99 protein-coding genes, 3 tRNA genes and 4 pseudogenes (1 of these 106 cut by a window edge) are annotated in these 113,926 nt (G+C 71.0%); 45 read left to right on the top strand and 61 right to left on the bottom strand.

The genetic code is table 11. The features are described 5' to 3' along the window. The 3 genes from E5082_RS05955 to E5082_RS05945 form a co-directional block, all read right to left on the bottom strand. A protein-coding gene (locus E5082_RS05955; protein WP_135790227.1) for an adenosine deaminase family protein crosses the window boundary here: on the bottom strand, positions 1–533 show its 5' portion. 436 nt of this gene lie to the left of the window's left edge; 533 of the gene's 969 nt are visible here — the first part of the coding sequence; the start codon lies at positions 531–533; the stop codon falls past the left edge of the window. Then, on the bottom strand, positions 530–1,825 hold the full coding sequence (locus tag E5082_RS05950) for a methyltransferase domain-containing protein (RefSeq protein WP_135790226.1): 1,296 nt from the start codon (positions 1,823–1,825) through the stop codon (positions 530–532). The genes E5082_RS05955 and E5082_RS05950 overlap by 4 nt, the downstream gene beginning before the upstream one ends. Before the next feature lie 71 nt (positions 1,826–1,896). Then, a complete protein-coding gene (locus tag E5082_RS05945) occupies positions 1,897–3,207 on the bottom strand; it encodes a prenyltransferase/squalene oxidase repeat-containing protein (protein WP_135790225.1) in 1,311 nt (436 codons plus the stop codon). Positions 3,208–3,460: 253 nt separating this feature from the next. On the opposite strand from E5082_RS05945, the gene E5082_RS05940 reads away from it, so the two are divergent. Genes E5082_RS05940 through E5082_RS05930 form a run of 3 tightly spaced genes read left to right on the top strand, consistent with a single transcriptional unit; the run spans position 3,461 to position 6,677 of the window. Beyond that, positions 3,461–4,348, top strand: a complete 888-nt coding sequence (locus E5082_RS05940) for an alkaline phosphatase family protein (RefSeq protein WP_135790224.1) — start codon at positions 3,461–3,463, stop codon at positions 4,346–4,348. 1 nt (position 4,349) lies between these two features. Continuing rightward, the gene (locus E5082_RS05935; protein ID WP_190045185.1) at positions 4,350–5,612 is read left to right on the top strand and encodes an MFS transporter; all 1,263 of its coding nucleotides are present in this window, start codon (positions 4,350–4,352) and stop codon (positions 5,610–5,612) included. Between the two features lie 42 nt (positions 5,613–5,654). Further along, entirely contained in the window at positions 5,655–6,677 is a 1,023-nt protein-coding gene (locus tag E5082_RS05930; protein WP_135790223.1) for a TolB family protein, read from the top strand. Positions 6,678–6,701: 24 nt separating this feature from the next. Here E5082_RS05930 and E5082_RS05925 read toward each other — a convergent pair. The 3 genes from E5082_RS05925 to E5082_RS05915 form a co-directional block, all read right to left on the bottom strand. Beyond that, a tRNA-Ile gene (locus E5082_RS05925) sits at positions 6,702–6,775 on the bottom strand. Between the two features lie 201 nt (positions 6,776–6,976). Further along, positions 6,977–7,049: transfer RNA gene (locus E5082_RS05920), tRNA-Asn, on the bottom strand. 6 nt (positions 7,050–7,055) lie between these two features. Further along, positions 7,056–7,128: transfer RNA gene (locus tag E5082_RS05915), tRNA-Asn, on the bottom strand. Positions 7,129–7,299: 171 nt separating this feature from the next. On the opposite strand from E5082_RS05915, the gene E5082_RS05910 reads away from it, so the two are divergent. From E5082_RS05910 to E5082_RS05895, 4 genes are all read left to right on the top strand, one after another. Continuing rightward, complete coding sequence (locus tag E5082_RS05910; RefSeq protein ID WP_135790222.1) at positions 7,300–7,608, top strand: YtxH domain-containing protein; 309 nt, start codon at positions 7,300–7,302, stop codon at positions 7,606–7,608. Between the two features lie 96 nt (positions 7,609–7,704). Next, positions 7,705–9,159 carry a xylulokinase gene (locus E5082_RS05905; RefSeq protein ID WP_135790221.1) on the top strand — a complete coding sequence of 485 codons (1,455 nt, stop codon included), beginning with the start codon at positions 7,705–7,707 and terminating at the stop codon, positions 9,157–9,159. A 127-nt stretch (positions 9,160–9,286) separates the two neighbouring features. Then, positions 9,287–11,020 carry an ABC transporter ATP-binding protein gene (locus E5082_RS05900; protein ID WP_135790220.1) on the top strand — a complete coding sequence of 578 codons (1,734 nt, stop codon included), beginning with the start codon at positions 9,287–9,289 and terminating at the stop codon, positions 11,018–11,020. Beyond that, positions 11,020–12,948 (top strand): ABC transporter ATP-binding protein, encoded by a 1,929-nt coding sequence (locus E5082_RS05895; RefSeq protein WP_135790219.1) that lies wholly within the window; start codon positions 11,020–11,022, stop codon positions 12,946–12,948. Before E5082_RS05900 ends, E5082_RS05895 begins: the two co-directional genes overlap by 1 nt. 57 nt (positions 12,949–13,005) lie before the next feature. On the opposite strand, the gene E5082_RS05890 is transcribed toward E5082_RS05895, so the two are convergent. The 4 genes from E5082_RS05890 to E5082_RS05875 form a co-directional block, all read right to left on the bottom strand. Then, positions 13,006–14,151: an RNA polymerase sigma factor gene (locus tag E5082_RS05890; protein ID WP_135790218.1), complete on the bottom strand. Its 1,146-nt coding sequence runs from the start codon at positions 14,149–14,151 to the stop codon at positions 13,006–13,008. 181 nt (positions 14,152–14,332) lie between these two features. Then, entirely contained in the window at positions 14,333–16,240 is a 1,908-nt protein-coding gene (gene dnaG / locus E5082_RS05885; protein WP_135790217.1) for a DNA primase, read from the bottom strand. A gap of 47 nt (positions 16,241–16,287) precedes the next feature. Then, complete coding sequence (locus E5082_RS05880) at positions 16,288–17,547, bottom strand: NAD(P)/FAD-dependent oxidoreductase (protein ID WP_135790216.1); 1,260 nt, start codon at positions 17,545–17,547, stop codon at positions 16,288–16,290. 106 nt (positions 17,548–17,653) lie between these two features. Continuing rightward, entirely contained in the window at positions 17,654–18,928 is a 1,275-nt protein-coding gene (locus E5082_RS05875) for a deoxyguanosinetriphosphate triphosphohydrolase (protein WP_135790215.1), read from the bottom strand. Positions 18,929–19,059: 131 nt separating this feature from the next. Between E5082_RS05875 and E5082_RS05870 the strand changes: the two genes are divergently transcribed. From E5082_RS05870 to E5082_RS05855, 4 genes are all read left to right on the top strand, one after another. After that, the gene (locus tag E5082_RS05870) at positions 19,060–19,737 is read left to right on the top strand and encodes a SanA/YdcF family protein (RefSeq protein ID WP_135790214.1); all 678 of its coding nucleotides are present in this window, start codon (positions 19,060–19,062) and stop codon (positions 19,735–19,737) included. A 174-nt stretch (positions 19,738–19,911) separates the two neighbouring features. After that, a complete protein-coding gene (locus E5082_RS05865) occupies positions 19,912–21,558 on the top strand; it encodes a M4 family metallopeptidase (protein WP_135790213.1) in 1,647 nt (548 codons plus the stop codon). Between the two features lie 300 nt (positions 21,559–21,858). Beyond that, positions 21,859–22,401, top strand: coding sequence for a hypothetical protein (locus E5082_RS05860; protein WP_135790212.1), 543 nt, complete (start codon positions 21,859–21,861; stop codon positions 22,399–22,401). A 120-nt stretch (positions 22,402–22,521) separates the two neighbouring features. After that, on the top strand, positions 22,522–23,142 hold the full coding sequence (locus E5082_RS05855) for a class F sortase (RefSeq protein ID WP_135790211.1): 621 nt from the start codon (positions 22,522–22,524) through the stop codon (positions 23,140–23,142). Between the two features lie 14 nt (positions 23,143–23,156). Here the strand turns inward: E5082_RS05855 and E5082_RS05850 are convergent, their stop codons facing one another. The 3 genes and pseudogenes from E5082_RS05850 to E5082_RS05840 form a co-directional block, all read right to left on the bottom strand. After that, the gene (locus E5082_RS05850) at positions 23,157–23,990 is read right to left on the bottom strand and encodes a carbohydrate ABC transporter permease (RefSeq protein WP_135790210.1); all 834 of its coding nucleotides are present in this window, start codon (positions 23,988–23,990) and stop codon (positions 23,157–23,159) included. Further along, the gene (locus E5082_RS05845) at positions 23,983–24,885 is read right to left on the bottom strand and encodes a carbohydrate ABC transporter permease (RefSeq protein ID WP_135790209.1); all 903 of its coding nucleotides are present in this window, start codon (positions 24,883–24,885) and stop codon (positions 23,983–23,985) included. The genes E5082_RS05850 and E5082_RS05845 overlap by 8 nt, the downstream gene beginning before the upstream one ends. Then, positions 24,882–26,127: pseudogene (locus E5082_RS05840) on the bottom strand (ABC transporter substrate-binding protein). Before E5082_RS05840 ends, E5082_RS05845 begins: the two are co-directional and overlap by 4 nt. 150 nt (positions 26,128–26,277) lie before the next feature. On the opposite strand from E5082_RS05840, the gene E5082_RS05835 reads away from it, so the two are divergent. Next, positions 26,278–27,186, top strand: a complete 909-nt coding sequence (locus E5082_RS05835; protein WP_135790208.1) for an RpnC/YadD family protein — start codon at positions 26,278–26,280, stop codon at positions 27,184–27,186. Positions 27,187–27,578: 392 nt separating this feature from the next. Here E5082_RS05835 and E5082_RS05830 read toward each other — a convergent pair whose 3' ends face one another. Then, the gene (locus tag E5082_RS05830) at positions 27,579–27,875 is read right to left on the bottom strand and encodes a GYD domain-containing protein (protein WP_135790207.1); all 297 of its coding nucleotides are present in this window, start codon (positions 27,873–27,875) and stop codon (positions 27,579–27,581) included. A gap of 385 nt (positions 27,876–28,260) precedes the next feature. Here E5082_RS05830 and E5082_RS05820 point away from each other — a divergent pair, with 385 nt between their 5' ends. After that, positions 28,261–29,082 (top strand): class I SAM-dependent methyltransferase, encoded by an 822-nt coding sequence (locus tag E5082_RS05820; RefSeq protein ID WP_135790206.1) that lies wholly within the window; start codon positions 28,261–28,263, stop codon positions 29,080–29,082. A 373-nt stretch (positions 29,083–29,455) separates the two neighbouring features. Continuing rightward, complete coding sequence (locus E5082_RS05810; RefSeq protein ID WP_190045187.1) at positions 29,456–29,902, top strand: hypothetical protein; 447 nt, start codon at positions 29,456–29,458, stop codon at positions 29,900–29,902. A gap of 46 nt (positions 29,903–29,948) precedes the next feature. Here E5082_RS05810 and E5082_RS05805 read toward each other — a convergent pair whose 3' ends face one another. Continuing rightward, positions 29,949–30,440: a TIR domain-containing protein gene (locus E5082_RS05805; RefSeq protein WP_135790204.1), complete on the bottom strand. Its 492-nt coding sequence runs from the start codon at positions 30,438–30,440 to the stop codon at positions 29,949–29,951. Positions 30,441–30,525: 85 nt separating this feature from the next. Between E5082_RS05805 and E5082_RS33655 the strand changes: the two genes are divergently transcribed. Continuing rightward, positions 30,526–30,960, top strand: a complete 435-nt coding sequence (locus E5082_RS33655) for an HIT family protein (RefSeq protein WP_135790203.1) — start codon at positions 30,526–30,528, stop codon at positions 30,958–30,960. A gap of 113 nt (positions 30,961–31,073) precedes the next feature. Here the strand turns inward: E5082_RS33655 and E5082_RS05795 are convergent, their stop codons facing one another. From E5082_RS05795 to E5082_RS05785, 3 genes are all read right to left on the bottom strand, one after another. Beyond that, positions 31,074–32,054: a toll/interleukin-1 receptor domain-containing protein gene (locus tag E5082_RS05795; protein WP_208766225.1), complete on the bottom strand. Its 981-nt coding sequence runs from the start codon at positions 32,052–32,054 to the stop codon at positions 31,074–31,076. Positions 32,055–32,637: 583 nt separating this feature from the next. Next, positions 32,638–35,358, bottom strand: coding sequence for a pyruvate, phosphate dikinase (gene ppdK / locus E5082_RS05790; protein ID WP_135790202.1), 2,721 nt, complete (start codon positions 35,356–35,358; stop codon positions 32,638–32,640). A 406-nt stretch (positions 35,359–35,764) separates the two neighbouring features. Next, positions 35,765–36,985 (bottom strand): ROK family transcriptional regulator, encoded by a 1,221-nt coding sequence (locus tag E5082_RS05785; protein WP_135790201.1) that lies wholly within the window; start codon positions 36,983–36,985, stop codon positions 35,765–35,767. A gap of 119 nt (positions 36,986–37,104) precedes the next feature. Here E5082_RS05785 and E5082_RS05780 point away from each other — a divergent pair, with 119 nt between their 5' ends. From E5082_RS05780 to E5082_RS05770, 3 genes are all read left to right on the top strand, one after another. After that, a complete protein-coding gene (locus tag E5082_RS05780) occupies positions 37,105–38,508 on the top strand; it encodes an MGH1-like glycoside hydrolase domain-containing protein (protein ID WP_135790200.1) in 1,404 nt (467 codons plus the stop codon). Continuing rightward, complete coding sequence (locus E5082_RS05775; protein ID WP_135790199.1) at positions 38,505–40,433, top strand: amylo-alpha-1,6-glucosidase; 1,929 nt, start codon at positions 38,505–38,507, stop codon at positions 40,431–40,433. The genes E5082_RS05780 and E5082_RS05775 overlap by 4 nt, the downstream gene beginning before the upstream one ends. Before the next feature lie 178 nt (positions 40,434–40,611). After that, positions 40,612–42,729, top strand: coding sequence for a CDP-alcohol phosphatidyltransferase (locus tag E5082_RS05770; protein ID WP_229918681.1), 2,118 nt, complete (start codon positions 40,612–40,614; stop codon positions 42,727–42,729). A 65-nt stretch (positions 42,730–42,794) separates the two neighbouring features. Here E5082_RS05770 and dusB read toward each other — a convergent pair whose 3' ends face one another. After that, positions 42,795–43,925, bottom strand: coding sequence for a tRNA dihydrouridine synthase DusB (dusB, locus tag E5082_RS05765; protein WP_135790198.1), 1,131 nt, complete (start codon positions 43,923–43,925; stop codon positions 42,795–42,797). A 158-nt stretch (positions 43,926–44,083) separates the two neighbouring features. Between dusB and E5082_RS05760 the strand changes: the two genes are divergently transcribed. After that, positions 44,084–45,529 (top strand): MFS transporter, encoded by a 1,446-nt coding sequence (locus E5082_RS05760; protein WP_135790197.1) that lies wholly within the window; start codon positions 44,084–44,086, stop codon positions 45,527–45,529. Positions 45,530–45,539: 10 nt separating this feature from the next. Here the strand turns inward: E5082_RS05760 and E5082_RS05755 are convergent, their stop codons facing one another. Beyond that, on the bottom strand, positions 45,540–46,412 hold the full coding sequence (locus E5082_RS05755; RefSeq protein ID WP_135790196.1) for a helix-turn-helix transcriptional regulator: 873 nt from the start codon (positions 46,410–46,412) through the stop codon (positions 45,540–45,542). Between the two features lie 178 nt (positions 46,413–46,590). On the opposite strand from E5082_RS05755, the gene E5082_RS05750 reads away from it, so the two are divergent. The 3 genes from E5082_RS05750 to E5082_RS05740 all read left to right on the top strand — a co-directional run bounded on the left by E5082_RS05750 (position 46,591) and on the right by E5082_RS05740 (position 49,525). Next, a complete protein-coding gene (locus E5082_RS05750; RefSeq protein ID WP_135790195.1) occupies positions 46,591–48,024 on the top strand; it encodes an MFS transporter in 1,434 nt (477 codons plus the stop codon). Between the two features lie 72 nt (positions 48,025–48,096). Further along, positions 48,097–48,321: a hypothetical protein gene (locus tag E5082_RS05745; protein ID WP_086694440.1), complete on the top strand. Its 225-nt coding sequence runs from the start codon at positions 48,097–48,099 to the stop codon at positions 48,319–48,321. A 61-nt stretch (positions 48,322–48,382) separates the two neighbouring features. Continuing rightward, entirely contained in the window at positions 48,383–49,525 is a 1,143-nt protein-coding gene (locus E5082_RS05740) for a serine hydrolase domain-containing protein (protein ID WP_135790194.1), read from the top strand. 6 nt (positions 49,526–49,531) lie between these two features. Here the strand turns inward: E5082_RS05740 and E5082_RS05735 are convergent, their stop codons facing one another. The 3 genes from E5082_RS05735 to E5082_RS05725 form a co-directional block, all read right to left on the bottom strand. After that, positions 49,532–50,128 carry a TetR/AcrR family transcriptional regulator gene (locus tag E5082_RS05735; protein ID WP_135790193.1) on the bottom strand — a complete coding sequence of 199 codons (597 nt, stop codon included), beginning with the start codon at positions 50,126–50,128 and terminating at the stop codon, positions 49,532–49,534. A gap of 39 nt (positions 50,129–50,167) precedes the next feature. Beyond that, a complete protein-coding gene (locus E5082_RS05730; protein WP_135790192.1) occupies positions 50,168–51,178 on the bottom strand; it encodes an aldo/keto reductase in 1,011 nt (336 codons plus the stop codon). Positions 51,179–51,325: 147 nt separating this feature from the next. Beyond that, complete coding sequence (locus E5082_RS05725) at positions 51,326–52,708, bottom strand: glycine--tRNA ligase (RefSeq protein WP_086692524.1); 1,383 nt, start codon at positions 52,706–52,708, stop codon at positions 51,326–51,328. Between the two features lie 229 nt (positions 52,709–52,937). Between E5082_RS05725 and E5082_RS05720 the strand changes: the two genes are divergently transcribed. The 4 genes from E5082_RS05720 to E5082_RS05705 all read left to right on the top strand — a co-directional run bounded on the left by E5082_RS05720 (position 52,938) and on the right by E5082_RS05705 (position 56,123). Continuing rightward, positions 52,938–53,897: a metal ABC transporter substrate-binding protein gene (locus E5082_RS05720; RefSeq protein ID WP_135790191.1), complete on the top strand. Its 960-nt coding sequence runs from the start codon at positions 52,938–52,940 to the stop codon at positions 53,895–53,897. Beyond that, complete coding sequence (locus E5082_RS05715) at positions 53,894–54,673, top strand: metal ABC transporter ATP-binding protein (protein WP_135790190.1); 780 nt, start codon at positions 53,894–53,896, stop codon at positions 54,671–54,673. Before E5082_RS05720 ends, E5082_RS05715 begins: the two co-directional genes overlap by 4 nt. Further along, the gene (locus E5082_RS05710; RefSeq protein ID WP_135790189.1) at positions 54,673–55,566 is read left to right on the top strand and encodes a metal ABC transporter permease; all 894 of its coding nucleotides are present in this window, start codon (positions 54,673–54,675) and stop codon (positions 55,564–55,566) included. Before E5082_RS05715 ends, E5082_RS05710 begins: the two co-directional genes overlap by 1 nt. 140 nt (positions 55,567–55,706) lie before the next feature. Continuing rightward, the gene (locus E5082_RS05705; RefSeq protein ID WP_135790188.1) at positions 55,707–56,123 is read left to right on the top strand and encodes a Fur family transcriptional regulator; all 417 of its coding nucleotides are present in this window, start codon (positions 55,707–55,709) and stop codon (positions 56,121–56,123) included. 134 nt (positions 56,124–56,257) lie between these two features. On the opposite strand, the gene E5082_RS05700 is transcribed toward E5082_RS05705, so the two are convergent. Both E5082_RS05700 and recO read right to left on the bottom strand, forming a co-directional pair. Beyond that, on the bottom strand, positions 56,258–57,109 hold the full coding sequence (locus E5082_RS05700) for an isoprenyl transferase (protein ID WP_135790187.1): 852 nt from the start codon (positions 57,107–57,109) through the stop codon (positions 56,258–56,260). A gap of 30 nt (positions 57,110–57,139) precedes the next feature. After that, positions 57,140–57,886, bottom strand: coding sequence for a DNA repair protein RecO (recO, locus tag E5082_RS05695; protein ID WP_167514000.1), 747 nt, complete (start codon positions 57,884–57,886; stop codon positions 57,140–57,142). 155 nt (positions 57,887–58,041) lie between these two features. Here recO and E5082_RS05690 point away from each other — a divergent pair, with 155 nt between their 5' ends. Beyond that, positions 58,042–60,510 carry a peptidoglycan recognition protein family protein gene (locus tag E5082_RS05690; protein WP_135790185.1) on the top strand — a complete coding sequence of 823 codons (2,469 nt, stop codon included), beginning with the start codon at positions 58,042–58,044 and terminating at the stop codon, positions 60,508–60,510. A 78-nt stretch (positions 60,511–60,588) separates the two neighbouring features. Here the strand turns inward: E5082_RS05690 and E5082_RS05685 are convergent, their stop codons facing one another. Together E5082_RS05685 and E5082_RS05680 are read right to left on the bottom strand one after the other, a co-directional pair. Further along, positions 60,589–60,813 (bottom strand): hypothetical protein, encoded by a 225-nt coding sequence (locus E5082_RS05685; RefSeq protein WP_135790184.1) that lies wholly within the window; start codon positions 60,811–60,813, stop codon positions 60,589–60,591. After that, entirely contained in the window at positions 60,810–61,025 is a 216-nt protein-coding gene (locus E5082_RS05680; protein WP_167513999.1) for a hypothetical protein, read from the bottom strand. Before E5082_RS05680 ends, E5082_RS05685 begins: the two co-directional genes overlap by 4 nt. A 113-nt stretch (positions 61,026–61,138) precedes the next feature. Here E5082_RS05680 and E5082_RS05675 point away from each other — a divergent pair. From E5082_RS05675 to E5082_RS05660, 4 genes and pseudogenes are all read left to right on the top strand, one after another. Beyond that, positions 61,139–61,972 (top strand): annotated as a pseudogene (locus E5082_RS05675) (helix-turn-helix domain-containing protein). Beyond that, on the top strand, positions 61,954–62,151 hold the full coding sequence (locus tag E5082_RS05670) for a DUF397 domain-containing protein (protein WP_135790183.1): 198 nt from the start codon (positions 61,954–61,956) through the stop codon (positions 62,149–62,151). The pseudogene E5082_RS05675 and the gene E5082_RS05670 overlap by 19 nt, the downstream one beginning before the upstream one ends. Further along, the gene (locus E5082_RS05665) at positions 62,132–62,692 is read left to right on the top strand and encodes a GNAT family N-acetyltransferase (RefSeq protein ID WP_229918682.1); all 561 of its coding nucleotides are present in this window, start codon (positions 62,132–62,134) and stop codon (positions 62,690–62,692) included. The genes E5082_RS05670 and E5082_RS05665 overlap by 20 nt, the downstream gene beginning before the upstream one ends. Continuing rightward, positions 62,667–62,903 (top strand): hypothetical protein, encoded by a 237-nt coding sequence (locus tag E5082_RS05660; protein WP_135790182.1) that lies wholly within the window; start codon positions 62,667–62,669, stop codon positions 62,901–62,903. The genes E5082_RS05665 and E5082_RS05660 overlap by 26 nt, the downstream gene beginning before the upstream one ends. Before the next feature lie 18 nt (positions 62,904–62,921). Here E5082_RS05660 and E5082_RS32625 read toward each other — a convergent pair whose 3' ends face one another. Then, the gene (locus E5082_RS32625; RefSeq protein WP_190045204.1) at positions 62,922–63,167 is read right to left on the bottom strand and encodes a hypothetical protein; all 246 of its coding nucleotides are present in this window, start codon (positions 63,165–63,167) and stop codon (positions 62,922–62,924) included. After that, positions 63,164–65,365 (bottom strand): tetratricopeptide repeat protein, encoded by a 2,202-nt coding sequence (locus tag E5082_RS05650; RefSeq protein WP_229918683.1) that lies wholly within the window; start codon positions 65,363–65,365, stop codon positions 63,164–63,166. The genes E5082_RS32625 and E5082_RS05650 overlap by 4 nt, the downstream gene beginning before the upstream one ends. A 139-nt stretch (positions 65,366–65,504) precedes the next feature. Between E5082_RS05650 and E5082_RS05645 the strand changes: the two genes are divergently transcribed. Continuing rightward, positions 65,505–65,924: a hypothetical protein gene (locus E5082_RS05645; RefSeq protein WP_135790180.1), complete on the top strand. Its 420-nt coding sequence runs from the start codon at positions 65,505–65,507 to the stop codon at positions 65,922–65,924. An 8-nt stretch (positions 65,925–65,932) separates the two neighbouring features. Here the strand turns inward: E5082_RS05645 and E5082_RS05640 are convergent, their stop codons facing one another. The 3 genes from E5082_RS05640 to leuA all read right to left on the bottom strand — a co-directional run bounded on the left by E5082_RS05640 (position 65,933) and on the right by leuA (position 68,968). Further along, positions 65,933–66,343, bottom strand: coding sequence for a DUF3052 family protein (locus E5082_RS05640; RefSeq protein WP_135790179.1), 411 nt, complete (start codon positions 66,341–66,343; stop codon positions 65,933–65,935). A 68-nt stretch (positions 66,344–66,411) separates the two neighbouring features. Next, entirely contained in the window at positions 66,412–67,056 is a 645-nt protein-coding gene (locus E5082_RS05635; protein WP_135790178.1) for a TerB family tellurite resistance protein, read from the bottom strand. Between the two features lie 190 nt (positions 67,057–67,246). After that, on the bottom strand, positions 67,247–68,968 hold the full coding sequence (gene leuA / locus E5082_RS05630; protein ID WP_135790177.1) for a 2-isopropylmalate synthase: 1,722 nt from the start codon (positions 68,966–68,968) through the stop codon (positions 67,247–67,249). A 326-nt stretch (positions 68,969–69,294) separates the two neighbouring features. Between leuA and E5082_RS05620 the strand changes: the two genes are divergently transcribed. The 3 genes from E5082_RS05620 (at position 69,295) to E5082_RS05610 (ending at position 72,043) form a co-directional block, all read left to right on the top strand. Then, positions 69,295–70,368 (top strand): M4 family metallopeptidase, encoded by a 1,074-nt coding sequence (locus E5082_RS05620; protein ID WP_135790176.1) that lies wholly within the window; start codon positions 69,295–69,297, stop codon positions 70,366–70,368. 23 nt (positions 70,369–70,391) lie between these two features. Continuing rightward, on the top strand, positions 70,392–70,658 hold the full coding sequence (locus E5082_RS05615) for a protealysin inhibitor emfourin (protein ID WP_130333712.1): 267 nt from the start codon (positions 70,392–70,394) through the stop codon (positions 70,656–70,658). Positions 70,659–70,726: 68 nt separating this feature from the next. Then, on the top strand, positions 70,727–72,043 hold the full coding sequence (locus E5082_RS05610) for a GH1 family beta-glucosidase (RefSeq protein WP_135790175.1): 1,317 nt from the start codon (positions 70,727–70,729) through the stop codon (positions 72,041–72,043). A 19-nt stretch (positions 72,044–72,062) separates the two neighbouring features. Here the strand turns inward: E5082_RS05610 and era are convergent, their stop codons facing one another. Then, positions 72,063–73,016 carry a GTPase Era gene (gene era, locus E5082_RS05605; protein WP_086691134.1) on the bottom strand — a complete coding sequence of 318 codons (954 nt, stop codon included), beginning with the start codon at positions 73,014–73,016 and terminating at the stop codon, positions 72,063–72,065. Positions 73,017–73,196: 180 nt separating this feature from the next. On the opposite strand from era, the gene E5082_RS05600 reads away from it, so the two are divergent. Beyond that, a complete protein-coding gene (locus E5082_RS05600) occupies positions 73,197–74,483 on the top strand; it encodes an ammonium transporter (protein ID WP_135790174.1) in 1,287 nt (428 codons plus the stop codon). Beyond that, positions 74,480–74,818, top strand: coding sequence for a P-II family nitrogen regulator (locus tag E5082_RS05595; protein ID WP_135790173.1), 339 nt, complete (start codon positions 74,480–74,482; stop codon positions 74,816–74,818). The genes E5082_RS05600 and E5082_RS05595 overlap by 4 nt, the downstream gene beginning before the upstream one ends. A gap of 21 nt (positions 74,819–74,839) precedes the next feature. On the opposite strand, the gene E5082_RS05590 is transcribed toward E5082_RS05595, so the two are convergent. Next, positions 74,840–75,190 (bottom strand): cytidine/deoxycytidylate deaminase family protein, encoded by a 351-nt coding sequence (locus tag E5082_RS05590; protein WP_135790172.1) that lies wholly within the window; start codon positions 75,188–75,190, stop codon positions 74,840–74,842. Continuing rightward, positions 75,187–76,044: a helix-turn-helix transcriptional regulator gene (locus E5082_RS05585; protein ID WP_135790171.1), complete on the bottom strand. Its 858-nt coding sequence runs from the start codon at positions 76,042–76,044 to the stop codon at positions 75,187–75,189. The genes E5082_RS05590 and E5082_RS05585 overlap by 4 nt, the downstream gene beginning before the upstream one ends. Positions 76,045–76,165: 121 nt before the next feature. Between E5082_RS05585 and E5082_RS05580 the strand changes: the two genes are divergently transcribed. Further along, the gene (locus tag E5082_RS05580) at positions 76,166–77,575 is read left to right on the top strand and encodes an MFS transporter (RefSeq protein ID WP_135790170.1); all 1,410 of its coding nucleotides are present in this window, start codon (positions 76,166–76,168) and stop codon (positions 77,573–77,575) included. Between the two features lie 2 nt (positions 77,576–77,577). Here E5082_RS05580 and E5082_RS05575 read toward each other — a convergent pair whose 3' ends face one another. The 8 genes from E5082_RS05575 to E5082_RS05540 all read right to left on the bottom strand — a co-directional run bounded on the left by E5082_RS05575 (position 77,578) and on the right by E5082_RS05540 (position 86,328). After that, positions 77,578–78,597: a S66 family peptidase gene (locus E5082_RS05575; protein WP_135790169.1), complete on the bottom strand. Its 1,020-nt coding sequence runs from the start codon at positions 78,595–78,597 to the stop codon at positions 77,578–77,580. Positions 78,598–78,641: 44 nt separating this feature from the next. Beyond that, complete coding sequence (locus tag E5082_RS05570; RefSeq protein ID WP_135790168.1) at positions 78,642–79,001, bottom strand: MmcQ/YjbR family DNA-binding protein; 360 nt, start codon at positions 78,999–79,001, stop codon at positions 78,642–78,644. Further along, entirely contained in the window at positions 78,998–80,296 is a 1,299-nt protein-coding gene (locus E5082_RS05565; RefSeq protein ID WP_135790167.1) for a hemolysin family protein, read from the bottom strand. The genes E5082_RS05570 and E5082_RS05565 overlap by 4 nt, the downstream gene beginning before the upstream one ends. A 16-nt stretch (positions 80,297–80,312) precedes the next feature. Next, positions 80,313–80,810 carry an rRNA maturation RNase YbeY gene (gene ybeY, locus E5082_RS05560; protein ID WP_030814839.1) on the bottom strand — a complete coding sequence of 166 codons (498 nt, stop codon included), beginning with the start codon at positions 80,808–80,810 and terminating at the stop codon, positions 80,313–80,315. A 12-nt stretch (positions 80,811–80,822) separates the two neighbouring features. Further along, positions 80,823–81,875 carry a PhoH family protein gene (locus E5082_RS05555; protein ID WP_135790166.1) on the bottom strand — a complete coding sequence of 351 codons (1,053 nt, stop codon included), beginning with the start codon at positions 81,873–81,875 and terminating at the stop codon, positions 80,823–80,825. 965 nt (positions 81,876–82,840) lie between these two features. Further along, a complete protein-coding gene (locus E5082_RS05550) occupies positions 82,841–83,992 on the bottom strand; it encodes a carbohydrate kinase family protein (protein WP_135790165.1) in 1,152 nt (383 codons plus the stop codon). Between the two features lie 108 nt (positions 83,993–84,100). Continuing rightward, a complete protein-coding gene (locus tag E5082_RS05545; protein ID WP_135790164.1) occupies positions 84,101–85,381 on the bottom strand; it encodes a glucarate dehydratase family protein in 1,281 nt (426 codons plus the stop codon). Further along, on the bottom strand, positions 85,378–86,328 hold the full coding sequence (locus tag E5082_RS05540; RefSeq protein ID WP_135790163.1) for a 5-dehydro-4-deoxyglucarate dehydratase: 951 nt from the start codon (positions 86,326–86,328) through the stop codon (positions 85,378–85,380). Before E5082_RS05540 ends, E5082_RS05545 begins: the two co-directional genes overlap by 4 nt. Positions 86,329–86,884: 556 nt before the next feature. Here E5082_RS05540 and E5082_RS05535 point away from each other — a divergent pair. After that, complete coding sequence (locus tag E5082_RS05535; protein WP_229918684.1) at positions 86,885–88,276, top strand: MFS transporter; 1,392 nt, start codon at positions 86,885–86,887, stop codon at positions 88,274–88,276. Here the strand turns inward: E5082_RS05535 and E5082_RS05530 are convergent, their stop codons facing one another. From E5082_RS05530 to hrcA, 9 genes are all read right to left on the bottom strand, one after another. After that, a complete protein-coding gene (locus tag E5082_RS05530) occupies positions 88,277–89,281 on the bottom strand; it encodes an adenosine deaminase (RefSeq protein WP_135790162.1) in 1,005 nt (334 codons plus the stop codon). It lies immediately after the preceding gene. A 29-nt stretch (positions 89,282–89,310) separates the two neighbouring features. Then, the gene (locus tag E5082_RS05525; RefSeq protein WP_135790161.1) at positions 89,311–90,216 is read right to left on the bottom strand and encodes a ribonuclease Z; all 906 of its coding nucleotides are present in this window, start codon (positions 90,214–90,216) and stop codon (positions 89,311–89,313) included. A gap of 5 nt (positions 90,217–90,221) precedes the next feature. Beyond that, positions 90,222–90,575 carry a histidine triad nucleotide-binding protein gene (locus E5082_RS05520; RefSeq protein WP_135790160.1) on the bottom strand — a complete coding sequence of 118 codons (354 nt, stop codon included), beginning with the start codon at positions 90,573–90,575 and terminating at the stop codon, positions 90,222–90,224. Positions 90,576–90,696: 121 nt separating this feature from the next. Continuing rightward, positions 90,697–93,912 carry a S41 family peptidase gene (locus E5082_RS05515; RefSeq protein WP_135790159.1) on the bottom strand — a complete coding sequence of 1,072 codons (3,216 nt, stop codon included), beginning with the start codon at positions 93,910–93,912 and terminating at the stop codon, positions 90,697–90,699. Between the two features lie 50 nt (positions 93,913–93,962). Then, positions 93,963–94,490, bottom strand: a complete 528-nt coding sequence (locus E5082_RS05510) for a hypothetical protein (protein WP_135790158.1) — start codon at positions 94,488–94,490, stop codon at positions 93,963–93,965. 78 nt (positions 94,491–94,568) lie between these two features. Beyond that, complete coding sequence (locus E5082_RS05505) at positions 94,569–95,315, bottom strand: 16S rRNA (uracil(1498)-N(3))-methyltransferase (protein ID WP_135790157.1); 747 nt, start codon at positions 95,313–95,315, stop codon at positions 94,569–94,571. Further along, entirely contained in the window at positions 95,312–96,412 is a 1,101-nt protein-coding gene (locus E5082_RS05500; protein ID WP_135790156.1) for a nitronate monooxygenase, read from the bottom strand. The genes E5082_RS05505 and E5082_RS05500 overlap by 4 nt, the downstream gene beginning before the upstream one ends. A 76-nt stretch (positions 96,413–96,488) precedes the next feature. Further along, the gene (gene dnaJ, locus E5082_RS05495) at positions 96,489–97,628 is read right to left on the bottom strand and encodes a molecular chaperone DnaJ (RefSeq protein ID WP_030814887.1); all 1,140 of its coding nucleotides are present in this window, start codon (positions 97,626–97,628) and stop codon (positions 96,489–96,491) included. Then, positions 97,629–98,645, bottom strand: a complete 1,017-nt coding sequence (hrcA, locus tag E5082_RS05490) for a heat-inducible transcriptional repressor HrcA (RefSeq protein ID WP_086695084.1) — start codon at positions 98,643–98,645, stop codon at positions 97,629–97,631. A 158-nt stretch (positions 98,646–98,803) separates the two neighbouring features. Here hrcA and E5082_RS05485 point away from each other — a divergent pair, with 158 nt between their 5' ends. Both E5082_RS05485 and E5082_RS05480 read left to right on the top strand, forming a co-directional pair. Continuing rightward, positions 98,804–99,526 (top strand): MBL fold metallo-hydrolase, encoded by a 723-nt coding sequence (locus tag E5082_RS05485; RefSeq protein WP_135790155.1) that lies wholly within the window; start codon positions 98,804–98,806, stop codon positions 99,524–99,526. A gap of 34 nt (positions 99,527–99,560) precedes the next feature. Then, entirely contained in the window at positions 99,561–100,424 is an 864-nt protein-coding gene (locus E5082_RS05480; RefSeq protein ID WP_229918685.1) for a DUF3097 domain-containing protein, read from the top strand. Positions 100,425–100,433: 9 nt separating this feature from the next. Here E5082_RS05480 and hemW read toward each other — a convergent pair whose 3' ends face one another. The 4 genes from hemW to lepA all read right to left on the bottom strand — a co-directional run bounded on the left by hemW (position 100,434) and on the right by lepA (position 107,807). Next, complete coding sequence (hemW, locus tag E5082_RS05475) at positions 100,434–101,666, bottom strand: radical SAM family heme chaperone HemW (protein WP_135790154.1); 1,233 nt, start codon at positions 101,664–101,666, stop codon at positions 100,434–100,436. A 59-nt stretch (positions 101,667–101,725) separates the two neighbouring features. Continuing rightward, complete coding sequence (locus E5082_RS05470; protein WP_135790690.1) at positions 101,726–103,591, bottom strand: SpoIIE family protein phosphatase; 1,866 nt, start codon at positions 103,589–103,591, stop codon at positions 101,726–101,728. A 170-nt stretch (positions 103,592–103,761) separates the two neighbouring features. Beyond that, positions 103,762–105,636: an AMP-dependent synthetase/ligase gene (locus E5082_RS05465; RefSeq protein WP_135790153.1), complete on the bottom strand. Its 1,875-nt coding sequence runs from the start codon at positions 105,634–105,636 to the stop codon at positions 103,762–103,764. Positions 105,637–105,929: 293 nt separating this feature from the next. Then, on the bottom strand, positions 105,930–107,807 hold the full coding sequence (gene lepA, locus E5082_RS05460; protein ID WP_135790152.1) for a translation elongation factor 4: 1,878 nt from the start codon (positions 107,805–107,807) through the stop codon (positions 105,930–105,932). A gap of 228 nt (positions 107,808–108,035) precedes the next feature. Here lepA and rpsT point away from each other — a divergent pair, with 228 nt between their 5' ends. Next, on the top strand, positions 108,036–108,302 hold the full coding sequence (gene rpsT / locus E5082_RS05455; RefSeq protein WP_030814907.1) for a 30S ribosomal protein S20: 267 nt from the start codon (positions 108,036–108,038) through the stop codon (positions 108,300–108,302). 183 nt (positions 108,303–108,485) lie between these two features. Here the strand turns inward: rpsT and holA are convergent, their stop codons facing one another. The 3 genes and pseudogenes from holA to E5082_RS05440 all read right to left on the bottom strand — a co-directional run bounded on the left by holA (position 108,486) and on the right by E5082_RS05440 (position 110,862). Continuing rightward, positions 108,486–109,475: a DNA polymerase III subunit delta gene (gene holA, locus E5082_RS05450; protein ID WP_190045188.1), complete on the bottom strand. Its 990-nt coding sequence runs from the start codon at positions 109,473–109,475 to the stop codon at positions 108,486–108,488. Positions 109,476–109,684: 209 nt separating this feature from the next. After that, positions 109,685–109,929: pseudogene (locus tag E5082_RS05445) on the bottom strand (hypothetical protein). 447 nt (positions 109,930–110,376) lie between these two features. Then, positions 110,377–110,862 (bottom strand): hypothetical protein, encoded by a 486-nt coding sequence (locus tag E5082_RS05440; protein WP_135790150.1) that lies wholly within the window; start codon positions 110,860–110,862, stop codon positions 110,377–110,379. Between the two features lie 714 nt (positions 110,863–111,576). On the opposite strand from E5082_RS05440, the gene E5082_RS33650 reads away from it, so the two are divergent. From E5082_RS33650 to E5082_RS05430, 3 genes are all read left to right on the top strand, one after another. Then, on the top strand, positions 111,577–111,849 hold the full coding sequence (locus E5082_RS33650; protein WP_350880994.1) for a pentapeptide repeat-containing protein: 273 nt from the start codon (positions 111,577–111,579) through the stop codon (positions 111,847–111,849). A gap of 407 nt (positions 111,850–112,256) precedes the next feature. Next, positions 112,257–112,706, top strand: coding sequence for a hypothetical protein (locus tag E5082_RS05435; protein ID WP_135790149.1), 450 nt, complete (start codon positions 112,257–112,259; stop codon positions 112,704–112,706). 62 nt (positions 112,707–112,768) lie between these two features. Continuing rightward, complete coding sequence (locus tag E5082_RS05430; protein ID WP_135790148.1) at positions 112,769–113,173, top strand: hypothetical protein; 405 nt, start codon at positions 112,769–112,771, stop codon at positions 113,171–113,173. Between the two features lie 125 nt (positions 113,174–113,298). Here E5082_RS05430 and E5082_RS05425 read toward each other — a convergent pair whose 3' ends face one another. Both E5082_RS05425 and E5082_RS05420 read right to left on the bottom strand, forming a co-directional pair. Further along, positions 113,299–113,517, bottom strand: a complete 219-nt coding sequence (locus tag E5082_RS05425; protein ID WP_135790147.1) for a hypothetical protein — start codon at positions 113,515–113,517, stop codon at positions 113,299–113,301. A 275-nt stretch (positions 113,518–113,792) separates the two neighbouring features. Continuing rightward, positions 113,793–113,926, bottom strand: a pseudogene (locus E5082_RS05420) (GntR family transcriptional regulator); the annotation flags it as partial.

Below are 113,926 nucleotides of genomic sequence, written 5' to 3'. Positions count from 1 at the left end.
CGTCCGAGCCCTGAGTCGGCCGCGGCACGGAAGAGGGGCACGGCGGGCCGTACATCGGGGTGCCGGACCTCGTCGCCCGCGAGGTCCACACCCGTGAACACCGGTGGCAGTTCGGCGATCCGCTCACTGACCATGGCGAGAAACGGTGCGGGGCTGTCCCGGTTGATGAGCAGGACGGCCCGCACGACGGGGTCGCACAGGGGGGCCAGGCAGTCCTGGACGGTGTCGGTGAACTTCCGCCAGCTCATACCTTCCCGCAGGAAGCGGCGCGGGGAGAGACGTAACTCGGCGTGATGGACACCCTGTTCACGCTGCTCGGTGTGCACGTCGGCGAGGAAGCGCCGAAGGTCCCGGACCGTGACCGGAACGGCGTCCGCCCGGTCCACCCGGTGCGCCTCGAAGAACAGGTGACGGTCGCCGAAGTTCCGCCCCGGCATGCCGAGTTCCCGCCTCTTGCGCTCCTCGGGTTCGAGGTGGAGGTGCAGATGGGGCAGCAACGGCGCACGGCCGGCCGGAGCGGGGGACGGAATCACTCCGTCTTCCTCAGCCAGAATTTGACCCAGCGCTGCATGTCCTCGGAGGAATCCTGCTCCTCCTCGACCCAGGACCGCACGACCTCGAACCGCGCCTGGCGGGCGAGCGTGACCAGATCGCCCATACGGTAATAGAAGAAATGCCGGAGAAACGCACTGTCCGCCCCTATGGGCAAAGAGGCGTGCCCCTCGCCTTCCTTGACCGAAATGTGCGCGACACCTCCGGGGCGGAGTACGCGATGGAATTCGGCCAGCGCCCTGAGTAATTGCGCCGGCGGCAGATGGAGAAGCACCGCCGAGCACCAGACGCTGCCCATCGACTCACCGGCCAGCGGCAGGGCCCGCACATCACCATTCACCTTGCGGACCCCGGGGTGGGCCGGTGTCAGGTCGAGCAGGGGCAGACAGGCGTCCAGGGCGATCACGTCCTTGCCCGCGTCCGCGAAGGCCGCCGCGTCGCGTCCGGCCCCCGAGCCTGCGTCCAGCAGAGGCCCCTCGTGCGAGCGGGCGAACGCGACGATGTCCTGCGGCATCGACGACCCGGCGGCGAAGCGCCGGGTCCGCTCCGCGTAACCGGCGGCCGCGGCCCCGTAGGCGAAGAGGGTCTCGCGCATCCGCTGCTCCTCTGGGGAATCCGCCGAGCCACCCAGCCGCCGTGCGGTGTCGGCGCAGTGATCGAGAAAGGGGAAGGCCGCCCAGTCCCACAGGTGAGGCAGCTCCAGCGTTTCCGACCAGACGCGGCGCGCGAACTGCGAGGGGAGATCAGGATCGGCCAACAGGTACACCTCGTCACGTCTCCATGTGCAGAAATAATAGTTTTCCCCGCGCCGCGCGGTGTCAACGATATCCGCGAACTCGGAGCTTTTCCGACTTCCCGGCGCCACGAAGCGGGCAGAATGCGCCGCGTTGAGGAGCGGAAATATATGGAGGTGCGAATGTACGATGCAGGACCCGCCCCCGCTGTCGGCCGCACCGGAGGAACCGTGCTCCACCAGGACAGTGGCGTGGCCGAGTTCCTTCTCGATCAGGGCGGCGTACTGCCACGCGACGGAGAGCGCCTCAGCCAGTTCCCCGGGCGGCAGCTCGCCGAGGCTCGCGGTGTGCCGGTGCGGCACGATCAGCGCGTATCCCGGCAGCAGTGCGCCGAGCCCGGCCAGTACGTCGACCGCGCCGGTACGCCGGATCAGGCGCGAGAAGCCCCGGCGCCGGACGCGCAGGCCACCCCGCGGCGCCCGCTCCGGAAGGAAGCCTCCGGTGGCGTGCGCCCCGAACGCGCTGACCTCGTCGCACATTTCACAGGCGGCGCCCTCCCCGGCTGTAAGGGGCGCAAGCCCCTCCCGTAACCCGCGGCGCGTGCCGGCGCTCACCCGCTCGCTCCCGCACGCGCGGCCCGCCGGTCCCAGATGACCTGGAAGACCATGAGCAGCACCGGGAAGATCAGGGCAGTGAGAAAGTCCTTCACCGAGAACTTGCCCGCGAGGAGCAGGGCCACGGGGACTCCGGTCGTCACGGCCGCGACGAGCCAGAGGGCGAGCACGACCTTGCGGCCTCTGATCCAGTCGAACAACGCGTTCTGGATGAGCAGCCGTCTCGTCAGGTCCTGGGCCACATCCTCGCTCTGGACGATGGCACAGCCGGGGAAGAGCAGGGCCGCTTTGGCTCGTGGCGTGGAGAGAATGGCCGAGCGTGCCGAGGACAGAGCCGAGACGAAGGGCCACAGCGCCCACACCGACGGCCTCATGGGGCTGCGCGGCAGTTCCCAGTGGCCTCCTTCGAGCTGGGTGTCCATGATCGCGTTGACCGAGTCGAACACCTTCTGCTGCAAGGGGTCGACCACCCCGGTGGAGAGGATCGCGGAGAGGGCCAGCGGTCCGGCGAAATGGGGTAGCGAGTTCTGGAAGACGGCCTGGATGTCGCCGTCCGCATAGGGGACGTCGTACTCCTCCACCGTGGTGCTGCGCTCGACGTGGATGCCCGGCTCGATCCGCTCCAGCAGCCACTCCGCGGTCTGGCGCATGGTGTTGGCGCTGAGCGCTCCGGGGGTCCGGGACAGGGCCAGCAGGGCGATGCTGGTGTGCAGCATCGTGGGCTCAGCGCCGGGAGTGGGGCCCCAGGCGGGGGTGCGGGCGTTCTGCCCGTCGATGAGCCAGCGCTGTGCCCCGGCCAGCGCGTCCGCCCCCGCGCCGCTCTCCTGGAGCGCCAGCATGTTCAGGGCGGTGTGGAAGACGCGGGAGGGCTGCCCGAGATACGAGCCCCAACCGAAGTCGACGTTCTGGTTGACCCGGAGCCATTCCGCCCCGCGCGCCAGCGCCTCGCCGCCCAGCACTCCGGTGCCCGGCCTGCTGAGCGCGCGCACCACCCACGACGTGGCCTCCGCGATCGGGAAACCGTTCGTCGTACGGACGGACCAGCCCCCGTTGGTGCTGTCCTCCGAGGCGCGCTGCTGACTCAGCAGGTAGGCCACCACGTCCGGGGTCCGCTCGAAGCGGACACCGGCCACACTGAAGCAGAACAGCCCCACGGCCGACGCGGTGACGCCGGGGCTCGGATCGTCCAGGTAGTGGTACCAGCCCGCCGCTCCCGGCACCGTCCGGAAGTTGTGACGCAGACAGCCGAGCGCACGGTCGATGCTCGCCGTGAGGCCGGTACCTGATAACTCCGCGGTCGCACGCACTGTCCAGTTCCCCCCGGTCGGACTCGGCCCCCATGCGAAGCGCCCCACCGGGCGCCCACCGGAATCGGTGCGGGGAGTATGCCCGTCCGGGCGGACGCCGACACGGCATGCTGGGGCTGGGCGAGAGACAATGGGAGTTGGCGTTCATCTGGTTTTCATCTGGCGGGACGGGTGCCGTGGGGCAAGGCTCGGTTGGCGCGTACATGCTCATGGCGCACCGTCCCCACCCCCGCTCCCCCACCGGAGGTCAGAAGTGTCCGGCAGAAACGTCCACCGTCGCGGCCGTGCCGCCGTGGCGTCCGCTCTCGCTGTCGTCGCCGCCGCGGCCGGGCTGTGGTCGGGGCTCGGCGGGTCCTCGCCCGCCCGGGCCGCGGCCGCCGTCCCGACCCCGGACCACACGGTCGTCGTGGTCTTCGAGAACCACGCCTACAGCCAGGTGATCGGCTCGTCCAGCGCGCCGTACATCAACTCGTTGCGCACCGGCGGCGCGAGTCTCACCGCTTCCTACGCCGAGACCCACCCCAGCCAGCCCAACTACTTCGCCCTGTTCTCCGGTTCCACCCAGGGCATCACCGACGACAGCTGCTACACCCCCGGCTTCTCCTCCGCGCCCAACCTCGCCTCCGAGCTGATCGGCGCGGGCAAGTCGTGGGCCAGCTACAACGAGACGCTGCCCAGCCAGGGTTCGACCACGTGCGGCAGCGGCGACTACGCGCGCAAGCACAATCCGTGGTTCGGCTTCAGCAACGTACCGACGTCCAGCGCCAAGACGTTCGCGCAGTTCCCGACGGACTACTCGACGCTCCCCCAGGTCTCGTTCGTCATCCCCGACCTGTGCAGCGACATGCACGACTGCTCGGTCTCCACGGGGGACACCTGGCTGAAGAACAAGCTGGGCGCGTACGCGACGTGGGCGAAGACCCACAACAGCCTCCTCGTCGTCACCTTCGACGAGGACAACCGGCTCAGCGGCAACCGCATCCCGACGGTGCTGTACGGGCAGGGCGTGACGGCGGGCTCGACCTCGACGGCCACGTACAACCACTACGACCTGCTGCGCACGCTGGAGGACATGCACGGCCTGCCGCACGCGGGCAACGCCGCCTCCGCCAAGGACATCACCGGCATCTGGACTCCGTGACATGTACGTAGCGGACAGCCGCGCGACGGCGTCCGCGGCGGGCGCCGTCCGGCCCCGTGCCGGGCGGCGCCGCACCGCGGTCGCGCCCACCGTGCTGGCGCTCGGCACGGTCAGCCTGATCACCGACGTCTCCTCGGAAATGGTCACCGCCGTGCTGCCCCTGTACCTGGTGGCGGGCCTCGGCCTGTCCCCGCTGGGCTTCGGGCTGCTCGACGGCGTCTACAACGGCGTCTCGGCGCTGGTCCGGCTGGCCGGCGGCCACCTCGCCGACCGGGGCGGCGGGCGCCACAAGTGGGTGGCGGGCGCCGGGTACGCCCTGTCGGCGGCATGCAAGCCCCTGCTGCTGGTGGCCCAGACGCTCACCCCGATCGGCCTGGTGCTGGCCGTCGACCGCACCGGCAAGGGTCTGCGCACCGCCCCGCGCGACGCGCTGATCTCCCTGTCCAGCACCCCCGAGACCCGCGGCCGCGCCTTCGGTGTGCACCGGGCGATGGACACGGCGGGCGCGCTGCTAGGCCCGCTGGTCGCCTTCCTCGTCCTGCGGGCCACGGTCGACGGCTACGACGCGGTGTTCACCGTGAGCTTCTGCGTGGCGGTAGTGGGTGTCCTGGTACTGGTGCTCTTCGTACCGGGAGGCGCGGCCGCTCCCCTCGATCGCAGCGCCACCCCTGCGACCCTGCGCGCCGCCTTCGCCCTCCTGCGCCGCCGGGACCTGCGGCGCATCACCGTCTGCGCCCTCCTGCTCGGACTCGCCACGGTCAGCGACTCGTTCGTCTACCTGCTGCTGCAACGGCGGCTCGGTGTGCCGGACCGCTGGTTCGCGCTGCTGCCGCTCGGCACGGCGGCGGCGTTCCTGCTGCTCGCGGTCCCGCTGGGCCGGGTCGCCGACCGGGTGGGCCGCTGGCGGATGTTCCTCGGCGGCCACCTCGCCCTGCTCCTGGCGTACGGCCTGCTGCTCTCCTCCTGGCACGGCCCCGCCCTGCCGTACGCCGTCCTGCTCCTGCACGGCGCCTTCTACGCGGCGACCGACGGGGTACTGATGGCGGCGGCCGCCGACAGCGTGCCACCGGAGCTGCGCTCGTCCGGCCTCGCCCTGGTCCAGACGGGCCAGGCGGTGGCCCGCTTCACCTGCTCACTGTCCTTCGGCGCGGCCTGGACGGCGTGGGGCGACCGCGCGGCGCTCACCGGGTCGGCCGTCGCCCTGGCACTGTGCGGCCTGATCGCGCTCGCGCTGCGCCCCATCGCGCCGGAGAGCCCGGCCTGACCCCCGGTGTCCCCGTCGCCCCACCACCCCGGAAAGGCCCGCATGACCCTGCGTTCCCGCGTCCTGATCCTGGTATCGGCGCTCGTTGTCCTGGTAGCTGTCGCGGCGGCGTCCGTGCTGCACGCGGCGGCGCGGGCCGACCGGCGTGAGCAGGCCGGTCCGGGTGGGCCGCGGATCGCCGCCGGACGGCTCGCGCTGGCCGGTGGCGGCCCCCGCGTGGTGTTCCGCAACATGGCGTGGGGCCCGCACCGCGACGAGCTGGTGTCGGCCCCGGCGGACGACCCGTCGGGCCCGCGCACCGCGTCCGGCGTCAAATGCCTCCGCTTCTACGCCGCTTCGGGCACCGGAGTGTGCCTGCAAGCCGTGCACGGGCCGGTCCGGGACACCTACCGCGCGGTGATCCTGGACACCCGGCTGAAGGAACGGGCCCGCTACGACGTGCCCGGCATCCCCTCGCGCGCCCGGGTCTCCCCCAGCGGCCGGTTCGCCGCCTGGACGGCGTTCGTCGGCGGCGACTCGTATGCCGGGACCGCCTTCTCCACCCGGGCGGCGATCGCCGACACCCGTACGGGCAGGCTGACCCCCACCCTGGAGGCGTACCGGACCGTCAAGGACGGCCGCCCCTACCGGGCGGCGGACGTGAACTTCTGGGGCGTCACCTTCGCGGCCGACGACCGCACCTTCTACGCCACCATGGCGACCCACGGCAGCACCTACCTGGTCCGCGGCGACCTGCGCACCCGCACGCTCACCACGCTGCACCCGAACGTCGAGTGTCCGTCCCTCTCCCCGGACGGCACCCGCATCGCCTACAAGAAGCGCGTCAAGGGCGCCCCCGAGGACGCCCCCTGGCACCTGTACGTCCTGAACCTGAGCACCGGCCACGAAACCGCCCTCGCCGAACCCCGCAGCGTGGACGACCAATTGGTCTGGCGCGACAACCGCACCCTGGTCTACGCCCTGCCCGGCGACTACGGCGCCGACCTCTACACGGTCCCGGCGGACGGCACGGGCAAGGCCCACCGCGTGGCAACTGCCGCGGTCTCCCCGGCATACGTCGACTAGACGTACCCGGGGTGCTGGTCCGGGTGGGGCGGGTGGGACTCGAACCCACGGCCGACGGATTATGAGTCCGCTGCTCTAACCGGCTGAGCTACCGCCCCTCGCGGCGTGTCGCGTACAACTGTGCGCGCCGTCTGCCGCAGCATAGCCGCTCATACGATCTCCTGCTTCGGATGGTCGGCTTCCGCGCTGCTTCCCTGACCTGGCACGACTGCGCCGGGCCGTCCCGGAGCGCCCGGACACGGGACCGGACATGAAAAAGGACCCCGCGGGGTCCTCGTTCCATGCCGTCGTACAACGCGCTCCCCCGACTGGACTCGAACCAGTAACCTGCCGGTTAACAGCCGGCTGCTCTGCCAATTGAGCTACAGGGGATCGAAGCTCCCCCGACTGGACTCGAACCAGTAACCTGCCGGTTAACAGCCGGCTGCTCTGCCAATTGAGCTACAGGGGATCGCTTCGTCTGCATCGAACGCATCCACCTGGGTATTCGCCAGGGGGCGGGCGCTCGCTGCGACACATACATTAGCGCAAGCAGGGGGGTGCTCCGCCAATCGGTTCGCCTCCGGCGCCGGCACAGCACCACAGACCCCCGTCAGGGACTACGCAAGGAAGGGTGGCCCACATGCGCTACCGGCTCACGTTCGTCGCCGGACTGGCCGTCGGATACGTACTCGGAGCACGCGCCGGCCAGCAGCGCTACGAGCAGATCAAGAAGGCCGCTCGCGGGGTCGCGCAGAACCCCGCCGTGCGCAACTCCGCCGAGACCGCCGCCCAGCAGGGCAAGGTGTACGCGGGCAAGGCGCTGCACACGGTCAGCGAGAAGGTCGGCGATCACGTCCCCGAGTCGTTCACCGAACGGGTCCGCTCCCGGCTCGGCCGCAACGGCCACGGCCGGCCGGCCGAGGACGACTGGGGCACCAGCCATCCCTGAACCGGCCACCCCACGCGTGTGCCCCCTGAGCAGCGGCTCCAGGGGGCACAGGCGTACCGGCCGGAGCAGCCCGCGCTCTGCGGCAGAATTTGAGCCATGGGGATAGTCGCCGGGTTGGACAGTTCGCCCGCATTCACTCGCATCGTGGTCTGCGACACGGACACGGGGGCCGTGCTGCGTCAGGGGTACGCCCCGCATCCGCTGGACGTGCCGGACGGCGCGCCGCGGCCCAGCGACGTCGACCCGCAGGCATGGCTGCTCTCCCTGGGGGAGGCCGCGGGCGGCGGCCTGCTGGAGGGCGTGCAGGCCATCGGTGTCTCCACGCAGGCCAACGCCGTGGTCCCGCTGGACGCGCAGGGCAACACCGTGCGCCCGGCCATGGCCGGGGCGGACAAGCGGGCCCAGGTGGCCGCCGCCGACCTGATCGACGCGCTCGGCGGCCGGGAGGCGTGGGCGCAGGCGGTCGGCTGTGTGCCGCAGGCCGCGCGGCCGGTGACCAAGCTGCGCTGGCTGGCGAAGAACGAGCCGGAGAACGCCAGCCGTACCGCCGTACTGCTCCAGGCGCACGACTGGCTGGTCTGGCAGTTGCTGGGGCGGCCGGTGCGCCGGACCACCGACCGGGGCGGCGCCTCGGGCACCGGGTACTGGTCCGCCGCCACCGGCGCCTACCGGCCCGACCTGGTGGAGCTGGCGCTCGGCCACCAGGTGGCGCTGCCCGAGGTGATCGGCCCGGCCCAGGCCGCGGGCACCACCCCGGAGGGGCTGCTGATCTCCGCCGGTACGGGCGAGACGATGGCCGCCGCCTTCGGCCTCGGCATCGGCCTGGGCGACGCGGTGGTCTCGCTGGGCGCGTCCGGGTCGGTGATGGCGGTGCACACCGAGGCGCTGGCCGACCAGACCGGGATGATCACCTCCCTCGCCGACGCCACCGGCATGCACCTGCCGGTCGTCACCACACTGAACGCCGTACGCGCCCTGCGCGGCACCGCCGAACTGCTGGGCCTGCCCGGTCTGGAGGCCCTCTCCGAGCTGGCGCTGCAGTCCACGCCCGGCTCGCACGGCCTGGTGCTGCTCCCCTACCTGGAGGGCGAGCGCACCCCCAACCTGCCGCACACGGCGGGCACCCTGTCCGGGCTGCGCCGGGAGTCGATGAAGGCGGTGCACCTGGCGCGGGCCTCCTTCGAGGGCATGCTGTGCGGGCTCGCCGACGCGCTGGACGTGCTGCGCGGCCGGGGGGTCGCGGTGCGCCGGATCTTCCTGCTGGGGCAGGCCGCCGAGCTGCCCGCCGTACAGGCGATGGCGCCCTCGCTGTTCGGGGTGCAGGTGGTCGTGCCGCAACCCGCCGACTACGCGGCGATCGGCGCCGCCCGCCAGGCCGCGTGGGCCCTCGGGGCCGCGCAGGGCACCCTGGACCCGCGTACTCCGCCCGCCTGGCAGGGGGCGGCCGCGCAGGTGCTGGAGCCGGGTGCCGACCTGGCCGTGGGACAGGCGGTGCGCCAGCAGTACGTGGCCGTGCGGGAGCAGACGCATCCGGGGGCGTTCGGGGCGTAACCGCGTGAACCGGCCGGAGCCGGCGGGGCACCCGATGGGTTAATCGGTTGAGGTAACACCGGTGTAGTGCCCGACGATAGGGCCATGGGCAGTTCCACCGCCCCACCGCCGACTCCGAGAGACAAGCGTGCTCATACGACTTCTGCGGACCTGTCTCAGGCCCTACAAGAAACCCATCGCCCTGCTGGTGGTGCTCCAGCTCCTCCAGACCAGCGCCACGCTGTACCTGCCCACCCTCAACGCGCACATCATCGACAACGGTGTCGTGGAGGGTGACACGGGTTACATCCTGACCTTCGGCGCCCTGATGATCGGCATCTCGCTGGTCCAGGTCGTCTGCAACATCGGCGCCGTGTACTTCGGTGCCCGTACCGCCTCCGCGCTCGGCCGGGACCTGCGTGCCGCGGTCTTCGACCGGGTGCAGTCCTTCTCCTCGCGGGAGCTGGGACACTTCGGCGCACCGTCGCTGATCACCCGTACGACCAATGACGTGCAGCAGGTCCAGATGCTGGTCCTGATGACGTTCACGCTGATGGTCTCGGCGCCCATCATGTGCGTCGGCGGCATCGTGCTGGCCCTCGGTCTCGACGTGCCGCTGTCCGCCGTGCTGATCGCGGTCGTGCCGGTGCTGGGCGTCTGCGTGATGCTGATCGTGCGTCGGCTGCGGCCGCTGTTCCGGTCCATGCAGACCCGCCTGGACACCGTGAACCGGGTGCTGCGCGAGCAGATCACCGGCAACCGCGTCATCCGCGCCTTCGTCCGCGACGAGTACGAGCAGGGGCGGTTCGGCAAGGCCAACGGCGACCTGACCGAGATGCAGCTGGCCACCGGCCGGATGCTGGCGCTGATGTTCCCGATGGTGATGACCGTGGTCAACGTGTCGTCCATCGCCGTGGTCTGGTTCGGCGCGCACCGGATCGACAGCGGCGGGATGCAGATCGGTGACCTGACCGCGTTCCTCGCCTATCTGATGCAGATCGTGATGTCCGTGATGATGGCCACCTTCATGTTCATGATGGTGCCGCGCGCGGAGGTCTGTGCCGAGCGCATCCACGAGGTGCTGGACACCGAGTCCAGCGTCGTGCCGCCGGCGGCGCCGGTGACCGAGCTGCGCGGGCGCGGACACCTGGAGATCCGGAACGCGGGCTTCCGCTATCCGGGTGCCGAGGAGCCGGTGCTGCGCTCCATCGACCTGGTGGCGCGCGCGGGTGAGACGACGGCCGTGATCGGCTCGACCGGCAGCGGCAAGTCGACCCTGCTCGGCCTGGTCCCCCGCCTGTTCGACGCCACCGAGGGCGAGGTGCTGGTGGACGGCGTGGACGTCCGCGAGGCCGACCCGGCCCTGCTGGCCCGCACCGTGAGCCTGGTCCCGCAGAAGCCGTACCTGTTCGCCGGCACCGTCGGCAGCAACCTGCGCTACGGCAAGCCGGACGCCACCGACGACGAACTGTGGGCCGCGCTGGAGACCGCGCAGGCCAAGGAGTTCGTGGAGCGGCTCGAGGGCGGTCTGGAGGCGCCGATCTCGCAGGGCGGCACCAATGTGTCGGGCGGTCAGCGCCAGCGCCTGGCCATCGCCCGCACGCTGGTCCAGCGCCCGGAGATCTACCTCTTCGACGACTCGTTCTCCGCGCTCGACTACGCCACCGACGCGGCGCTGCGCGCGGCGCTCGGCCGGGAGACGGCGGACGCCACCGTGGTGATCGTGGCCCAGCGGGTGGCGACCATCCGCGACGCGGACCGGATCATCGTGCTGGACGAGGGCCGGGTGGTGGGCTCCGGCCGTCACCACGAGCTGATGGCGGGCAATCAGACGTACCGGGAGATCGTGCTCTCCCAGCTGACGGAAGCGGAGGCCGCCTGATGGCCGGTCCCATGGGACGCATGATGGCCGGGGGCGGCCCCGACCAGCGGTCGATGGACTTCAAGAACTCGGGCAAGCGGCTGGTGGCCCAGTTCCGGCCCGAACGGGGCACCATCTTCGGCCTGCTGGCCTGTGTGGTGATCAGCGTGGCGCTGAACGTGATCGGCCCGAAGATCCTCGGTCAGGCCACCGACCTGGTGTTCGCCGGCATCGTGGGCCGGCGGATGCCCGCCGGGGCGTCCAAGGAGCAGGTCCTGGACTCGCTGCGCGCGCGGGGCCAGGGCTCCGTCGCGGACATGCTGCGCAGCACCGACTTCACGCCCGGCCAGGGCATCGACTTCGACGCGGTCGGGCGGGTGCTGCTGCTGGCGCTCGGGGTCTTCCTGGTCGCGGGCCTGCTGATGGCGGTGGCGACCCGGCTGGTGAACCGGGCCGTGAACCGCACGGTGTACCGGCTGCGCGAGCAGGTGCAGGCCAAGCTGTCGCGGCTGCCGCTGTCCTACTTCGACAAGCGGCAGCGCGGTGAGGTGCTCTCCCGCGCCACCAACGACATCGACAACATCGGGCAGACGCTCCAGCAGTCGATGGGCCAGTTGATCAACGCGGTGCTGACCGTCATCGGCGTGCTGGTGATGATGTTCTACGTCTCCTGGCTGCTCGCGCTGGTCGCGCTGGTGACGGTGCCGCTGTCCTTCGTGGTGGCCACGCGGGTCGGCAAGCGGTCCCAGCCGCACTTCGTGCAGCAGTGGCGCACCACCGGCACGCTGAACGCCCACATCGAGGAGATGTACACCGGGCACACCCTGGTGAAGGTGTTCGGCCGCCAGGAGCAGTCGGCGAAGCAGTTCGCCGAGCAGAACGACGAGCTGTACGAGGCCGGGTTCAAGGCGCAGTTCCACAGCGGGGTCATGCAGCCGCTGATGATGTTCGTGTCCAACCTGAACTACGTGCTGGTCGCCGTCGTCGGCGGTCTGCGGGTGGCCTCGGGCACGCTGTCCATCGGTGATGTGCAGGCGTTCATCCAGTACTCCCGCCAGTTCTCGATGCCGCTGACCCAAATCGCCTCCATGGCCAACCTGGTGCAGTCAGGTGTCGCCTCGGCGGAGCGGGTGTTCGAGCTGCTGGACGCCGAGGAGCAGGAGGCGGACCCGGTGCCGGGCACGCGTCCCGCCGAGCGGCGCGGCCGGGTGGAGCTGGACCACGTGTCCTTCCGGTACGACCCGGAGAAGCCGCTGATCGAGGATCTGTCGCTCACCGTGGAGCCGGGCCAGACGGTCGCCATCGTCGGCCCGACCGGCGCGGGCAAGACCACGCTGGTCAACCTGCTGATGCGGTTCTACGACGTCACGGGCGGCCGGATCTCCCTCGACGGGGTGGACATCCGCACCATGTCCCGCGACGACCTCCGCGCCGGGATCGGCATGGTGCTCCAGGACACCTGGCTGTTCGGCGGCACCATCGCGGAGAACATCGCCTACGGGGCCTCGCGGGAGGTCACCCGCGGCGAGATCGAGGAGGCCGCGCGGGCCGCCCACGCGGACCGGTTCGTCCGTACGCTGCCCGACGGGTACGACACGGTGATCGACGACGAGGGGACGGGGGTCAGCGCCGGTGAGAAGCAGCTCATCACGATCGCGCGGGCGTTCCTCTCCGAGCCGGTGATCCTCGTTCTGGACGAGGCGACGAGCTCCGTGGACACCCGGACCGAGGTTCTCATCCAGAAGGCGATGGCGAAGCTGGCCGACGGCCGTACGTCGTTCGTCATCGCGCACCGTCTCTCCACGATCCGGGACGCGGACACGATCCTGGTGATGGAGAACGGTTCGATCGTGGAACAGGGCGCGCACGCCGAGCTGTTGGCGGCGGACGGTGCGTACGCCCGGCTGTACCAGGCCCAGTTCGCCCAAGCGGTGGCCGAGGTCGACTAGAAAAGAGGCTGTCGCGCGGTTCCCCGGGGGCGCGGGGAACCGCGCGACAAGCCGGAATCAGTCCAGATAGCCCCGGAGTTGATCCGCGTACGCGTGGTCCCGGAGCTTGCTGAGGGTCTTGGACTCGATCTGCCGTATCCGCTCCCGCGTGACACCGAACAGGCGGCCTATTTCCTCCAGAGTGCGCGGGCGGCCGTCCGCCAGGCCGTACCGCAACTGGACGACCTTCCGCTCACGCTCCCCGAGGGTGGAGAGCACAGCGTCCAGATGCTGCCGCAGCAGCAGAAACGCGGCCGACTCCACAGGACTTGCCGCATCCCCGTCCTCGATCAGATCCCCGAGGGCGACCTCGTCCTCCTCCCCCACCGGGGCATGCAGGGACACGGGCTCCTGCGCCAGGCGCAGGATCTCGCGCACCCGCTCCGGCGGGAGCTCGAGGTGGGCGCCGACCTCCTCGGGAGTCGGCTCGTACCCCCGCTCCTGGAGCATGCGCCGCTGCACGCGGACCACCCGGTTGATCAGCTCCACCACATGCACGGGTACCCGTATCGTGCGGGCCTGGTCGGCGAGCGCCCGCGACATCGCCTGCCGGATCCACCACGTCGCGTACGTCGAGAACTTGTACCCCCGCGCGTAGTCGAACTTCTCCACCGCGCGGATGAGCCCGAGGTTGCCCTCCTGGACCAGGTCGAGCATGGTCAGCCCCCGCCCGACGTACCGCTTGGCGACGGAGACGACGAGGCGCAGGTTGGCCTCGATGAGGCGGCGCTTGGCCATGCGGCCCATGACCACGATCCGGTCCAGGTCGAGCGCGAGCCCGCTGTCGAGCGCGGGGGTGGTGCTGAGCTTCTCCTCGGCGAAGAGCCCGGCCTCCACCCGGCGGGCGAGTTCGACCTCCTCGGCGGCGGTGAGCAGGGGGATGCGGCCGATCTCACGGAGGTACTGGCGGAACAGGTCGGCGGAGGGGCCGCCGCTCTCGGTGCGGGAGGCGCCGGGCACGGGGGTGACGGGCTCGTCGTCGCCGGTCAGCGCCTCGGCTGGCGGCTCGGCAGCGTCCTGCGGCGCGGACTCCGGGGCCGTCGCCGGGTCGCCATGGCTCTGCGCGGGCACGGCCCCGAGCAGGCCCGGCTCGGCACCGCCGTGGGCGCTGCGGGCCATCTGCGTGAGGGTGTGGGTCTGCACGGGGGCGACCTCCAGGATGATCGCTGCTCCGGGGGGTGTGCGGCAGCGGCGCGGCGGAGCGCGAAGTCGACGGCCTGCGCTCCGGGGGACTCGGGCACCGCCCCCAGTGTGGGGTACGACACATCTTCGCCACGAGAGTCGTGCGGTGACTTTTTGCTTCCGGTCCGTGACCGCGTGGTGATCCCGGGGCGCGGGGGGCCGTCTAGAGAGCGGCCGGACCCTCGTGCTGCAGCGCCCGGTCGTACCGGGTGAGCACCATCATCTCGTTCTGGACGGCCGCCGACTGGGCCGGATCGGTGTTGCCGAGGCGGGTGAGGGTGGACTGCAGCTCGGTGAGGCGGCGGGATACGGCACGGCGCCTGATCTGCACCAGCACCATGCCCGCGTACGTCTCGTCCACCGTGCGGCGCATGATCGTCTCCACGGCCAGCTCGGTGACCATGGCCCGGACGGTGTCGTCGGGGGCGGCCTCGCGGACTCGGACCACGTACTCCTGGGGGTCCTGGGTGCCGAACTCGGCGCCGCCGGCCTCCGCGATGGCCTGGCGGACGGCCGCGTAGGGGGGTGCGGTGAACTCGTCCAGGCCGTAGGCGTCGAAGGCGGGAGAGACCAGCTCCGGTCGCTGGAGGGCGAGTTTGAGGAGTTCGCGTTCGGTGGCGTAGACCGGGTTGCGCAGGGTGAGGGCGGGGCCGCCGGTGGGGCGGGGCGCTGCCTCCCAGCTCTGCTGGGGAGCGCGGGACTGCGCCTGCGGGGCGGCGGAGCCCTTGCCGCCGCGGTCGCGGGCCCAGCGGGCGAGCTGGGCGACGCGCTTGACCACGAACTGGGTGTCGAGGATGCCGAGCATGCCCGCGAGGTCGACCGCGACCTCGTGCTGGGCGCCGCTGTTCTTGATCCGGGCGACGACCGGCGCGGCCTCGTCCAGGGCGGCGGCGCGGCCGGCCGGGGTGTCGAGGTCGTAGCGGGCGACGATCTGACGCAGCGCGAACTCGAAGAGCGGGGTGCGGGGCTGGACCAGGTCGGCGACGGCCTCGTCGCCCTTGGCGAGGCGGAGTTCGCAGGGGTCCATGCCGTCGGGGGCGATGGCGATGTAGGTCTCGGCGGCGAACTTCTGGTCGTCCTCGAAGGCGCGCAGCGCGGCCTTCTGTCCGGCCGCGTCGCCGTCGAAGGTGAAGATCACGCGGGCCGAGCCGTTGTCCATCAGCAGCCGGCGCAGGATCTTGATGTGGTCGCCGCCGAAGGCGGTGCCGCAGGTGGCGATGGCGGTGGTGACCCCGGCGAGGTGGCAGGCCATGACGTCGGTGTAGCCCTCGACGACGACGGCCCGGCTGGACTTGGCGATGTGCTGCTTGGCCAGGTCGATGCCGTACAGGACCTGCGACTTCTTGTAGATCGCGGTGTCGGGGGTGTTGAGGTACTTGGGCCCGTTGTCGGACTCGTAGAGCTTGCGGGCGCCGAAGCCGACGACCTCGCCGCCGATGTCCCGGATGGGCCACATCAGGCGGCCCCGGAAGCGGTCGATGGGGCCGCGGCGGCCGTCCTGGGCGAGGCCGGAGAGGATCAGTTCCTTGTCGCTGAAGCCCTTGCCGCGCAGGTAACGGGTGAGGTGGTCCCAGCCCTGGGGGCTGTAGCCGACGCCGAAGTGGACGGCGGCGGCCTGGTCGAAACCGCGCTCGGCGAGGAAGACCCGGCCGGTGTCGGCCTCGGGGCTGGTGGCGAGCTGCTCGGCGTACCACTGGGCGGCGATCTTGTGGGCCTCGACCAGGCGGATGCGCTCGCCGCGCTGGTGGGCGGGGTTGTAGCCGCCCTCCTCGTAGCGCAGGGTGATGCCGGCCTGGCCGGCGAGGCGCTCGACGGCCTCCGAGAAGGAGAGGTGGTCCACCTTCATCACGAAGGTGATGGTGTCGCCGCCCTCCTGGCAGCCGAAGCAGTGGAAGAGTCCCTTGCTGGGGCTGACCTGGAAGGACGGCGACTTCTCGTCGTGGAAGGGGCAGAGGCCCTTGAGGTTGCCGCCGCCCGCGTTGCGCAGCTGGAGGTACTCGGAGACCACGGCGTCGATCGGGACCGCGTCCCGTACCGCCTTCACGTCCTCGTCGTTGATCCGTCCTGCCACGGATGAATTCTACGGGGGTCCGGGGACACTCCCCGCGCGCCCGGCCTTCAGGACACCAGGTCGGCGAGCGGGACGTGCGGGTCGGCGAGGGCCTCCACGTCCACCTCGGCGCCGGAACGGATGAGGCGCTGGATGGGCTCTGTGACGTCCCACACGTTCACGTTCATCCCGGCGAGCACCCGGCCCTCGCGCACCCAGAAGGCGATGAACTCGCGCTTGCCCGCGTCGCCCCGGATGACGACCTGGTCGTAGGAGCCTGGGGGTGCCCAGCCGCTGTACTCCATGCCCAGGTCGTACTGGTCGGAGAAGAAGTAGGGCACGCGGTCGTAGGTGACGTCCTGGCCGAGCATCGCGCGGGCCGCTGCCGGGCCGCCGTCGCGGGCGTTGGCCCAGTGCTCGACGCGCAGCCGGCCGCCCAGGAGCGGGAAGTTCGCCACGTCACCGGCGGCGTGGATGTCGGGGTCGGAGGTGCGCAGGCGCTCGTCCACGAGGATGCCGCCGCCCACGGCCGGGTCGGCCAGTTCCAGGCCGGCCGCCTCGGCGAGGCCGGTACGGGGAGCGGCGCCGATGGCGGCGAGCACGTCGTGCGCGGGGTGCTCCTCGCCGTCGTCGGTGCGGGCGGCGAGGACCATGCCGTCCTGGCCGATGATCTCGGTGAGCCGGACCCCGAAGTGGAAGCGGACGCCGTGCTCGCGGTGCAACTGGGCGAAGAGGTTGCCGAGCTCCGGGCCGAGGGCGCCGTACAGCGGGGTGGGCTCCGGCTCGATCACGGTGACCTCGGCGCCGTACTGGCGGGCGGCCGCGGCGACCTCCAGGCCGATCCAGCCGGCGCCCGCGATCACCAGGTGGCCGTTGTCCCGGCCGAGAGCGGCCAGCACGCCCTTGAGGCGCTCGGCGTGGGCGAGGCGGCGCAGGTGGTGGACGCCTGCGAGATCGGTGCCGGGGACGTCGAGGCGGCGGGGTTCGGCACCGGTGACGAGCAGCAGCTTGTCGTAGCGGATCAGGGTGCCGTCGTCGCCGAGGCGGACGGTCCTGGCCGCGCGGTCGATGGCGTCGACGGTCTGGCCGAGGTGCAGCTCGATGTCGTTGCGCGCGTACCAGGCGGGCTCGTGGACGAAGACGCTGTCGCGCTCCGCCTTGCCGAGCAGGTGGCCCTTGGACAGCGGCGGACGCTCGTAGGGGTGGTCCAGCTCGTCGCAGATCAGTATCACGCGGCCGGTGAACCCCTCCGCGCGGAGCGTCTCGGCCGCTTTCGCGCCGGCGAGCCCGCCTCCGACGATGACGAACGTCTGATCCGCGTCGACCACTTGATGCCTCCTCGTAACGATGCCGCCTTCAGGCGAGCGTCCCGCACGCGGCGTGGTGCGGGAAGAGGGGATGGCCGGAAACGGGCCACCCCCCGTCATTTACCCGCTACATATGCCCGGTGAGCCTGGCGTGCAGCGTGCGGGCGGACGCGTCGGTCAGCGAGGCGATCTGGTCGACGATCACCCGCTTGCGCGCGTGGTCGCTCTCCGCCTCGTCGAACAGCGCCCTGAACTGCGGTTCCAGCCCCTCCGGCGCGCGCAGGGTGAGCGCCTCGGCCAGCTCGGCCACGACGATGCGCTGATCGGCGCGGAGCAGTTCCTGCTCGGCCCGCTGCATCACGTACCGGTCCGCGACCGCCTTGAGCACCGCGCACTCCATGCGCGCCTCGCGGGGTACGACGAGTTCGGCGCCGTACCTCGTGAGGCGGCCGGTGCCGTGGGCGGCGCGGGTGGCGGTCTCGGCGGCGAGGCAGAAGCGGCCGATCAGCTGGCTGGTGGCGTCCTTGAGCCGGGACTGGGCGACCGCGGTGCCGTCGTAGCCGTGCGGCCACCACTCCTGGTCCTGGAGCCGGTCGAGGGCCTCGGCGAGTTCGGCGGGGTCCGTGTCGGCGGGGACGTAGCGGCCGATGGCGACCTCGAAGACCGCCTCCCGTTCGGGGTCGGCGTGCAGGCAGTCGGGGTCGACGTGGCCGGCGTGCAGGCCGTCCTCGACGTCGTGCACCGAGTACGCGACGTCGTCCGACCAGTCCATGACCTGCGCCTCGAAGCAGGTGCGGGTGCCGGGGGCCTCCTTGCGCACCCAGTCGAAGACGGGGCGGTCGTCGTCGTAGACGCCGAACTTCGGGGACGCCGGGTCGGTGGGGTGGGCGCCGCGCGGCCAGGGGTACTTGGTCGCGGCGTCCAGGGTGGCGCGGGTGAGGTTGAGGCCGACGGAGCCCTCGGGGGTGAAGCGCTTGGGCTCGATGCGGGTGAGGAGCCGGAGGGACTGGGCGTTGCCCTCGAAGCCGCCGATGTCGTCCGCGAACTCGTTCAGCGCCTGTTCGCCGTTGTGGCCGAAGGGGGGATGGCCGAGATCGTGTGCGAGGCAGGCGGCTTCGACGAGGTCGGGGTCGCAGCCGAGGGCCGCGCCCAGCTCGCGGCCGACCTGGGCGCATTCCAGGGAGTGGGTGAGGCGGGTGCGGGGGGTGGCGTCCCAGGCCGGGGTACGGGTGCCGGGCGTGACGACCTGGGTCTTGCCCGCGAGGCGGCGCAGCGCGGCGGAGTGCAGGATGCGGGCGCGGTCGCGCTGGAAGGCGGTGCGGCCGGGGCGTTTGTCGGGTTCGGGTGCCCAGCGTTCGACGGAGGTCGGGTCGTAGGCCGAGGGGTGTGCGGTGCCTTCCATGCCATGACAGTAAGCGCCGGTACGGACATCGCGCGGCAGGGGTGACGGGATTGTGGCGTTCTGCGGGGTCGGAGTGAACCGCACGGCCGCGATTCACGTCCTCCGGCACGGGATCGGACACAGGGGGCGGGATGAGGATCGGCCGACCGAGGCTGCCGCGCACGGTGCGGGGGCGCCGACGGCTGGTGCGGGGCGTGGTCGCGGGGTGCGTGCTCGCCCTGCTGCCGTCGACCTGGCTGTACGCCTCCACGGCGGACCGGCTGCGCACGGCGGCGGACGTGCCGCGCACCGAGGTCGCGGTCGTCTTCGGCGCGGGCCTGTGGAACGGCGGCCCGTCCCCGTACCTGGCCCACCGCCTTGACGCGGCCGCCCGCCTGTACCGCGCCGGCCGCATCGAGGCGGTCCTGGTGACAGGCGACAACAGCCGCGAGGACTACGACGAACCGAGCGCGATGCGCACCTACCTCAGCCGCCACGGCGTCCCCGCCGGACGCATCGTCAGCGACTACGCGGGCTTCGACACCTGGGACTCCTGCGTCCGCGCCCGCCGCGTCTTCGGCGTCCACCGAGCCATTCTGATCAGCCAGACCTTCCACATCCGCCGCGCGGTCGCCCTCTGCGAGGCGGCGGGCGTCTCGTCGTACGGCCTGGGCGTGGAGGACCGGCACGACGCCACCTGGTACTACGGCGGCACGCGGGAGGTCTTCGCGGCGGGCAAGGCGGCGCTGGACGCGGCCTTCCGCCCGTCCCCGCAGTTCCTGGGGCCACGGGAGCGGGGCATTCAGCGGGCGTTGGCGAGCGCCCCTTAGGCCGGCGGTCCCCTGAGGGATCTCCACGCCTCGCCACTCACCCCGTAGGGGATCTCCACGAGAACACCATCAGGCCCCCTGACGGTGCTATGGACATGACATGTCATGCCCTCTTAAATCTCTAGGACATCAGCGCCACCCCACGCCTCGCAGGCGCCTCACCCAAGGAGACCGATGAGCCGGATACGGCAGCACGTCCGCGGGTCCCGTCGTATTGCCACCGCCACTGCCGCCGCCGCTGCGGCGACGTTGCTGGTCACCGCCCTCTCCCCCGCCGCCCAGGCCGACACCGGGCCGAAGCGGGCGACCACGCTCGCGGACGCGGCCTCCCTTCTCGTCTCGCATGCCGCGAGCCTCGGCCTCACCTCCGACCAGGGCACCAGCGTCCGGGACGTGATCGTCGACAAGGACGGTACGCAGCACGTCCGTTACGACCGGACCTATCGCCACCTCCCCGTGCTCGGCGGGGACTTCGTGGTGCACCTGAACTCCGGCGGCGGTTACCGCGGCGCCGACCGCGCCACCCGTACCGCGCTCGAACTGCCCACCGTCACACCGAAGCTGACCGGCGCGAAGGCGGCGGGGATCGCGGTGGACGCGCTGCGCTCCGCCAGCCCCCGGAAGCTGACGCGGGCGAAGGCCAAGCCGGAGCTGGTCGTCGACGCCCTGCACGGCAAGCCGAGACTGGCCTGGCGGACCAACGCGGTCGGCCTGGACACCCTGGGCAACCCGGTGGGCCGTACCGTGCTGACCGACGCCCGTACCGGCGCCCGGATCGACGCCTGGGACAGCATCGAGACGGCGGCGGGCGACGGCAAGTCGCTGTACAGCGGCACGGTTCCGCTTCAGACGACCCAGTCGGGCTCGGCGTACCAGCTCAAGGACGCCACGCGCGGCAACACCTACACCGGTGACGCGGCCAACAAGACCGACCTGTGCATCCTCGGGATCTGCCTGAGCCGCGCCCCCTCCACGGTGTTCACCGACGCCGACAACCACTGGGGCACCGGCGCCACGGCCGACCGCGCCTCGGCGGCCGTCGACGCCCAGTACGGGACCGACCAGACCTGGGACTACTACAAGGACGTCCACGGCCGGAACGGCATCGCGGGCGACGGCAAGGGCTCGTACAACCGCGTCCACTACGGCAGCAACTACAACAACGCCTTCTGGGACGACAGTTGCTTCTGCATGACCTACGGCGACGGTGACGGCACCACCTTCGGCCCGCTGGTCGCGCTGGACGTGGCCGGGCACGAGATGACGCACGGCGTCACCTCCAAGACGGCCGCGCTGACGTACTCGGGCGAGTCCGGCGGCCTGAACGAGGCGACCTCGGACATCCTCGGCACGATGGTCGAGTGGCACGCGGGCAACGCCACCGACACCGGGGACTACCTCATCGGTGAGCGCATCGTGAAGCCCGGCTTCGGCAAGGCCGCGCTGCGCTTCATGGACAAGCCCTCCAAGGACGGCAACTCGGCCGACTACTGGTCCAGTTCGCTCGGCAACCTGGACGTGCACTACTCCTCCGGCGTCGCCAACCACTTCGCGTACCTGCTGGCGGAGGGCAGCGGCGCGAAGACCATCAACGGGGTCTCGTACGACTCCCCGACGGCCAACGGCCAGTCGGTGACCGGCATCGGCCGCGACAAGGTCGGCAAGATCTGGTACCGCGCCCTGACGGTGTACATGACGTCCTCCACCAAGTACGCGGGCGCCCGCACGGCGACCCTCAACGCGGCGAAGGACCTGTACGGGGCCGGGAGCGCGGAGTACAACGCGGTCGGCGCGGCGTGGAGCGCGGTGAACGTGAGCTGAGCCTCCTGTAGCGAGCGGTGGCTGACGGTGCGTCGGGGTCCGGCGCACCGTCTTCGCGTTCCCCCCGGCCGCACGCCATTCGTGTGCACTTGGCTCCGGTCCCCCAGCGTGCCTCTGACCTGCTGTTATGCCGCGCCGACTCACCCGTGCGGGGGCGGCGGCAGCCACCCGTTCACCGCAGCGGGGGCGGCGGCCCGGGAGGCGGGCCGGGCGCGGTGGCCTTTACCTCGAAAGGGCAGGGGCACGTCCCCCGCGCCACAGGAGTCGATGACACGAGTCGGACAAGCTCTGGGGAGCACCATGCGACGCACCGCCCGTCTGCTGACCGGTACCGCGCTGGCCGTAGCAGCGGCCGGGCTCGGCACCGCTCCGGCCCACGCGGACGCGGCCCCTCTGACGCCGGCGCGGGCCGGCAGCCTCCAGGTGTACCCGTCCACCGCGCTGCCCGGCAGCCAGGTCACGGTGAACACGGCGGCCTGCGGGGAGAAGGGAGCCGCGGTGGGTGACGCGGGGGCGGTGGGCGCGGGGACGTTCGCGCTGGCGCCGACCACGCACGAGGGCGAGGCGATCGGGCAGTTCCAGGTGCCGGCGGGGGCGCAGCCGGGCACGTACGAGATCGTCGCGCGGTGCGCGGAGGGCGAGAAGCGGGTCACGGGAGACCTGAGGGTGACCATGGCCGGGGCGCACGGACAGGTGCAGCCGCACGGCAGTGTGAAGACGGGGGTCGGTGGCGCCTTGGGCCCCGGCCCCGTGCAGACCACGGCGGGTGTGGCGGCTCTGGCCGTCGCCGCCGCGGGCGGTACCTGGCTCCTGCATCGCCGGGCGAGAGGCGACGGGATCTGACGGACACCCTCCGCTGTCCGTCGCCGGTACCGCGAAGCCCGCCCCCTAAGGGTCCGATGCCCCTCGTGACCCCTGGGGGGCGGGTCTTCCCTCAAGGGTCGTCTCCGGTAAGGGGTTCCCATGCGCAGGATCGGCGACACCGTCATAGCCGTCGTCACGGCGTTCGCGCTCGGTACCGGTGTCTGGCTGCTCGGTACCGGTACCGGTACTCCCCCGCAGCCGTCCGCCGCCGAGGGCCGCCCCGATCCGGGCGGCGCACGCGGCGCGGCCACACCCCTGCTGGCGTCTCCGCCCACCCGTATCCGCATCCCCGCGATCCGGGTGAACGCTCCCCTGATGGGCCTCTCCCTGACCTCCTCGGGCAGCCTGGACGTACCGCCCCCAGCCGAGAAGAACCTCGCAGGCTGGTACGAGGCCGGCACGACCCCCGGCGACACCGGCACCGCCGTCGTCGCCGGCCACGTCGACAACACCGAGGGCCCCGCCGTCTTCTACGACCTCGGCGCCCTCAGGCGCGGCGCCACGATCGAGGTCGACCGCGAGGACGCCACGACGGCGGTCTTCACGGTGGACTCGGTCGAGGTGTACTCGGCGAAGAACTTCCCCGACTCCAAGGTCTACGGCGCCTCGTCCCGCCCGGAACTCCGGGTGATCACCTGCGGGGGCGGCTACTCCAGGTCGACGGGGTATCAGGGGAACGTGGTGGTGTTCGCGCACCTGACGGGCGCGCACGGCACCTGACGGCACGCCCCCGGTCAGTCGATACCGGAACGCTCCACACCCGTCACGATCCACCGCTGGAAGACCAGGAAGACCACGAGCAGCGGCAGGATCGACACGGCAGCCGCGACGAACAGCTCGTGCAGCCGGATCACCTGCGCGGTGGTGAAGGACGACAGCGCCACTTGAACGGTCCAGGCACTCTGGTCCTGGCCGATGACCAGCGGCCACAGGAACGAGTTCCAGGCGCCGAGGAACACGATCGTGCCGACGGCGGCGAACACCGGCCGGGCGTTCGGTACCACGATCAGCCAGTACGTGCGCCAGTATCCGAGCCCGTCGACCTGGGCCGCGTCCTCCAGCTCCGTGGGGAACCCGAGGAAGTACTGGCGGAAGACGAAGCAGGCGAACGCCGAGAACAGGGTCGGCACGATCAGTCCGCGCAGCGTGGAGATCCAGCCGAGCGAGGACACCAGCACGAAGCTGGGCACGAAGGTGACGGCCGCCGGGATCAGCAGGGTGCCGAGGATGCCGTAGAAGACCTTGTCCGCGTGCCGGTAGGGGATGCGGGCGAGGCCGTAGCCCGCGAGGGAGGCGAGCAGGAGGGTGCCGAGGGTGGTGGCGACGGCGATCAGCGCGGAGTTGAGCAGAGAGCGGGCGAAGGGGACGGAGGTGTCCGCGAACAATTCGTGGACGTTGTCCCAGCGCAGCTCGTGCGGAAAGAAGGTCCACTCGGGCGAGGTGATGTCCCGCTCGGTGGAGAGGCCGTTGCGGAGCAGCAGGTAGAAGGGGATCAGGAAGAGCAGGGCGAGCGCGATCAGCACCGCGAGCCGCAGCGCGCGTCCCGCCCGTACGAGGGCGTCATCCATCGGCGTCCGTCCTCCCGAGCTTCAGCCAGCGCGCCTGGGCGGCGGTCACCACGGCGATGACCAGCGCGAGGATCACGGCACCGGCACTGCCGAGTCCCAGGTTCTGCCCCTGGCCGAGGGCGGTGTAGTAGAGGTAGACGAGCGGGGGCCGGGCGTAGGGCGGGTAGCCGCGGGCGTCGGAGAGCAGGTTGTAGAACTCGTCGAACGCCTGGAAGGCGTTGACGACGAGCAGCAGCACCACCGCGACGGAGGTGGCGCGCAGCTGGGGCAGCGTGATGTGGCGCAGTACGGTCCAGCCCGGCCGGGCGCCGTCGACGGCGGCGGCCTCGTACAGCGCCGGGTCGATGCGCTGGAGCCCGGCGAGGAAGAGGATCATGTAGAAGCCGGCCTGGAGCCAGAGCCGTACCGTGATGATGACCAGCCAGTACCAGGGTGGGTCGGGGGTGGCGAGCCAGGCCACGGAGTCGGCGCCGAACCAGCCGAGGACGGTGTTGGCGAGCCCGAACCGCACCCCGCTGAAGATCGACATCTTCCAGACCAGGGCCGCGACGACGTAACTGCAGGCGGCCGGCAGGAAGAACACCGACCGGAAGAAGGCGCGCGCCCGGCGGACCCGGTTGACCATCAGGGCGAGGGTCAGGGAGACCACGTAGGTGGTGGGCACGATGAACGCGGTGAAGACGAGGAAGGTCTTCAGGCTGTCCCGGAAGGCGTCGTCCCGCAGCATCGCGGTGTAGTTGTCCAGGCCGACGAAGTGCGTGGGCGTGACGGTGTTGTGCGCGTCGAACAAGCTGAGGCCGACGCTCCACAGCAGCGGGACGTAGGTGAACAGGGCGAGCCCGGCGGCGAAGGGGCCGACGAAGACCCAGAACCACAGCGCTGACCGGTGCTTCACCGCTTCTTCTTCACCCGGTCGAGTTCGGCACTCACCTTCCGTACGACGGCCCGCACTTCGCTCTCCGGGTTGGCGCCGCCCTTGATGATCCGCACCAGGGCGTCCTGGTAGGCCGTCTGGTTCGCGGGGGTCCACAACAGGGACTGTGCGTGGCCGTGTTCGGTGGTGAAGCGGACGGCGTCGGCGGCGGGGCCGGACCTCAGCCTGGCCGCCTTGCGGGCGAGGGAGATGCGGGCCGGTATGTGGAAGCCGTAGGAGAGGGAGAAGTCCTCCTGGTAGTCGGTGCGTTCGACCCACAGCCACTTCACGTACTCCTTGGCGGCCGCCCGGTACCGGCTGCGCGCGCTGACCGCTGAGCCGTACGCGCCTACGGGCACTGCGGGGGCGCCGTGCGGTCCGTCCTCCGGGAAGGGCAGCACCCCGAAGTCGTCGCCGAGTTCCTTGCTGATCCGGGGCAGCGCCCAGAGGCCCGACCACTGCATGGCGGTGAGCCCCTGGAGGAAGGCGGCGGGGTCCGACCAGTCGGTGGGGGCGCCGAGAAGGAGGGACTTGTCGGCGTACAGGTGGTGGAGTTTGCCGAGGGTGCGGGCGGCAGCGGGATCGTCGAAGCCGACCTTGCCGCCGTCGGTGACGAGCTGGAGTCCGGCCGCGTTGAGGGGGGGTTCCGGAGAGTACGCCCGCGCCGCCGTCGTTGCCGAGGAAGAGTCCCTTGACCTTGGCGGTGGTGAGCCGCTTGGCGGCGTCGATGAGGGCGTCCAGGGTGGTGGGCGGCTCGACACCGGCGGCCTTCAGCAGGCTCTTGCGGTAGTAGAGCATCTGCATGTCGATGACCTGCGGGATGCCCCAGATCCTGCCGTCGTACGTCTTGGGCGTCAGCACGGCCGGGTTGAAGTCGTCCTTCACCCCGTCCAGCAGGTCGGTCAGATCGACGACCTGGCCGCCCTGGATCTGGTCGAGCGTCGGGCTCCCCTCGAACACGTCCGGCCCGGAGTCGGTGAGCAGCGCGGCGGCGGTCTGCCGGTCGTAGTCCCCGGGGCGCCACTGCACGTCGACGTCGGCCTTGTCGTACCCGGCGGCGTACCGCTTGACGGCCTGCTCGGTCCCGGCCTCGCCGTACTGGTGGTACCACTGCGTCAGCCTGGTACCACCCCCGTCGTTCCCGCGCCCGGTGTTGCCCCCGCAGGCTGCCAGCAACCCGACGCTCGCCCCCGCACCCAACAGTCCCCTGCGACTGACCGCCATCTGAGCACCTCCTCGCTTCCGTCATCGATGCCCGGCCCGGCGATCAACGATGCGGGACGAGTACGAAGAGGGCGTTGCGACGGTGTGTCACCCCTGGGGGCGACCTTTCGTGAGGTGGCTCGTTGTGCCTGTCGTACGAAAGGAGAGCTGATGGTCGGCTCGTCGCACGAGGCGCTGCACCGTATCTTCCAGAAGGACCCGGCCCTGCTGACGCGGGCGTTGCAGCGGGTGCTGCACGTACCGTTCCCCGAACCGCACGAGATCGCCGCGCTGAACGTCGATCTCACCGAGATCGAGCCGGTCGAGCGCCGCGTGGACACGCTGCTGCGCGCGGAGACGGACGAGGGCACGTATCTCCTCGTGGTCGAGTCCCAGGGCAAGGTGGACGACCGCAAGCGGGGCAGTTGGCCGTACTACCTGTCGTACCTGTACGAGAAGTACCGCTGCGAACCCGTCCTCATCGTCATCACCCAGAACAGCGCGACCGCCCGCTGGGCCGCCCAGCCCATCCGCCTCAGCTTTCCCGGCTGGCACTCGCTGACCGTCCGGCCTCTGGTGCTGGGCCCCGACAACGTCCCGGTGATCACGGACGAGCGGCAGGCGGAGCAGGACGTACCCCTCGCGGTGCTTTCCGCCATGACACACGGACGCGGACCGCAGGCCGCGCCCATACTGGAATCACTCGCCACCGCCCTGAAGACCATCGACCCGGACAGCGCCGCGGTCTTCGTGCAGTTCGTCGACTCGTGCCTGGCCGATCCCCAGGCGAAGCAGATGTGGAGGGACCTGATGACCGCGATCCAGTACTTCTGGCGACACCCGCTGGCGGAACAGGTACGGGAGGAGGGGCGCGAGCAGGGCCTGGAGGAGGGCCGCGAACAAGGCCGGACTCAGGCCAAGGCGGAGATGGTGCTGCGCGTGCTGGAATGGCGCGGTATCCCTGTCCCCGAGCACGTCGCCGAGCGGGTGACCACCTGCGAGGACGCGGACCAACTCGAGCTGTGGGCACAGCGGGCCGTACGTGCCACCTATGCCGAGGATCTGTTCGTCGAGGAGTGACCCCGGGCGCCCGAAGAGGCGCCCACCCCAACGGGGTGTTCGGCTGACTCCCTCAGCTGCGCAGTCGGATCGAGGCAGCTGCCGCAACAAGACGATGAAAGGCACGTCGCGTTGCTACCTCCACCAAGGTGACTGGACGAAGCGTGGCCAGGCCGAGCTGAAGAAGAGGGCGAGCAAGCGCCGCGAGAAGTGAGTCGGGGTCGCGGGGTGAGGGTCCAACTGCGTGACAACGCCGACGTACATCGGCGGACGAGCGCGGACGCCGGCGGATCATCAGCGCAGGTGGGCGGCACATCAGCCCAAGACCAGGCGCCCGCCCAAGTTGCTTCGGGACGAAGGGGCGATCGCGCCATGGCCGCCCAGAGCCCACTATGCGACGTGGTCAGAGATCGTCAGCCAGCCGCCTTGGCGATGATGCGCTCCATCTCCTCCCGATCGAAGGCCCGCAGAGTCGTGGAACGGACGTTGCCCACCCCACCGAGCTGCAGGAGTGCTGCAGTGGCAGTTTCGTCGTCGGGCGCCTCGACGATGGCCACGAGGTCGTAGGGACCGACGGTCCAGTAGATACTCAGGAGCTTCGCCCCGAGGTTCTGTACCGCTGAGCCGAAGGTCTCGGCGCGCTTCGCGGTGTCCTTGTAGTTTCGGACCCCTTGATCGGTCCAGCTCAGCAAGGCGACGTACGTCGACATCTTCTTTCGCCTTCCCCAGGAGACATATCGCGAGGTCAATGTTGGATATGTGGATGAGAACCCGCACGAGGTGCGCACCCGAACGAGCGATACGACCGACCACAGGCATCGAAGGGCATGCCGACATCCACGCCTGACATCAACGACAGCAGACACCCCCGGATCACCGCGGTTCTCGACGGAGTAGGTGCTCCCAACTCCCGGTTCACGAAGGTGCCGTCATCAAGCTCTGCCGTCACCTTGGCGGCACGGGAGTCCGCAGCGGTCTTCTTTGCGAAGTTCTCCTTGCACTGCTTGCCGGACAGGTCCCGGTAGCGCATCTGCCAGCGCTTCCCGATGCCGTGCTCGCCGCTAGTGGTCCACCGGTGCACACGATACTGCGACCATGTCGAATCTCGAATTGGCCCCCTCCGTGATGCGGTTCTACGGCGAAACGGTGAACGAGGACGACCGCCTGCGCACATCGGCAGACGGACGGATGGAGCTGGCCAGGACGCAAGAGCTTCTCCGACGGTTTCTTGCCCCTGCGCCGGCCCGCGTGCTCGACGTGGGCGGGGGGACCGGAATTCATGCTGAATGGCTAGTGAAAGACGGCTATGACGTAACGCTGGTAGACCCGGTCCCCCGTCATGTCGAGACAGCGTCAACCGTGTGCTCAGCAGTAGTGGGAGACGCTCGCGACCTGAGTGAGCCGGACGACAGTTTCGATGTTGTGCAGCTTCTCGGGCCGCTATATCACCTGCCCAACCCTGAGGACCGGCGTACTGCACTGGGTGAAGCCCAGCGCGTAGTGAAGCCGCGCGGCTTGGTTGTAGCAGCCGCCATCAACCGGTACGCCTCGCTCTTTGAGCACGTGACTTACGCCCACCTCCACAAGGAGCGCATCCGTGACTCCGTCGCCAAGATTCTTGAGACGGCTGTTTATGACGGAGTACGCGGATTCACCCTGAGCTACTTCCACAGGGCTGAGGAGCTGGCTTCGGAGTTGCTGGCGTCCGGCCTGACCGACGTGCAGGTCTTCGGAATCGAGGGCCCCGCGTGGTCGCTGGTGAAGGCGGCGGAGCAGCAGCCGGGCGAAGGACCAACAGATGGGCTGATTGCGTCTGCCATGGAGGCGGCCCGAATGGCCGAACCGTACCCAGAGTTGCTGGCTGCTAGTTCGCATCTACTAGCCGTGGGGAGGGCCCCTGCTGGCATCAGCGTCTGATGGCCACGGCGGCGAGCACTCCGGCAGCCTCCGTCGCGCAGCCGTTCTAGCGCTGGCATCGCGATACAACTTCCTTTACTCCATCAAGACCCGCGCACGGCGCGGGCGCGCGCCGCCTCTGCGGTGCGGCCTGCCTCGTGTCTGCGCCCCGGCTGGCCGCACCCGGCGGCGCGCTACATACAGGCGGGCAGAGCCAGGCCCAGAGCCTGCCCGAGTTGCCGACCAGCGTACGGCCCCCTGATCACGCTCGACCCCATACCGGGCAGGCCACCGATCAAACCCGCTGCGCCGACCTACCTCGAAAACCTGCGGTCTGGCACCATATGAGCTTGACACCAGGTACCCCGCCCAACTTCCTTCGCGGAGCAGAAGCATGCCCACACCGCCCAGTTCGGGAACGATTAGCGCAGAAGAGATCAAGCACCTTGAACTGATACAAGCCGTTGTTACACGGCTCGCAAACGGATCCTTCCTGATCAAAGGATGGACCATGACGGTGGCGGGCATCTTCTTCGGTCTTGCGGCCAACAATTTGAGCTGGAAAATTGCCACAACGGGAATGATCCCCATCGTGGGGTTCTGGCTACTTGACAGCTACTATCTACGTCAGGAACGGCTGTTCAGAAAGCTGTACGATGACGTGCGGAAATCAGATCCTTCCATTGAACCGTTCTCGATGAACATTTCCCTCTACCACCAACAGGTCCCTTGGGGAAAAGTGATCCGCTCTCATACCATGGCTAACTTCTACGGAGTACTTTTCCTGGTGGCTAGCGCTTTTGCAATTGGCGCCGCAGTGAAGGGTATTCACACCACTTAGGCAGGTCCTCCCTCCAAAGAAGGAAGTGGAACCTGCCGAGCGAAACTCAGTACTTCGCGCGGATTTCGACCGCCTCTTCCACCCAGTCCGCGAAGTTGTTTCTGATGTGACCGTATACGTACTGGCTCGAAGTGAAGGGTGGATCGTATGCCTTGACGATGGACGACATATTAACGCCGCCGATCGTGTAATCACTGAACGGATTTCTACCCTTAATGGACTGACGGCCCCCACGGTCGAGCAGGTTGTGGATGTAAATGCCTAGCACGCCCTTTCCGTCCCTCCACGACTTCTCAATTTCATACTTGATCCACTTCCGCCCCGCGGTTCTGCTTCCGATCAGAACAACCGTGCAGGATCGACCGCGAAGCTGCGAATCAATCCAGTTTCTAATAGCGGAATCGCCACCCCTCTTAACCTGCTCCCAGTCATTGTCCGAAGCAGGACGATTTCCCTCCAGGACCCCCATGTTCCTTACCTGGGCTGCCCGCCAATTATCCGGGACATAGTGGAAGCTGTAGAAGACGTTGCGCGCCATGTAACCCTCCCCTTGCGTACACGAAGCGCCAGCAGGGTACAAGAGTCCTTGACGCCAAGACAAGCCATCGAACGGAGGTTCACTCATGGTTTCGGATGGCCGTGGGTCCACGTGCCCTTTCTGCGAGATCGCCGAAGGACGATCCCCGGCAGATCGCGTTTACGAAACGCCGGAAGTACTCGCTTTCCTTCCGCTTTCTCCTGCCACGACAGGGCACACGCTGATCATTCCGAAGCTACACATCACCGATCTATGGCATGCGGATACACGCTCTTTGGAGCCCGTAATGGCGGCATCTTTGGTCGTAGCGCAGGCTCTAAAGACGGCACTTTCTCCCGATGGGCTGAATCTTATTAATTCAGCTGGCACCGCGGCGACGCAAACGGTATTCCATCTTCATATCCATTTGGTCCCTCGATGGGACGGCGACCAAATGGGTGACTTTTGGCCCGAAAGTACCCCCTGGAGTGAATCAAAAAGAGCCACTCTGGCTGAGAGAATCCGAAAGAGCATCCACTGAAGTCGTATCAGTGAGACCGCTGATTAATGCAACGGAATTTTATCGTACCTGCCAACACTTGAATCGCCCATTGAAACGCCACCGACCGCGTACGCGAGTGAACCGATCGGCGATCAGTCAACGCCGTCATTTGGATCTTTTGCAAGCAGGTCGAGGCTAGACTTGGCAAGCCTGCTGAAATCGAGCGCAGCCACCACCTTAACGCCGTGGTCCATACAGAAGTGGTCGGAGGCGCATCGTACGGCATTTGTTACGACTGTTGTTGCATCATCGTCCCATGGGGCGCTCCTCGACCAGTAGCTCAGTAGAAGGTCCTTATCTTCCGGTGCGAGTTCCCCGTGTGAGATGTCTAGAAAACTCTCTCGTACCTTCACCTTTACATTGAGCGAGCGGACAGCCGCTAGATTATCCAGCAGCTCGTCTTTAGATTGCTGAAGCATGCGCGAAAGAAGGTCCAATGAGATGTGTACCCCACCCGGCAGCTCCGCATCACATCCGAAAAGGAGGACTCCAGCAACAGCACTTCGCTCGGCAGGAGTCATCTTCCTGAGGGCATTGTAGAAGCTGTAGGCGATTGCGTGTACGCGTTCACGCCCCTCCTTGTCGCTTTTTGGAATATTCATTGCCGCCCAAAGGCGGTCTACTCTCCTCGGGAATCCTGGCTTGGAATATTTTGACCCAACTTTCTCCCTCACCAGGCGGGCGAATTCCTTCGGCCTCATGTTGGATATGTCGAGATATCCCACGGTGTCAGGTAGCCCGTCGATAGGAGTTTCATCGAAGCGGGCAGGTAGCACATACTCTCTGTTTTCTCTGATTGCGCGAGCTTGAGCGCTGCGTCGCTCGTGATTGGTCCAGACTCTCTCGGCGTAATGCTCGGATACAAAGAGGACGCAGTACCGGGATTCTTGCCGGTACACTTTATCTAAGTGCGTGTACAAGTCCTTACCCCAGAGCGCAACCTGTTCGTAGTTATCGTAAAACACGCTGATGCCAGCATCCTTCAAGGCTGCAGCCACTTTTTGTACGTACGGTCGATCTTCGCTCGCAAAGGAAAGCGCGACATCAAACTTGGGCTTGCGCATCTCCGGCATAGGCCGATAGTAGCTGCGGACCCATGTTTCCGCAGCAGGTTCGCACTCATCCTGACGGTCTCTCTGATCAGGCGTGCACTCGGTTCCGGCTATCGCGCGAGTCGACGCCCGCAGCTGGAGCGGACTTGGATGGAACTCCTAATGCGGTGCTCACGCATGAACGCCCTCCCGAGCTGTCCCAGGGCCGCGGATGGGCGCTCGATGGTGACCAACGTCGACAACTGTCGACAGCTCAGCAGCAGGGCAGAGCGGTAATCGATTGGGCAGCCGCAGCTCACGGCCGCCCATGCTCAGTCGAGGCTGTAGAGAACGGCCGAGGTACGCCCCCTGGCGACCGCCACCGCCAGTGACAAGCCCGAGCCGCACCCCCAGGGCACAACAAGGGCACAACAGCCCCGCGCAGGTTCAACGACAGCCAACGCCACCAAACACCATCTGCGCTGGTCAGCGACGTACCTTGACAGTCCCCCCACCCCATGCCCAAAGAGGCGGCACCCCCGCACAGGGTGCCGCCTCTCTTTTGGTGCCGGAGCCCGCCGGCGATCGGTGGTGAGGGTCGGGGACCGACGGGGGGCTCCGGGGATCAGCGGTGGTCGCTGCCCGTGGACTGCGTGGCCGCGCGGCCGGCCTCCAGGCGGGCCACCGGGATGCGGAACGGGGAGCAGGAGACGTAGTCCAGGCCGACCTCGTGGAAGAAGTGGACGGACTCCGGGTCGCCGCCGTGCTCGCCGCAGACGCCGAGCTTGAGGTCGGGACGGGTCGCACGGCCCGCCGTGGCCGCCGACTTGACCAGCGAGCCCACCCCGTCCTTGTCGATCGTCTCGAACGGGCTGACCCCGAAGATGCCCTTCTCCAGGTACGCCGTGAAGAAGGACGCCTCCACGTCGTCCCGGCTGAAGCCCCACACCGTCTGCGTCAGGTCGTTCGTGCCGAAGGAGAAGAACTCCGCGGCCTCGGCGATCTGGCCGGCGGTCAGCGCGGCGCGCGGCAGCTCGATCATGGTGCCGATGGCCAGCTTCAGTCGAGTACCCGTGGCCGCCTCGACCTCCGCGATGACCTGGTCGGCCTCGTCGCGGACGATCTCCAGCTCCTGGACCGTGCCGACCAGCGGGATCATGATCTCGGCGCGCGGGTCGCCCTTGGCGGTCCTGCGCTCGGCGGCCGCCTCCGCGATGGCGCGGACCTGCATGGTGAACAGGCCCGGAATCACCAGGCCGAGACGCACACCGCGCAGACCCAGCATCGGGTTCTGCTCGTGCAGCCGGTGCACCGCCTGAAGGAGGCGGAGCTCGTTCTCGTGCGGCTCCTGCCGGGACTCGGCGAGGGCCACGCGGACCGACAGCTCGGTGATGTCGGGCAGGAACTCGTGCAGCGGCGGGTCGAGCAGACGTACCGTCACCGGCAGCCCGTCCATCGCCTCGAACAGCTCTACGAAGTCCTGCTTCTGCAGCGGGAGCAGCTGCTTCAGCGACTCCTCGCGCTCCGCCTCCGTGTCGGCCAGGATCAGCCGCTCGACCAGCTCACGCCGGTCCCCGAGGAACATGTGCTCGGTACGGCACAGCCCGATGCCCTGCGCCCCGAACCGCCGCGCCCGCAGGGCGTCCTCGGCGTTGTCCGCGTTGGCCCGTACCCGCAGCCGGCGCTTGCGGTCGGCGAACGCCATCATCCGGTGCACGGCCTCGACCAGCTCGTCGGCGTCGTCCGCGCCCGGGTGCATCCGGCCCTCGAAGTACTCCACCACGGGCGAGGGAACCACCGGCACCTCGCCGAGGTACACCTTGCCGGAGGAGCCGTCGATGGAGATGACGTCGCCCTCCTCCACCACATGCCCGCCCGGCACGATCATCCGGCGCCGCTTGGTGTCGACCTCCAGCTCCTCCGCGCCGCAGACACAGGTCTTGCCCATGCCGCGCGCGACCACGGCCGCGTGGGAGGTCTTGCCGCCGCGCGAGGTGAGGATGCCCTCGGCGGCGATCATGCCGTCCAGGTCGTCGGGGTTGGTCTCCCGGCGCACCAGGATGACCTTCTCACCCGAACGGGACCACTTGACCGCGGTGTACGAGTCGAAGACCGCCTTGCCGACCGCCGCGCCCGGCGAGGCGGCGATGCCCCGCCCGACCTGCTCGGCCCGTGCGTCCTCGTCGAAGCGGGGGAACATGAGCTGCGCCAGCTGCGCGCCGTTGACCCGCTGGAGCGCCTCGGTCTCGTCGATGAGGCCCTGGTCCACGAGCTGGGTGGCGATACGGAACGCCGCGCCCGCGGTGCGCTTGCCGACGCGGGTCTGGAGCATCCACAGCTTGCCGCGCTCGATGGTGAACTCGATGTCGCAGAGATCCTTGTAGTGGTTCTCCAGCGTCTCCATGATCTGCATGAGCTGGTCGTACGACGCCTTGTCGATGTTCTCCAGCTCCGCGAGCGGCACGGTGTTGCGGATGCCCGCGACCACGTCCTCGCCCTGGGCGTTCTGGAGGTAGTCGCCGTAGACGCCCTGGTGCCCGGAGGCGGGGTCGCGGGTGAAGGCGACACCGGTGCCGGAGTCGGGGCCGAGGTTGCCGAAGACCATGGAGCAGACGTTGACCGCGGTGCCCAGGTCGCCCGGGATGCGCTCCTGGCGGCGGTAGAGCTTGGCGCGGTCGCCGTTCCAGGACTCGAAGACGGCCTTGATCGCGAGGTCCATCTGCTCGCGCGGGTCCTGCGGGAAGTCCCGCCCGGCCTCGGTCCTCACCGTCTTCTTGAAGGCGGTGACCAGCTTCTTCAGGTCGGCCGCGTCCAGCTCGGTGTCGACCTGGACGCCCTTGGTCTCCTTGGCCTTCTCCAGCGCGTCCTCGAACAGCTCGCCGTCGACGCCGAGGACGGTCTTGCCGAACATCTGGATCAGGCGCCGGTAGGAGTCCCACGCGAAGCGCTCGTCGCCGGCCTGCTTGGCCAGGCCCTTCACCGACTTGTCGGAGAGGCCGATGTTCAGGACGGTGTCCATCATGCCGGGCATGGAGAACTTGGCACCCGAACGGACGGAGACCAGCAGCGGGTCGTCGGCCTGGCCGAGCTTCTTGCCCATCCGCTGCTCCAGCGCGTCGAGGTGCGCACTCACCTCGTCACGCAGTGCCGGGGGCTCCTCGCCGCTGTCGAGGTAGACCTTGCACGCCTCGGTGGTGATGGTGAAGCCGGGAGGAACCGGCAGCCCGAGGTTGGTCATCTCGGCGAGGTTGGCGCCCTTGCCACCGAGCAGGTCCTTGAGGTCCTTGTTGCCCTCGGTGAAGTCGTAGACGAACTTCGCTACGTGAGGCTCTTTGTTTTCCGACACGGGTCTCGACTCCTTGAGGCCACGGTGGCTGCCCTGACGGCGAGGAACATACCCAGATCGAAGGCGCCTTGGTACGTCCAGTCGTGCGTCATAAGCCTGTAACCAGCCGTCTGCCACGGGATCTAAAGCAAAGGCATGGCAAGGCCAGGGCCAGCCGAGTGTTCACTTCTTGAACGGAGGGACGTACGGTGACGTCACATCATGCTCATATGAGCGATGATCGACACGATTGATTTCGATCATTGAACGCCGACAGGATGGCACCGAGTGCCACTCCTTGGAGAAGTGCAGCCGCTCAAGATCCGCTCATCTGAGCGCGACCCTTATCAAGGGTGGCGAGAATCACGCTGCCACACGGCACCGGATTTCACCATGCGGACGCCGTTCCGGGCCGGAAACCCGGGCGTCACACCCCGAGCGCGGTGAGCCGTTCCTCCACCCGCTCCGGGGCGTACAGGTGCTCCACGACCAGCGCGCCCGCGCCGATCAGCCCCGCCCGCTCCCCCAGCTTCGCGGTGAGGACGTCGAGGTGGGCGGTGGAGCGGGGCAGCGCCCGCTGATAGAGCAGTTCGCGCACCCCGGTCAGGAAGGGCGTCCCGGCGAGGTCGCCCGCGATCATCAGCACACCGGGGTTGAGCAGGGTGACGACGGTCGCCAGTACGTCCCCGACCCGCCGCCCGGCCTCCCGTGCCAGGGCCGCGGCCTCCGGATGCCCGGCGGCCAGCAGGTCCCGTACGTCCGAGCCGGAGGCGGCCGGCACGCCCGCCTCCGTCAGCCGGCGGGCCACCGCGCCGCCGCTGGCGACGGCCGCGAGACAGCCGTACGAGCCGCAGCGGCACAGCGCCTCGGTGCCGACCCGGATGTGCCCGAGGTCGCCCGCGCCGCCGTCCACACCCCGGTACACCGCGCCGTCCACCACGACCCCGGCGCCGATACCGGTAGAGACCTTGACCAGTACGAACGCCCGGCAGTCCTGGTACCCGGTGCGCTGCTCCCCGTACGCCATCAGGTTGGCATCGTTGTCCACCAGTACCGGGACCGGGCCGGCACCGGTGTGCTCGGTGAAGGCGCGGGAGAGGCGGCCCCGTATGTCGTAGCCGTCCCAGCCGGACATCATCGGCGGCTGGACCACCCGCCCGGTCTCGCTGTCGACCGGACCCGGTACGCCGAGCCCGATGCCGCAGACCGCTCCGGGGGCGTGGCCGGTCTCGGTGAGCAGCTCGGCGAACCAGCGGCCCAGCCCGTCGAGGACCGTCTCGGGGCCGTCCTCGACCACCAGGGGGCCGGAGCGTTCGGCGAGGATCTCGCCCGTCAGGGTGAGCAGGGCCGCGCGGGCGTGCCGGGTGTCGAGGTCGGCGGCGAGGACCACGGCGTGCGAGCCGTCGAACTCCAGGGTGATGGCGGGGCGGCCGCCGAGGGGGGAGTCCACCGGGCCGCCCGCGCCCTCGCGCAGCCAGCCCGCCCGGAACAGCCGGTCCAGGCGCTGGCCGACGGTGGCGCGGGAGAGGCCGGTCATCTGCTGGAGCGCGCCGCGTGTGACGGCCCGTCCGCTGCGCACCAGGTCGAGCAGGTCACCGGCGCTCGTCTGAGCGCCGCCCCTGGCCGTCCTGCCGGGCCTTCCGGTCATGCCACCCCCTTGTGTTCCTCAAGTTTGCATTACATATTGAGTTTTGCGTGTTAAATAGACGTAACCCTGCGATAGACACAACCGAACCAGGTCGGCCGGACGTCTTCGGGGAGCCCCGAGTGGATCGCACTGCCCAGCTCACAGCCCGTGTCACCGGGCGCGGGATCGTATACGATCCGCTCTCCGCCGCGCCCTCGTCCGCATCACTGCACGTCAGGGCCGCTCGCGTGCTGGCGGCCAACTGGACGGGTACCTCTACGGTCCCCTCCCGGCACCTGTATCCGCACCAGTGGTCCTGGGACTCGGCGTTCATCGCCATCGGGTTGCGGCACCTGTCGCCGCTGCGGGCGCAGACGGAGCTGGAGACGCTGCTCGCGGCGCAGTGGGGGGACGGGCGGGTGCCGCACATCGTCTTCTCCCCCTCCGTACCGCTGGACGCCTACTTCCCGAGCCCCGACTTCTGGCGCTCCTCCACCGCCGGGCGGGCCGCGGGCGCCCCGCGCACCGTACAGACGTCCGGCATCGTGCAGCCACCCGTGCACGCGCTGGCCGCCTGGCTGGTGCACCGGGCCGATCCCGGCCTGTCCTGGGCGCGCGGCTTTCTGGCGCGGGTCTATCCCCGGCTGGCCGCCTGGCACCGCTATCTGCTGCGCCGCCGGGACCTGGGCGGGGGCGGGCTGGTGTCGGTGGTGCACCCGTGGGAGCAGGGCATGGACAACAGCCCCTGCTGGGACGGCCCGTTGGCCCGCGTCGCCCCGGCCCCGGCCCACTCCTTCCGCCGTGCCGACCTCGACCACGGCGCTCCCGAGGACCGGCCGACCGATCTGGACTACGGGCGGTACGTGCGCCTCGCGGCCGACTACCGGGACGGTGGATACGCGGACGGCGACGGGGAGTTCACCGTGGAGGACCCGTCCTTCAACGTCCTGCTGATCGCCTCCGAGCACGCACTCGCCCGTATCGCGGCCGAGTTGGGCACCCCCGGCACCGCCCGGCACGCCCGCGCCGAGCGGCTGACGGCGGCCCTGGTGGAACGGCTGTGGGACGACGCGTCCGGGATGTTCCTCTGCCGGGACCTGCGCGGCGGGGTGATCCGCGAGCGGAGCGTGTCGGGCCTGGTCCCACTGCTGCTGCCCGGCCTCCCCCGCGAAGTGTCCGGCGCGCTGGTGGGCACCCTGCGCGGACCGCACTTCGCCGCGCGCACCGGGCTCGTACCGAGCTACGACCTACGGGGACCGGCGTTCGAGCCGAACCGGTACTGGCGCGGCCCGGCCTGGTTCAACACCGCCTGGCTGGTGGAGCGCGGGCTGCGCGCCCACGGCGAGAAGGCGGCGGCCGACGACCTGCGCACCGCCTTCCTGCACGCGGCCGGGGACTCCGGGTTCGCGGAGTACGTCGACCCGGACACCGGCGAGGCGTGCGGGGCGCCGGGGTTCGGCTGGACCGCCGCGCTGACGCTGGACCTGCTGCACGACATGGACGGGGCTATGGAGACAGGGGAAGAGGGAGGGGACCGGGGATGACTCAACTGCTCGTACGGGGAGCCACGTTCGCCGCCGTGGGCGACCGGGGCGACATCAGCGGGGTGCGCGGGGGCGGCCGGGTGGAGGGGCTCTTCGTGCGCGACGCCCGGCACTTGAGCCGCTGGCAGCTCACCGTCGACGGCGCGGTACCGGAGGTGCTGAAGCCGGTCGGGGAGGGCGACACGGCACGCTGCGTACTGGTACCGCGCGGCGGGCGCCAGGAGCCGCCCGCGTACACGCTGTGGCGTGAGCAGGCCGTGGGCGACAGCTCGTTCGTGGAGTCGGTGCGCATCACCGGCAATCGTCCGACGGCCACCACGGTACGGCTCGCGCTCACCGTCGACGCCGACTTCACCGACCAGTTCGAGCTGCGCTCCGACCACCGCACGTACGTCAAGGCGGGTGCCGTGCGCAGCCGGCAAGTGATGGACGACGGGATCGAGTTCGGTTACCGGCGCGGTGAGTGGCGGTCCTGTACGACCATCACCGCCGACCCGGCTCCGGACGCGGTGGAGGAGACCGGCACCGGTGCCCGGCGGCTGGTCTGGATGCTCGAACTCGCCCCGCACGGCGCGGCGGAGCTGCTGCTGCGGGTGGTGGCCCGCCCGCACGGCGACCGGCACACGGTGCGCGTACCCCGCGACCCGGCCGCCGTGAGCGGTGAACTCCGCGCGGCGGAGGAGGAGTTCATGGAGGGGGTCGCCTTCCCCACCGCCTGGCCGGAGTTGGCGGCCGCCTGTGTGCGCGGGCTGTCCGACCTGGCGGCGCTCCAGGTACCGGCGCGCGGGCCGGACGGGGAGGGGCTGCGGGTGCCGGCCGGGGGCGCACCCTGGTTCCTCACGCTGCTCGGCCGGGACGCCCTGCTGACCTCGCTGTTCGCCCTGCCGTACCGCCCGCGGCTGGCCGCCGCCACGCTCCCCGCGCTGGCCGCCACCCAGGCCACCGCCGACAGCGCCTCCGCGGTCGCCCAGCCCGGCAAGATCGTGCACGAGGTCCGGCACGGCGAGCTGGCCCACTTCGGGCAGGTCCCGTACGGGCGTTACTACGGCTCGGTCGACGCCACCCCGCTCTTCCTGGTCCTGCTCGGCGCCTACACCGAGCGCACCGGCGACACCGTCCTGGCCCGGCGGCTGGAGCGGCACGCCCGCGCGGCGGTCGGCTGGATGCTGGACCACGGCGGGCTGACCGCACGCGGCTATCTCGTCTACCGCGCCGACGAGGGCGGCCTGGCCAACCAGAACTGGAAGGACTCCCCCGGTGCCATCTGCCGCGCCGACGGCACCCGGCCGAGCGGCGCGGTGATGGCGGCGGGCGCGCAGGGATACGCGTACGACGCGCTGCGCCGTACGGCGTGGCTGGCGCGCACGGTGTGGGACGACGGGACGTACGCGGCGCTGCTGGAGCAGGCGGCGGCCGACCTGCGCGACCGCTTCCAGCGGGACTTCTGGCTGCCCGAACAGGCTTTCCCCGCCCTGGCGCTGGACGGCGACGGCCACCGGATAGACGCGCTCGCCTCGGACGCCGGGCACCTGCTGTGGTCGGGGCTGCTGGACAAGGAGTACGGGGAGGCCGTCGGGCGCCGGCTGCTGGAGCCGGACTTCTTCTCCGGCTGGGGCGTCCGTACGCTCGCCGCCGGCCAGGCCGCCTACCACCCGCTCTCCTACCACCGGGGCTCGGTCTGGCCGCACGACAACGCGTTGATCACCCTTGGCCTCGCCCGCTACGGCCTGCACGACGAGGCCCGCGCCGTGGCCCGTGGCCTGGTGGACGCGGCGGCCTCCGCCGGGCACCGGCTTCCCGAAGTGCTGGCGGGTTACGGGCGTGACACCCACTCCGAGCCGGTACCGTACCCGCACGCGTGTGTGCGGGAGTCCCGTTCGGCTGCCGCGCCGCTCGCCCTGCTCACCGCGGTCGGAGGCGCCTGAGACCGGCCTTGACCGGGCGTTTGCCCGGTATTTGCCGTAGGCCGTGAACACCGGCCCGCGGCGGACCGTACGGAAGGGCGGCGGGCCAGGCGCACCGGCCTCCAACGGCCCTGCCCAGCCTCCCCGGCGCGGCCCGCCGCCTCCGTCGTCACCGGCCTCGCGCGGAAGGACCTCCGGGTTGCCTCAGCACAAGAACACACATACGTCACCCGACGCGCCGGGGGGTGGTCCCGACGGCGGGGTGGAGACCCTTGTCGAGCACGGGAAGAGTGATGACCTGGGGGATGCCGGGGCGCCGGGTGCGGACTCCGAGGACGGGGGCGCCGCTTCGGGGGCTGCTGCCGGGCCCGAGGTCCAGCGGGGCGCGCCTGCGGGGGACGAGGGTGGGGACGCCGGGGCCGACCCCGAGCCGGGCGCCGACTCCGGCCCGTCTGCGGAGGCGAGCCGCGCGCCCGGAGCCGAGGCCGTCCCCGAAGGCGCCCCCGAGGGCTCCCCCGACGCGGAGGCCGCCGACACGTCCGCTGCCAAGACCGACCCCGAGGGCACCCCCGAGGCCGACCCCGGCACCAGCCCTGACGCGGACCGCACACCTAAGGGCGCCCCAGACACCCCCGCCGAACCGCTCCGTTTCGCCCGCCTGACCCGCTGGCAGGCGGAACACCCCCAGGGTGCCCGTGTCCTGTCCCGGACCATCACCGTCCTCGCCGCGATCCTGGTCGTCTGCACCCTGGTGATGCCCGCGACCATCGTCGACCTCGGCCCCGCCAAGTTCTTCCGGCTGCCCGGGGAGGCCATCGTCGGCGCGGCCATCCTGCTCGCGCTGCCGAGGAAGCCGCGGGTCGTGCTCGCCGCGGCCAGTGGTGTCGTCCTCGCCGCGCTGACGGTGCTGAACTGGCTCGACATGGGCTTCAAGCAGTACCTCGGCCGCACCTTCAACCTGGTGCTGGACTGGAGCCTGCTCGGGGACGCCCAGTCGTACCTGGAGGACTCGCTCGGCCGGCCGGCCACCCTCGCCGCGACCGCCGGTCTGATCGTGCTCGTACTGCTGCTGTTCGCCGCGCTGGCCTACGCCGTCGTACGCCTGAGCAACGTCCTCGCCCGGCACTCGGCCACCGCGACCCGGGGGACGCTGATCGCGGGCGTCGTCTGGATCACCTGCTCCTCCTTCGGGGTGCAGCTCGCGGGCGTGCCGCTCGCCGCCGACAGCGCCGCCGTCACCCTGCAGAGCCAGACCGAGCGGGTGTCCGACACGCTGAAGGACGAGGCCGAGTTCCGGAAGGTCGCCAAGGTGGACGCGTTCGGCGCGACCCCGCCCGACCAGCTCGTACCGGACCTGCGCGGCAAGGACATGATCTTCACCTTCATCGAGAGCTACGGCCGCAGCGCGATCGAGGACCCGATCATGGCGCCCGGCGTGGACAAGACCCTCGCCGTCCGCACCGAGGCGCTGAAGAAGGCGGGTTACCACGCCAAGAGCGGCTGGCTGACCTCCGCGACGTACGGCGGCAGCAGTTGGCTCGGCCACTCCACCAGCCTGTCCGGCCTGTGGGTGAGCAACCAGCAGCGCTACCGCACGGTGATGGCGAGCGACCACCTCAGCCTGACCAAGGTGTTCAAGAAGTCCGGCGCCTGGAACACGGTCGGCGTGATGCCGGGCGTCCAGAAGGCGTGGCCCGAACAGAGCTTCTTCGGACTGGAGAAGGTCTACAACGCCTTCGAACTCGGCTACAAGGGGCCGAAGTTCAGCTGGTCCACGATGCCGGACCAGTACACCCTGGAGCAGTTCCAGAAGCGGGTGCACGGCAAGAAGCACGACAAGCCGATGATGTCCGAGGTCATCCTGACCTCCAGCCACCAGCCGTGGGGCCCGATCCCGAAGATGGTGGGCTGGGACGAGCTGGGCGACGGCTCGATCTTCAAGGGCATCGAGGCGGCGGGCAACAAGCCGGCCGACGTGATCGCGGACACCACCAAGTCCCGCCAGGAGTACGGCAAGTCGATCCAGTACTCGGTCACCGCGCTGACCGAGTGGCTGGAGCGCTACGGCACCAAGGACACGGTGCTGGTATTCCTCGGCGACCACCAGCCCATCGCCCGCGTCAGCGGCAACCACGCCAGCAGGGACGTACCGATCTCGATCGTCGCCAAGGACCCGAAGGTGCTGGACAAGATCGGTGACTGGGGCTGGTCGGACGGCCTGCGGCCCGCGCACGACGCGCCGGTGTGGAAGATGAACCTCTTCCGCGACCGCTTCCTGACCGCGTACGGGTCGACTCCGCACCCGAAGAAGGGCTGATCCCTACGGTCCCAAGGGATCCATAGGTCAGGGCCGGTCCCTTAGGGGGCCGGCCCTGTTGCCGTTCAGCCGCCGGAGGTGTCCAGCTCGGCGTCCTCGCTGACGCCCGCGCAGTCGTACGGGTCCTTCAGCCAGCCGTCCGGGAGGACCACCCGGTTGTTGCCGGAGGTGCGCCCGCGCGGGCCGTCGGCGCCGGCCGGCCATGCCTGGTCGAGGTCCAGCTCGTCCAGGCCGGCGCGCAGCTCCTCCAGCGAGGAGGTGATGGCGAGCCGCTTGCGCATCTCGGAGCCGACCGCGAAGCCCTTGAGGTACCAGGCGACGTGCTTGCGGAAGTCGATGACACCGCGCGCCTCGTCGCCGAGCCACTCGCCGAGCAGCGTGGCGTGCCGGACCATCACGTCGGCGACCTGGCGCAGCACCGGCCGCTGGAAGTCGTCGCGGCCCTCGAAGGCGGCGACCAGGTCGGCGAAGAGCCAGGGCCGGCCGAGGCAGCCGCGGCCCACGACCACGCCGTCGCAGCCGGTCTCGCGGACCATGCGCAGCGCGTCCTCGGCGGACCAGATGTCGCCGTTGCCGAGCACCGGGATCTCCGGGACGTGCTCCTTCAGCCGGGCGATGGCGCTCCAGTCGGCGGTGCCGCCGTAGTGCTGGGCGGCGGTGCGGCCGTGCAGGGCGATGGCGGTGACGCCCTCCTCGACGGCGATGCGGCCGGCGTCTAGGTAGGTGATGTGGTCGTCGTCGATCCCCTTGCGCATCTTCATGGTGACCGGCAGGTCGCCCGCGCCGGAGACGGCCTCGCGCAGGATGGCCCGCAGCAGGTTCCGCTTGTACGGCAGCGCGGAGCCCCCTCCCTTACGGGTCACCTTGGGGACCGGGCACCCGAAGTTCAGGTCGATGTGGTCGGCCAGGCCCTCTTCCGCGATCATGCGGACGGCCTTGCCGACGGTGGCCGGGTCGACGCCGTACAGCTGGATCGAGCGCGGCTTCTCGCTCTCGTCGAACCGGATGAGCTGCATGGTCTTCTCGTTGCGCTCGACCAGCGCCCGCGTGGTGATCATCTCGCTGACGAACAGCCCCTTGCCCCCGCTGAACTCCCGGCACAGGGTGCGGAAGGGGGCGTTGGTGATCCCGGCCATGGGTGCGAGCACGACGGGCGGCACCACGGCGTGCGGGCCGATGGACAGCGGCTGGGTCATCAGGGGGCTCCGGGACGGATGTACGGCAAGGGCGTCGTCCATTGTCCCTCACCTCACCGGTGCCCCTCCCCCTGCCGTAAGGATCGGGTACGGGTACCGGCACGGATCATGTAGGGGTCATTAGTTAGCCGCACTATCGAACACGTACGATGGGACGCATGCCCGAGCTGACTCACCGGCGGCGGATGCTGGTGCTCTCGATCTGCTGCATGAGCCTGCTGATCGTGAGCCTGGACAACACCGCCCTGAACGTCGCGCTGCCCTCGATGCAGCGCGAGCTGGACGCCACCACCTCCGGTCTCCAGTGGACGATCGACGCATACACGCTGGTGCTGGCCTCGCTGCTGATGCTGGCGGGGTCCACGGCGGACCGGATCGGCCGCAAACGGGTCTTCATGGCCGGGCTGGTGATCTTCACCGCCGGTTCCCTGCTGTGCTCGCTCGCGCCGGACCTGGAACTCCTCGTGGTGTTCCGCATGGTCCAGGCGGTCGGCGGCTCGATGCTCAACCCGGTCGCCATGTCGATCATCACCAACACCTTCACCGACCCGCGTGAACGGGCGCGTGCGATCGGCGCCTGGGGTGCGGTTGTCGGCATCTCCATGGCCGCCGGTCCGCTGGCGGGCGGGCTGCTGGTGGAGTCGGTCGGCTGGCGCTCGATCTTCTGGGTCAACCTGCCGGTCGGCCTCGCCGCCCTGCTGCTCACCCTGCGTTTCGTCCCCGAGTCCCGCGCGCCCCGGCCGCGCCGCCCGGACCCGGTCGGCCAGGTGCTGGTGATCGCCCTGTTCGGCTCGCTGACCTACGCGATCATCGAGGCCCCGGACGCGAGCCTCCCCGAGGTGCTCCCCTTCGCCGCCGTGGCCGTCGCCGCGCTGCTGGCCCTCCTGATCTACGAGCCCCGGCGCGCAGAGCCCCTCATCGACCTGCGCTTCTTCCACTCGGCACCGTTCAGCGGGGCGACCGGGATAGCGGTGAGCGCCTTCGCCGCGCTGGGCGGGTTCCTCTTCCTGTCCACGCTCTACCTCCAGAACGTACGCGGCCTCGACGCCCTGCACGCCGGCCTGTGGATGCTGCCCATGGCGGTGCCGACCCTGCTGTGCGCCCCGCTGTCCGGACGGCTGGTCGGCAGCCGGGGGCCGCGGCTGCCCCTGCTGATCGCGGGCGCGGCGATGACGGTGAGCGGCCTCCTCTTCGCCCTCTTCGAGGCCGAGACCTCCAACGTCACCCTCTTCCTCGGCTACGTCCTCTTCGGCGTCGGCTTCGGCTTCGTCAACGCCCCCATCACCAACACAGCCGTCTCCGGCATGCCCCGCGCCCAGGCGGGCGTGGCGGCGGCGGTCGCCTCCACCAGCCGCCAGCTCGGCCAGACCCTCGGCGTCGCCGTCATCGGCGCGGTCCTGGCCGCGGGCATCGGCTCGTCCCCCTACCGCGACACCTTCGTCTCCGCCGCCCGCCCCGGCTGGTGGATTCTCGCCGCGTGCGGCGCCGCCGTCCTCATCCTCGGCCTCCTGACCAGCGGCCGCTGGGCCCACAGGACGGCGGAGCGGACGGCTGAGCGGCTGGAGACCGCGGAGGTGCGGCAGCCCGTGGGTACGTCCGGCTGATCCCCCGGACTCAGCCCTCCAGCGCCAGCGCGTGCAGCTTCTCCAGGCGTTCTCGGGACTCCTCGTTCTTGGGTGGGTAGATCACCATGCGGGGGCCCTGGTCCGGGGAGAGCCAGAGGTCGGTGTGTTCCAGGGTGAGGTGGCCCACGTGGCGGTTGAGGAACTCCTTGGTCTTGGAGCGGCTGCCGACCACCTCGTAGCGCTCCCAGTGTTCGCGGAACTCGGGGTATGCCTGGAGGCGCTTGAGGAGCATCTTCCAGGCGGGTTCGCCGAGGTGTCCGGCGAGCGAGGCGCGCAGGCGGGCCGCCATCAGCCGCAGGGCCTCGTCCAGGTGGACGATCGAGGAGCGCCACTCGGGGTTGGAGTAGGCGAGAAGCACGCAGTTGCGGTCCTCGGGCGGGACGGCGTCCATGTCGCACAGCAGCCGGGCGTAGGTGCGGTTGTAGGCCAGGATGTCGTACCGGCTGTTCTGCACCGCCGCCGGGAACGGCTCCAGCTGGCGCAGGGTCGCGCGCAGCGCCGGGGTGATGCTGGGGCAGACCGCGGCGGGCGTCGGGTCGGCGGCCCCGGCCAGCTGGAAGAGGTGGGCGCGCTCGCTGGGGTCCAGCATCAGGGTGCGGGCGAGGGCGTCGAGTACCTGGACGGACACCTGGATGTTCCGGGCCTGTTCGAGCCAGGTGTACCAGGTCACGCCGACGGCGGAGAGCTGCGCGACCTCCTCCCGGCGCAGCCCCGGCGTACGCCGCCGGGCCCCGCGCGGCATCCCCACCTGCTCCGGGGTGATCCGCTCACGGCGGCTGCGCAGGAACGCGGCCAGCTCGTGGCGCCGGATCTCCGCGCCCTTCACCTCGGGGGCGGCGCTTTCCTGGGCCATGGTCGTCATGGTTCCAGGGTGCCTCCGCCCGGACCCCGTTGCCAGGTACTGCTGCCACCAGGATGAGCGCCCGTCACTACCAGGCTCCAGGCGGGACAAGGGCCGTTTGAGGGCATTGGCGGGTACTTCCGGTACCAGGATCGGCACACTCTGGTACCCGTCTGAGGGCGGGCGCACGCTCGGTGGCATGACCGAGACCACCCTCTCCACCGCGCCGTCCGTACGCGCTCCGGCTCCGGCGCCCACCCTGAGCGGGGCGGGCCTGGTGACCGTCCTGCTGGCCGCCTCGCTCCCCCTGGTCGACTTCTTCATCGTCAACGTCGCCCTCCCCGCCATCGGCAGCGACCTCTCCGCGAGCGAGTCCCTGCTGGAGCTGGTCGTGGCCGGGTACGGCGTCACGTACGCCGTGCTGCTCGTGCTCGGCGGGCGGCTCGGTGACCTGTTCGGCCGGCGCCGGCTGTTCATCGGCGGCATGGCCGCCTTCGGGCTGACCTCGCTGGCGTGCGGACTGGCCCCGGACGCGTGGACCCTGGTCGCGGCGCGGGCCGCGCAGGGCGCGTCGGCCGCGCTGATGCTGCCGCAGGTACTCGCCACCATCCAGTCCACCACCGCCGGTGGCCGCCGGGCCCGCGCGATGAGCCTGTACGGCGCGACGGCGGGCCTGTCCATGGTGGTGGGCCAGATCCTGGGCGGTGTCCTGGTGGCGGCGGACATCGCCGGCACCGGCTGGCGCTCGATCTTCCTGGTGAACGTGCCCGTGGTCGTGCTCGGCCTGATCCTCGCCGTCCGCCACGTCCCCGACACCCGCGCCCGGCACCCCGAACCGGTCGACGTCCCCGGCACGGTCCTGCTGGCCGTGGCCCTGCTGGCGCTGCTCGCCCCGCTGACCGAGGGCCGCGCGACGGGCTGGCCGCTGTGGACCTGGGTCTCGTTCGCCGTGTTCCCGGTGGCGGGGTGGGCGTTCTGGACGGTGGAACGGCGGCTGGACCGGCTGGGCCGTACCCCGCTGCTGCCGCCGAGCCTGTTCGCCACTCTGTCGCTGCGACGGGGGCTGCTGATCGTGGTGCCGTTCTGCCTGGGATTCAGTGGGTTCATGTTCGTCATCGCGCTGGGCCTCCAACAGGGCGCGGGTCTGGGTCCGGTACGTGCGGGTCTGGCGCTGGCGCCGATGGCGGTCTCCTTCCTGCTCGTCTCGCTGGCCGGGCCCCGGCTGATCGCCCGCTTCGGTACGCGAGTGGTGGGCGCCGGGGCGGTGCTCCAGGGCGTGGGTGTGCTGCTGATCGCGCTGGCGGTGTGGCGGGACTGGCCCGGCCTGGGGCTCGCCGGCCTGCTGCCCGGTGCGGCCGTCGCCGGCGCGGGTCAGGCGCTCCAGCTCCCCAATCTGCTGCGGATCGTGCTCTCCGAGGTCCCCGCCGCCCGTGCCGGGGTGGGCAGCGGGGTGCTGGCGACGACCCAGCAGGCGTCCTTCGCCCTGGGTGTGGCCACCCTGGGCGCCCTCTTCCTGACCCTGGTCCCGCACCTTGGCATGCGGGACGCCCTGCTGATCGCTTTGCTCACCCAGCTCACGGCGATCCTCGCCACCGGTCTGCTGAGCCTCCGCCTGCCCCGCGAGGCGGGTTGAGCCGGAACCGTGTGAGAGTTCCCACCCGGACTTCCGCCCCTGGCCCCGCCCGGCGTGCCGCACACTCCGGGCATGACCGACAACAGAATCGGCACCAGCGTGCGCCGATGGGACCGGCACGGCCGGGAACACGTCGTACGGGTGGAACGGGCCGGGCTCCAGCGGACCTTCGGCTGCGGCACCTGCGGCTGGCGCCGGGGCACCCGGCACCTGCCCTGGACGCCTACGGACGAGCACCCGGCAACGGAGCATCTGGCCGAGGCCCATCAGGCGACGCTGGACCCCGCCCGGCGATGAGTTCCCGGCACCGTGGGAGTCGTACCCCATGACGACCCGCGCCGACCGGAAGGCGAACCCCATGACCGCACTGCACGACACCCTGCGCCGGCACGTGGACGACGAGAGCCTGCCCGGCGCGGTCGGCCTCGTCGCCCGGGGGGACGAGGTGGAGGCGGTGGCCGTCGGGCACACGGACACCGGCCGGACCGTGCCGCTGGAGCGGGACTCGCTGTTCCGGCTCGCCTCGATCACCAAGCCCGTGACCGCGGCCGCGCTGCTGATGCTCGTCGACGAGGGGGTGGTCGGGCTGGACGACCCGGTGTCGCGCTGGCTGCCCGAGCTGGCCGCCCCGATGGTGGTGCGGACGCCCGGGTCGCCGGTGGACGACCTGGTGCCGGCCGAGCGGCCCATCACCGTGGAGCACCTGCTCAGTTCCCGGTGCGGGTGGGGGTTCCCGCCGGACTTCTCGCTGCCCGCCGTGGCCCCGCTGTTCGAGCTCCAGCGCGGCGGGTTCGCCCCGCACGCGGTGCCCGCCATGGACGAGCTGCTGGCCGACCTCGCCAAGGTGCCGCTCCTCCACCAGCCCGGTGAGGCCTGGCTCTACAACACTTCCTCCGATCTTCAGGGCGCCCTGATCGCACGCGCGACGGGCCAGTCACTGCCGGACTTCCTGGCCGAGCGGATCTTCGAGCCACTCGGCATGAAGGACACGGGCTTCTCCGTGCCGGAACGGGACCTGCACCGGCTGCCCACCGCCTACCAGCCCGGCCCCGACGGCACCTTGAAGGTGGCCGAGGCCTTCAACGACGGCTGGGACCGGCTCCCCGCCTTCCCCTCCGGTGCCGGCGGCCTGGTCTCCACCGCCGACGACTATCTGGCCTTCGCACGGATGCTGCTGGCCGGGGGCGAAGCGGGCGGTGACCGCAGGCTGCTCTCGCCAGAGTCCGTCGCCCGGATGACCAGCGACCAGCTCACCCCGGCCCAGCGGGAGAGCAGCCCCCTCTTCCTGGAGGGCCAGGGCTGGGGTTACGGCGGCTCGGTCGACATCGCCCCCACCGAACCATGGCACGTGCCCGGCCGCTACGGCTGGGTCGGCGGCACCGGCACCGCGGCCCATCTGGTCCCGGCCACCGGCAAGGTGACCGTCCTGCTCACCCAGGTCGCCATGACCGGCCCGACCCCGCCCGCCGTGATGCGGGACTTCTGGCGCGTCACGGCCTGACCGGAATCACGGCCGGACAGGTGCGCCCAGCCCGCGTATCAGCAGGTCCACGATCACCTTGAAGTCCTCCTCGATGCCGGGCTGCTGCCACTCACGCGCGTAACAGGGGTCGTGGAAACGGGCGGTGGCCTGGAAGACGGCGCGGGCCTCGGCGGCCGGGTCCGCGGCGCGGAAGGTGCCGGACTCGGCGCCGTCCTCGATGATCCGGGCGAGCTGGGCGGTGAGGTCGGTGATGTGCTCGCCGACCGTCGCCCCGCTCTCCTCGGCCAGCACGCTGTAGGTGGCGAAGAGTTCGGGATCGTCACCCGCCTTGTGCCGCTTGGCCTCGAACAGGGCGGCGAGCCAGTCACGCAGCCGCACCTCGACGGGGGTCTCCTCACCGGCGATGACCGCGAGCCGCTCCGAGGTGCGGTCCAGCCAGCGCTTGGTGACCGCCTCGCGCAGCGCCGCCTTGGTGCGGAAGTGGCGGTAGACACTGCCGTGGCTGACGCCGAGAGCACGGGCCACGTCGACCACGGTGGCCTTGGCCGGCCCGTGGCGGCGCAGCACCTCCTCCGTTGCCTCGAGGATGCGCTCGGCGGTCAGGGTCTCGGTCGCTGCCATGCCTAGACCGTACCCGGCGCGCCGGTCACCGGTTCCTGCTCATCGCTCGCTGTCCAGCATGGCCATCTGCGCGGGGGCGTACCGCTCGCCGGCCGCCGCGTCGGCCGGGACGGCCTCCTCGATGGCGGCGAGGTCGGCGGCGTCCAGGGTGATGTCCAGGGCGCCCAGCGCCTCGGACAGCCGCTCGGGGGTGCGGGAGCCGATGACCGGCACGATGTCGGAGCCCTGGGCCAGGACCCAGGCGATGGCGATCTGCGCGACCGTGGCCCCCTTCTGTTCCGCGATCTTGCGGAGGGAGTCGACCAGGCTCAGGTTGTGCCGGAAGTTCTCGCCCTGGAAGCGGGGCGAGAAGGCGCGGAAGTCGGTGGCGGCGAAGTCGCGGTCGGCGGAGATGTGGTTGGAGAGCAGGCCGCGGGAGAGCACGCCGTACGCGGTGACGCCGATGCCCAGCTCGCGGAGGGTGGGGAGGATCTCCCGCTCGATGCCGCGCGAGATCAGCGCGTACTCGATCTGGAGGTCGGAGATCGGGGCGGTGGCGGCGGCCCGGCGGATGGTGTCGGGGCCGACCTCGCTGAGGCCGATGTGCTTCACCCACCCCTTCTCCACCAGTTCCGCGACCACGCCGACCGTCTCCTCGATCGGGACGTCCGGGTCGAGGCGGGAGGGTCGGTAGATGTCGATGTGGTCCACGCCGAGGCGCTGGAGGGAGTAGGCGGCGAAGGTCTTCACCGCGGCGGGCCGGCCGTCGAAGCCGAGCCAGGCGCCGTCCGGGTCGCGCAGGGCGCCGAACTTCACGCTCAGCACCGCGTTGTCACGCAGGTGGGCCGGGGCGGTGCGCAGGGCTTCGCCCACCAGCATTTCGTTGTGACCCATGCCGTAGAAGTCGCCGGTGTCGATGAGGGTGACGCCTGCTTCCAGAGCGGCGTGCACCGTGTGAATGGCTTCCGGGCGGTCCGCTTCTCCGTACATACCCGACATTCCCATGCAGCCGAGGCCGAGGGCGGAGACCTGGGGGCCGGTGGTTCCGAGATTTCGCGTGGGGATCGTCATGCGTCCAGCTTGGCACGTGGACTGACAGAATTCAATATCTGTCAGCTGTTACTTGTCAGCGGATTCCGGGTAGACCCCGTCCAGACACGGAAAAGCCCACCCTCCGACCCGGGGGACCGGGCAGGAGGGTGGGCGGAAATGCGAAGGTCAGGCGCCGATCAGACGGGCGGCGAGGTAGCCCTCGATCTGGTCGAGGGAGACCCGCTCCTGCTTCATGGTGTCGCGCTCGCGCACGGTCACCGCGTTGTCCTCGAGCGTGTCGAAGTCGACGGTCACGCAGAAGGGGGTACCGATCTCGTCCTGACGACGGTAGCGGCGGCCGATGGCGCCGGCGTCGTCGAAGTCGATGTTCCAGTTCTGGCGCAGCGCCTGGGCGAGACCCTTGGCCTTCGGAGACAGCTCCGGGTTGCGGGAGAGCGGGAGCACCGCGACCTTGACCGGCGCGAGACGGTGGTCGAGGCGCAGCACGACGCGCTTCTCCATCTTGCCCTTGGCGTTGGGCGCCTCGTCCTCGGTGTAGGCGTCGAGGAGGAAGGCCAGCATGGTGCGGCCGACACCGGCGGCGGGCTCGATGACGTAGGGGGTCCAGCGCTCGCCGGCCTCCTGGTCGAAGTAGGAGAGGTCCTGGCCGGACGCCTTGGCGTGCGCGCCGAGGTCGTAGTCCGTGCGGTTGGCGACACCCTCCAGCTCGCCCCACTCCGAGCCGCCGAACGAGAAGCGGTACTCGATGTCGGCAGTGCGCTTGGAGTAGTGGGAGAGCTTCTCCTTCGGGTGCTCGAACCAGCGCATGTTCTCCTCGCGCAGGCCGAGGTTGGTGTACCAGTTCCAGCGCTGCTGCATCCAGTACTCCTGCCACTCCTCGTCCTCGCCCGGCTTGACGAAGAACTCCATCTCCATCTGCTCGAACTCGCGGGTCCGGAAGATGAAGTTGCCGGGCGTGATCTCGTTGCGGAAGGACTTGCCCATCTGCGCGATACCGAAGGGCGGCTTGCGGCGCGAAGTGGTCTGCACCTGGGCGAAGTTGGTGAAGATGCCCTGGGCGGTCTCGGGACGCAGGTAGGCGACGGAGCCGGAGTCCTGGGTCGGGCCGAGGTGGGTGGAGAGCAGACCGGAGAACTGCTTGGGCTCGGTGAAGGTGCCCTTGTTGCCGCAGTTCGGGCAGTTGAGGTCGGCCAGGCCGTTCGCCGGGGCGTGGCCCTTCTTCTCCTCGTACGCCTCTTCCAGGTGGTCCGCGCGGAACCGCTTGTGACACGAGGTGCACTCGGTCAGCGGGTCCGTGAAGGTGGCGACGTGACCGGAGGCGACCCAGACCTCGGGGGCCAGGATGACGGACGAGTCGATACCGACCACGTCCTCGCGCGACGTCACCATGTAGCGCCACCACTGACGCTTGATGTTCTCCTTGAGCTCGACACCCAGCGGTCCGTAGTCCCAGGCGGCACGCTGTCCGCCGTAGATCTCACTGCAGGGGAAAACGAAGCCACGGCGCTTGCTCAGGCTGACGATGGTGTCGATCTTGTCGGCGGCCACGGTGCTCTCTTCATTACGACGACGGGCGTTGAAGCGAGATGCTTCCAGCGAATGATTCAGGTTACCGGCGCATGCTCCCCCACGGCCAAATCGGCCCCCGCCGACGCCCCTCCCGAAGCCGTCGAAGCCCGCCCTAACCCTTACCAAGCCGACCCGGAGAATCCGCGTCGCGAGCTCCGGGCGGGCAGCTTGTTGACAATCGTTTCCAACTTAGTTGAAAATGACTGTCATGAACGTACGACGACGCCTCATATCCGGGTCCGCGATAGCGGCCGTGACCGCGCTGGGCCTGGGGACGCTGTCCGCCTGCTCGGACAGCAGCGCCGCTTCGGGGGACACGGGGAAGTTCGACGTCGTCGCCTCCTTCTATCCGATGGCCTACCTCGCGGAGCGGATCGGCGGGGACCACGTGCACGTGACCACGCTCACCTCGCCGGGCCAGGAGCCGCACGACCTGGAGATCAGCCCGCGGCAGATAGGCGGGCTGGAGCGTTCCGACGCCGTCCTCTATCTGAAGGGGCTGCAGCCGTCGGTGGACGAGGCGGTGGACCAGTCGCCGGTGAGGACGAAGATCGACGCGGCCACGCTGACCACGCTGGAGGAGCACGGCACCGAGGTCGGGGGCCACGCCGCCGAGCACGAGGGCCACGACCACGAGGGGGAGAACGGCAAGGACCCGCACATCTGGCTCGACCCGGTGCGGTACGCCGAGGTCGCCCAGGGTGTCGGCCGTGCGTTCGAGAAGGCGGACCCGGACCACGCTGCGGACTACAAGAAGAACACCGCGGCCCTGGTGAACCAGCTGGACGAGCTGAACACCGACTTCGAGGAGGGCCTGGCGCACACCCGGTCCAAGGTCTTCATCACGACGCACGCGGCCTTCGGTTACCTCGCCGAGCGGTACGGCCTCACCGAGGAGGCGATCAGCGGGCTGGACCCCGAGTCCGAGCCGAGCGGGGCGCGGGTGCGGGAGCTGCACAAGCTCGCCAAGGCGGACGGGGTCTCGACCGTGTTCTACGAGACGCTGGTCAGCGACAGGACCGCGAAGACCGTCGCCGGGGACGCGGGCCTGAAGACGGACGTGCTCGATCCGATCGAGGGCATCACGAAGAAGTCGCGCGGCCAGGACTACCTCGCCGTCCAGCGGGCCAACCTCAAGGCCCTCCAGAGCGCGCTGGGGTCCAAGTGACCGGCGACGAGCGGGAGTCGGCGCCCGTACTGACCCTGCGGGACGTGCGGGCCGAGCTGGGCGGGCGGCCGGTGCTGCGGGGCATCGACCTGAGCGTGCGGCCCGGTGAGGTCGTCGCGCTGCTCGGGGCCAACGGTTCGGGCAAGTCCACGGCCGTGCGGACCGCCATCGGGCAGGTGCCGGCCACCTCCGGCGCCGTCGAGCTGTTCGGGACGCCGTTGCGGTCCTTCCGGGACTGGGCCCGTGTGGGCTACGTCCCCCAGCGCACCTCCGCCGCCGGGGGCGTACCGGCCACGGTGTCCGAGATCGTGTCGTCGGGGCGGCTGGCGCGGACCCGCTTCGGGTTCTTCCGCAAGGCGGACCGGGAGGCGGTGCAGCGGGCGCTGGAGCTGGTCGGCATGGCGGACCGGGCCAGGGACTCGGTGACGGCGCTCTCCGGGGGTCAGCACCAGCGGGTGCTGATCGCCCGGGCGCTGGTGTCCGAGCCGGAGCTTCTGATCATGGACGAGCCGATGGCGGGTGTCGACCTCGCCAGCCAGGAGGTGCTGGCCGCGACCCTGCGCGAGCAGGTGGCCGCCGGGGCGACCGTTCTGCTGGTGCTGCACGAACTGGGCCCGCTGGAGCCGCTGATCGACCGCGCGGTGGTGCTGCGGGACGGCTGTGTGCTGCACGACGGGCCGCCGCCGAAGGCCGTCGGCCAGCACGCCCTGCCCGGCCACGACCACGTGCATCCGCACGCGGGCGCCGAACCGATCCGTACGGGACTGCTGAGCTGATGGACTTCCTGAACTACGCCTTCATGCAGCGGGCGCTGCTCGCGGCCGTCCTGGTCGGTGTCATCGCGCCGGCGATCGGCATCTACCTCGTGCAGCGCCGCCAGCCGCTGATGGGTGACGGCATCGGGCACGTGGCGATGACCGGTGTCGGTCTGGGTTTCCTGCTGAACTCGTCGCCGGTGTGGATGGCGACGCTCGTCTCCGTGGCGGGATCGGTGCTGATGGAGCTGATCCGGTGGTACGGCAGGACGCGGGGTGACATCGCGCTCGCCATGCTCTTCTACGGCGGTATGGCGGGCGGTGTGCTCTTCGTCAACCTCGCGCCGGGCGGATCCAATGCCAACCTCACGTCGTATCTCTTCGGCTCGCTGTCCACGGTGGCGCCGGCCGATGTGACCGCGATCCTCGTGCTCGGCGCGGCTGTGGTCGCGGTGACGCTCGGGCTGCGGCGGCAGTTGTTCGCCGTCAGCCAGGACGAGGAGTTCGCGCGGGTCACCGGGCTGCCGGTGCGTGCGCTGAACCTGCTCGTCGCGGTCACGGCGGCGGTCACCGTCACCGTGGCGATGCGTGTCGTCGGCCTGATCCTGGTGTCGGCGCTCATGGTGGTCCCGGTGGCCGCCGCCCAGCAGCTGACCCGCAGCTTCGCGGCGACGTTCGCTATAGCGGTGGCCCTGGGCGTGACGGTGTCCATAGGCGGCACGATCACCTCGTTCTACGAGGACGTCCCCCCGGGCGCCACGATCGTCCTTCTCACCATCGCCGCCTTCGCCGTCATGACCGCCCTCGCCACGCCCCTGGCCCGTCGGCGGGCCCGGGCGACCCGGCCCACCGGGGACCCGGTCGAGTGCGCGATCCCGGCGACACGACCCGCGGGGGACGAGGTGGGCGTCTGACCTCGGGGCACCCCGCCGCAGCACCGGCCCCGTGCACGCCCCGCACTCCCGAACCACCGGACGCGGCTTCGCGTCTGACCGCCGGGGGCAACGGCTGGCACAATGGGCCGGTCAGAGGCGCAGATCTGAGGAGGCACCCGGTGACGACCGCTGGACCGCCCGTGAAGGGCCGCGCGACCAAGCAGCGCGCGGCGGTGGCGGCGGCCCTCGACGAGGTCGACGAGTTCCGCAGTGCGCAGGATCTCCACGACATGCTCAAGCACAAGGGCGACTCGGTCGGGCTCACCACCGTCTACCGCACCCTCCAGTCCCTCGCCGACGCCGGCGAGGTCGACGTGCTGCGTACCTCGGACGGTGAGTCGGTCTACCGTCGCTGCTCCACGGGCGAACACCACCACCACCTGGTCTGCCGCACCTGCGGCAAGGCCGTCGAGGTGGAGGGCCCCGCCGTGGAGAAGTGGGCCGAGGCCATCGCCTCCGAACACGGCTACGTGAACGTCGCCCACACGGTGGAGATCTTCGGTACCTGCGCGGACTGCGCGGAAGCCACCGACTGAGCCGGAAGGCCCCGCACGAGGACCCCCCTGCCCACAAGCCCCCGCACGACAAGAACGCCCCCTGCCGGACAGGCAGGGGGCGTTCTCACACGAAGTCACGAAGTCACGAAGTGGCACGAGGACACGCGCAGGCACTACGACGCCGAGTCGTCGCCCTTCATCGCCGCCTCCATCGCCAGCAGCTCCTCGTTCGGGACCGCTCCCCCGAAGCGACGGTCGCGCGAGGCGAATTCGACGCACGCGCGCCACAGGTCACGGCGGTCGAAGTCGGGCCACAGGACGTCCTGGAAGACCATCTCCGCGTAGGCGCTCTGCCACAACAGGTAGTTCGACGTGCGCTGTTCGCCGCTGGGGCGGAGGAAGAGGTCCACGTCGGGCATGTCGGGGTAGTAGAGGTACTTCTGGACGGTCTTCTCGGTGACCTTGGCCGGGTCCAGGCGGCCCGCCTTGACGTCCTCGGCGATGGCCTGCGCGGCGTCGGCGATCTCGGCGCGGCCGCCGTAGTTCATGCAGAAGTACAGGGTGAGGAGATCGTTGTCCTTGGTCTGCTCCTGCGCGACCTGGAGTTCCTTCGCCACCGACTTCCACAGCTTGGGCATGCGCCCGACCCAGCGCACCCGGATGCCCAGCGCGTCGAGCTGGTCGCGGGACTTGCGGATGAAGTCGCGGTTGAAGTTCATGAGGAAGCGGACCTCGTCGGGCGACCGCTTCCAGTTCTCGGTGGAGAAGGCGTAGAGCGAGATGTTGCGGACGCCCGCCTCGATCGCCCCCTGGAGCACGTCGAGCACCTGCTCGGCGCCCACCTTGTGCCCCTCGGTACGCGGCAGCCCCCGCTCCTTGGCCCAGCGCCCGTTGCCGTCCATGACGATCGCCACGTGCTCGGGGACCAGCTCACCGGGAAGCTTCGGCGCGCGGGCGCCGGACGGGTGCGGTTCCGGCGCCTGGTACTCCCGGCGCCGGCCCCCCAGAAATCCGCGTACGACCATGCTTCTCGTCTCCTCAGCCGTGCTTGCTGCTTACTTCTCTACGTAGCGCAGGGAGCGCAGACCCCGCTCCAGATGCCAGTGCAGGTAGGCCGACACCAGGCCGCTCCCCTCGCGGACGTGCCGCGCCTCGGCCGCGTCCGCGGTCTCCCAGTCTCCCGTAAGCAGCGCGCCCAGCAGCAGCAGGGTCTGCGGGGAGGGGACCACACTGCCCGGCACCCGGCAGTCCACGCACACCGAGCCGCCCGAGGCGACCGAGAAGAACCGGTTCGGCCCCGGCATCCCGCACCGGGCGCAGTCCCCGAAGGTCGGCGCGTAGCCGTTGACGGCGAGCGAGCGGAGCAGGAAGGCGTCGAGGACGAGGTTGGAGGCGTGCTCGCCGCGCGCGAGGGTGCGCAGGCCGCCGACCAGAAGCAGGTACTGCTGTACGGCGGGCTCGCCCTCGTGGTCGGTGAACCGCTCGGCCGTCTCCAGCATGGCGGTCCCGGCGGTGTAGCGGGAGTAGTCGGTGACGATGCCGCCGCCGTACGGGGCGATCGTCTCGCTCTGGGTGCACAGCGGCAGCCCGCGCCCGACCAGCTCGCTGCCCCGCGCGAAGAACTGCACGTCGACGTGGGAGAACGGCTCCAGCCGGGCGCCGAACTTCGACTTCGTGCGCCGTACCCCGCGCGCCACCGCCCGGACCCGGCCGTGGCCGCGGGTCAGCAGGGTGATGATCCGGTCCGCCTCGCCCAGCTTCTGGGTGCGCAGCACGATGCCGTCGTCGCGGAACAGACTCATGCCGTCCATTCTCGCCCACGCCCGGACCCGCGAAGGCGTCACTCCGGTTATCCGCCCCCGGCTGTGACCGGCCCCACGCCCGGCTCTACGATCCCGCTGGACGTGACGCATGTGTGCGCACGGGCCGCCTGTGGCGGCAAGGGGAGAGGCTGGACATGAGAACAGAGGCAGGCGGCGCGCGGGCGCCGCGGGGGAGACGGGCCAGGATATGGCTCGCCGCCGGGACCGTGCTGGTGGCGGGGACGGGCGCGGTCGTCGCCCTCCGCGCCGGCTCGGACACGAGCACGGCGGCGGACGGCCCGCACGTCGTGCACACCTCGGTGGACTCGCTGGACCTGACCGGCTCGTCGGGCGAGCGCACACTTACGGCCCGCTCGACCAAGGCGTTCCGGATGCTGGCGGTGAGCTGGCAGGACCCGAGTGTCCGCCTCGACGGGACGGTACGGGTCCGCACCCGGTCCTCGGCGACCGGCAAGTGGTCCGACTGGCAGGCGCTCGGCGCCGGGGACGCCCAGCCCGACCCCGCCGAGCGCGACCGGGCCGGAGTGCGCGGCGGCACCGCCCCGCTGTGGGCCGGACCCTCCGACGGCGTGCAGGTGAAGGCGGACGGCAAGGCGCTGCCCAAGGGCCTGACCGTCGATCTGGTGGACCCCGGCAAGGGCGGCTCCACCACTCCCGCCATGGACCCGGCCGCCTACGCGATGCCCGGCGACGGAGAGGAGACCCCGACCGACCAGCCGACCGGCCCCGAGACGACCTCCGCCCCGGAGCAGACCCCCTCGGACAGCCCGGCGGAGACCACCCCCGCTCCTGCCGACTCCACCACGGAGACACCGGCCGAGAGCACTCCCCCGCCCACCCCGACCGCCGAGCCCTCGCAGAGCACCGACGCCGGGACGACCGCCCCCGCGTCGCCCAGCGCGTCCACCTCGACGGCACCGCCCACCAGCGCGGCGCCCACCGCGCCCGGCTACCTGCCCTCGCTGTCGGCCGCCTACCCGTCCTGCGCGAGCGCCTCCGCCGTGCCGCATACGGTGCCGAGCCCGCTGCCCGCGCAGCCCCCGGCGACGAAGGTGCCCGCTCCCCCGTTCGTCACGCGGGCGGGCTGGGGCGCGGACGAGTGCGCCCGTGACACCGGTTACCCGGACTACGGTCACACCGTGAAGGCGGTGTTCGTCCACCACACCGACACCACCAACACCTACTCCTGCGCCGACTCGCCCTCGATCGTGCGCAGCCTGTACGCGCTGCATCTGCACCAGGGCTGGCGCGACCTCGGCTACAACTTCCTGGTCGACAAGTGCGGCACGGTCTTCGAGGGCCGTTTCGGCGGCGCCGCGATGCCGGTGATCGGCGCGCAGACCTACGGGTTCAACACCGACTCGATGGGCATCGCCGCGATCGGCACGTACACCGACCTCAGCGGCGGTGACTCCACGGCGAGCACCATCGTCGGTGCGACGCCGAGCCAGGCCATGGTGACCGCGATCTCCCGGATCGCCGCGTGGAAGCTCGGGATGTCGGGGGTCAGCCCGACCGGTACCAGCACCCTGACCGAGGGTGCCAAGGACAGCTCCGGCTTCACCTTCGGCAAGACGTACACGATGAACGCCGTCTCCGGGCACCGCAACGGCTTCGCCACCGACTGCCCCGGCAACCAGCTCTACGCCAAGCTCGGCACCGTCCGCTCCTACGCGGCCGGTCCCCCGGCCGGGGTGGGTGTCACCAGCGTGGGCTCCGCGTCGGGCACGGCGCGTTCGGGCACCGGGTACGTCACCGGGACCACGGCGACCGTGCGCTGGTCCACCTCGACGCCGACCTCGCTGCTCTCGGGCGCGGAGGTCCTCGTGGACGGCACCTCCGTGGCGAAGGTCGCGGGCACGGCCACCTCGGCCTCCATCACGCTCGCCCCGGGCCGGCACAGTGTCCAGGTGCGGGCGACCCACGTCTCGGGCAAGACCGCCACCTCGGCCGCCGTCACGGTGACCGCCGACACCACACGGCCCACCTACCCGACAGCGCCGTCCGCGCAGTTGGGCAAGGGCACGGTCAACACGGCGGCGGTGCCGGTGACGGTGACCTGGAAGGCGGCCGACGACAACGGGCTGCGTTCCCAGGCCGCCACCTCGCCGACCACGAAGACCCTGACGGCGACCTCCACGAGCTGGTCCGCCACCGCCAAGTCGGCGACGGCGACCAAGTTCGGCCTCACCGCCACCGACCTGGCCGGCAACACGGCGACCGCGTCGGTCACCCGTACGGCCACCCTCCTCCAGGAGAGTTCCGCCAAGGCGACCGGTACCTGGACCAAGCGGTCCAGCAGCAGTTACCTCGGCGGCTACTCCGCCAGCTCCGGCACCACCAACGCCTCGCTGACCTGGACCTTCAAGGGCCGTTCGGTCGCGTGGATCGCCTCGCGCGCGAGCACCTCGGGCGCGGTCAAGATCTACGTCGACGGCACCTACCAGGCCACTGTCGACCTCAAGTCCGCCACCACGGCCTACCGCCAGGCGATGTGGACCAAGACCTGGAGCAGCGCGGCCCAGCACACCCTGAAGATCGTGGTCGTCGGCACGTCGGGTCGTCCGACGGTCACGACGGACGGCATCGCGGTCCTCAACTGACCTGACCCTGCGGGCAAGCGGCCTTCTCCGGACTCCGGTCCGGTGGAGGCCGCCTGCTTTTGTGCGGGGCATCCCCCGTCACGGCACCTCGCCTCTGCTGCGGGCATTCGCGTACGCCGTCGCCGCGCTGATCCGCTCCGCGGGAGTCGCCTCCCGCACCCGGTACGGCGGTACGTCCCACTCCCGGCCGTCACCCAGTGGTCTGAGCTGCACATACGGTCCCTGATGTCCCATGACCACCCCCACTCTGTTCGTCCCGGTGTCCAACGCGTACGAGCCCAGCGGCGGTCGTACCGCGTTCATCGCAGGGCCGCCGCGAGCTGCGCGGCCGTCTGCACCGAGCACCGCCCCAGCTCCACCAACGGGATCGGGGCCTCGCAGGCCAACGAGATGGGATCAAGCCCGAGCGAAGGCAACTTGATCCCGACCTTCTCCAATGCGGTCCGCAATTCCTCGAGGGTTCGCTCCGCTTCCTCGACCCGGTCCGCTGACTCCTGTGTGTTCACTGTGCGCATCACTTCCCTTCCGTCACGTTCTTCACGCTTCGTGTCCTTACGGTGACGCCCCAGAACTAGACTCGGAAGGGGCCTGAGCCCTACAAGCGCGTGGCAGCACAAGGGGGTTGGCAGTGGCCAACGGTTCACGTCAGGCGGTCTGGGAGTTCTTCGGCACCGAGCTGAAGCGTCGCCGCGAGGAGGCGGGCCTCACCCAGACGGAGCTGGGGGCGAAGGTCTTCGTCTCCGGCGGCTACATCGGCCAGTTCGAGCAGGCGATCAGGAAGCCGCAACTGGATGTGGCCCAGCGGATCGACCAAGTGCTGTAAACCGACGGTATTTTCGAGCGGCTGTGCAAAAAGCTGATCGATGATCCGAGGTATGCGGAGTACTTCGCGCACGCGGCAGAACTGGAGCGACTGGCGACGAGCATCTGCGAGTGGGCACCCGCTGTCGTACCGGGGCTGCTTCAGACTCCCGAGTACGCGACCGCCATCTACTTGGCGAGCAACCCGCTCGCCACGGACGAGTGGATCACCGAGATGGTTCGGCTGCGAATGGACCGCGCCGAGATCCTCAAGGACGTCACGAGGCCCGTGTATTGGGCTGTGCTGCATGAGAACGTGCTGCGCACGCCAGTCGGCTCGGGCACGGTGATGGCGCAGCAGTTGGGGCACATCGTAAACGGAGCGCGCGCCCGCCAAGTCCTGGTGCAGGTGCTGCCCTTCGCCGCTGGACCGCACCCCCAGATGGGCAAGATGATGGTGCTGAAGGAGTTCGACGACGCACCGCCAACCATCTATACAGAGGGCGTGCTGTCGGGCAACCTGCTGGACGATCCGGCAGTAGTGAAGCGAGTTCGGCGGGATTACGATCTTCTTCGGGCTGCGACTCTGTCCCCAGAGGCGTCCCTAGCCATGCTCGAATCGGCGGCGGAGGACTACACACGATGCGCGGGTACGACCTGACCAACGCCCTCTGGCGTAAGAGCAGCTACAGCGGCGGCAGCGGCGGCGAATCGTGCGTCGAGGTCGCCGACGGAGTCCCCGGCGCCGTCCCCGTACGGGACAGCAAGGTCGAAGACAGCCCCGTGCTCCTCCTCAGTGCCTCCGCCTGGGCCAGCTTCCTTGACGGCATCCGGCACTGACATCCGCACCCCGCGGCTCGACCTGCTCCCCCTGCGGGTCCAGCACGCCGAGGAGATGGCCGGGGTACTGGCCGACCCCGCCCTGCACCGCTTCATCGGCGGGACCCCGTACACCCCGGACGCGCTGGCCGCCCGGTACCGCCGCCTCGTCGCCGGCTCGCCCGACCCCGAGGTCACCTGGCTGAACTGGGTCATCCTGCTGCGCGAGGAGTCCCGCCTGACCGGCACCGTGCAGGCGACGCTCAGCACGGCGAACGGCACCGCCGAGATCGCGTGGGTGGTGGGCACCCCCTGGCAGGGGCGGGGCATCGCCAAGGAGGCGGCCGTCGCGCTGGTCGCGTGGCTCACCGCGTACCCGGTACAAAGCATCACCGCGCACATCCACCCCGACCACCACGCCTCGGCGGCCGTGGCGAGGGCGGCGGGCCTCGCGCCCACCCCGGAACGCCAGGACGGAGAGGTCCGCTGGGAGTGTGCGGGCAGAGCCGGGGGCAGTGGGGGCTCAGGGAGGGAAAATGACACCACGCCTCAAGTCCCGTGACGAACCGGCCTGGACGAAGCCCGGATCTCAAGGGGCCTTCTGGGTGTTCCTGTCGCTGCTGGTCCTGAACTTCGCCGTACTGGTCATGCGGGTCCTGGAGGGTGACGGAGCAGGCCGCGTCGGCTCCTCCCTCGGCCTCTGCCTCCTGTTCGCCCTGCTCCTCGTGGCGAACCGGACGGCGCGGCGCAAGCGGTCGACACCCACGCGCTAGACCAGTGGCTCACTCAGCTCAACCCAGCCCGTGCGCGAACTCGTTCACCCGTGGCCCGGTCTCCCCCGCCAGTAGCATCCGCACCGCGTGCCCCACCCAGTCGGCGGCCCTCCGCGAATGCCTCAGCGCGGCGACCAGTTGGACCGCCCGCGCCCGCCAGTCGTTCTTGTCGAGCGCGTACGCCTTGATGTGGCGGTCGGCAAGCTGCTCGTAGTCCCACCAGTCCAGGTGCCCGTCCTTGTTGGCGTCAAAGGCGTCGATCACTGAGGGCGACGGCCCAGCATCCGGTCGAGATCGACGCCCAGCGCCCGCGACAGCCTGACGGCCTCCTTCTGCCGGCCGCCCTTCCAGTAGGCGACAGCGAGGTTGTAACCGAACGCCGACGTGGCGGGATGCCGTTCACCCAGCAGTCGCTCCCCATCGGCAACGACGCGCTCGAGGAGCCTGATGGCCTCGTCCTCGCGACCCTCCAGCCAGTAGCAGCGGGCCAGGTTGTCACGAACACTCAGAGTGCCCGGATGCCCGTCCCCCAGCAGCCGCCCGATGTCGGCGATCAGCCACTCAAGCTGCCTGGTGGCTTCCTTGACGTACCCGGCCCGCAAGTAACAGTCGGCGAGGTTGCCACGGGCGTCCAGCGTGTCGGGATGCCCGTCCACCAGCAGCCGCTCGCTGTCGGCGACCACCCGTTCCTGAAGGCCGATGGCCGCCGCGAGGTGCCCGATGTCCCGATAGGCGGCGGCCAAGTTGTTCCGCACCGTCAGGGTGTGGGGGTGCATGTCCCCGAACTGCTGCTCGCAGTCGGCGACCAGCCGCCGGTGAAGACCGATGGCCTCCGCGATACGCCCCGCTTTGCCATAGGCGGTCGCGAGGTTGTTCCGGACGGCGAGAGCGTCAGGATGCTCGGCTCCCAGCAGCCGTTCGCAGTCATCGGCCACCCGCTCAAGGCGACCGACGGCCTCCTCGATCCGCCCAGCTTCCGCGTGGCAGGAGGCAAGGGCGTTACGGGCCACCAGAGTGTCAAGATGTTCATGGCCGAGAAGCCGCTCACAGTCGGCGGCCATCCGCTGCCAGTAGGTGAGAGCGGGCGCGACCAGACCCGCTTTGCGCAGGCTGTCACCGGTGTAGCGGAGAACCGGATGGCATCCGGAGCCCCAGAGGCAGTCGTAGGCGTGGTCCACGAGGGCGTCCGTGTTGGCGCGCAGGGTGGCCGCGAGGTCGGGTCGGAGTTGGTCGGGGTAGGGCCAGATGTTCACGAGTGCGTCCGCCGCCGCAGTGGCCAGCTCGGGCAGCCGCGCCTCGGGGATTGCCTCCCGTACCGCCCGCGCGGTCAGGGCGTGGATGCGGACGGCACGCGGCTCCGCGCGGGTGTCGCAGGTGATCAGAGCGTAGCGGTGGAGGAGGCGCAGGGTCTTGTGGGCCTGGGCCGGGGACGCCTCGTCGGGGGCCAGGCAGTCAAGGAGGGGCGGGGCGGACCACAGAGCGTGGGGGTGGCCGGACGGGTCCAGGAGGGCCACCAGGCGGAGTGCCGTGGTGGCGAAGCCCGTCGTGTCCGCCGCCTGGGCGGCCTCCAGGGACAGCAGGAGGGTAGTGGTGATCTGGCGGCCGTAGCCCTCGGTGTCGGCCGACTCGGGGAGGGCCTCTTCCAGCGAGGTCCGCTGGTCCGTGAACAGCGCCAGGTACGCCGTACACGTCAGCTCCTCGTTGATCATGTACGCCGTGGCGTGGCTCAGGGCCAGGGGTAAGTGGCCCAGGGCGGACGCGAGTTCGGCCACCTGCTCGTCCAGCAGGTGTTCCATGCCCTCGCCCGTCAGGCGGGCCTCGACGAACGTACGCGCCTCGTCCGGGGTGTACACGTCGATGTCGATCCGGGTCCGGCCACCGCCCGTCATGCGCGCGTCCTTCAGCCGCGTCGTGGCCAGCACCCAGCCCGACCCCGTACGGCTCGCGGGCCACCACGACGTGAGGACGGCCGGGTCGGTCACGTCGTCCAGCACCACCAGCCAGCGGTGGGAGGTGGTCGCCAGCCACTCCAGGAACAGGCGGGCGTCCGCCTCGGGGTCACAGCCCGCCACGCCCACCCGGGCGGCCGCCTGTGCGTACTGGGTGATGACCTGCTGGGCTTCCGTCGCGGCCGCCCACACCACGAGGTCGTACCCCTCGGCCACGGCGTCGCAGGCGCAAGCGGCGGCGAGTTGGGTCTTGCCGACGCCACCGCCTCCGGAGAGGACCTGAGTCAGGACGACCGTCCCGCCGTCCGCCCGCGCGCCCTCCACCCGCTCGCGCAGCTCACGCCGGGGCTGGAATGCGGAGGCCCGAGCCGGGACCGGCCCGATCTCCACCGGCCATGCCACGGCCGTCGCCGGAGCCTGGTGGAAGTGGATGTTGGCGACCTGGCTGTTCTCCCCGAGCGCACTGCCCTCGATGCTGCCCCCGGCGCCCACACCCCCGGCGCCGACGCTCACCCGGCCGTCGCCTCGCCCCCACGGCCACCGGGGGCGCGGCCCCCCGATGTCGTCCGTCCCAGCCACCCCGAACCCCCGTCCGCCCCGGCACACCTGCCGTAAAACGTAGCGCTCCCCATCGCACTGGGTGAACATGTCCGTGTCGGACGAGGGTTGGGGGATCGTGATGACGCGGACATGGGTATGGGCGACCGCCGTGGTGGCCGGGGCAGGGGCCGTCGGGCTGGCCCTGGTCGCCCTGCTCGCGGACCTGGACACCGCCGGTCAGGCCGCGAGCGTCGTCGGCGCGGTGGTGGCGCTGGCCGCGCTGGTGGTCTCGGTCCTCGCGCTCGGCGGAACGCCCGCACCCAGGCGCCGGGTCCGCGCCGGGCGGGGTGCCGTCGCCGCCGGAGGCAACATCACCGGCTCCGCCCTGGGCGACAACTCCAAGGTCACCGGCCCCCGCACCCCGTCCACCGCCGCCCGCCGCACCCACGACGACGTACACGCGGCCCGCGACGGCATCGCCACCGGTGGCGACATCACCGACAGCGCCCTCGGCGAGGGCAGCGAACGGTAGGCCCGCTCCTACGGGGTACTCCTCCGCCGCAGGTCGAGCCGGGTGCCGGCCCAGCTCACCGCCATGTCCAGGGGGGTACGGCTGAGCCCGGCTGCCGCCGCGCTCTCCGCGATCTCGGCAGGCTCCACGTGTCCGTCGCGGCCCGGGTGGGGCGTCAGGAGCCAGATGGGGCCGCCGGAGGTGAGGCCGGTCAAGGCGTCGGTGAGCGCGTCGAAGAGGTCGCCGTCCTTCTCGCGCCACCACAGGAGCACCGCGTCGGCCGGGTCCTCACCGCCCGCGTCGGCCAGCGCGTCACCGGTCCACTCCTCGACGGCCGCGCGCAGGCGGTCGTCGCAGTCCTCGTCCCAGCCGATCTCCCGCACGACCTGTCCCGCCGTGATCTCCAGCCGGTCCGCCAGAATCCGCTCCGCAGTGCTCATCGCCGTCCTCCACAGGTAAGACCGCGATGCTCAACGCCAAAGGGCTCCCGCGCGTCACGCCCCCTTGCTCAGGAGGGCATGCGAGCCGCCGTCAGGACCCGTTCGACCACCTCGGCGGGGAGCAGGAGGGCCTCGCCAGCCGTGGTGAGGGCGGTGTGTTCGGCGGGGGTGTAGGGGCCGTCGGCGAGGGCGATGAGGGCGGCGTCCAGGAGGAGGGACTCGCGGCCCGGCGCGGCCAGGTGGGGGGCGAGGGCGGTCAGGGGGACGCGCGGGTCGCCGCCGTCGAGGGTCAGGGCGAGGCGTTCCGCAGCGTCCTCCTCGCAGCCCGCCGCGCGGACGGTCCCGGCCGCCGTCTCCAGCGCGGCCCGCGACCCGGTGCCCCCCGCGGCCAGCACGGAGACGGCCACCGCGTGGACCGCGTCGCGGAGCAGGACGGAGAGCCGGCGGGTGGTGGGGTGGTCGAGCGTCTCGACGCCGAAGCGGTGCAGACAGGAGGCGCACTCCACGACCGGCCCGGCCGTCCCGCGCGCCAGCACGGGCACCCCGAGCACGGTGAGACGGGTGCGGCCGGTGAGGCGCTGGTAGTTGCGGTCGCCGCCGCAGCCGGGGCAGAAGAACTCCCCCTCGCCCCGGGGCGTCCAGGCGGTGCGGGAGCCCAGGATGTGCCGGACGAACCCGGTGGCTCGGCCGTCTCGTCCCCGTACTGGCAGCACGTCGCACCTCCGCACGTAACCACGCGGCAACATCGCCGCGTGGGCGTGATGTTAGCCACATCACGGAGCCCGAGTCAGCACCCCGGACGAGACCGGCCCGTGACCTGGGGCGTTCCCTGGCCGGAAGACGACGGTGCCCCGGCCGCCGTATACAGCGGCCGGGGCACCGAAGCGCCGGGTGGGGGCGGGGTCAGCGGGTCGCGCGGTTCACCGCGGAGACGACCGCCTTCAGCGACGCACGTGTCGTGTTCGCGTCGATGCCGATGCCCCACAGCACCTTGTCGCCGACCGCGCACTCGATGTAGGAGGCAGCCTGCGCGGACGCGCCCTCGCTCATCGTGTGCTCCTGGTAGTCCAGCAGGCGTACGTCCACGCCGACCGACTGCAGCGCGTCGAAGAACGCCGAGATCGGGCCGTTGCCGGTACCGGTCAGCACGGTGTCCTCGCCGTCCACCGTCGCCTCCACGGTCAGCGTGTCCACGCCGTCCGTGTCGGTGGTCGACTGGCCGGTACGGACCTGGATGCGGCCCCAGGGGTTGTCCGGGTTCGGCAGGTACTCGTCCTGGAAGGCGGCCCAGATGTCGCGCGGGGTGATCTCGCCGCCCTCGGCGTCCGTCTTGGCCTGGATGATCTTCGAGAACTCGATCTGCATCCGGCGCGGCAGCTCCAGCTTGTGGTCGTTCTTCAGGACGTACGACACACCGCCCTTGCCGGACTGCGAGTTGACCCGGATCACGGCCTCGTAGGAGCGGCCGACGTCCTTGGGGTCGATGGGCAGGTACGGCACCGCCCACTCCAGCTCGCCCACGCCGACACCCCGCGCGGCCGCGTCGGCCTCCATCGCGTCGAAGCCCTTCTTGATGGCGTCCTGGTGGGAGCCGGAGAAGGACGTGTAGACCAGGTCGCCCACGTACGGGTGGCGCGGGTGGACCTCCATCTGGTTGCAGTACTCCCACGTGCGACGGATCTCGTCGATGTCGGAGAAGTCGATCTGCGGGTCGACGCCCTGCGAGAACAGGTTCATGCCCAGGGTGACCAGGTCGACGTTGCCGGTGCGCTCGCCCTGGCCGAACAGGCAGCCCTCGACGCGGTCGGCGCCGGCCATCAGCGCCAGCTCGGCGGCGGCCACGGCGGTACCCCGGTCGTTGTGCGGGTGCACGGACAGGACGACGTGCTCGCGGCGGGACAGGTTGCGGTGCATCCACTCGAACCGGTCGGCGTGCGTGGACGGGGTCGAACGCTCCACGGTGGCGGGCAGGTTGAGGATGATCTCGCGGCCCGGACCGGGCTGGTAGACGTCCATCACCGCCTCACAGACCTCCAGGGCGAAGTCCAGCTCGGTGTCGGTGAAGATCTCCGGGCTGTACTGGTACCCGAACTCGGTCTCCGGGCCCAGCAGCTTCTCCGCGTACTCCACGACCAGGCGGGTGCCGTCGACCGCGATCTGCTTGATGTCCTCCTTGGAGCCCCGGAAGACCACCCGGCGGAAGACGGGCGCGGTGGCGTTGTACAGGTGGACGGTGGCGCGGCGGGCGCCCTTGAGGGACTCCACGGTCCGCTCGATCAGGTCCTCGCGGGCCTGGGTGAGGACGGAGATCGTCACGTCCTCGGGGATCGCGCCCTCCTCCTCGATGATGGAGCGCACGAAGTCGAAGTCGGTCTGGCCGGAGGCGGGGAAGCCGACCTCGATCTCCTTGTAGCCCATCTTCACCAGCTGGTCGAACATCCGGCGCTTGCGCTCGGGCGACATCGGGTCGATCAGCGCCTGGTTGCCGTCGCGCAGGTCGGTGGAGAGCCAGCGGGGGGCCACGGTGACGCGCTTGCCGGGCCAGGTGCGGTCGGGGATGTCGACCTGCTCGTACTGGCCGTAGCGCTGGAACGGCATGGGGCTGGGCTGCTGGCGGTTCGCCATGATCGCGTGGGCTCCTCGGAAAGTCCTTGGGACGGCCGACGACGCAACGCCAAAAGCACCGCGGGGAGGGGGTCGGCCTTGCTTACAGGCCCTCGCCGCGGCAGCTAAGGAGAAGCAGCCCGAAACGCATGATGCTGTGCAGCCTAGCCGAGGGCCGCCGGGCGCGCGGGGGCGTATCAGCATGCGGAACCGGTACGGGTGACGTGGGCCCTTGGTGAGGGTCCATACCACTCGGTGACGGGGAGTGACGAGAGATATCACCGTATTTCATCAATCGCGGTTACAGCTAGTGACTTTGACATCGCTCAGTGCGACCATTTGTTGGCATGACGACCAACGGGGGCCATGAGCCCGTCTTCTGCACGATCGTGCCGCCGCACCTCCTCGACAAGCTCGCGCGCGACTCCGACCCGGCGCTGTCCGGCCCGGCCCGCCGCTCCCTGGAGCGGGACGCCCTGGAGCGCACCCGCCGCCGGCTGACCACCGTGATCGGCGGGGGGCAGCCCGCTGCCGCCGCCGCGCCCGCCGACGGGGACCAGCCGGACCGCACCATCTTCGACGCCGGGCACAAACAGCACCTCCCCGGCAAGAAGGTCCGCACCGAGGGCTCCGAGCCGGGCTCCGACGCCACGGTCAACCGGGCCTACGCGGGCCTGGGCGCCACCTTCGAGCTGTATCTGAAGGTGTACGGCCGCCGCTCCATCGACGGCCAGGGCCTCCCGCTCAACGCCACGGTCCACTTCGACAAGGACTACGACAACGCCTTCTGGAACGGCGAGCAGATGGTGTTCGGTGACGGGGACGGCGAGATCTTCCTCGACTTCACCATCCCGGTCGACGTCATCGGCCACGAACTCACCCACGGCGTCACGCAGTACACCGCCAACCTCGCCTACTTCGGCCAGTCCGGCGCGCTCAACGAGTCGCTGTCCGACGTGTTCGGCTCGCTGATCAAGCAGTACACGCTCCGCCAGACCGCCGCCGACGCGGACTGGCTGATCGGCGCCGGCCTGCTCGCCCCGCGCGTCCAGGGCCAGGCCCTGCGCTCGATGAAGGCACCGGGCACCGCGTACGACGACGACGTGCTCGGCAAGGACCCCCAGCCCGCCGACATGCAGCACTACGTCCACACCGGCCGGGACAACGGCGGCGTCCACATCAACTCCGGCATCCCCAACCACGCCTTCTACATCGCGGCCACCGCGATCGGCGGCTACGCCTGGGAGAAGACCGGCCAGATCTGGTACGACGTGCTGACCGGCGGCCGGCTCAAGGAAGACGCCCAGTTCGACGACTTCGCCACGCTGACCGTGAGGGCCGCCCGCGAGCGGTTCGGCGCGGGCGCCGAACTCCAGGCGGTGCAGAAGGCGTGGGAGGAAGTGGGGGTGGAGACGCTGTAGCCGCCGTGCCGGACACTGGGGCCATGCGTATCCAAGTACGGCGTACGGGCGGCTTCGCGGGCATCGAGCGGCAGGCGGAGGTGGACACGTCGGGGCGCGCCGACGCGGCGGAGTGGCGCACCCTGGCCGACCAGGCCCTGGCCGCCGCACCGGGCACCCCGGTACCGGGTGTCCCGGACGGCTTCCACTACGAGATCACGGTGGACGGCCACACCGTCCACGCGGCCGACCCCCGGCTGACCGAGGCCCAGCGGGAGCTGGTGTCGCGGGTGCTGAAGGAGGGGGCCTAGGGGGTGTCTTGTCGGCTTGACCGACGCGGCGTTGACGCGGCGGGGGCCGGGTGCGGATGATCCGGCCCATGGTGACGGACGCGCACGGCCCTCTCCCCCGCTTCCCCGACGGCTTCCTGTGGGGGGTGTCGACCTCCGCGCACCAGATCGAGGGCGCCGCCGACCTGCGCGAACCCTCCGTGTGGGACGTGTTCGCCGCCGAGCCGGGCCGGGTGAAGGACGGCTCCACCGCCGCCGTGGCCTGCGACCACTACCACCGCTACCCGGAGGACGTGGCCCTGCTGGCCGGCCTCGGCGTGGACGCGTACCGCTTCTCCGTCTCCTGGCCGCGTGTGAACTCCCCCGGCGGGCCGGACTTCTACGACCGGCTGGTGGACGCGCTGTGCGAGGCGGGGGTCCAGCCGGTGCCGACGCTGTTCCACTGGGATCTGCCGGCCGGGCTCGACTGGCTGGACCGGGACACCGCGTACCGGTTCGGTGACCACGTCTCCCGTGTCGCGGACCGGCTCGGGGATCGCGTACCGCGCTGGATCACCCTCAACGAGCCCGCCGAACACACCCTGTTGGGTCACGCGCTGGGCACCCACGCCCCCGGCAAAACCCTGCTCTTCGACGCGCTGCCGGCCGCCCACCACCAGCTCCTCGCGCACGGCCTGGCGGTACGGGCGCTGCGCGCGGCCGGGGTGACGGACATCGGCATCGCCAACTCCCACTCCCCCGTCGAGCCCGCCTCCGCCGACCCGGCGGACGTGAAGGCGGCCGCCTTCTACGACCTGCTCCTCAACCGCCTCTTCGCCGAGCCCGTCCTGCTGGGCGCATACCCGGACGGCACGGCCGCGTTGATGCCCGAGGGCGTCGAGGACGACCTGCGGATCATCGCGGAACCGCTGGACTGGTACGGGATCAACTACTACGCCCCGGCGCGCGTGGGTGCCCCCCAGGACAAGCCCACCGAGTTCGGCGGTGTGCCGCTGCCCGCCGAACTGCCCTTCTCCCTCCGCGACTTCGAGGGTGTCCCGGTGACCGACTTCGGGTGGCCGGTCGTCCCCGGGGCACTGACCGGCCTGCTGACCGGACTCCGGGACCGCTACGGGGACCGGCTCCCGCCTCTCGTCATCACCGAGAACGGCTGCTCGTACGAGGGGCTGGACGACCAGGACCGCATCGCCTACCTGGACGGCCATGTCCGCGCGGTCCATGCCGCGCTCACCGAAGGGGCCGACGTGCGCGGCTACTTCGTGTGGTCGCTGCTGGACAACTTCGAGTGGGCCGAGGGCTACGCCCGCCGCTTCGGCCTGGTGGACGTGGACTTCGCCACCCTGCGGCGGACCCCGAAGGCGTCGTACCGCTGGTACCGGGATCTGCTGCGGGCGCAGCGGGGCTGAACGGTCAGCAGGTGAGGGCTCAGAAGCCGAGCTTGCGGAGCTGCTTGGGGTCGCGCTGCCAGTCCTTGGCGACCTTCACGTGCAGGTCGAGGAAGACGGGGGTACCGAGCAGGGCCTCGATCTGCTTGCGGGACTTGATGCCCACGTCCTTCAGCCGCTTGCCCTTGGGGCCGATGATGATCCCCTTCTGGCTGGGCCGCTCGATGTAGACGTTGGCGTGGATGTCGAGCAGGGGCCGGTCGGCCGGGCGGTCCTCGCGCGGGAGCATCTCCTCCACGACGACGGCGATGGAGTGCGGCAGCTCGTCGCGCACGCCCTCCAGCGCGGCCTCCCGGATCAGCTCCGCGATCATGACCTGCTCGGGCTCGTCGGTGAGGTCGCCCTCGGGGTAGAGCGCGGGGCCCTCGGGGAGCAGCGGCACGATCAGGTCGGCCAGCAGGCCCACCTGCTTGCCACCGGTCGCCGACACCGGCACGATCTCGGCCCACTCGAAGCCCAGCTCCTTGCCGAGCTGGTCGATGGCGATGAGCTGCTCGGCGAGGGTCTTGGAGTCGACCAGGTCGGTCTTGGTGACGATGGCGACCTTGGGGGTCTTCTTGATCCCGGCCAGCTCCTTGGCGATGAAGCGGTCGCCGGGGCCGATCTTCTCGTTCGCCGGGAGGCAGAAGCCGATCACGTCGACCTCGGCCCAGGTGGTGCGCACCACGTCGTTCAGCCGCTCGCCCAGCAGGGTGCGCGGCTTGTGGAGGCCGGGGGTGTCGACCAGGATCAGCTGGGCGTCGTCCCGGTGCACGATGCCGCGCACGGTGTGCCGGGTGGTCTGCGGCTGGTCGGCGGTGATGGCCACCTTCTGCCCGACCAGAGCGTTCGTGAGGGTGGACTTGCCCGCGTTGGGACGGCCCACGAAACACGCGAAGCCTGCGCGGTGGGCGTTCTCGCCCGACCGCTCGGATGACTGGGTACGAACGCTCATGCCGACCATTCTCCCTGATCCGCGAGCCCGTGCCGCACGGGCGTCCGCCACACCCCCGCGACCAGCGTCCCAGGGCTCCGGGACGGGCCGAAACCTGGTGGAAACGCCCCTGTAGGCGACCGGAAACGCGCACCCGTGACCCTCTGACGAGCCCGCTCCCCCGGATCACTGGAGACGCCCGTGACTCTCGCCGCCGCGCACGCGGACAGCGGTGACACCGCCTGGCTGCTCGCCGCCACCGCCCTGGTGCTGCTGATGACACCGGGCCTGGCCCTGTTCTACGGCGGCATGGTCCGCGCGAAGAGCGTCCTCAACATGCTGATGATGAGCTTCGTGTCCATCGCCCTGGTCACCGTGGTCTGGCTGGTGGCCGGCTACTCCCTCGCGTTCACCGGCGACCTCGGCGGCGGGCTGATCGGCGGGCTGGAGAACGCCGGGATGGCCGGGGTGGGCCCGGCCGGTCTGCACGGCACGGTACCCACCCTCCTGTTCGCCACCTTCCAGCTCACCTTCGCCGTCATCACGGCCGCCCTGATCAGCGGCGCGGTGGCGGACCGCACCCGGTTCGGGGCCTGGCTGGTGCTGGTGCCGGTGTGGACGCTGCTCGTATACGTTCCGGTGACGCACTGGGTGTGGGGGCCGGGCGGGTGGATCGGGCAGAAGCTGGGGGCGCTGGACTTCGCCGGCGGTCTGCCGGTCGAGATCACGTCCGGGGCCTCGGGGCTCGCGCTGTGTCTGGTGCTCGGACCCCGGCTGGGTTTCAAGAAGGACGCCATGCGGCCCCACAGCCTGCCGATGGTGATGCTCGGTGCCGGGCTGCTGTGGTTCGGCTGGTTCGGCTTCAACGCGGGCTCCGCGCTCGGCGCGAACGGGCTCGCCGCGGCCGCCTTCCTCAACACCATGGCCGCCGGCTGCACCGGCCTGCTGGGCTGGCTGCTGGTCGAGCAGAAGCGGGACGGCCATCCCACCACCCTGGGCGCCGCCTCCGGCGCGGTCGCGGGGCTGGTCGCCATCACCCCGTCCTGCGGGACGGTCTCGCTGCTCGGCGCGCTGGCCGTCGGCCTGGCCGCCGGTGTCGTCTGCTCGTACGCGGTGGGCTGGAAGTTCCGGCTGAACTACGACGACTCCCTCGATGTCGTCGGCGTCCACCTGGTCGGCGGGGTGATCGGCACGCTGCTGATCGGCCTGTTCGCGGACAAGGCCCTGACCGGCGGCGCGGAGGGGCTGCTGTACGGCGGGGGACTCGGGCTGCTGGGGCGCCAGCTCGTCGCGGTCCTCGCGGTCGCCGCGTACGCCTTCGCGGTGACGTACGGGCTCGGCAGGCTGCTCGACCGCACGATCGGGCTGCGCGCGAGCGAGGAGGAGGAACGCACCGGGCTCGACCTTACGGTGCACGCCGAGACGGCCTACGATCACGGGGTCCTGGGCCATGGCGCCCCCGTCCGGAAAGCCGAGAGCCCCGCATGAAGCTCATCACCGCCGTCGTGAAGCCCTACCGTCTGGACGAGGTGAAGTCCGCCCTCCGCGACCTCGGCATCGACGGCCTCACCGTCACCGAGGCGAGCGGCTACGGCCGCCAGCGCGGCCACACCGAGGTCTACCGGGGCGCGGAGTACGTGGTGGATCTCGTCCCCAAGGTCCGCCTGGAGGTGGTCGTCGAGGACGCGGTGGCCGAGGAGGCGATCGACGCCATCGTGGAGGCCGCGAGGACGGGCAGGATCGGGGACGGCAAGGTGTGGTCCGTGCCGGTGGAGACGGTGGTGCGGGTCAGGACGGGCGAGCGGGGACCGGACGCGTTGTGACCGGTCCCCGGACTGGGGGCGTCAGTCAGTCGTGACGGTCGACTTGACGACACCGTCAGGACCGGCGAGCAGCACAGGCGTACCCGCACCCCCGAGGTCGGCCACCGCGGCCAGATCCTCCGCCGGAAGATCCTCCGCCGCGCTGACGACGGCCGCCGCCTCCAGGGACTCCGCTCCGGACGCCACCGCCATGGCGACAGCCGTACGCAGCGCGCTGAGCTGAAGCGAGGGGAGGGACACGGTCCCGGCCGCATACGTGCGGCCCGTGGAGTCCCGTACGGCGGCCCCCTCCGGGACCCCGTTCCGTGCCCGCACCGACCGGGCCAGGGTCACGATCTTGCGGTCCTCTGGATCAAGCTCGTTCTCGCTCATGCCCCGAGCATACGAACCCCGTCGGACCCGTTCGCCAGCCACTCCAACTTCGCCGCGGTGTCCGCCTCCGGCAGCGGGGTGTGCAGCACGATCAGCAGGTCGGGCCGGGCCGGTACCTGCATGGCCGTGGACTCCACCGCCAGCAGCCCGGCACGGGGATGCATCAGCTCCTTGCGGATCTGCCCCTGGTCCTCGATGTCCCGCTCGGCCCACAGCGCGTTGAACTCCGGGCTGACGGCGCTCACTTCGGCCAATACCGCCCGGAACCCCTCGTCCTCGGGGTGCGCCGCGCAGGCCGCCCGGAACTGCGCGACGACCGTACGCGCGTTGGTCTCCCAGCTCAGCGTGCGGCTGCGGAACAGCGGGTCGGCGAAGAAGTCGACCAGGCAGTTCCGAGGGGTGGACCCCTCCCCCATGCCGAACACCGCGGTCGCCGCCGCGTTGTACATCACGCAGTTGTAGTAGCGGTCCATGATGTGCGCGGGGTACGGCATCCAGGTGTCGATCAGCCGCCGCAGCCCGTCGCACATGTCCCGCCGTCCCGCGACGACTTCGGGCGCGGGCGGGTTGAGGCCGGCCAGCCGATAGAGGTGCCGCACCTCGGCGTCGCTCAGCCGCAGCACCCGCGAGACCGCTTCGAGCACCTGCGGGGAGACGGAGATGTCCCGCCCCTGCTCCAGCCACTGGTACCAGGAGGCGCTCACCCCGGCCAGCACCGCGACCTCCTCCCGGCGCAGGCCGGGCGTGCGGCGCCGGGCCCCGCCGAGCGGGAGTCCGGCCTCCTGCGGGGTGATCCGGGCACGCCGGGACACCAGGAACTCCCGCAGCTCGGTGCGCCGTTCATTTCTCGGCATGCTCGTCACGCTCGCCGTCGCAGCCACGTCCCCGTCCCCCTCGTCGCCGTGTCTGGTGGTGCCACCACCACCATAAGTTCCGACTCCCCACGTTTCTTCCGGCCGCCGGAAGCTCTTTGCCATGGCGATCGACACCCCAGTCCCCGTAACTCCCCCCACCGACCTGCCCGTCGGCCCCGTCCGGCTCTCGGCGCGTGACCGGCTCGTCCTGTTCGTGCTCTGCGCGGCCCAGTTCATGGTCGCCCTCGACTTCTCGGTGCTGAACGTGGCGCTGCCCGAGCTGGGCACCGGCCTCGGCATGAGCCGCACAGCGCTGCAGTGGGCGGTCACCGCGTTCGCGCTGCCGTCCGGCGGTTTCCTGCTGCTGTCCGGCCGCGCCGGCGACCTCTTCGGCCGCCGCAGGCTGTTCCTCACCGGGCTCACCCTGTTCGGCGCCGCCTCGCTGCTGGCGGCCCTGGCCTGGGACCCGGCGTCCTTCCTCACCGGCCGCGCCCTCCAGGGGCTCGGCGCGGCGGCGATCGTGCCGACCGGGATGTCGCTGCTGACGACCACCTTCCCCGAGGGCCCGGCCCGCGACCGCGCGCTCGGCATCTCCGGAACGCTGCTGTCGCTGGGCTTCACCACCGGCATGATCGCGGGCGGCGCGCTGACCGACGCCTTCGGCTGGCGCTCCACGATGGCGCTGCTGGCCGTGTTCGCGCTGATCGTGCTGCCGCTCGCGCCGGGGCTGCTGCCCGAGTCCCGTACCCCCGAGTGCCCCCGGCTGGACGTGCCGGGCGCCGTCACCGTCACCGCCGGTCTGCTGGCCCTGATCTACGCCCTGTCCACCGCCGCCGCCCGGGGCTTCGGCCGGGCGGACGTACTGACCGCCCTGGTGGCCGGGCTTGCGCTGCTGACCGCTTTCGGGGTGATCGAGTCCCGTACGGCCGCGCCGCTGGTCTCGCTGCCGATGCTGCGCCGCCGCACGGTGGCGTGGGGCAACCTGGGCGGGCTGGTCACCTTCTCGATGATGTCGGCCGTGGTGTTCGCCCTCACCCTGTACCTCCAGGAGGTGCTGCGGCTGTCGGCGTTCGAGACGGGGCTGGTCTTCGGGGTGCAGGGCGTGCTGTCGGCGGTGGCGGGCGTGCTGGCGCCGAGGGTGATCGGCCGGTTCGGCGCCCGGCGCACGCTGGCCGGCTCGCTGACCGGGCAGGGGCTCCTCACCGCCGCCCTGCTGCCGCTGAGCGCCGGGGGCTGGTCGGTGTGGCTGGCCGTGACCGCCGTGTCCCTGGCCAGCATGTGCCACCTCGGCGCGATCATCTCGTACGGCCTCACCGTCACCTCGGGTGTGGCGGACGGTGAACAGGGGCTGGCGACCGGGCTGGTGACCTCCACCCAGCAGGTCAGCCTCACGGTCGGGGTGCCCCTGCTGGGCGTGCTGGCCACCACCACCGACGACCTGCTGGCCGGAGTCCACACGGTGACCGGCCTGTCCGCGGCGATCGTGCTGGGCGCTGCCGCCCTGATCGCCCTCGGGCTGCGCAGGGCCTGACCTCAGTCCAGGGTCTGGGTGATCGCGCTGCGCGCGGCCGAGTGCTCCACGCGGCCGCGCGCGCCGTTGACCAGCGGAAGGTACGGGGCGACATGCCCGCACTCCACGTCGGCGACGATCGGCACGCCCAGCGGGCCGAGCGCGTCGAGCACCGCCTCGTGCTGGGTCAGGGTGGAGCTGTCCGGGGCCTTGGTGCGGCCGACCAGGATCGCGGCGGCCCGGTCGAAGAACCCGGCGAGCCGCATCCCGTGCAGGTTCCGGCAGATGCTGAAGGCGCTGTCCTCACAGGCTTCCACGTACACCAACAGCGGCTCACCGGGCGCGAGTCCGGCGGTGTCCAGGTACGGGGTCCCGGCGAGGTTGGCCAGGATCTCGACGCAGCCGCCGATCAGCCGGCCACTCACGTCCACGTCCCCGGTGCCGTCCAGCCGGGTCCAGGTGCCCTTGGTGTCCAGCCTCGGATCACGGACACCGGGGTGGCGGACGAAGTCGTCCCAGCCGCCGGAGCGGTACCGGCCGGGCGGGGTCTGGGTGAACGGGCCGCCCTGGGGCGCCTCCACGATGTCCAGCCAGGACAGCAGGCCCTCAGAGGTCTCGTAGGGGGTCTCCATGAGGTTGTTGCCGTGCACGGTGGGCAGCCCGGAGCGCAGGGTCAGGGGCGCGAGCAGGCCCGAGATGTCGGAGTAGCCGACGACCCAGGTCGGCTCGGCCCGGCCGATCTCCGCGAAGTCCAGCAGCGGCAGCAGGTCGGTGCCGGTCTCGCCGCCCCACGGGGGCACCACGGCCCGGATCCCGGGGTCGGTGAGCATCGCGGTGAATTCGGCGGCCCGCTCGGCGGCCGGGGCGCTCACATGACCGGAGCCGTCCATGCACCGGCCGACCGTCACCTCGTACCCGCGCGCCTTCAGGTCGGCCACGGCCACGTCGAGCCGGCCGCGCAGGGCGTCCGGGACCCCGCTGGAGGGCGAGGTCACGCCGATACGGTCTCCGGGGCGCAGGGGGCGCGGGTAGCGAGGGTTCATGCGGCAGATTCTGACACGGGGTCACCGGGAGCCCGTAGGGATTTTCAGGGGCGGTCGAGTTTCAGCCGCTCGGCCCTGGGCAGGCCCGCCACGACGAGGTCGTAGGAGTCCTCGACCAGTTCCTTGACCAGGGCGTCGGGCAGGCCGGCGTCCACCGTGACGGTGTTCCAGTGCCGCTTGTTCATGTGGTAGCCCGGCACGATCAGGCCCTCGTGCTCGGCGCGGAGGCGCTGGGCGTCCTCCGGGTCGCACTTGAGGTTGACCGTCAGGGGCCGCGCGTCCAGTGCCGTGAGGGCGAACATCTTGCCCAGCACCTTGAAGACCGAGGCGTCCGGGTTGAAGGGGAACTCCTCCTCCACCGCGTTGAAGGACAGGCAGAGGGCGCGCAGCTCCTGGGGCTTCATTCCGTGCTCTCCTCCCGCGCCGGGACCCCGGCGGGCTCGACCAGTACCGTCACGATCTTGTTCCGGCGTCCGGCGGCGGCCTCGGCGGTCAGCTTCAGCCGTCGCTCGTCGGGCAGTTCGACCTCGGCGCTCGCGCCGGCGATGGGCACGCGGCCCAGGGCCTTCGCGAGCAGTCCGCCCACGGTTTCCACGTCCTCGTCGTCGTACTCCTCCAGCCCGTACAGCTCGCCGAGGTCGGTGATGTCCAGGCGGGCGGTGACCCGGTGGCGGCCCTCGCCGAGGTCCTCCACGGGCGGGAGCTCACGGTCGTACTCGTCGGTGATCTCGCCGACGATCTCCTCCAGGATGTCCTCGATGGTGACGATCCCGGCCGTGCCGCCGTACTCGTCGATGACGACGGCGACGTGGTTGCGTTCCTTCTGCATCTCGCGCAGCAGGTCGCCCGCGTTCTTGGTGTCGGGGACGAAGACGGCGGGGCGCATCGCGGTGGAGACCAGGTCGTTCTCGGCGTCGCGGTTGATGTGCGTCTTGCGGACCAGGTCCTTCAGATACACGATGCCGACGATGTCGTCCTCGCTCTCCCCGCTGACCGGGATGCGGGAGAACCCGGAGCGCAGGGCGAGGGTGAGGGCCTGCCGGATGGTCTTGTACCGCTCGATGACGACCAGGTCGGTGCGCGGGACCATCACCTCCCGGACCAGGGTGTCGCCCAGCTCGAAGACGGAGTGCACCATGCGGCGCTCCTCGTCCTCGATCAGCGACTCCTGCTCGGCGAGGTCGACCATGGCGCGCAGCTCCGCCTCGGAGGCGAAGGGGCCGCGCCGGAAGCCCTTGCCGGGGGTGAGGGCGTTGCCGATGAGGATGAGCAGCGAGGGCACGGGGCCCATCACGCGGGCCAGCGGCAACAGGACGTAGGCGGCCGCGGTGGCCGTGCTCAGGGGATGCTGGCGGCCGATGGTGCGGGGCGAGACGCCGACGGCGACGTACGACACCAGCACCATCACCGCGATGGCGACCAGCAGGGCCTGCCAGGTGGCGTCGAAGGCGCGCAGGCAGGCGTAGGTGACGAGGGCGGCGGCGGCCATCTCGCAGGCGACGCGGACCAGCAGGGCCACGTTGAGATAGCGGGTGGGGTCGGCGGCGACCTGCGCCAGCTTGGCGCTGCCCCGGCGGCCGGACTTGACGGCCTCCTCGGCGCGGAAGCTGGAGACGCGGGCGATGCCCGCCTCGGCGCAGGCGGCGAGCCAGGCCACGACGATCAGCGCGACCGCGCCGACCACGATCTGCGGACTCATCGGGGTACCGGCCGCCCTACGAGACGGTCGGCGCCGGGGACGGCCCGGTCAGGCCGCGCTCGGCCCGCCAGCCGTCGACGATGGCGGCCTGGAGGCCGAACATCTCGGCCTTCTCGTCCGGTTCCTCGTGGTCGTAGCCGAGGAGGTGCAGGACGCCGTGGACGGTGAGGAGCTGGAGTTCCTCGTCCATGGAGTGCTGGGTGGGGGCGTCCTTGCCCTGCTGGGCCGCGACCTCCGGGCACAGGACGATGTCGCCGAGGAGGCCCTGCGGGGGCTCCTCGTCGTCCTTGCCCGGCGGGCGCAGTTCGTCCATCGGGAACGACATGACGTCCGTCGGTCCCGGCAGGTCCATCCACTGGATGTGGAGCTGCTCCATGGCGTCGGCGTCCACGACGATCACCGACAGTTCGGAGAGCGGGTGGATGCGCATCCGGGCGAGCGCGTAGCGGGCGATGTCGAGCACCGCCTGCTCGTCCACCTCGGTGCCGGATTCGTTGTTGACGTCGATCGACATGGTCGTGCTGGTCTACTTCCCCTTGGAGCCCTTGGCGCCGGTCTTGCCCGTGCCGTCGTGGCTGTCGTACTTCTCGTACGCGTCGACGATACGGCCCACCAGCTTGTGCCGGACGACGTCCTGGGAGGAGAGGCGGGAGAAGTGGACGTCCTCGACGCCCTCCAGGATGTCCTGCACCTGGCGCAGACCGCTCTTGGTGCCGCCGGGGAGGTCGACCTGGGTGATGTCACCGGTGATGACGATCTTCGAGTCGAAGCCGAGGCGGGTGAGGAACATCTTCATCTGCTCGGGGCTGGTGTTCTGCGCCTCGTCCAGGATGATGAAGGCGTCGTTCAGCGTGCGGCCGCGCATGTACGCGAGCGGGGCGACCTCGATCGTGCCCGCCGCCATCAGGCGCGGGATCGAGTCGGGGTCGAGCATGTCGTGCAGCGCGTCGTAGAGCGGGCGCAGGTACGGGTCGATCTTCTCGTACAGGGTGCCGGGCAGGAAGCCGAGGCGTTCGCCGGCCTCGACCGCGGGGCGGGTCAGGATGATGCGGTTGACCTGCTTGGACTGGAGCGCCTGTACGGCCTTCGCCATGGCGAGGTAGGTCTTGCCGGTACCGGCGGGGCCGATGCCGAAGACGATGGTGTGCTTGTCGATGGCGTCGACGTAGCGCTTCTGGTTCAGGGTCTTGGGGCGGATCGTGCGGCCGCGCGAGGACAGGATGTTCTGCGTCAGCACCTCGGCCGGGGTCTCGGGGCCGTCGCTCGTCCCGTTGTCGCTCGCCTTGAGCATGGCGATCGAGCGTTCCACTGCGTCCTCCGTCATCGGCTGCCCGGTGCGGAGCACCAGCATCATCTCGTCGAACACGCGCTGGATGAGGGCGACTTCCGCCGGGTCGCCGACCGCGCTGATCTCGTTGCCCCGGACGTGGATGTCGGCCGCCGGGAAGGCCTTCTCGATCACGCGCAGGAGGGAGTCGCCGGAGCCCAGCACGGTCACCATCGGGTGCTGTGCGGGAACGCTGATCCGTGCTCTCGCCTGGTCCTGCGCGGAGGTGTGAGCTGTCGGTGTCTGAGTCATGGGCCGGCGCTGATGGCCTGCGATTCCTCCTCATCCCGGCCACCCCCAACGGCGGCCTCGGCTCCTCCAGCCTACGCCGCTCCCCCGTCAACCCCGCAGCGGTTTTCACCCACGAGAGTGCCTGCGGCGCCTCGGCGGGTGAGGAGGGTCATCGGCGGGGCCGCACGAGAAGGTGCCGGTCTGTCGGCGGACGCCGGGGAGGAGCGGCGCCTCGGCGAGTGGCCGGGTGGTCGGCGGGGCCGCACGAGAAGGCGCCGGTCTGTCGGCGGGCGCCGGGGAGGAGCGGCGCCTCGGGGGATGGCGGGGAGGGGCGGCGCCTCGACGGGTGGCCAGGTGGCCGACAGGGCCGCACGAGAAGGCGCCGGTCTGTCGGCGGGCGCCCAGGAGGGGGGCGCCTCGGCGGGTGGCCGGGTGACCGACGGGGCCGGACGAGAAGGCGCCGGTCTGTCGGCAGGCGCCGGGGAGGGGCGGCGCCTCGGGGGTGGCCGGGTGGTCGGCGGGGCCGCACGAGAAGGCGCTGGTCTGTCGGCGGGCGCCGGGGAGGGGCGGTGCCTCGGCGGGTGGCCGGGTGTTCGGCGGGGCGGGCGGGCAGGTGTTGCGGTCCCGGCACGAGCCGGTGGGCGAGGGGGAAGGGTGCGGCGCCTTGGCGGGTGACGGAGCGAGCAACGTGTGGCTCCCGGCCGGTGCCGAGCGCCTGCGGCGGAGCAGGCGCTGTCGGCCCGCGCCTCCGTGGGCCAGCACGGCCGGTGGCGCCCCGGTCCCTACGGCGCGACGGCGCAGCCGGGCAAGGTCAGACCGTGCCACCGCTGCTCCGACGGCCCACCTCGCGGCCGCCTGCGCCTGGACTCGTCGGACGGCGAGCGACGCAGGGCGGCCGGCGTGGGGCGCCGACCGGCATTCGGCTCCCTCGTCGGCAGGCCGGGCGGCTCCGGTGGCGAGTCCCTCGGGCCAGGTCGCCGGAGGCGTTACGTGTTGCGGCCGAAGCCGATGGTCGGGACAGCTCGGCGGAGGGGCCAGGGGCGGTCCAGGTGGGTGGGGATCAGGGGGTCCAGGAAGGCGTAGCGGCGCAGGGCCGCCGGGTTCTGGGTGTCGAGGGACTGGACCCGGCGCCACCAGGCGCCGATCTCGGACCAGCCGGGGGCGGAGAGGGAGCCGCCGAATTCCTGGACGGAGAGGGCGGCGGTGAGGCCGGCGAGGGCGAGACGGTCGGCGAGGGGCCAGCCGGCGAGGGTGCCGGTGACGAAGCCGGCCACGAAGACGTCCCCGGCGCCGGTCGGGTCGAGGGCCTCCACCGCGATCGCGGGCACCTCTGCGGTCTCGCCGGTGCGCCGGTCCACCGCGTACGCGCCCTCCGCGCCGAGGGTGACGACCGCGACCGGTACGTGCTCGGTCAGGGCGTGCGCGGCCGCCTTGGGGCAGCTCGAACCGGTGTACCGCATCGCCTCCTCCGCGTTGGGCAGGAACGCCTCGCAGTGCTCCAGGTCGGCGAGCCCGGCCAGGTCCCAGGCACCGGTGTCGTCCCAGCCGACGTCGGCGAAGATCCGGGTGCCCTTACGGGCGGCCTGTGCGATCCAGGGCGCCCGGCGCCCCGGCGTGAGCGAGGCGACGGCGGCCCGCGCGGGCGGCGGGCAGTCGGGCGCGGGCTCCTCCGGGGGCGGCTCGTGGCCGTGGGAGATCATCGTGCGCTCCCCCTCGTACGCCATGGAGACGGTCACCGGCGAGTGCCAGCCGGGCACCGTGCGCGAGGGGGTGAGGTCGATGCCCTCGCCCCGCGCGAGCGCGTCCCAGCAGTACTCCCCGTAGTGGTCGTCCCCGAAGGCCGCGGCCAGCGAGGTCCGCAGGCCGAGGCGGGCCAGGGCGGCGGCCATGTTGGCGACCCCACCGGGGCTGGAGCCCATTCCGCGGGCCCAGGACTCGGTACCGCGCACGGGGGCGGTGTCCAGGCCGGTGAAAACGATGTCGAGGAAGACGGTGCCGGTGAGGTAGACGTCCCAGGGCGGATCGCCGGGGGCGCGCAGCGCCGCCAGCGGGTCGACCTGGGCCTGGTGGCGCGCTGTCTGGGTGAGGTGCTCCGGGTCGCCTCCGGTTTCCTCTCCGGCGATCGCGTGGGTCGGCATCAGTGCGGGCTCCCTGACGTGGTACGGATCTGGCCAGTGTGCACCACTGACCGGCCGCCGACCGAGGGGCCGGCGGCCGGAATCCGATGGTTACGGGGGCTCGCGGGGTCACCAGCGGGGCATCACCGGCGTCCGCCAGTCCGCCACCGCGACCCGCATCGCCGCGCTGTCGTCGCGGTCGCGCAGGGGGCCGTCGGCCGTCGCCCAGCGGTGGTGGAGACGGGCGAGGGCGTCGCGGTCGAGGTCGACGCCGAGGCCGGGGCGGTCGGAGACCGTGACGTGGCCGCCGGTGAACGGCACGCGCTCGGTGAGCACGTCCTCGGCCTGCCACGGGTAGTGGGAGTCGCAGGCGTGGTGCAGGTTCGGCACGGTGGCGGCGACCTGGGTCATCGCGGCGAGGCTGATCCCGAGGTGGGTGTTGGAGTGCATGGACACCCCGACCCCGAAGGCCGCGCAGACGGCCGCGAGGTGGCCGGTGTTGCGCAGCCCGCCCCAGTAGTGGTGGTCGGAGAGCACCACCTGCACGGCGTCCCGGCCGAACGCCTCCTTGATCTCCCCGAACGTGGTCACGCACATGTTGGTGGCCAGCGGCACCCCGGTCCGCGCGGCCACCTCGGCCATGGCGTCGGTGCCCAGCACCGGGTCCTCCAGGTACTCCAGCAGGCCGCCGAGTTCGTCCGCCACCTTCAGCGCGGTCGGCACCGACCAGGCCCCGTTGGGATCGAGCCGCAGCGGCCGCCCCGGGAACGCCTCGGCGAGGGCACGTACCGCCGCGACCTCCTCCTCCGGCGCGAAGACCCCGCCCTTGAGCTTGAAGGAGGAGAACCCGTGCCGCTCGGACAGCGCACGGGCCTGCGCGACCACCCCGTCGGGGTCGAGCGCGGCACCCCACTCGTCCGCGTCCGACCCGGGATGCGCGGCCCACTTGTAGAAGAGGTAGGCGCTGTACTCGACGGAGTCCCGCAGCTTCCCGCCCAGCAGCGCGTGCACGGGCAGCCCGAGCGCCCGGCCCTGCGCGTCCAGGCAGGCGACCTCGAAGGCGGACAGCACGGACAGCCGGAGCTTGTCGGCGCTCTGCACCCCGCGCAGCCCGCCCGCGTCGACCGCACCCCGCACCCGGCTCTCGTCCACCGCGAGGTCGAGCGAGAACAGCCCGTTCACGTCCGTGACCGAGCGTCCGACGAGCCTGTCGGCCAGCGGGCGGGCCAGCTCCAGGTACTTGGTGTCGCCGTAGGTCTCCCCGAGCCCGGTCGCCCCGCCCGCCGTGACCACCTCCACGATCAGCCGGGGGGTGTACGGCTGGTGCACGCCCTGGGTGTTGAGCAGCGGCGGGTCGGCCACCAGGACCGGGGTCAGCCGCACCTCGGTGACGGTCAGCTCCGGGATCACAGGGCGGCCCCCACGAGACCGAGTCCGGCGGCGAGGAGGTCCTTGAGCGCGGCGAGGTCGGCGGCCGAGGGGTCGGCGAGGGGCGCCCGTACGGGCCCCACGCGCGCGCCCCTGAGCCGGGCCGCGGCCTTGACCAGGGAGACGGCGTATCCGGGCATCCGGTCGCGGAGTTCGACGAAGGGGACGTAGAAGCCGCGCAGCAGCCGGTCGGCCGTGTCGTCGTCCCCGGCGCGCAGCGCGGTGCGGAAGGCGCCGGCGACCTCGGGGGCGAAGGCGTGGACGGCCGAGGAGTACGCGGGCACGCCGATGGCGGTGTAGGCGCGGGCCTGGACCTCGGCGGTGGCGGCGCCGTTGAAGAACAGGAACTCCTCGGGCGCGGCCAGGGTGAGCCGCTGGAGGCGGTCGAGGTCGCTGTGCCCGTCCTTGAGCCCGATGACGTTCGGGATGGCGGCGATGTGCCGCAACGATTCGACGGTGTAGGCCACTTGGTCCCGTTGGTAGGCGATGAGCGGGAGCCGGGTGCGGGCGGCGAGGTGGGCGAGCTGGGCGAGAAGCCCCTCCTGCGGGGCGGCGACGAGATAGTGCGGCAGTACCAGCAGGGCGTCCGCTCCGGCCTCCTCCGCGATCCGGGCGAAGCGCGCGGCCTGCGCCCAGCCGTAGCCGGTACCGGTGACGACGGGGACCCGCCCGGCCGCCTCCTCGACGGCGACGGTGACGACCTGGCGGTACTCGTCCTCGTCCAGGGAGAAGAACTCCCCGGTGCCGCAGGCGGGGAAGAGGGCGCCGGGGGTGGCGGCGAGGCGGTCGGCCACATGGGCGCGGCAGCCCTCGCGGTCGAGGGTGCCGTCCTCGTGGAAGGCGGTGAGCGGGAAGGAGAGCACGCCCGCCGCCATCCCCTCCCGCAGCCGCCGGGCCACGTCCTGCGGAGCGCCGCTCACCCGCACCATCTCCTCTTGTGAATGCCGTCCACGTATGAGAACAGAGGCTAGGTACACGTACCGAGGCCGTCAATGGGGCGGCGGGCGGGGCGGGTTGCGCACGGACAGAGGGAGCACCCAGGAGTGCGCGGAAGCAGGCGGGCGCGGAGCGGGAGCGCGCAGCAAAGAGCCCCACCCCGCTCGGAAGCGGGATGGGGCTCTGTTCGGAGCGCCGGGCAGGCCTTGCACCTGCATTTCCCCGCAGGAAGCGGGGCGTCTTTCCTTGGACCACCAACGCACTGTCCGCCACCGGGAGTTCCGGCGACCGCGACGTGAACAACCATAGCGCATCCCGGAGTTCTGTGCGATCACCGTCCGAGCGTTCGAGAGCGAAATCGATCGTGCCTACCCGCCGCGACACGAGTCAAACGTGATAGTGATCTGAATCACGTCGGCCCGGCTTCTTCTCGAAACCGCGTGCTTGATACAACTTGCTCGCGCGTTCCCGTCGAACAGACGGCCGTCGCCCTTCCCCTCCGTTTCACTCCTCGTCGAGCTGTCGCTCACGCCTGCCCTGGGAACGCCCGTGTTCGCCCCCCGCTCCATGCCCTGGCCCCTCGTCGCCCTTTTCACGGCCGGGTACCTCGCCTCGTATCTGCTGCCGACCACGGTCGGCCGTCTCGACAGCGCGCTGCCGCTGTCCGCCACCCAGGCCGGCGCCATCGGCAGTGCCCTGCTGCTGAGTTCGGCCTCGGCCGGGTTCGCTCTGGCCGCCCGCGTGGACCGGTTCGGCGCCCGTGCGCTCGCGCGGCTGGGGATCGTCCTGGCCGTCCTCGGCTACGGCTCGGCCGCCCTCACCGACTCCGTGCCCGCCGTGGTGCTGGGCGCGGTCGTCGGCGGATTCGGCTCCGGCATGATGACGGCGGTCGCCGCGAGCGGCATCGCCGCCGGACGCGACCCGCACCGGGCCACCACGTCCGGGCTGCTCGTGGTCTCGGCCCTGGCGGGCGCGCTCTATCTGACGATCCCCCGCCTGGGTCCGGGCCACGGGCTGCCGCTCGGCGCGGTCGCGCTGACCGCGCTCGCGGTGTGGCCGTTCACCGGCCGCCTGCCCGCCCGTACCGCCCCGGTGACCGGCCCCGACGGCGTACGCCGGCCGCTCCCCCACCGCCGGGCCGGGCTGCTGCTGGCCGCGACGATGCCCTGCTGGTCGCTGGCGCAGAACGCGCTGTGGGGCGTCAGCGGGCACATCGGCCTCGGGCAGGCGCACCTCACCGAGATCACGGTCGGCGCGGTGTTCGCCATAGCGCTCGGCGCCGGTCTGCTGGGCGTGGTCGGCGCGGGCGCCCTCGGCCCCCGGCTGGGCCGCGCGCTGCCGATCGGTCTCGGCACGGCGCTGATCGCGGGCTGCATCGCGCTCAGCGCCTCGGCCACCGACCTGCCGTCCTTCGCGCTGGGCGAGATCGCGTGGAACCTCTGCTACCCGGTGGTGCTGTCCTACGTGATCAGCCTGGCCGCCGCGCTCGACGCCCGCGGCCGCTGGGCGGTCCTGGTCGGCTCCGCCGCGTCGCTGGGCACGGCGGCCGGCCCGCTGACCGGCAGCGTGCTGTCCGCTCGCGCGGGCTTCCCGGCGATGGGCGAGGTCCTGGCGGCGGTACTGCTGCTGGCGGCCGTCCCGATGACCGCGGTCGCCCTGCGGACGGCACCCCGCCGCCTGCGGGTGGTGGAGATCCCGATCGCGGCCGCCCCGCGCACCGAGGTGGTTGCCGTCGGCGAGGTCCCGCCGGCTCCGTTCCAGGACCTCCCCCTCGTGGAGATCTCCCTGCCGGAGACCCCCCTCCCGGACGCGGCCGGCAAGGACGTCCGGGCCGGGGAGATCCTGGTCGGCGGAGCCACCGTCCGGGACCTGTCCGCCAAGGGCATCCCGGTCGTGCAGATCCCCTTCACCGACACCTCCGGCGCGACCGTCCCCGCGTGACTACGCCCGCCCCTGCGGGAATTCGTACGCCTCGACCTCCGCCAGGTACCGCGCCCGGCGGGGTTCGTCGTCCTCCAGGAAGGAGGCGAGGAAGGAGTTGCGGGCCAGCTCGCGCAGCCGGTCCCCGGTCAGGCCGAGGGTCTGCTGGACGGCGGCGAAGTTGTCGCCCGCGTAGCCGCCGAAGTAGGCGGGGTCGTCGGAGTTCACCGTGCACATCAGCCCCGCCTCCAGCATCGCCGGGAGCGGATGGTCGGCCAGCGTGTCGATCGTGCGCAGGCGGACGTTGGACAGCGGGCACAGGGTCAGCGGGACGCGCTCCCGGACCAGCCGCTCGACCAGTGCCGGGTCCTCCACGGAGCGCAGCCCGTGGTCGATCCGCTCCACCCCGAGCAGGTCGAGGGCCTGGACGACGTACTCCGGCGGCCCCTCCTCACCGGCGTGCGCCACGCGCCGCAGGCCGAGCGCGGCGGCGGCCTCGTAGACCTCGCGGAACCTCTCCGGCGGGTTGCCCACCTCGGCGGAGTCCAGGCCGACCCCGGTGATCCGGTCCAGGTACGGCCCCGCGGCGTCCAGCGTGGCGAGCGCCGACTCGGCGGACTCGTCCCGCAGGAAACACATGATCAGCCTGGTCGAGACGCCGTGGGTCTCCTCGCTGCGCCCCAGCGCCCGCCACAGCCCCTCGATCACGGTCCCCATCTCCACCCCGCGCGCGAGGTGGGCCTGCGGGTCGAAGAAGATCTCCGCGTGCCGCACACCCTGCGCGGCGGCGCGGGCCAGATAGGCGTCGGCCAGCTCCTCGAAGTCCCGCTCGGTGCGCAGGACGGCCATCAGCTCGTAGTACAGGTTCAGGAAGGACTGGAGGTCCTCGAACCGGTACGCGTGACGGAGGGCCTCGGTGTCGGCGTAGGGAAGCTCCACGCCATTGCGCTCGGCCAGACGGAACGCAAGCTCGGGCTCCAGTGTGCCTTCGATGTGCAGGTGCAGTTCAGCTTTGGGGAGGGGCATCGAAGCATCGTACGCCCGCCTCCGAACGCTCAGCCGCGCTTGGGGAGCGGCACCCGGTCCAGGTCGCGGGCCACGGTCAGCTCGCCCTCGAACCCGGCCGCGCGGGCCTGCCGCTCGAACTCGGCGGGGTCGGAGTAGCGCTGGCTGAAGTGGGTGAGGACGAGGTGCCGCACTCCGGCGTCCCGCGCCACGGTCGCCGCCTGGCCGGCCGTCAGGTGGCCGTGCTCCTCGGCGAGGCCCGCGTCCTCGTCCAGGAACGTGGACTCGATGACGAGCAGGTCGCAGCCGTCGGCGAGGGCGTGCACGCCGGGGCAGAGCCGGGTGTCCATGACGAACGCGAACCGCTGTCCGCGCCGTGTCTCGCTGACCTCCTCCAGCGCGACCCCGCCGAGGGAACCCTCTCGCTGGATACGGCCGACGTCGGGGCCGGAGATGCCGTGCGCGGCGAGGCGGTCGGGCAGCATGCGGAGCCGGTCCGGCTCGATCAGCCGGTAGCCGTAGGACTCCACCGGGTGGGAGAGGCCGTACGCCTCCAGCGTGTAGGAGGGGGTGGTGGCGACGGGGCCGTCGGTGTCGACCGGTGCCTCGGTGAGGTCGACCGTCTCCCGGTAGGCCGTGGCGTACCGGAGGCGCTCGAAGAAGCGCCGGCCGGAGCGCGGGTAGTGCGCGGTGACCGGGTGCGGCACCCGGTCCAGGTTGATCCGCTGGATCACCCCGGCCAGGCCCAGGCTGTGGTCGCCGTGGAAATGGGTGACGCAGATCCGGTTCAGGTCGTGCGCGGCGACCCCGGCGCGCAGCATCTGGCGCTGGGTGCCCTCGCCGGGGTCGAAGAGGATGCCCTCGCCGTCCCAGCGCAGCAGGTAGCCGTTGTGGTTGCGGTGCCGGGTCGGGACCTGGCTGGCGGTGCCGAGGACGACCAACTCGCGTACGGACATGGGGGTTATCCGGGGGGCCAGTTCAGGCCGCGGCCGCCGAGGACATGGGCGTGGGCGTGCCAGACGGTCTGTCCCGCGCCGGTGCCGGTGTTGAAGACGGTGCGGTAGCTCTCCAGGGACTCGCCCTCGGCGACTCCGCGGGTCTCCGCGAGGACGTCGGCGGCCAGCTGCGGTGCTTCGGCGGCGAGTTCCGCGGCGTTCTTGTAGTGGGCCTTGGGGATCACCAGGATGTGGGTGGGGGCCTGGGGGTTTATGTCCCGAAAGGCGAGGGTGGTGTCGGTCTCCCGGACCACGTCCGCGGGGATCTTGCCCGCGATGATGTTGCAGAAGAGGCAGTCCTCTTGAGGTTCGCCTGCCATTTCGCCGCGCTCGCTTTCGCCGGTGATCTTTGCCTTCGGCATCCTAGTCGTTCGGGTTCGCGTGCGCGGGGGTTGCTCGCGCCCCGGCGGCGGAGCCGCCGATCGACACGGCCCCGCATCCTTAAGAGGTCGGCAGAGTGGGCGGGGTTCTTGCTGGCTGCCTCTCCAGTGCTTCCAGGGCCAGCCTTATCGCTTCGTTCAGTTGGGGGTCCTCGTCCGCTGCCCAGTCCTGGGGGCGCACCGGGATCTCCACGTCCGGGTCCACCCCGTGGTTCTCCACGTCCCAGCCCGCGCCCTGAAGCCAGAAGGCGTACTTGGGCTGGGTGACGATCGTGCCGTCCACCAGGGTGTAGCGGCTGTCGATGCCGATCACTCCGCCCCAGGTGCGGGTGCCGACGACCGGACCGATGCCGAGGGCTCGGATCGCGGCGTTGACTATGTCGCCGTCGGAGCCGGAGAACTCGTCGGCCACGGCCACCACGGGGCCCCGGGGGGCGTCCTGCGGGTAGCTTTCGGGGCGCATGCCCCGGGGGAGGTCCCAGCCGACGACGCGACGGGCGAGCTTTTCGACGATGAGCTGGGAGGTGTTGCCGCCGCGGTTCTCGCGGACGTCGACGACCAGGCCCTCGCGGGTGACCTCGACGCGCAGGTCGCGGTGGATCTGGGCCCAGCCGGGGGCCTGCATGTCGGGGACGTGGAGGTAGCCGAGGCGGCCGCCGGAGCGTTCATGGACGTGGGCGCGGCGGCCGGCGACCCAGGCGTGGTAGCGCAGCGGCTCCTCGTCGGCGAGCGGGACGACGACCACGTGCCGTGGCTCGCCGCCGCCCGCCGGGGCGATGGTCAGCTCGACGGGCTTCTGGGCCGTGCCGAGCAACAGCGAGCCGGGGCCGGTGACCGGGTCGACCCGGTGGCCGCCGACGGCGAGGAGGGTGTCGCCGGGGCGCACTGCGACACCGGGCGCGGCGAGCGGGGAACGGGCCTCGGGGTCGGAGGTCTCCGAGGGCAGCACCCGGTCGACGCGCCAACTGCCGTCCTCGTGACGGGAGATGTCGGCGCCGAGCAGCCCCTGGCGGGCGCCGTCGCCCCAGCCGCCGTGGGGGATGACGTAGGCGTGGGAGGCGCCGAGTTCGCCGTGCACCTCCCAGAGGAGGTCCACGAGGTCGTCGTGGGTGGCGACCCGTTCGAGGACGGGACGGTAGCGGTCCAGGACGCCGTCCCAGTCGACGCCGCCCATGTCGGGGCGCCAGAAGTTGTCCCGCATGAGCCGGCCCGTCTCGTCGTACATCTGCCGCCATTCGGCGACCGGATCGACGGTGTGCCGGACGCGGCCGAGGTCGACGGTGACGCGGGCGTCGCCGTCCTCGTCGTCGGGGGCGCGGCGGTCGGCGGGAACGACGCGGAGCCCGCCGTCGCTCCACAGCAGGACGCGGCTGCCGTCGCCGCTGACCTCGAACTCGTCGGCGTCGGCGGCCAGGTGCTCCAGCCGGTGCTGGGCGAGGTCGTAACGCTCCAGCTCGGTCTTGGGGTCGGGGGCGTCCGGGGTGGCGCGGGAGGCGCCGAGGACACCGCGCACCGGGTGGCGCAGCCAGAGCACCCCGTCCTTCGCGGCGCGCAGGTTGCCGTACCGAGCGGCCTCGACGGGGAAGGGCACGATGCGGTCGGCGAGCCCGTCGAGGTCGACGCGGGTGACGGGGGTGCCCTCGGCGCCGGGGGTCTCGTCCCGGTCGGGGGTGCCGAAGGCGCGGCCGTGGCGCTGCGGGCCGAAAGGGGACGGTGCCGTGGCCGCGAGGGTGATGAGGTGCGGGCGGGCGCCCGACACGAAGGCCAGGTCGAAGACATGGGTGTCGAAGACGGGGTCGAAGGCGCGGTTGGAGAGGAAGGCGAGGTGGCGCCCGTCGAGGGTGAAGACCGGCTCGTAGTCGGCGAAGCGCAGCGGGGTGGCCTCGGTGACGGTGAGGTCGGTGGTGGCGGCGAGCCGGATCTGGGAGAGCGGGCGCGGGCCAGGGTGGGCCCAGGCGAGCCAGCCGGAGTCGGGTGAGAAGGCCAGGCCGTGCGGGTCGCCGTGCTCGCTGCGGTCGACCTCGCGGATCTCACCGGTCTCCCGCTCGACCAGCAGCAGCCTGCCGTCGTGGGAGGCGACGGCGGCGCGGGTGCCGTCCGGGGACATGGCCAGTTCGAGGACGCGGCCGAGCTGTCCGGCGCCGAGGCGGCGCGGGGCGGTGCCGGGGGCGAGGCCGGTGGCGGGGGCGAACTCCAGCGCGTCGTCGCCCTCGGCATCGGTCACCCACACCACCCACTCCTCACCGCCCGCGCGGAAGGTGCGCGGCAGCCGGGCCCGTACACCGGGCTCCGCCGCGAGGGCGCGGGCCGGTCCGTCGCGGTGGGTGACCCAGTGGACGGTGCCGCGCACGGCGACCGCGCTGCCGCGCCCGGTGTGGTCGGGGGTGGCGGAGTCCAGCCAGCGGGCGGCGTCCAGGACGAAGGGCTGGAGGCCGGTACGGGGGCCGCCGAGCCGGATCTCGGGACGGCGGGGTTCGGCGCCGTCGAGGTCGTCCAGCACCCAGAGCTGCCCGGCGCTGACGTAGACGACACGGGTGCCGTCGCTCGCGGCGTGCCGGGCGTAGAAGCCGCCGAGCGGGGTGTGGCGGCGCAGGTCGGAGCCGTCGGCGAGGGAGGAGTACAGGGCGCCGGTGCCCTCGTGGTCGGAGAGGAAGGCGAGGCGGTCGCCGACCCATGAGGGGTACTCGAGGTTGCCGTCCAGTTCCTCGTGCAGCCGGACGAAGTCGCCGTCGCCGTCGCGGTCGATCCACAGCTTGCCCGCGGTGCCGCCCCGGTAGCGCTTCCAGGCGGAGGCGTCCCGGTTCATCGTGGCGGACAGCAGCACGGTGTGCGGGCCGTGGGCGACGGCGCCGACGGGGCCGTACGGGAGGGTGGCGGCCGGGCCGCCGTCGAGCGGGACGGTACGGGCCCAGCTGTGGCGGGTGCTGTGCCGCCCGGCGGCGCTGACCGCCAGCACCTCGCCGTCCGGTGTCCAGTCGCGGACCTGGGTGCGGGCGTTGCCCCAGTGGGTCAGGCGGCGGGAGGGCCCGCCGTCCACGGGGGCGGTGTGCACCTCGGGGGCGCCGTCGCGGCGGGAGGTCCAGGCGAGCGTGGTGCCGTCGGGCGAGATACGGGGGTGGTTCACGGGGACGCCGTCGGCGCTGACCCGCCAGGCCCGGCCGCCGTCCAGCGGGGCGACCCAGACGTCGTCCTCGGCGGTGAAGGTGACCAAGTCGCCCCGCGCATGCGGGAATCGGAGGTACGAGGCGGCGTTTTCCGTGGCAGCACCCTGAGTCACGCGATCACCCTACGCGCGAACGTCCGCATCCGGACCCGGAATTGATCGGTCTATTTGCCCTGGACCGGCCGGCACGAGGGGTCGTTCTCGCACCACAGGGTGCGGGTGACGGTGACGGTCACCGTGGGCCGGGGCTGGCCGGGCGGCCGGTAGGTGGCGGGCGGGGTGTAGACCGGGGCGGCATCGCAGTTGCCGAGCCCGCTCACCCGGAAGACCTGGCGTCCGCCGACCTTGGCGACGAGATTGCCGCGCACACAGGCCCCGCTCACCGCGCGGGTCACCCTGCCGGTGACGGTGATGTCCCGCCCGTCCTTGGTCTTCCCCTGGCAGTCGACGGTGACGACCGTGGATTCGCTCGGCGACCCACCGGCCGACGACCCGCCGTCCTGCCGCCCGGTGCAGGTCAGCCAGCTCACGTCCACATCACGCTTCTTCAGCGCGTCGGTCGCGGTCGAGTCGGTGGTGTACGCGACCGAGGCCGCCCCCAGTTCTCCCGGCTGACACGCCGTCACCGTACCGACGACGAGCGCCACGAGCCCACCGGCGGCCAGTATCCGAATCCCACTCGAAGCCCCCATACACCCCAGCGTCCCACCGACACCCCCACGGCGGAAGGCCGCATACGGCCAGTCACCCGAACGTGCGGCGCGGGGCCGTCAGGACCAGCGGCCGGTGCGGCCCAGCAGGAGGGCGGTCGCGGCGGTGCCCGCGGTGGAGGTGCGCAGGACGGAGGGGCCGAGGACGCAGGCGCGGGCGCCGGCCTCCTCGAAGAGCGCCAACTCGTCGCGGGAGACGCCCCCTTCGGGCCCGACGACGAGCACGATCTCGCCCTCGGCCGGGAGTTCGGCGGTGGCCAGCGGGACCGACTCGTGGTCGAAGTCGGAGTGCAGCACGGCGGCGAAGTCGGCCTGCGCGAGCAGCGCGGCGACCTGCTTGGTGGAGGCGGCCTCCGCGACCTCGGGGAAGCGGACCCGGCGCGACTGCTTGCCGGCCTCGCGGGCGGTGGAGCGCCACTTGCCCAGCGCCTTCAGCCCGCGCTCGCCCTTCCACTGGGTGATGCAGCGCGACGCCTGCCAGGGCACGATGCGGTCGACGCCGGTCTCGGTCATGGTCTCCACGGCGAGTTCGCCCCGGTCGCCCTTGGGCAGCGCCTGCACGACGGTGACGCGCGGCCGGGGCTCGGGCTCCTCGTGCACCTCGGGGAGGTCGACGATCAGCCGGTCCTTGCCCTCGGTGCCGGTGACCCGGCAGACCGCGTAGCGTCCGGCGCCGTCGGTGAGGACGACCTCCTCGCCGGGCTCCAGCCGCTTCACCGAGACGGCGTGCCGCCCCTCGGGTCCGTCGAGCACGTACCGGGTGCCGTCCGTGCGGAAGTGGTCGACGACGAAGACGGGCGCGGTCATCGCGCGTCCCCTCCCTGGGCTCGGACGGGTCGGTACTGCCGCCCCGACTCACCCCGTACGAGGTTGAGTTCGGCGGCGAGGGTGCGGACGAGTTCGGCCGCGGGCAGCGGCCGGGCCAGCCGGTGGCCCTGGCCCGCCCAGAGCGACATGCCCTGGGCGTCCCCGGCGGCGGTGGCGGCCCCCCGCAGCGGCGTGGTCAGGTGGTGCACGTCGGGGTAGGCGGCGGGCGCGTACGGCCCGTGCTCGCGCAGGAAGCGGTTGGTCAGGGCGCGCGCCGGGCGCCCTGAGAAGGCGCGGGTCAGCTCGGTGCGCGGGAACACCGGGTCGGTCAGCGCCCGCTTGTAGATCTCGGGGGCGCCGGACTCGGGGGTGGCGAGGAAGGCGGTGCCGAGCTGGGCGGCGGTGGCTCCGGCGGCGAGGGCGGCGGCGATCTGGGCGCCGCGCATGATGCCTCCGGCGGCGACGACCGGGATCTCCACGGCCTGCGCGGTCTGGGTGACCAGGGACAGCAGGCCCAGCCCGGTGCCGTCGTTCTCGGCGAGGTCGCGGTGGGTGCCCTGGTGGCCGCCCGCCTCGATGCCCTGCGCGATCACCGCGTCCGCCCCGGCCCGCTCGACCGCGCGGGCCTCCTCGACGGTAGTGGCGGTGACCAGGGTGACGGTCCCGGCCCGGCGCAGCGCGGTCAGTACCTCCGGGTCGGGCACGCCGAAGTGGAAGGAGACGGCGGCGACGGGGTCGTCCAGCAGCACGGCGAGCTTGGCGTCGTAGCCGTCGTCACGGCCGCCGTCGGGGTCGCCGGGCTCGGTCTCGTACCAGGCGGCCTCACCGGCCAGTTGCTGCGCGTACAGCTCGACGGCACCGGGCTCGGCGTGGGCGGGCTGGGGCAGGAAGAGGTTGACGCCGAAGGGGCGGCTGGTCAGCCCGCGCAGCCGTTTGATCTCGCGGTACATGCCGTCCGCGGTCTTGTAGCCGGCGGCGAGGAAGCCGAGCCCTCCGGCCTCGGAGACGGCGGCGGCCAGTTCCGGCACGGCGACACCGCCCGCCATGGGGGCCTGCACGATCGGATGCACGACGAGATCGGCCAGTGCGGAGGACATGCCCGCATGGTGTCATGTCCGCCTGACAAGTCCGAATCCGGCCCGGGCGTGGGGGCGCGCCGGGCGCCCCCCGCCGTCAGCGTCCGTTGAACGCGTCCTTCAGCCGGGAGAACAGCCCCTGCTGGCCGGGCTGGAACTGCCCGGTGGGCCGCTCCTCGCCGCGCAGCTTGGACAGCTCCCGCAGCACCCGCTCCTGCTCGGCGTCGAGCTTGGTCGGGGTGGTGACCTCGACGTGCACGATCAGGTCGCCCCGGCCGCCGCCGCGCAGATGCGTGACGCCCCGGTTGTGCAGCGGGATCGACTGGCCGGACTGGGTGCCGGGCCGGATGTCGACCTCCTCCATGCCGTCCAGCGTCTCCAGCGGCACCTTGGTGCCGAGGGCCGCGGCCGTCATCGGGATGGTGACCGTGCAGTGCAGGTCGTCGCCGCGCCGCTGGAAGGTGGAGTGCGGCAGCTCGTGGATCTCGACGTAGAGGTCGCCGGCGGGGCCGCCGCCGGGGCCGACCTCGCCCTCGCCCGCGAGCTGGATGCGGGTGCCGTTGTCGACACCGGCGGGGATCTTCACGGTCAGGGTGCGCCGGGAGCGGACCCGGCCGTCGCCCGCGCACTCGGGGCACGGGGTCGGGACCACGGTGCCGAAGCCCTGGCACTGCGGGCAGGGGCGGGAGGTCATGACCTGGCCCAGGAAGGACCGGGTGACCTGGGAGACCTCGCCGCGGCCGCGGCACATGTCACAGGTCTGCGCGGAGGTGCCGGGGGCCGCGCCCTCGCCGCTGCAGGTGTTGCAGACGACCGCGGTGTCGACCTGGATGTCCTTGGTCGTGCCGAAGGCCGCCTCGTCCAGCTCGACCTCGATCCGGATCATCGCGTCCTGGCCGCGCCGGGTGCGGGAGCGCGGGCCGCGCTGCGACGCCGTACCGAAGAACGCGTCCATGATGTCGGAGAAGTTGCCGAAGCCGCCCGCCCCGAAGCCGCCCGCGCCACCGGCGCCGCCGGCCTGCGAGAGGGGGTCGCCGCCGAGGTCGTAGACCTGCTTCTTCTGCGGGTCCGACAGCACCTCGTAGGCGGCGTTGATCTCCTTGAACCGCTCCTGGGTCTTCGGATCGGGATTGACGTCCGGATGCAGCTCGCGCGCGAGCCTGCGGAACGCCTTCTTGATCTCATCCTGCGACGCGTCGCGGCGCACGCCGAGAACGGCGTAGTAATCCGTGGCCACTTACGACTCCGCCAGGATCTGTCCGACGTACCGTGCCACTGCGCGTACCGCTCCCATCGTTCCCGGATAGTCCATGCGGGTCGGTCCGACCACGCCGAGCTTGGCAACCGCCTCGCCGCCCGAACCGTAGCCGACCGACACCACGGACGTGGAGTTGAGTCCCTCGTGGGCGTTCTCGTGCCCGATACGCACGGTCACGCCCGGATCTTTGGCTTCGCCGAGGAGTTTGAGGAGCACGACCTGCTCCTCCAGTGCCTCCAGCACGGGCCGGATCACCAGGGGGAAGTCATGTCCGAAACGGGTGAGATTGGCGGTGCCGCCGATCATCAGCCGTTCCTCGTTCTCCTCGACCAGTGTCTCCAGCAGAGTGGAGAGCACTGTGGAGACCGTACCGCGATCCTCCGCCTCGAAGGCATCGGGGAGGTCCTCGACCAGTCGCGGTACGTCGCTGAACCGGCGCCCGGCCACCTTGCTGTTGAGCCGCGCGCGCAGATCCGCGAGCGGTCCCTCGCCGAACGGGGCGGGGCAGTCGACCATCCGCTGCTCCACCCGGCCGGTGTCGGTGATCAGCACGAGCATCACGCGGGCGGGCGCGAGTGAGAGCAGTTCCACATGCCGCACGGTGGACCGGGTCAGCGAGGGGTACTGCACCACGGCGACCTGCCGGGTGAGCTGCGCGAGCAGCCGGACGGTGCGGGCCACCACGTCGTCCAGGTCGACCGCGCCCTCCAGGAAGTTCTGGATCGCGCGCCGCTCGGGGGCCGTCATCGGCTTCACACCGGCGAGCTTGTCGACGAAGAGCCGGTAGCCCTTGTCGGTGGGGATGCGCCCGGCGCTGGTGTGCGGCTGGGCGATGAAGCCCTCCTCCTCCAGCGCGGCCATGTCGTTGCGCACGGTGGCCGGGGAGACGCCGAGGCTGTGCCGCTCGGTGAGGGCCTTGGAGCCGACGGGCTCCTCGGTGCCGACGTAGTCCTGCACGATGGCGCGCAGTACCTGCAGCCTGCGTTCGCTCAACATGCGCACCTCCGTCACGTCGCCTCATGGCCCTTACGGTGTCCCGCCTGGCACTCTGCGCGTGCGAGTGCCAGACATCCCCGGCCAGTGTACGGCCGCGGGGTGCTCACCGGGCAAGGTCGGTGCCGTCCGCCCGGCTTGTCCCCCGCTAGCGTGCGGGCATGACCGTGACTTGGGAAGACCTCGGGTGGGAGCGCTTGGCGGAAGGGGTGGGCCGGTGCCGCCTGCCGGGCTGGGACTGCACGGTGGGGCTGGTCGTGGGCGCGGGCACGGCACTGGTGGTGGACGCGGGGTCGGGCCTCGCGGAGGGAGCCGCGCTGCGGGCGGCGGTACGGCGGCTGGCCGGGCGGGATGTGACCCATCTCGCGCTGACCCACCCCCACTTCGATCACGTCCTGGGCGCCCCCGCCTTCGCCGGGGCGGAGGTCTACGGCGCGGTCGGCCTCGACGTGGTGTTCCGCCACGAGCTGGAGGCGCTGCGGCGGGACGCGGTCGAGCACGGGGTCCCGGCCGGGGAGGCGGAGGCCGCCGTACGCGCCCTGGTGCCGCCCGCGCACGCCGTCTCCGGCGAGTGGACGCTCGACCTCGGCGGCGGCCGTCAGGTGCTGCTGGCCAACGTCGGGCCGGGGCACACCGCCCACGACCTCGCGGTGCTGGTGCCCGGCTCCCCCGAGGTCGTCTTCTGCGGCGACCTGGTGGAGGAGTCCGGCGAGCCGCAGGCGGGCCCGGACGCGGTGCCGTCCCGCTGGCCGGACGCGCTGGACCGGCTGCTGGACCTCGGCGGCGAGGACGCGCTGTACGTACCCGGTCACGGAGCGGCGGTCGACGCGGCCTTCGTACGACGCCAACGCGACGCCCTGGCAGCGCGTTTCGGCGTGTCCTGAGCACCGGCCCGCGACTTCTCCTATCGTCTGCTGAATGCGCCCACCCGTCTCCCGCCACCGCCCTTCCAACGGGGGCCCTCCGGGCCCGCACCCCCGTTTTTACTCCCCCGACCTGACCGCTCCCTGGAAGAAGCCGCAGCCGGTGCCCGAGGTGGCGGCGGAAGCGGGACTGGTGGTGGAGGAGCCCGGTACCGGGTTCTGCGGGGCGGTGATCCGCTGCGAGGCGGGCACGGTGACGCTGGAGGACCGCTTCGGCAAGCACCGGGTGTTCCCGCTGGAGCCGCGCGGCTTCCTGCTGGAGGGCCGCCCGGTCACCCTGGTCCGCCCGGCCGCCGCCGCCCCGGTGAAGCCCGCCCGCACCGCCTCCGGCTCGGTCGCCGTCCCCGGCGCCCGCGCCCGCGTGGCCCGCGCGGGACGGATCTACGTCGAGGGCAGGCACGACGCCGAGCTGGTGGAGAAGGTCTGGGGCGACGACCTGCGCATCGAGGGCGTCGTCGTGGAGTACCTGGAGGGCGTGGACGACCTGCCCGCCATCGTGGCCGAATTCGCACCCGGCTCCGACGCCCGCCTCGGCGTCCTGGTGGACCATCTGCTGCCCGGCACCAAGGAGTGGCGCATCGCCCAGTCGGTGACCAGCGACCACGCCCTGGTGGTCGGCCACCCGTACATCGACATCTGGGAGGCCGTGAAGCCGTCGGCCCTCGGCATCCCGGCCTGGCCCCGCGTCCCCCGCGGGCAGGACTGGAAGAAGGGCGTCTGCAAGGCGCTGGGGTGGCCGGAAAACACCGGTGCGGTGTGGCAGGCGATCCTGGCGAAGGTGACGTCCTACCGGGACCTGGAGCCGGAACTCCTCGGCCGGGTCGAGGAGTTGATCGACTTCGTCACCGCCGAGGCGTAGCCGCCCGGCTCAGTCCACCAGGTCCCGCACCACCGCGTCGGCCAGCAGGCGGCCGCGCAGGGTGAGGGTGGCGCGGCCCTCCGCGTAGGGCGCGGGGTTCAGGAGGCCGCCGGTGAGGGCGCGGCCGGCGGCGGCGAGGCCGGCCGGCTTCAGGAGGCTCAGGGGGACGCCGTCGCGCAGGCGGAGTTCCAGGAGGATGCGTTCGACCCGGCGGTCCTCGTCGGTGAGGAGTTCGCGGCCCGCGCCGGGGGTGCGGCCCGCGGCGAGGGCGGCGGCGTAGGCGCCGGGGTGCTTGACGTTCCACCAGCGCACCCCGCCGACGTGGCTGTGGGCGCCGGGGCCCGCCCCCCACCAGTCGGCGCCGCGCCAGTACAGCTCGTTGTGCAGGCAGCGGGCCGCATCGGAGGTGGCCCAGTTGGAGACCTCGTACCAGTGCAGGCCCGCCGCGGTGAGCAGCTCCTCGGCGATGAGGTACCGGTCGGCGTGCACGTCGTCGTCGGTCATCGGGACCTCGCCGCGCCGGATGCGCCGGGCGAGCTGGGTGCCCTCCTCGACGATCAGGGCGTAGGCGCTGATGTGGTCGGGGCCCGCGCCGAGCGCCGCCTCCAGGGAGGCGCGCCAGTCGTCGTCGGACTCGCCGGGGGTGCCGTAGATCAGGTCGAGGTTGACGTGCTCGAACCCGGCCGCGCGGGCTTCGGCCACGCATGCCTCGGGGCGGCCGGGGGTGTGGGTGCGGTCCAGGATCTGGAGCACGTGCGGCTTCGCGCTCTGCATGCCGAAGGAGAGCCGGTTGAAGCCGCCCTCGCGCAGGGTGGCCAGGTAGGCCGGGTCGACGGAGTCCGGGTTGGCCTCGGTGGTGATCTCGGCGTCGGGCGCCAGGCCGAACTCGTCCCGGATCGCGCCCAGCATCCGTACCAGGTCCCCGGCGGCCAGCAGGGTGGGTGTGCCGCCGCCGACGAAGACCGTACGGACCTCGCGGGGGTCGTCGCCGAGCACCTTGCGGGCGAGCCGGATCTCCTCCACGACGGTGTCGGCGTAGTTGTCCCGCGAGGCGAGCACGCCGCCCGTGCCGCGCAGCTCGGTGGCGGTGTAGGTGTTGAAGTCGCAGTAGCCGCAGCGGGTGGCGCAGTACGGGACGTGCAGATAGAACCCGAGGGGCCGCTCGGCGGCGCCGGCGAGCGCGGCGGCGGGCAGCGCGCCGTCGTCGGGGACGGACTCGCCGTCGGGGAGTGCGGAAGGCATGTCCTCCATTGTCCCGCACCGCGCGCGGGACCCGGTTCACCTCGCTTCGCTGCCCGCCTTCACTGTGCCTGGAGCACCAGCAGGGCGAGGTCGTCCTCGGGCGCGTCCTCACCGAAGCCGTGCACGAGGTCGCGGATGCGGTCCGCGATGTGCTCGGCGCTCAGGCCGGTGCAGCCGGAGAGGGCGCGGGCGAGGCCGTCGCCGTCGTCGAACTGGTCGGTGCCGGAGCGTCGCTCGGTGACGCCGTCGGTGACGCACAGCAGGCTGTCGCCGGGGTGCAGCTCGATCGTCTCGCTGGTGTAGGTCTCGTCCTCGACGACACCGAGCAGGGTCTGCGGGCGGGCGGCGGTGCTGACCCGGCCGTCGGGGCGCAGCACCAGGGGCAGCGGGTGCCCGGCGGAGGCGAGGGTGCAGCGGACACCGCCGTCGACGGGGGTCAGCTCGCCGTACAGCAGGGACAGGAACCGGGTCTGGGGGCCGTCGCCGGGGGCGAAGGGTCCGCCTCCGGCGGCGATCAGGGCGCGGGCGGCGGCGTCGGCTGCCTCGGTGGCGTCGTCCAGGAGGAGCTGGTTGAGGCGGTCGAGGACGTCCGCGACGCCGTACCCCTCGCGCGCGAGCAGCCGCAGCCAGGGGCGGGCGAGGCCGATGACGACGGCGGCCTCGGGACCCTTGCCCTGGACGTCGCCGACGGCGAAGCACCAGCGGCCGTGCCCGGCCGGGAAGAGGTCGTAGAAGTCGCCGCTGGGGCCGCCCTGGTCACGGGGCTCGTAGACCAGCGCGCTGGTCATGCCGGGGATCTCGGCGACCGCGCCGGGCAGCAGGCCGCGCTGGAGGACGGCGCTGATGGTGGCCTGGCGGGCGTACTGGCGGGCGGCGCCGATCGCCAGGGCGACCCGGCGGCCGAGGTCCTCGACCAGGCCGGTGACCTCGTCGGGGAAGCCGAGGAGTCCGCAGCGGCCGATGAGGAGGGTGCCCAGCGGGCGGCCGCCGGCGACCAGCCGGTAGGCGAGGGCGGTGCCGTGGGTGCCCTCGGGGCCGAGCGCGCTGCCGGGCCATGGGTAGGGCTCGGGGCCGGAGCGCACGGTGTGGCGGGAGCGCGGGGGCTCCTTCTCCAGAGCCCGCTGGAGGTCTTCGGTGCGGGCCTCGCTGGTGTGCCAGACGCGGGCGGGGCCGTCGCCGCCGCCGCGTACGGTCGCCTCGTCCTCCAGCCAGATCGCGCACCAGTCCGCGAGGCGGGGCACGATCAGCTGGCCGGTGAGGGCGGCGACCAGGTTCTCGTCGAGCTGTCCGGCGAGCAGGTCGGAGGCTTCGGCGAGGAAGGACAGCGCGCCCCGGCCGAGCCAGTCCCGGTCGCCCGCGGCGCGCTGCGGCTGCGGGGCGAGGGCCTCGGCGGCGACCAGGGCGGGGGCGGGCGCGGGGCCGTCGGCCTCCTCGGCGCCGCCGGGCGGCAGCCGGGCCCAGACGGTCTTGCGGCCGGTGCGGTAGGTGACGCCCCAGGACTCGGCGAGCGTGGCGACCAGCCGCAGCCCACGCCCGTGCTCGGGCGTCTCGTACGGGGTCTCGTCGGCGGGGTCGCGCGGGGCGCGGGCGGGGTGCTGGTCGTGGACCTCCACGACGAAGGCGCCGCTCTCCTCCAGCCGCCAGTCGACCTCCACCTCGGTGCCGGCGTGGACGACGGCGTTGGTGACGAGTTCGCTGACGACCGCGGTGGCGTCCTCCGCGAGCCGGGCGGCGCCGTCGGGGCCGGTGAGGCCGAGGCCGGCCCACTCGGCGAAGGCGGCGCGGACGAGCGCGCGGGCCGAGCCGGGGGCGGCGGGGCTGCCGGGGAGGGTGGCCCGGCCCTCGGCGAGCGGACGCGTGCCGAAGAGCGCCGGCGCCTCGTCCGCTCCGGCGCCGCCCGCCCGCTGCGCGGGTATGGCCGCCATGTCCATGCGGCCAGGGTGACAGACAGGCGGGACGCATAAGCACCGAGTCACCGAAGTGAACGCTCGTGACGGCGAACTGTGCTACCGCCCGGCCAGAACACGCTCAATTCCAGTCATGGCCGAAAGAGAACCCACCGGGGCGGCCGAAAAACCACCCCGGCGGGTGCTGCTCACGCCTCGCGGGCCCCGTTGTACATCTCGTCGATCAGGCCCTTGTACTCCCGCTCGACCACCGGCCGCTTCAGCTTCAGGCTCGGCGTGATCTCGCCGTGCTCCACGTCGAGGTCGCGCGGCAGCAGCCGGAACTTCTTGATGGTCTGCCAGCGCTGCAGCCCCTCGTTGAGCTGCTTCACGAACCCGTCGACCAGCTCGACGGTCTGCGGCGCGGCCACCACCTCGGCGTACGACTTGCCCTCCAGGCCGTTCTCGGCGGCCCACTGGAGGATCGCGGCCTCGTCGAGCGCGATGAGGGCGGTGCAGTAGTTCCGGTCGGCGCCGTGCACCAGGATGTTGGAGACGTAGGGGCAGACCGCCTTGAACTGGCCCTCGACCTCGGCGGGCGCCACGTACTTGCCGCCCGAGGTCTTGATGAGGTCCTTCTTGCGGTCGGTGATGCGCAGGTAGCCGTCGGCGGACAGTTCGCCGATGTCGCCGGTGTGGAACCAGCCGTCGGACTCCAGCACCTCGGCGGTCTTCTCGGGCTGCTGGTGGTAGCCCTCCATGACGCCGGGGCCGCGCAGCAGGATCTCGCCGTCGTCCGCGATGCGCACCTCGCAGCCGGGCAGCGGCTTGCCGACCGTGCCGGTGCGGTAGGCCTCGCCGGGGTTCACGAAGGAGGCGGCGGAGGTCTCGGTGAGGCCGTACCCCTCCAGGATGTGGATGCCGGCGCCGGCGAAGAAGTAGCCGATCTCGGGGGCGAGGGCGGAGGCGCCGGAGACACAGGCGCGCAGTCTGCCGCCGAACGCCTCGCGCAGCTTGCCGTAGACCAGGGCGTCGGCGGCCTTGTGCTTGGCGGCCAGCGCGAACGGCACGGAGGCGGTGCCGGTGCGGCGGAAGCTGTCCTGGGACGCCTTGGCGTACTCGCGGGCGACCTCGGCGGCCCACTGGAAGATCTTGTACTTGGCCGCGCCGCCCTCGCGGGCCTTGGCGGCGACGCCGTTGTAGACCTTCTCGAAGATGCGCGGCACGGCGGCCATGTAGGTCGGCCGGACCACGGGCAGGTTCTCGATGATCTTGTCCACCCGGCCGTCGACCGCGGTGACGTGGCCGACCTCGATCTGGCCGGAGGTGAGCACCTTGCCGAAGACGTGGGCGAGCGGCAGCCAGAGGTACTGCACGTCGTCGGCGGAGACCAGGTCGGTCGAGCCGATGGCCCGCGCCATGTAGGCCCAGTTGTCGTGCGGCAGCCGCACGCCCTTGGGGCGACCGGTGGTGCCGGAGGTGTAGATGAGGGTGGCGAGCTGCTCACGGGTGATCGCGCCGACCCGCTCCTTGATCAGCTCCGGGTGCTGCTCCAGGTAGGCGGTGCCGCGCTTCTCCAGCTCGGCGAGGGTGATCACCCAGTCGCCCGTCTCGGCGCCCACCGGGTCGATCACGACGACCTTGGTCAGCGCGGGCAGCTCGGCCCGCCGCTCCAGCGCCTTGGCGACCTGCGCGGCGTCCTCCGCGATCAGCACCCGGCTCTCGGAGTCGGACAGGATGAACGACGACTCGTCGGCGTTGGTCTGCGGGTAGACGGTGGTGGTGGCACCGCCCGCGCACATGATGCCGAGGTCGGCCAGAATCCACTCGACGCGGGTCGAGGAGGCGAGCGCCACCCGCTGCTCGGACTCGATCCCCAGCTCGATCAGGCCGGCCGCGATCGCGTACACCCGCTCCGCCGCCTGGCCCCAGGTCAGCGACCGCCACTCGTCGGGGCCCTGGCCGGAGGCCGCCGGTACCGGGTACCGGTACGCCTCGGCGTCCGGTGTGGCCGCCACGCGCTCCAGGAAGAGGGCCGCCACGGACGGCGGACGGTTCTCGATCAGGGTCTGTGTGTCGCTCACGACATCCTCCGGGGCCCGCGACGGTGCGGCTGACTCGGTGCGGCTGGGTGGACTCACGCTGGTTCGAAGCTGTGGTTCGAAGCTGTTGTTTAACCCGCGAGTAACTAGCGAGCAGGGATCAGGGTAAGGGGCGACCGGCCACCGCGTAAGAGGCCACGGCCTGTCACTTCGCACCGGAACCCCATCGAGATCCGCGCCCGGACGGCCCCCCGCACGCGCGGGGGCCCGCCGTACGTGTGTACGGCGGGCCCCACTTTGCCCGTTTCGCTCCGACAACTCGGCGCGGTCGCGGGCTACTTCTTGCCCTTGCCCGAGCTGCCGGCGCCGTCGTCGCTGGAGAGCACCGCGATGAACGCCTCCTGGGGAACCTCCACGGAACCCACCATCTTCATCCGCTTCTTGCCCTCCTTCTGCTTCTCCAGCAGCTTCCGCTTACGGGAGATGTCACCGCCGTAGCACTTGGCGAGGACGTCCTTGCGGATGGCGCGGATGGTCTCGCGGGCGATGACCCGCGAACCGATGGCGGCCTGGATCGGCACCTCGAACGCCTGCCGCGGGATCAGCTCGCGCAGCTTGGCGACGAGCCGGACCCCGTAGGCGTACGCCTGGTCCTTATGGGTGACCGCCGAGAAGGCGTCCACCTTGTCGCCGTGCAGCAGGATGTCGACCTTGACCAGGGAGCTGCTCTGCTCGCCCGTGGGCTCGTAGTCCAGGGAGGCGTAGCCACGGGTCTTGGACTTGAGCTGGTCGAAGAAGTCGAACACGATCTCCGCGAGCGGCAGCGTGTAGCGGATCTCGACCCGGTCCTCGGAGAGGTAGTCCATGCCGAGCAGGGTGCCGCGCCGGGTCTGGCACAGCTCCATGATCGAGCCGATGAACTCGGAGGGCGCGAGGATCGTGGCGCGCACGACCGGCTCGAACACGTCCCCGATCTTGCCCTCGGGGAACTCGCTCGGGTTGGTCACCGTGTGCTCGGTGCCGTCCTCCATGACCACGCGGTAGACCACGTTGGGCGCGGTGGCGATGAGGTCGAGGCCGAACTCGCGCTCCAGCCGCTCCCGGATCACGTCCAGGTGCAGCAGACCGAGGAAGCCGACGCGGAAACCGAAGCCGAGGGCGGCGGAGGTCTCCGGCTCGTAGACCAGGGCGGCGTCGTTGAGCTGGAGCTTGTCCAGCGCCTCGCGCAGCTCGGGGTAGTCGGAGCCGTCCAGCGGATACAGGCCCGAGAAGACCATCGGCTTCGGGTCCTTGTAGCCGCCGAGCGCCTCGGTGGCGCCCTTGGCCTGGCTGGTGACGGTGTCACCGACCTTGGACTGGCGGACGTCCTTCACACCGGTGATCAGGTAGCCGACCTCACCGACGCCGAGACCGTCGGCCGGGAGCATCTCCGGCGAGTTGACGCCGATCTCCAGCAGCTCGTGGGTGGCGCCGGTGGACATCATCCGGATGCGCTCACGCTTGTTGAGCTGGCCGTCGATGACACGGACGTACGTCACGACACCACGGTAGGAGTCGTAGACCGAGTCGAAGATCATCGCGCGGGCGGGGGCGTCCGGGTCACCGACCGGGGCCGGGATCTCCTTGACGACCTTGTTCAGCAGCGCGTCGACGCCGAGACCGGTCTTCGCCGAGACCTTCAGCACGTCGTCGGGGTCGCAGCCGACCAGGTTCGCCAGCTCCTCGGCGAACTTCTCCGGCTGCGCGGCCGGCAGGTCGATCTTGTTCAGCACCGGGATGATCTTGAGGTCGTTCTCCATCGCCAGGTACAGGTTGGCGAGGGTCTGCGCCTCGATGCCCTGGGCGGCGTCGACGAGGAGGACGGTCCCCTCGCAGGCGGCCAGCGACCGCGAGACCTCATAGGTGAAGTCGACGTGGCCCGGCGTGTCGATCATGTTGAGGATGTGCGTCGTGCCCTGGTCGGGGCCCTCGGTCGGGGCCCAGGGCAGACGCACCGCCTGGGACTTGATCGTGATGCCGCGCTCGCGCTCGATGTCCATCCTGTCGAGGTACTGAGCACGCATCTGCCGCTGCTCGACCACACCGGTCAGCTGGAGCATCCGGTCGGCGAGCGTGGACTTGCCGTGGTCGATGTGCGCGATGATGCAGAAGTTGCGGATCAGAGCCGGGGCGGTACGGCTCGGCTCGGGCACATTGTTAGGGGTCGCGGGCACGCAGGGTCCTGTCTCTTGAGGCGCCTTATGCCTCGGGTCGGATCGACACGTAGCTTCCATGGTCCCACGGGGAACGACCGGGGAGCGTTTTGGGCCGCCGTCGGGGCCGCTGGTACTGTAGAGCGCTGTGCCTCATGCCCTCTCAGCGCGAGGCGCGACAACAAATTTCTGGATCACCGGTACGGGACCTTTCGTGGGCCCGTACCTGAACCTGTAAAGGCTCCTTTCGTGGCGAACATCAAGTCCCAGATCAAGCGGATCAAGACCAACGAGAAGGCTCGGCTGCGCAACAAGGCCGTCAAGTCCTCCCTGAAGACCGCGATCCGCAAGGCCCGCGAGGCCGCTGCCGCGGGTGACGTCGAGAAGGCCACCGAGTACCAGCGCGCTGCCGCGCGTCAGCTCGACAAGGCCGTCTCGAAGGGCGTCATCCACAAGAACCAGGCCGCCAACAAGAAGTCGGCGCTCTCGGCCAAGGTCGCGGACCTCAAGGGCTGAACCTCTTTCTGATCTGACCGCCGGAGGGACTCACGAGCGGGCCCTCTCTAACCGCTCCCGTCCGGCATCCCGAAGCCACACGCGGCCTGCGTTCGCCACGCGGGTGTGGCTTCAGCATCTTGGTCCGAAGGCCCCGGTGCCCTCCCCTTCCCAGGGAGGCGCCGGGGCCTTCGGCATGTTCCGCTACGCCCGCCCCCGGGAGCGGGCCGCCCTGGCGATGGTCACGACCGCCTTCTCCAGCGCGTACTCGGGGTCGTCACTGCCGCCCTTCACGCCCGCGTCGGCCTCCGCGACCGCGCGCAGCGCCACCGACACCCCGTCCGGCGTCCAGCCCCGCATCTGCTGGCGGACCCGGTCGATCTTCCACGGCGGCATCCCCAGCTCACGGGCGAGGTCGGCCGGCCGGCCGCCGCGCGCCGAGGACAGCTTGCCGATGGCCCGCACGCCCTGGGCCAGCGCACTGGTGATCAGCACCGGTGCCACCCCGGTCGACAGCGACCAGCGCAGCGCCTCCAGCGCCTCCGCCGTACGCCCCTCCACCGCCCGGTCGGCGACGGTGAAGCTCGATGCCTCGGCGCGGCCGGTGTAGTACCGGCCGACCACGGCCTCGTCGATCGTGCCCTCGACGTCGGCCACGAGCTGGGCCACCGCGGAGGCCAGCTCCCGCAGGTCGCTGCCGATCGCGTCGACCAGCGTCTGGCACGCCTCGGGCGTCGCGGACCGCCCGAGCTCCCGGAACTCCCCCCGCACGAACGCCAGCCGGTCGGCCGGCTTGGTCATCTTCGGGCAGGCGACCTCGCGGGCGCCCGCTTTACGGGCCGCGTCCAGCAGCCCCTTGCCCTTCGCACCACCCGCGTGCAGCAGGACGAGCGTGATCTCCTCGGCGGGCGAGCCGAGGTACGCCTTGACGTCCTTGACCGTGTCGGCAGAGAGATCCTGTGCGTTGCGTACGACCACGACTTTGCGCTCGGCGAAGAGCGAGGGACTGGTCAGCTCGGCCAGGGTGCCGGGCTGCAACTGGTCCGGGGTGAGGTCGCGTACGTCCGTGTCGGCGTCGACGGCCCGGGCGGCGGCCACCACCTCCCGCACGGCACGGTCGAGCAGGAGGTCCTCCTGGCCCACGGCAAGGGTCACCGGGGCGAGAGGGTCGTCATTCGCAGTCTTTCTTGCCATCACTGACAGCATCCCACGCGGCACCGACAACCAAGCGGGGCGTGCACCCTGGCCGTTCCCGGAGCGGACCCCGAGGCGGGGGTCAGGGGCGCGGGGGGCGCGTGTGCGGGGTGCGGGCGCGGAGGCGCGGGGTGCGAGGGTGCGGCTGCGGAGGCGCGGGGTGCGGGCGCGGGGGCGTGGGGCGTGGGGCGGAGACGCGGGGTGCGGGCTTACGGCTCCTCCCGCCAGCCCTCCCACTCGGCAGCGAAGGCGTCCAGCTCGGTGGGGTCCAGCCGGGCCGCCTCGTCGCGCAGGAGGAGCAGCCACTGGGCGTCCTCCGCGTCGTCCTCGCCGGCCAGCGCGTCCCGGACGAGCCGGGCTCCTCGTGGACGCCGAACCGCGCCCCGAGCGCCTCGGCCGCCTCCTCGGCGGCGTCCCGGTCGGGGAGCACCAGCACATGTCTCACATCACTCACGCTGCCATTGTCCGGTACGGCGTGGGGGCAGCCGGACGCGTTGTCGTGACCGGGAACGGCTGAGCGCCGACTACCCCGATGAGCTGTTCCTGTGTCACCGCAGACCAGGGTCGCGCGCGGCAACCGGAGCCTTGCGGGCTTCGACCGTCCGGCGCTCACTCCCGCATCACCTTCATCCCCCCACGCGGTCCCCCGCCCCCGTAAGCGCGAGCGCGCCGTCCCGGTCCGTGCGCAGCACCGTGGCCCCGGTGGAGCGGAGGGCGGCCACGGTGGAAGGGGCGGGATGGCCGTACGGGTTTCCGAAGGCTCCCGACTAGCAGTTCTGGGAGCGGCCCACCATGGCAGCAAAACCGCAGGTCAGCGCGGCACGGAAGCCCTTGCGTTCCAGCAGCGCCATGCACATACCACAGCAGCTCCGGGGCCTCTCTGCCCTCCGCCTGTCCGTCCTCACTCTTGGGGTTCTTCGGGTAGGTCCAGCGCTGCCCGTAGCTCTCCTTCGGGCAGCTCCCGACCCTGTGGCCAACGGATCACCATGCGGCCATCCGACTCAATGCGGGGCACAAAAAGCCAGGGCTCATCCGCTTCGGGTTGGAAGTCCAGAACGCTGTTCCTTTCCCTGACTGTGCGCTCAAACCTTTTTGCGCCACGGACCTGATTTGCAGTCATGTCGGGGTCGCCCAAACGCCAGCGCAGGAAGCAGCATAGATCACGGTAGCGATTTAGGTTTACAAAGTCACCCCGGCCCGTTTCCGAAGTAGGCCAAGCGCGTTCAAGGATCCCTGTTACTTTTTGCCGGTAACGTCTGAGGCCCATTGCGACGAGACGAGCGTTTACGGCTTGCGGAGTAGCGCCGTACATATCGGCGATTCTGGCATCTGAATAGCCGGTTTCAGATAGCCTCTTCAATATCGAATTTTGGGGGAGCTTCGTCATCTCAGAGATCCTGTCAGGTTGGCATTGAGTGGTGACGCTGCAATATACATTGCCCCATCCTTGGGACTGTGAGGTCCCATGCCGACCGCTGGCCTTGAGCCGATGAATCCTGGCGACTGAACCGGCGGTTGCCGACAGCGAGGCGGACAGCGACCGGCCAACCCCGGATGACGTCCGTTCCGCTGTGTCCGCGCTGGCCGCTACTGGTGTCCGCGCGATCGGTGCAGCGCTGGCACGCCATTTCGGAGTGTCCGAACGAACCGGCCGCCGATACCTTGCAAGGGCCGTATGAGATGAGCCCCGTACTGGCCTGGCCGGTGCGGGGCTTTTCTGTATTCGACCCACCGTTGGCACCTAAAAATGGGAGGGTTCGCCAGCTGGGCCTCTTAGCTGTGCCGACCTGCCATTTTCCTGAAAAACATGCGGCACGCTGCAACCAGTCAGAGATCAGAGATTTAGTGTACTTAACTAACTTCTCTCGCACATTCACTTACATGTGAAAGGTTGCCGCTTCAAAAGAATTGGGCCATAAGACCCATACCCATTGATGCCGGGACGGAGTAACGTGACAGGCGTGACGCTTAGCCAGATCTTTGCTGATCCATGGCTGTCGGCTGACTTATTGCCAGCTCTCAGACAAAAAGCGGCATTTCGATTGAATTAAAGGGATCGTCATGAGTAGCATCCCGCGCCGACGCCTCCAACGGCTCCTCGGTGCATCCTGTCTGGCTGCAACGGTGGCGTTTTCAACAGGTGCCAGCATCGCTATTGCTGCTCCTCAAACTACGGCCCCAGCCTCCCGCATCGCGCAGGACGACAGCGGCGGCTCCGACCAAGGTGGATCTGACCAAGGTGGATCTGACCAAGGCGGATCTGACCAAGGCGGATCTGACCAGGGAGCGACCAGCAATCAGGGCAGCACTGGCCAAGGTGCGACCAGCAATCAGGGCGGCATTATTCCGTCGACCCCCGACCATTCCAACTTGAACCAAACCAGCCCCGACAAGAGCGGAGGTGTGCAAGCCGGGACCCAGAATCAGACCACCAATGGTCAATCCACTTCGCATGGTCAGGGGACCCAAAAGACCCCAAAGTCCAACAATTGCGCACAGCAGCAGGTTGGGAATACTGGCTATAACTTCGGATGTATTTACCATCCTGAGTCGCCACCCCAGAAGAAGGTGACAAATAACCCTGCGCCGACGATACAGCAGCCATCGTGGGGACCCAACTACAAGCATGCGAAGCAAATATGGTGCGGGGCCACAAAGGTCTTCGGTTGGCGTTGCACTTAGCATTGAGCAACCGGTGAGGCGAAGGCTTCGCGCAGGGACCAACCGGTTGGCGCCGCAGATTGACCTATACGGCGCTGAGAGGGCCTGAGATAATGCGTCATGAGCGGTTTCTCGGCGGCCACGCGCTTACCGCCGAAGGGATGCGCGCAACGCTGCCGTCAGTGCTCTGGCCGCCAAGTCGGGCGCAGGCTCATCGAGTCGTTCGCCGCGCAGTCCGCCACGTGGGCAACGTCGTTCACTGCGCTGGCCAACTTGCTGATCATTGCGGCGAGCTCGACGCGCGTCGTATCCGGGCGCTCCGTCATGGTCAGCGCGTCGGCGGCAGCGCGGAACCAATCCGCTGGTGAGTCGAGAAAGCCCCGCAGAACCAGAGACACCGTCACCCAACACCAGCGGCGCAGGCTGCGCGGCCTCGTCCAGCAGCACCCGGGCCATACGGCGGCGGAGCTGTCGGCGGCCGACCGGAGCATGTTCGCCCTCGTGCTGCGGGCCACGCGCAAGTGCTGCGAGATCCGGACCGACGGCGAGGGCCGCTACTGGGCCACCTGACCAGCCGGGACCTGCTCGCCGGCGACTTAACTAAATCAGACTGACGACGGCAGAATCTCAGCATGATCCTTGCTGCGGCCAAAGCCGCCACCAAAAGCCATTGGTGGGACGACTGGCTCAAGTTCGTACCCGGCTGGCTCGCCTTCGTCCTGACCATGGGCACTCTGATCCACAAGTGGTGGACCCGCCGCCAGCGACTCGCCGTCGGGCCCGACGTGGACGAGTTGCGGGAGCTGCTGGTCAGCTTCCGAGGTTGGTTCAGCAAGCCCCTGGACCTCCCCGTCACCCAGCATTGGCTGCTGAAACGAGGCCAGCACACCGATGCCCCACAGCAGCTTCGGGACCTCATGGCACGCCGGTCGGATAGAACGCTGATCGGTCACCTGGACGAAATAGCCGGTCACTGGGCCGAGTTCACGCACTTCGGCGTACCGGATCAGGGGATTACTCGGCCCGGCCCGAGGTGATCGCCGAGTGGGAAGCGACCAAGGACCTGTTGGACGAGCAGCGACGTTGCGCGGAAGCAGGTCTCGCGGCCGTCGAGTCGGCCCTCGCCCGCCTCAACAAGCTGGAGCGCCGCCCACGGCCATAGCTAGCGGTCCGGCGCCTCGTGCTTCTCGACGTCCGGCTCGTTGTCGAGCCAGTGCTGGCACACCGTCCAGTGGATGCGATCGCTGCCGTCGTTCTTCAGGTACACGTCGGCGACGAGTTCCCGGGTGCACCACTTCTTGCCGTGTGCGCTGCACAGGGTGTCATCGCGCTGGGGCTGCGGCGTCTCCCACCGCTCGATCTCGACGATGTCGGACTTCATGGCCGTGCAGCGTAGTCAGCCGTTGTCCGGGACAGCCGGCCAACCTGTCCCGGACAGGGAGCCGTTGTCCCGCTGTCCTGTCTGCTGCTGTCCCGTTGGCCCCGAGGCGGGTGTCAGCCCGGCCTGTCACCCCGGCGCAGCCGGGCTGTCAGCCGGTTGTCAGTGGGGCGCCTGGGGCGTTCAGAGAGTGTCAGTCACCTGTCAGTCAGCCGCCGAAACGGCCTCCCACGTAGGACTCTCCTGGCGATCACGCGGCTGACAGTCGGACTGACGTGTCAGCCCTCGTCGGCCGGGGGTACCGGGTCCGCGACGAAGGTGCCCCGGCCGTGCACCGTCACGATGAGACCGCGCTCCCGGAGCACCTGAGCCGCACGCCGGACAGTGAGGTAGGCGACGCCGTACTCCTGGG

This window comes from Streptomyces griseoluteus, assembly GCF_004784465.1.
In the GTDB taxonomy this organism is placed as follows: Bacteria; Actinomycetota; Actinomycetes; order Streptomycetales; family Streptomycetaceae; genus Streptomyces; species Streptomyces griseoluteus.
The sequence above is the reverse complement of the archived record's forward strand: the minus strand, read 5'-3'. Positions and strand labels throughout refer to the sequence as shown.

Bases quoted from the DNA above. Each gene is read 5' to 3' on its own strand.
- E5082_RS05785 (WP_135790201.1), bottom strand. From the start codon at position 36,985: ATGACCGGAAGGCCCGGCAGGACGGCCAGGGGCGGCGCTCAGACGAGC.
- E5082_RS05775 (WP_135790199.1), top strand. From the start codon at position 38,505: ATGACTCAACTGCTCGTACGGGGAGCCACGTTCGCCGCCGTGGGCGAC.
- E5082_RS05525 (WP_135790161.1), bottom strand. From the start codon at position 90,216: ATGTCCGTACGCGAGTTGGTCGTCCTCGGCACCGCCAGCCAGGTCCCG.
- E5082_RS05610 (WP_135790175.1), top strand. From the start codon at position 70,727: ATGGTGACGGACGCGCACGGCCCTCTCCCCCGCTTCCCCGACGGCTTC.
- E5082_RS05565 (WP_135790167.1), bottom strand. From the start codon at position 80,296: ATGAGTCCGCAGATCGTGGTCGGCGCGGTCGCGCTGATCGTCGTGGCC.
- E5082_RS05620 (WP_135790176.1), top strand. From the start codon at position 69,295: ATGACGACCAACGGGGGCCATGAGCCCGTCTTCTGCACGATCGTGCCG.
- holA (WP_190045188.1), bottom strand. From the start codon at position 109,475: ATGGCAAGAAAGACTGCGAATGACGACCCTCTCGCCCCGGTGACCCTT.
- E5082_RS05575 (WP_135790169.1), bottom strand. From the start codon at position 78,597: ATGAACCCTCGCTACCCGCGCCCCCTGCGCCCCGGAGACCGTATCGGC.
- E5082_RS05850 (WP_135790210.1), bottom strand. From the start codon at position 23,990: ATGGATGACGCCCTCGTACGGGCGGGACGCGCGCTGCGGCTCGCGGTG.
- E5082_RS05425 (WP_135790147.1), bottom strand. From the start codon at position 113,517: ATGAAGTCCGACATCGTCGAGATCGAGCGGTGGGAGACGCCGCAGCCC.
- E5082_RS05910 (WP_135790222.1), top strand. From the start codon at position 7,300: ATGCGCTACCGGCTCACGTTCGTCGCCGGACTGGCCGTCGGATACGTA.
- E5082_RS05830 (WP_135790207.1), bottom strand. From the start codon at position 27,875: ATGTCGACGTACGTCGCCTTGCTGAGCTGGACCGATCAAGGGGTCCGA.
- E5082_RS05500 (WP_135790156.1), bottom strand. From the start codon at position 96,412: ATGTCCTCCGCACTGGCCGATCTCGTCGTGCATCCGATCGTGCAGGCC.
- ybeY (WP_030814839.1), bottom strand. From the start codon at position 80,810: ATGTCGATCGACGTCAACAACGAATCCGGCACCGAGGTGGACGAGCAG.
- E5082_RS05855 (WP_135790211.1), top strand. From the start codon at position 22,522: ATGCGCAGGATCGGCGACACCGTCATAGCCGTCGTCACGGCGTTCGCG.
- E5082_RS05760 (WP_135790197.1), top strand. From the start codon at position 44,084: ATGCCCGAGCTGACTCACCGGCGGCGGATGCTGGTGCTCTCGATCTGC.
- E5082_RS05550 (WP_135790165.1), bottom strand. From the start codon at position 83,992: ATGCCGACCCACGCGATCGCCGGAGAGGAAACCGGAGGCGACCCGGAG.
- E5082_RS33655 (WP_135790203.1), top strand. From the start codon at position 30,526: ATGGTTTCGGATGGCCGTGGGTCCACGTGCCCTTTCTGCGAGATCGCC.
- E5082_RS05870 (WP_135790214.1), top strand. From the start codon at position 19,060: ATGAGGATCGGCCGACCGAGGCTGCCGCGCACGGTGCGGGGGCGCCGA.
- E5082_RS05805 (WP_135790204.1), bottom strand. From the start codon at position 30,440: ATGGCGCGCAACGTCTTCTACAGCTTCCACTATGTCCCGGATAATTGG.
- E5082_RS05895 (WP_135790219.1), top strand. From the start codon at position 11,020: ATGGCCGGTCCCATGGGACGCATGATGGCCGGGGGCGGCCCCGACCAG.
- E5082_RS05820 (WP_135790206.1), top strand. From the start codon at position 28,261: ATGTCGAATCTCGAATTGGCCCCCTCCGTGATGCGGTTCTACGGCGAA.
- E5082_RS05430 (WP_135790148.1), top strand. From the start codon at position 112,769: ATGATCCTTGCTGCGGCCAAAGCCGCCACCAAAAGCCATTGGTGGGAC.
- E5082_RS05685 (WP_135790184.1), bottom strand. From the start codon at position 60,813: ATGAACGCGGTACGACCGCCGCTGGGCTCGTACGCGTTGGACACCGGG.
- E5082_RS05865 (WP_135790213.1), top strand. From the start codon at position 19,912: ATGAGCCGGATACGGCAGCACGTCCGCGGGTCCCGTCGTATTGCCACC.
- E5082_RS05480 (WP_229918685.1), top strand. From the start codon at position 99,561: ATGCGCCCACCCGTCTCCCGCCACCGCCCTTCCAACGGGGGCCCTCCG.
- E5082_RS05520 (WP_135790160.1), bottom strand. From the start codon at position 90,575: ATGGCAGGCGAACCTCAAGAGGACTGCCTCTTCTGCAACATCATCGCG.
- hrcA (WP_086695084.1), bottom strand. From the start codon at position 98,645: ATGTTGAGCGAACGCAGGCTGCAGGTACTGCGCGCCATCGTGCAGGAC.
- E5082_RS05555 (WP_135790166.1), bottom strand. From the start codon at position 81,875: ATGACTCAGACACCGACAGCTCACACCTCCGCGCAGGACCAGGCGAGA.
- E5082_RS05440 (WP_135790150.1), bottom strand. From the start codon at position 110,862: ATGACGAAGCTCCCCCAAAATTCGATATTGAAGAGGCTATCTGAAACC.
- E5082_RS05570 (WP_135790168.1), bottom strand. From the start codon at position 79,001: ATGAAGCCCCAGGAGCTGCGCGCCCTCTGCCTGTCCTTCAACGCGGTG.
- E5082_RS05590 (WP_135790172.1), bottom strand. From the start codon at position 75,190: ATGAGCGAGAACGAGCTTGATCCAGAGGACCGCAAGATCGTGACCCTG.
- E5082_RS05640 (WP_135790179.1), bottom strand. From the start codon at position 66,343: ATGAGCACTGCGGAGCGGATTCTGGCGGACCGGCTGGAGATCACGGCG.
- recO (WP_167514000.1), bottom strand. From the start codon at position 57,886: ATGAGTCTGTTCCGCGACGACGGCATCGTGCTGCGCACCCAGAAGCTG.
- E5082_RS05530 (WP_135790162.1), bottom strand. From the start codon at position 89,281: ATGCCCCTCCCCAAAGCTGAACTGCACCTGCACATCGAAGGCACACTG.
- E5082_RS05510 (WP_135790158.1), bottom strand. From the start codon at position 94,490: ATGGGGGCTTCGAGTGGGATTCGGATACTGGCCGCCGGTGGGCTCGTG.
- E5082_RS05700 (WP_135790187.1), bottom strand. From the start codon at position 57,109: ATGGTCGTACGCGGATTTCTGGGGGGCCGGCGCCGGGAGTACCAGGCG.
- E5082_RS05485 (WP_135790155.1), top strand. From the start codon at position 98,804: ATGACCGTGACTTGGGAAGACCTCGGGTGGGAGCGCTTGGCGGAAGGG.
- E5082_RS05710 (WP_135790189.1), top strand. From the start codon at position 54,673: ATGGACTTCCTGAACTACGCCTTCATGCAGCGGGCGCTGCTCGCGGCC.
- E5082_RS05860 (WP_135790212.1), top strand. From the start codon at position 21,859: ATGCGACGCACCGCCCGTCTGCTGACCGGTACCGCGCTGGCCGTAGCA.
- E5082_RS05740 (WP_135790194.1), top strand. From the start codon at position 48,383: ATGACCGCACTGCACGACACCCTGCGCCGGCACGTGGACGACGAGAGC.
- leuA (WP_135790177.1), bottom strand. From the start codon at position 68,968: ATGGCGAACCGCCAGCAGCCCAGCCCCATGCCGTTCCAGCGCTACGGC.
- E5082_RS05735 (WP_135790193.1), bottom strand. From the start codon at position 50,128: ATGGCAGCGACCGAGACCCTGACCGCCGAGCGCATCCTCGAGGCAACG.
- E5082_RS05680 (WP_167513999.1), bottom strand. From the start codon at position 61,025: ATGCGCACAGTGAACACACAGGAGTCAGCGGACCGGGTCGAGGAAGCG.
- E5082_RS05660 (WP_135790182.1), top strand. From the start codon at position 62,667: ATGACACCACGCCTCAAGTCCCGTGACGAACCGGCCTGGACGAAGCCC.
- E5082_RS05540 (WP_135790163.1), bottom strand. From the start codon at position 86,328: ATGGTGCGGGTGAGCGGCGCTCCGCAGGACGTGGCCCGGCGGCTGCGG.
- E5082_RS05595 (WP_135790173.1), top strand. From the start codon at position 74,480: ATGAAGCTCATCACCGCCGTCGTGAAGCCCTACCGTCTGGACGAGGTG.
- E5082_RS05690 (WP_135790185.1), top strand. From the start codon at position 58,042: ATGAGAACAGAGGCAGGCGGCGCGCGGGCGCCGCGGGGGAGACGGGCC.
- E5082_RS05835 (WP_135790208.1), top strand. From the start codon at position 26,278: ATGGTCGGCTCGTCGCACGAGGCGCTGCACCGTATCTTCCAGAAGGAC.
- era (WP_086691134.1), bottom strand. From the start codon at position 73,016: ATGAGCGTTCGTACCCAGTCATCCGAGCGGTCGGGCGAGAACGCCCAC.
- dusB (WP_135790198.1), bottom strand. From the start codon at position 43,925: ATGACCCAGCCGCTGTCCATCGGCCCGCACGCCGTGGTGCCGCCCGTC.
- E5082_RS05935 (WP_190045185.1), top strand. From the start codon at position 4,350: ATGTACGTAGCGGACAGCCGCGCGACGGCGTCCGCGGCGGGCGCCGTC.
- E5082_RS05615 (WP_130333712.1), top strand. From the start codon at position 70,392: ATGCGTATCCAAGTACGGCGTACGGGCGGCTTCGCGGGCATCGAGCGG.
- E5082_RS05795 (WP_208766225.1), bottom strand. From the start codon at position 32,054: ATGCCGGAGATGCGCAAGCCCAAGTTTGATGTCGCGCTTTCCTTTGCG.
- E5082_RS05755 (WP_135790196.1), bottom strand. From the start codon at position 46,412: ATGACGACCATGGCCCAGGAAAGCGCCGCCCCCGAGGTGAAGGGCGCG.
- E5082_RS05950 (WP_135790226.1), bottom strand. From the start codon at position 1,825: ATGTGCGACGAGGTCAGCGCGTTCGGGGCGCACGCCACCGGAGGCTTC.
- E5082_RS05470 (WP_135790690.1), bottom strand. From the start codon at position 103,591: ATGGCGGCCATACCCGCGCAGCGGGCGGGCGGCGCCGGAGCGGACGAG.
- E5082_RS05730 (WP_135790192.1), bottom strand. From the start codon at position 51,178: ATGACGATCCCCACGCGAAATCTCGGAACCACCGGCCCCCAGGTCTCC.
- hemW (WP_135790154.1), bottom strand. From the start codon at position 101,666: ATGCCTTCCGCACTCCCCGACGGCGAGTCCGTCCCCGACGACGGCGCG.
- E5082_RS05905 (WP_135790221.1), top strand. From the start codon at position 7,705: ATGGGGATAGTCGCCGGGTTGGACAGTTCGCCCGCATTCACTCGCATC.
- E5082_RS05930 (WP_135790223.1), top strand. From the start codon at position 5,655: ATGACCCTGCGTTCCCGCGTCCTGATCCTGGTATCGGCGCTCGTTGTC.
- E5082_RS05580 (WP_135790170.1), top strand. From the start codon at position 76,166: ATGGCGATCGACACCCCAGTCCCCGTAACTCCCCCCACCGACCTGCCC.
- E5082_RS05670 (WP_135790183.1), top strand. From the start codon at position 61,954: ATGCGCGGGTACGACCTGACCAACGCCCTCTGGCGTAAGAGCAGCTAC.
- E5082_RS05435 (WP_135790149.1), top strand. From the start codon at position 112,257: ATGAGCGGTTTCTCGGCGGCCACGCGCTTACCGCCGAAGGGATGCGCG.
- E5082_RS05720 (WP_135790191.1), top strand. From the start codon at position 52,938: ATGAACGTACGACGACGCCTCATATCCGGGTCCGCGATAGCGGCCGTG.
- E5082_RS05585 (WP_135790171.1), bottom strand. From the start codon at position 76,044: ATGCCGAGAAATGAACGGCGCACCGAGCTGCGGGAGTTCCTGGTGTCC.
- E5082_RS05750 (WP_135790195.1), top strand. From the start codon at position 46,591: ATGACCGAGACCACCCTCTCCACCGCGCCGTCCGTACGCGCTCCGGCT.
- E5082_RS05875 (WP_135790215.1), bottom strand. From the start codon at position 18,928: ATGGAAGGCACCGCACACCCCTCGGCCTACGACCCGACCTCCGTCGAA.
- E5082_RS05810 (WP_190045187.1), top strand. From the start codon at position 29,456: ATGCCCACACCGCCCAGTTCGGGAACGATTAGCGCAGAAGAGATCAAG.
- E5082_RS05745 (WP_086694440.1), top strand. From the start codon at position 48,097: ATGACCGACAACAGAATCGGCACCAGCGTGCGCCGATGGGACCGGCAC.
- E5082_RS05505 (WP_135790157.1), bottom strand. From the start codon at position 95,315: ATGACCGCGCCCGTCTTCGTCGTCGACCACTTCCGCACGGACGGCACC.